Here is a 115,343-nt window from a genome sequence, read left to right as displayed (position 1 = left end):
CGAGCCATCACTTCTACGATGACTTCACTGTAGCGAATCTGATTTTGATTTTTTGGCATCTGGATAATCACAAAATCCAGTTCCTCCGCTGTTTTTATTACTTCCGGCGAGAGCCTCGGAACAACGATTCCTACATAATAAAGAATAATTCCCAGCTCGCCCATTTTATGTAACCGACAAATTGTCTCACACTGTTTTGCTATGTCGTCTTTGATGTCAAAAAAAGATGTCAGCATCAACTCTCCTGAATGGTATTCATTGGTTTCAAGTAGATCCGCACAGTCATTCATATCCGAAATATCCAAGAAAGACAAAGATGTGACTGTCTGATTTAAACAATTTGACCCACTCATTAATTGAGCATCACGCAAAGAAGGTAAACCCAACAGCTCTTTTAATTTTGCACCCAAATTTTCCCCTCCTTAAAATTTTCACATCAAATTTTATTTTTCTTCTAACCTTAGCAGATTCACTTTTCCTTGTCTATCCATTTTTCTTCAAAAAAGTCAGATTATTTCTTAAATAATTAAAAAAAGAGATGAACAGACGTCCATCTCCATTTATCTTATTTAATCGCTGTATCGGATTCGACGATTTTCCCGACGATGCCGTAGTCTTTTGCTTCTTCGGCTGAAAGCCAGAAATTACGATCAGTATCCTTTTCGATCTGTTCCAATGTTTGACCCGTTGCTTTGGCGATCAGTTTATTGACACGTTTACGCATACGTAAAATTTCTTTAGCTTCGATTTGAATTTCAGTCGACTGCCCCTGAACACCACCAGCAGGCTGATGAATCATGTAACGGGTATTGGGTAAGCTATAGCGGTTTTTCTTGTCCGCCGCCAAATAAATGGTGATCCCTGCACTGGCAACCCAGCCGGTTCCGATCATTTTTACTTTTGGTTTGATAAAGCGGATCACGTCATGAATCGTATCTCCAGATTCTACATGACCACCTTGGCTGTTGATGAACATTGTAATCGGCTCATCATTGATGGCAGATAAATACAGTAGTTGTTCTGTCACTGTCTTCGCCAATTCTTGAGTAATCTCTCCGTAAATCAAAATTGTCCGTTGATTCAATAGTTTTAACAGCATTGGATTTTTTTCTTCCATTTTTTCAGTTGCTTCTTCGGCAAATAATTCGTTCATATAAAGTACCTCCTCGATGTCTAATCGTTTCTCGTGATTCTAGTATAGCCAAAAAGTGGGAGAAATGATAGAAAGAGCAACTATTCCGACTTGTTTTGTCACAATAATGCTCATTTTCCCCGATCAGTTATGGTACACTCTCTCCTAGAAACGGTTTTTAGTGGCACTATTTTATTTTTTGTGGGATGATAAATCGTATTTTATGAATAGAAGGGGGATTTTCGTGACCTATCGAAATAAGCCTCCATCATCAGCTGCTCCTTTGAGATAATTTATACAAGGATGTCCGTTCTGCTTTTCACAGTCAGCTATGTGTGTATGCCATTTCTCTTTTTACTTTTAGGTGAGCAGTATGCAGACTATTTAGCAGAATGATCTACGTGTTGAGAATCTGACTCATTTTGCGAGTTCCACTCCAGACTTTAGTATGGAGTGGAATCGTATGCGAAACGATGATAAGAGCATTTTTCACGATTTATGAAAAATGAATACATTTATACGAAATAGGAGCAACTTACATGATTGAGGAAAAGAAAAGCTTTATCTCATGGCCTGTGCTTGCCATGATGTCATTTGTTACAGTCATCGGATTTGATGATATTATTTACAACTTTGCCAATCAAGGGTTAGGGGTTATTACTTCATGGATTATTTTACTGCTATTATATGTGATTCCTTATTCTTTAATGGTTGGGCAGCTAGGATCGGTTTTTAATCATGAGGGTGGCGGTTTAACCTCTTGGGTACGAGGAACTAGCGGGGATCGGTTAGGTTATTTTACGGCTTGGACCTATTGGGCCGCATCAATTCCTTACGTCGTTGATACCGCTAATGCTGTAGTGGTGGGCTTTGGTTGGCTCGTCAACGGAAATGATTCAATGGAAGATAAAATGTCCAACTCCATGTTTGCTTTATTGACCTTCTGTGTCTTTTTAGCTTTTATTTTCCTGCAGCGTCATTTTAAGAAATCTTTAGAGGTACTAAGCACCTTAGGCGGTGGTGCTATGTTCATCATGGCTATTCTGTTTGTTTTTATGACCTTTGCTTCATTATTTATGCCAAATGGTCACATTGAAACACAGCCAATGAACCTTGGAGCGGTCATTCCGAAATTTGACCTTCATTATTTGACAACGATCGGGTTACTGATCTATGCGATTAATGGTGCAGAGCTGGTCGCCCCTTTCGTCACACGGATGCGCAAGCCGCAAAAGGATTTCCCTAAAGCAATGATTATGTTGACGGTTATGACGATTTTCTTAACAGTCTTTGGTTCCTTCTCTTTAGGCGTCTTTTTCAACGCCCATCATTTGCCAAATAATTTAAAGATGAACGGCTCTTACTACGCATTCCAACGTTTGGGAGAATTTTTCCATCTAGGAAATACCTTGATGTATGTTTTTGCTGTTACTCAAATTATTTATATGTGCGCGCTTTTAGCTGTTCTGTTAGATGCAATGACTCGCATGCTGATCTCAGATACCGGCAAACAATTCATGCCGAAGAAGCTGACGAAGCTAAATGATGACGGCTTACCTATCAATGGCTATATCTTAACAACTGCCTTGAGTGCCTTTATCTTGCTATTAGGCGTTTTTCTACCTGAGATGAACGATATTTTCAATTGGCTATTGAACCTCAACGGGATCATTTCGCCAGGTGTTACTTGTTGGATTTTCTACGCCTTCATTAGAATTCGTTTAGACAGCCGCAAGTTCCAATCAGATTATGTCTTTATCAAAAATGATCGCATGGCCGTATTTGTTGGCGGTTGGTGTTTGGTTGTCACCGTTATCGCTACTTTGTTCGGTGTTCTGCCGCAGGATGCGCCTTACGGTTCCAGCTTATTCTGGCACGAATTGATTATTAACATCGTCGGTATTGCCGTATTGATTGGTTTAGGCTTCATTATGCCTGGCTTAGCTAAACGCGAACGAGAAAAAGAAGCGTAGCTGCATGTTGCTTTGCTTACAGACTGGTTTTCAGGTTCCTTATTGAATCTGTCAGCCAGTCTATTTCTATTCCTATTCAAAAAGATATCTACTCGTGGTAAGATGATTTCTAAATAACGTGTCATTATTCTTTCATCGAAATCATAGAAACGGGTGAGTGTTATGTTGTTGTTGGGGTCATTGGTGAACTGTCTCGCGATTATGGCGGGAAGCTTTTCTGGTATCGTTCTGAGAAATATCACAGAACAGACAAAGGATACCGTAACAAAGGGGATTTCCCTAGGGGTCGTTGCTTTGGCAATTCAAATGTCGCTACAGGCCAGCTCTTTTATTGTCATCATTATCAGTATCTGTCTGGGTGGGATGATTGGAGAATTTTTGAAGATTGAAGACTCCATGACTCGTCTCGGTTTATTTTTAGAAAATCGCTTCGCACGAGGAAATAGTAATTTCGCGGAAGGCTTCGTCACGGCTACTTTAATCTACGTGATTGGATCAATGGGGATCATTGGGGCTATCGAAAGCGGGGTTACGGGAAGTCATCAGACATTGTTCACAAAAGCTGTAATGGATGGTTTCATGTCGATTATGCTGACAGCCTCTTTAGGAATTGGGGTTCTTTTCTCTGCCTTTCCAGTGTTGATCTATCAAGGAGCCATTACAATCTTCGCGAGTGTGATCGTCCGCTATTTGCCAAAGGAGCTGCTAGATAGTTTGATGAACGAGATCAGCGCTATCGGCGGCTTGATGATCTTAGCGATTGGCTTGAATGTCATGAAGCTTACTAAAATTCGCGTCTCCAATTATTTACCGGGTATCTTGGTTTTGATCGGGATCATGGTCGTCCAATATTATTATTTTTAAAGGATCTCTCGCTTAATAAGCAGATAAAGGAGCCGTTTGACCGCTCCTTATCTGCTTATTCTTTTGGCTAAATAATATTTTGTAGTCCCAATCATAGGTACATCGTCCAATTTGCCAAATATTTCGTAGCCCAGCTTCAAGTAAAAATCTAATGCCTGATATGCTTTCGTCGTCAACGTAATGGTCGTTACCTTTTCTCGCCGTGCTTGCTCCTCCATCACCCGTATCAACTTCGAACCCACACCTAATTGTTGATACGCCTCGTCTACGCCAAGCAACGAAATATGCAGTGTATCATATTGCCGTTTGCCAACGATTCCGCCGGCTAATTGCCCATCGATCCATGCACCAAATGCGAGGATTTTCTCATCAGCTTCTGGGACCTTATCTGTAAACCGTCTTTTGTGCTGCTGATCAAATAACTCTTCTAAAAAAGGCGTCAACGTCGTTCTTTCACTTTGCTCAATCTTCACGAATTTTCTCCTAGCTTCCCTTTTATCGTAGTAAGGGTTATTTTAGCATGACTCTGACTAAAGCAAAAAGACAAAAATGAAACGAAAATGATAATTAAAAAAAAGTACATTAGAAATCTGTAAAGTAAATTATTTCTTTCTATTTCTTCTCTATACTTATAAGAAGGAATGTAAGCGTTATCTTTTGTGTTTGTGAATAATCGCACCAAAAAAGAAGGGAAGAAAAACAAATGTCTGATAAAAAGATTCGCTGGTTCACGGTCTCAATGATTGCTTTTAGTATGGTTTGGGGATTTGGCAATGTGGTCAACAACTATGCGCAGCAGGGAATCTCCGTAGTCGTTTCATGGATTCTGATCATGCTCCTCTACTTTATTCCTTACGCGTTGATTGTTGGACAGTTAGGCTCTACCTTCAAAACAAGTTCTGGCGGGGTTAGTTCCTGGGTCAAGGAAACCACTGGAAAAAGAAAAATTGCCTATTACGCTGCATGGACATATTGGGTGGTTCATATTACCTACTTAGCGCAAAAACCACAATCTGTTTTAATTGCCCTTGGTTGGGTCTTTAAAGGAAACGGTCGCGTCGCTACGGATATGAGTGTCCAAACGGTTGCTATTATCTCATTTATTATTTTCTTGATTTTCTTATTTCTTTCTACTAAAGGACTGACGACGCTGAAAGTTATCGGAAGCGTTGCAGGTTCAGGGATGCTGATTATGTCGATTCTGTTCATCATTTTAGCCGTGGCTGTCCCAACGATAGATCCTTCCTTCAAGATGGCTACACCAGATATGGGTGATGTAAAAACATATATTCCCGATTTCAACCTAAACTATTTCGCCACGATCTCCATGCTGGTCTTTGCAGTAGGCGGCGCAGAAAAAATTTCTCCTTACGTAAATTCGATTGATCGACCTACCAAGAACTTTCCGAAGGCCATGATCTTTATGGCAACCATGATCGGCTTGAGCGCCGTACTCGGCTCAGTCGCTATGGGGATGCTATTTGACAGCAACAATATTCCAGATGATCTGATGGCCAATGGTGCCTACAGCGCGTTTCAAATCTTAGGTCGCCACTTAGGCGTGGGCAATCTCTTAATGATCATCTATGGATTGGCGCAAACAGCCGTTCAATCCTCCGCTCTAGCCTTCTCAATTGATGCGCCGCTGAAAATTTTGCTTTCAGATGCAGATCCTGAGTATGTTCCTCAGTGGCTGCGGAAGAAAAATCAAAAAGGCACCCTAGTGAATGGCTATTTACTGACTGGAATCCTTGTGAGTATCATTATCATTTTGCCGATTTTTGGGATCAAGAGTATGAGCATCTTGGTTCAATGGCTGACGAACCTGAATTCCATCGTAATGCCGATGCGCTATATTTGGGTCTTCTTCGCTTACATGATGCTGAATGCTCAATACAAAAAATTCCATTCAGAATACAAATTTATTAAGAATCCAAAACTTGGTTTCATCGTAGGTTTCTGGTGCTTTGCCTTTACTATCCTCGCCTGCATCTTAGGCATGCTGCCGAAGGTTGATTATGCAGTAGATCCGCAATCTTGGATATTCCAGTTAATCTCTAACATTGTCACACCGATTGTCCTGATTTTACTGGGAATGATCCTGCCAATGATTGCTAAACGGGAACAACAATCGATCAATGAATAAATCAAGAAGCTCTGGATGAATTTAGTTGTGCTTTCATCTAGGGCTTCAGTTTGTTGACTTTATTTAATAGGGTTCCTGCCTTTTAAATTCCTATTTGAGAGGTGTATACTTAGGAAATGTATGAAGAAGGATGGGAGCTATGTCGAATTATTTGGATGAATTGGCAGCATTTTGGGATAATTTCGCAGAAGATTATGAAGCTATTCAGCAAGAATCGCTGTTCCCGATTGCTGAAGATTTACGGGACTTTTTACTAGAAGAAAAAATCATTCCCTGCGAAACCTTTTTAGATCTTGCTGGTGGAACAGGACGCTATCTAGCGACGATTCAAAGAGAGGTAAAGGAGTATCATTTACTGGATATCTCTCAAAAAATGCTATCAATCGCAGCAAAAAAAGCTAACGGCAATGTCCAACTGATCAACCAAGCACAAGAAACCTTTTTATCTCAACATAAGCAACGCTATAATGTGGTCTTTTCAGCAATGAACCCTGCTTTGGAAACAAAACAAGATTTATTGGCTGTTTGCCAAGCCAGCAAGGATTGGTGTCTGATCTTGCGTGTAGTAAAAGACGAAGATCACCTCTTCTCACCTTATGAAGGGCAGCAGAAGGAACTATTATTAAATGAACGGTATAAGACTTTTCTGACTGAATGGAAGATTCCTTATCAAACAAAACGTTTTGTCTATACGAAGAAGGAAGAGATTAGTCGGGATTTCTTTCAAGAGTATTTTGAAGAGGAATTCTCGAAAGTCGCGTTAGCTAAAATTATCGAAAAAAACTTTGCTAACAACGAAAAAGCAACAAATCGACAATTTCTTGATTTTGAATTAATTTATTTTCATGTGCCAAAGACTTATAATAAGAACGGATTTTAACAATTGAGGAGGCTCTCCAATGGAAGACAAGACATTTCAACGAATTAAAGAATTAACCGAGCTTCAAGGAACTAGCGGTTTTGAAGAAGACATCCGCAGCTACATGCGTGATGCGATTACGCCACTAGTCGATGAAGTACAGCAAGATGGCTTAGGCGGAATTTTCGGCTTGCGTCAGTCCGACGACAGTAAACCACGTGTCATGGTGGCGGCCCATATGGATGAAGTCGGCTTTATGCTCACAGAGATTACACCCCGCGGACTATTCAAGGTAGTCCCTTTAGGTGGTTGGAATCCCTACGTCGTTTCGGCCCAGCGTTTTACCTTAAAAACCAGTAAAGGCAATTATCCATGCATCTCCTCTTCTGTGCCGCCACATTTATTGCGTGGAACAAACGGACAAGGACAAATTAAAGTTGAAGATATCCTTTTCGATGCGGGCTTTGAATCAAAGGATGAAGCGTTAGCTTTTGGTGTTTTACCTGGAGACACCATCGTTCCTCAAACAGAAACGGTGAAAACAGCAAACGGCAAAAATATAATCAGCAAGGCTTGGGATAACCGCTATGGTTGTACAGTCATATTAGAAGCGTTGGAAGCCTTGCAAAAGGAATCATTGGATTACACCTTGATCGCTGGGGCAAATGTTCAAGAAGAAGTTGGTTTACGTGGCGCAAAGCCAGCGGTAACTAAATTCCAGCCAGATTTATTCTTCGCGGTAGATTGTTCGGCTGCGGACGATTTAGTCACCACTAACGGAACGTTTGGTCATTTAGGTGAAGGGACCCTCTTGCGGATCCAAGATCCTGGTATGATCTTACTTCCTCGATTGCGGGAATATTTATTAGACACCGCCGAAACACACAATATCCCCTACCAATACTTTGTTTCTAAAGGTGGAACGGACGCAGGAGCCGCTCATACTGCAAACGAAGGGATTCCAAGTACAGTGATTGGTGTTTGCGGCCGCTATATCCATACCCATCAAACAATGTTCAGCATAGCGGATTTTGATGCTGCTAGAGAAATGCTGATCCAAGTATTAAAGGGCTTAGACGAAAGTACAATCAAAACCATTATTGCTGGAAAATAGTCCCTTAAGAAAAATTAAATAACTTTATTAAATCCAGACTAATAAAGGGTTTTCTGACTTAATAGATGATTAAGTTGACTAGGACCAGCATTTTTCTTGCAATCAAAAATTATTTCCGTTAAGATTTAAACATATTAATAACTCCTTAGGGGAGTAACCGGCAACGTCGTTGTTGTGATATCAACAGTAAGTTAACCAGTAATGGTTTTCTGGTATCGTATGAAATGGTGAGACCTAAGACAAGTTTAAACACTTGCCTTGGGTCTCTTTTTTTGTCAGTTTTTCTTTACGCTTTCGCGTAGTTAGGAAAATGACAGCAATGGCGTGCCGAGTGAAGTGAAACAAAAATTATTGGAGGATATAAATTGACAAAACACGCGTATCAACAAGAAACAGACAAATTAATGACGGACTTGAAGACTGCACCAGAAGGTTTAAGTCAAGCAGAAGCCCAACAGCGGCTACAAGAAAATGGTCCGAATCAGTTAAAAGAGGCAAAGAAAAAATCTTCGCTGACTTTATTTTTAGAAACCTTTAAAGACGCAATGGTAATCGTTCTGTTGATCGTTGCTGTGGTACAGATGATCATGGGCGCTCATGTAGAGTCAATTGTCATCTTTGCGGTCTTGCTGCTAAACTCAATCGTAAGCGTCATTCAAACGAAAAAGGCTGAAGGTTCATTGGACGCCTTAAAAAAACTTTCTGCTCCAGATGCCAGTGTTCTCCGAGGGGGGCAAGAGCAAAGTATTCCCGCTAAAGAAATCGTGACTGGTGATATCGTCATCTTAGAAGCAGGCGATTATGTACCAGCCGACGGTCGTTTACTTGAAGCGGGTTCGCTAAAGGTTGATGAAGGAATGCTGACTGGGGAATCCACACCAGCGGAAAAAGAAATCACTACGTTAAGTAATCAAGTCCCCATCGGTGATCGAATCAACATGGTTTTTAGCGGAACGATTGTCACCTACGGACGCGGAAAATTTTTAGTAACTTCGACTGGTAGTGAAACTGAGATCGGTCAAGTCGCTGGTTTATTAGAATCGACTACAGAACAAAAGACCCCTCTTCAGCGTGGACTGGATCGTTTCAGCAAGAAATTAAGTATTGCTATTCTAGTTCTATCGTTAGTAATCCTTGGGGTTCAGCTCCTGCAAGTTTTCTTAGATGGTTCAACCGATATGACACAAGATATCGTCAACGCCTTTATGTTTGCTGTAGCTGTTGCTGTAGCTGCCATTCCTGAAGCGTTACAATCGATTGTTACCATTGTACTTTCCTTAGGAACGAAGAAAATGGCGAAACAGCATGCGATTATCCGCAAGCTGCCAGCAGTAGAAACATTAGGCTCAACCAGTATTATTTGTACAGATAAAACAGGAACACTTACACAAAACAAAATGACAGTTGTGGACCATTTCTTAGCCGATGGACAAAGTGGTGAATTTTCAAAAGATCCGAAGCAGTGGGAAGCAGACGAACAACGCTTGATTGAAATCAGTGTGTTAGCCAATGATGCAACGATTAGCGAAGATGGCACCAAATTAGGCGATCCTACAGAGATTGCTTTAATAGATTACAGTGAGCAGCAAAATCAATCCTATCGGGAATTACGAAAAAAATATCCCCGTGAAGCCGAGCTGCCCTTCGATTCTGATCGGAAATTAATGTCCACACTCCACACGATCGATCAGCAAAAGATCATGGTAACTAAAGGTGGACCAGATATCGTTTTTGAACGCAGCTCGAAAGTTTTACTCGATGGTCAAGTCGTCGATTTTACAGCTGACTTAAAAAGCCGTTTCCAGAAGCAAAATGAAGCCTTTTCTGAACGTGCATTACGTGTTTTAGCCTTTGCTTATAAAGAAGTAGCATCTGATTCATTAACGCTAAATGACGAAGAAAATCTTGTCTTAGTCGGTTTACTAGCAATGATCGACCCGCCACGGGAAGAAGTTTTCCAAGCGGTGGCAGATGCGAACTCTGCGGGAATTCAAACCGTGATGATTACAGGCGATCACAAAACAACCGCTGTTGCAATCGCAAAAGAGATTGGAATCTTCCAACCAGGAGACCTTGCACTGACTGGTGCTGAATTAGATCAGTTAAGTGAGCAAGAGCTAGCTGATCAATTGGAACAAATAACGGTTTATGCGCGTGTTTCACCAGAGAATAAAATCAGAATTGTTCGTGCTTGGCAGGACAAAGGGAAAATTTCTGCTATGACTGGTGACGGTGTCAATGACGCCCCTGCTCTAAAGCAAGCAGATATTGGTATTGCCATGGGTACGGGAACCGATGTAGCTAAAGATGCCTCAGCGATGGTCCTAACTGACGACAACTTCGCCTCAATCATCAAGGCAGTCGAAGTTGGACGAAACGTTTTTGACAATATCAAGAAAGCTGTCGCTTATCTATTTGCTGGTAATTTAGGTGCGATCATCGCCATCATCTTTGCACTAGCGATCGGTTGGGCAAATCCATTTACAGCCTTACAGCTGCTCTTTATTAACCTAGTCAACGACTCACTGCCGGCAATCGCCTTAGGTATGGAAAAAGCAGAACCAACGATAATGAAACGACAGCCTCGTGATCCAAACAGTGGGATCTTTACCGGTAAAACATTAGTCTCAGTCACTTACAGAGGAATCCTAATCGCTTTAGCTGTCATTGCTGCCCAATGGATTGGAAATCAGCAGTCTGCAGAAATGGGTGTCGCGATGGCCTTCTCTACCCTGATCTTAAGTCGGACACTGCAAACCTTTGCGGCACGTTCAAACACACAAACTTCCTTACAAGTTGGTTTGTTCTCCAATAAAATGGTTCTACTTGCTATTCTTGTCTGTGCCGGACTATTCAGTCTGACATTATTGCCGGGCTTGCGTGAAGTCTTCGCTATTCCAACTGCCTTCGCTTTGAAGGAAATTGGTTTAGCCCTCGCCTTAGCTACTTCAGCAGTTCTATTAATGGAGATTACTAAGTTGATTATAGTTAAAGTCCAAGAACCTAAAACAAAGACACAATTAAACAATTGCTAAATTCACATAAAAAGGCAGTGCCCAAAGTTGGCACTGCCTCTTTCATATTATAAAAACTGTTGCAAATAACGCTGAATTCGTGGATGATCACTTTCAAAGAATGCCTGACTGCTGCCATCGAAAGTAACTGCTCCTTCTTCTAAAAAGACAATCCGATCAGCCACTTTGCGGGCGAATTCCAAATGATGCGTCACAACAATTTGTCCATTGCCTGATTCTGCTAAATCTTTAATAACCTGTAAAACTTCTTGTGCCAACTCAGGATCTAAAGCACTGGTCGGTTCATCGTAAAGCATAAATTCTGGCTCCATCGCTAATGCTCGCGCAATCGCTACCCGCTGCAGCTGTCCACCAGATAATTGTTTTGGGTGTTCCGCCGCTTTATCCAGCAGACCAACTTTAGTCAGCAGCTGTTCTGCTTGTTTTCTTGCTTGATCCTTCGAAACCTTCTTTACTTGAGTAGGCCCCTCCATGACGTTTTGAATTACCGTCAAATGAGGAAAAAGATTGTATGCCTGAAAAACAATACTAAAATGTCCACGGTATTCTTTTAATTGTCGAAAAGACAGATTTTGTGGGAAAGTCAGATTATCCTGATCAATTTTTATGCTGCCGCTATCGGGCGTCTCTAATAAATCAATTGAACGCAGCAGTGTACTTTTTCCTGAGCCTGAGGGACCTAGGATAACCGTAGTTTCCCCTGGCTGAAAGGACAAATCAATGTCTTTCAAGACTTGATTGTTATCAAAACTTTTATTTAGTTTTTCGATTGTTAACATCTTTTTCCTCCTTAATAGACCATCCGTTTTTCAAGTACAGATTGTAAATAATTCAAGAAGGTACAAAAAATTAAATAATACAAAGCCACCATACTGTAAAGCAATAAAGGCTCATAAGTCCGAGCAGCGATCCGCTGTGCTGTCATGAAGATTTCAACAATAGTGATACTAGCCGCTAAAGAAGTATCTTTAACAAGACTCACAAAATTGTTCGATAACGGCGGCAATGCAATCTTAAACGCCTGGGGAGCAATGATTCGATGTAAAATTTGCCAACGACTCATCCCTAATGATGCTGCAGATTCGTATTGCCCTTGAGGAATGGCCAGTAAAGCGGAACGAATGTTTTCAGAAGCATACGCGCCAGTATTTAGTGAAAAAGTTAAAATCGCAGCTGTCCATGCATCCATTTGGACTCCTACTGAAGGAAGTCCAAAAAAGACAATGAATAATTGGACCAGCAGCGGAGTTCCGCGGAAGATCCAAACATAGAGAAAGAAAATGCCATTTAAGAAGCGATTTTTTGAAATCCGGGCTAAGGCTGTAATCAGTGCCAAGACCATCCCAAAAGCAAATGAAATCAGCGTTAACGGAATCGTCATCTTTAGCAATGCCCAAAATAGCGGCAACGCAGAGCTTTGAATAATATCAATTGTTCGTTCCATTCTACTTAGTCCTTTCCATTACTTAGAAATATCTTTCTTGAAATATTTTTCTGATAGTTTAGTCAATGTCCCATCTGCTTCTAGTTCTTTGATTGCTTTATCCACTTTCTTCGCTAACTCTTCATCGCCTTTATGGAACATCGCAGCTACTTCTGTCGCTTCATCTGAAGTTTTCACGATCTTGATTGGCGCATCTGGTTTTTGATTTAAATAATCATAATAGGTCACGTCATCATTCAGCGTCGCATCTGCTCGATTATCCACTACTAATTCAACTGCTTTACTGAAGCCATCGACGCTTGAAATTTCTGCGCCAAGGTCTTCCGCCATTTGCGCATAATTGCTAGTTAATGACTGAGCCGATGTCTTTCCTTTCAAATCAGCAAAATCCTTAATCTCATTGTTATCTTTATTGACGATTAACGCTGGATGAGAAACAGAATAAGGCGTACTGAACAAGTATTTTTCCTTACGTTCAGGAGTGATCGCTACTTGATTAAAGACCACGTCTGTCTTTTTCGCATCAAAGGCTGCCAGCATGGAATCCCATGGTGCTTCAACAAACTTGATTTTATAATCGATCTTTTTAGCAACCGCCTTTGCGACATCGACATCATAACCAGTCAGCTTATCATTGTCATCACGAAAAGAGAACGGTGAATAGGTTCCTTCCGTCCCTACTCTCAGGACATTTTTTGAACTTGCTTCGCCGCTATCCTTAGACTGGCATCCAGCTAAAAATAGAACCCCCACGACGAGTAAACTAGCAACTGCTATAATTGATTTTTTCATTTTTTCTCAATTCCCTTCTAGTTATTTTTTGGCCTTTTCTGTGGTTATATTAGTAAAAGCCTGTGCTAAATCATTTTGTAAATCGGAGATATCTTCAATGCCGACGGAGAAGCGGATCAATCCATCTTTGATTCCCGCTGCTTCCCGTTTCTCCTTTGGAATCGATGCATGGGTCATAACAGCTGGAACCTCAATTAGGCTTTCAACACCACCTAAACTTTCCGCTAGAGTGATCACTTTTAATGACTCAACAAATTCTGCTGATTTACTTTCATCCACTAGCTCGAAGGCCACCATACCACCAAATCCTCGCATTTGCTTCGCAGCAACTTTATGGCCACCATGACTAACAAGTCCAGGATAGTAAACAGTCGCTACATCCGGATGGTTTGCTAAGTATTCTGCGATGGTTCCCGCATTTCTTTGATGTGCTTCCATCCTTACCCCAAGAGTTTTGATTCCCCGTTGCAGTAACCAGCTATCTTGCGGGCCTAATACTCCACCTATAGAGTTTTGATAGAATCCAATTTTTTCAGCAAGTATCTCATCGTTTGTGGTTGCTAGTCCGGCAACCAGATCACTATGTCCGCCCAAGTATTTAGTCCCACTATGCAAGACAATGTCTGCGCCTAAAGCTAATGGTTGTTGCAAATAAGGGGTCGCGAAAGTATTATCCACGATTGTTAGTAAATTATGGGATTTTGCCCAATCGGTACTTTTCTTCAAATCAACAATTTTCAATAAGGGATTGCTTGGTGTTTCCAAATAGAGAGCCTTCGTTTTCTCGGTAAATGCCGCTTCAAGATGTGAAAGCTCACGACTATCCACCATGGTATAACTCAGCCCTAACGGCTTAAAGACCTTCTCCAATAAGCGGAAAGTTCCTCCGTAAACATCATCACCTAGGATTAAGTGATCTCCAGGTTGAAAGATAGACAATGTCGCATGAATGGCAGCTAAACCTGACCCAAAAGCAAAGCCCTTTACGCCACCTTCTAATTCAGCAATTAACTCTTCTAATGCGAAACGAGTAGGATTGCCTGAACGGGAGTACTCAAAATCTCCCGGTTGCCCTAATTTTTTTTGTCGATACGTTGAGGTCTGATAAATTGGTACACTGACCGCTCCTGTCAATGGATCTTCGCTGATTCCTCCGTGGATCAATTTGGTTGATAAATGCATATTAATTCCTCCTGTAAGTTTGTTTTCTGCGTTCATCTGCCAAGCAACAACACATTTTGCTTCCCCCTATCTCGAATTTTGCGTACAAAAAAAGAGGTGCAAGCTATTAAAGCTGCACCTCTTAGATTCGTCAAAATTTAGAAGTTTCCTTCATTTTCAAACGAGTTCAGAACAGTTAATAGACATGACAAATTCGTATGCTGCTTTTTTGCACCATACAACAACATGCTGATTCAACTGCTTGAAGATTACGTTTCGAAATGTTGTTTGCCATATGTCCTGACCTCCTTAAATGATTGCACTCAATTTAGCATTTACAAAATGAGAAGTCAATCAATTAAATCTCAGATAATTTTAAAATAACTTTTTCTCTTGGGCATCTCAAAGAAAGCTGCTTTTAAATCAGCTTTTATAATTCTTCAAAAATAACTAAAATATTTTTCTATAATTTCAAGACATCTGCAACAGTATAATACCCTTTTTTTTGATTCGCTAAAAAGACGGCGCAGTCACATGCCCCTTTAGCAAAACCACGCCAATCAGTGGAATGGTGGCTGATTTCCAATCGCTCTCCGAAGCCGCCAAAGAAAACCGTATGACTGCTCGGTGTATCTCCCATACGTACAGAATGATACCCAATCGAGCCTTTTTTTCGTTCGCCGGCACCTTCCCGACCATAAATCGCTAACTCAGAGAGCTCTTCCCCCAATTCATGAGCAATCAGCTCCCCCATTTCCTTTGCTGTACCGCTTGGGGCATCTTTTTTCCAGCGATCATGCATCTCTACAATTTCAATATCTGTTTCGTCACCGATTGCCGCGGCGGTTAATTGCAGCAGTCGATTCATGACATTCACCAGTTTGGACGTATTTGCGGCATAAAGAATCGGTATCACTTCTCCCGCTTGATGGAATGCTTCCTTTTCCTTTGGACTAAAGCCTGTCGTCCCACAGACCAACGCTTTTTTATATTTTTTTGCTAAGCGCAAGGTCTCTAATCTCATTTCCTTCGAAGAAAAATCAATGATGACTTCACAGGATTCAATCACTCTGGCCAAGTCGTCCACAACTTCCACACCAAGCTCATTACCGATCATCGCCACTTGACCTAAATCTTGTCCAATATAATCGCGCCCTTTAGGACCAACTCCAGCAACCAGTGTAAATCTTTCATCTTCTGCGGCTATTTGCGTGATCAATCGCCCCATCTTCCCTTTTGGTCCAACAATTATTATTTTAATCAATGCTTCTCCTCCTTATTGATAAAACGGTTTCAAAAACAGTTTACCATGTACGGAGAAAGAAAAATCTTAAAAATAGACATTTGAAAGAAACCTTCTTTTTCAAGGCGATAAGAATTATTTACGATTCCTTTTCTTTCGTGAATTTGGTTTCTTTTTTCGTCCATACGGTGTATCTTTCAGCATCTTTTCTTTACGTTCTAGGTCCTTTTGCTTTTTACTTTTTGGTTTTGTATAAACTGTTTTATCTCGCTCATGGGCCGTAAGTGCTAATGATGTCTTTTTCGCAGTGCTTGATTTAGGTTCATCAATGACGGCAATTGTCCTGTGATCACTCCTTCCTTCAGATGGTCCTTCGCCCTCTTGAAACTGTCTTAACTCTGTCTTATGGTCTGCTTCAGAGATTTCTTGAATATTTCCTTCTTTTTCCTCATTGACAGCTCCCAACGTGGGATCATTTTTTCCTAGTGCTTCCCTATTTTCAGGGAAAAATGCCTCCAGTTTATCGATGATTTCCTGATTCGTCAGTTCTACGGATTCAAGCTCCTCCTGCTCATTATTCTTCGCAATAAGAGCTCTGCGTGTGCAATTCACAATATCAGATTTTTCAACTTTCACAAATCTTCTCACTCCAGCTTTTCGAAAAATCGTCAACATCGTCAGCAAATTTAATAAAGCATCTGCTTTTTCTGTTGCTATCTTTGGATCGGCATCCCCTAAATTCCAAGTGTGTAATTTACTATTGGCATCCTCAAAAACTGAAATGATTTTATATTGCTGCCCGTCTAGCGACTCAAGAGGTGTAGTCTTTTCTTGCAGGTAATTTTTATAAAAACCTAAGATTTCATTTAACTTGTGATACATCTTAGAATTTCCAAATAATCGATGCTTAACCTGTTTCCATTCACTTTGATCAAAGTAATGTTCAAAAAGAGGACAAAAACGTCTCAACATATCTGTTGGCTCCGTATGAAGATAGATTTCACGAATCAACTCAGTAAAAAGGAGAGAAAAATCTCCGACCACTAACGAATTTCTTATCATTACCGCAATAGCATACTCTATTATCGCAGCGGCATCCTGCGTTTCTTGATAGAAAAGTTCTACTTTCTTTTGTAAGGACTCTCTCTTCATTCCAAAAATTTGTCTTTGATTTAATGGTTGTACTAACATAATTCCGCATCCTTCCTATCCTAAAATAAGTTTTCAAAATAAGATACGTCAAGACATTGAAAAAGTACGTGGATTCGAAGAAAAAATACTCTAAATAAAGCTCATTTAAAAAAAAATGAGTTTTCTAAAATGAACTAGAGAAGAAAAAAATCACTTGAGAAATTTCTCTCAAGTGATTTTAGAAGAACATTCTTAAGAAGGTCCACAAGTAACGTAGTAATCGAAATAGAATGAATAAAAGGAAAATATTTCCTAGGATAAAGCTGACAGCATTGCCAGCACTGGCTTTTAAATTGCTTAAAGTAAAGCGTCTCAAAAATCGCGGCATCGAGTTATAACCATTGCGCTTCAAGCGGAAACTCTCTTCATAGGTGAGATCCAACATGTCATAATAGACGATTTGCAACGGTTCTCGTGAGAAGAAAGCTTTTGAAAAGCCGACCATCATTGTGTATTGCTTATTATTAGAGGGCAAATTGCGTACTCCCTTTTTGTTGATCCGAACCTTTTCATCGTCATCTATTACATTGTAGCTGTACTCTTCCTCTTGAATCTTATGAATCTGCACTTCCGGCTGATTTTCTGCAAGAAAAGCCTGATAAATTTCTGGAAATTTCTGCTTTTCCAAAAAAAGATATACGCCTAATCCAGCAATAAGTAGCATCAACACAACATTTAGAAATAAATTATCCTGAAAAATTCCACTGTATGCTAAAAGAATGATAAGAGCGACTCCGCAAATAACCAGACGCTTCCAATAATAGTTTTGATACATTATTTTAATCGTACGTTCATAATACTCAAAATCGGATCCAGCAAAATCCATTGATTTAGCTCCCTTCCTAAAACTCTTAAATTTAGTATAGCGGAGCAAAGATAGGCTGTCAGTTCCTTTTTATCATAAAAAAGAAATCACATCATACCTTTAGACTAATTTAAAAAGTTTTTGTGAAAACCATTACTTTTTTTCGCTCCCCCCTGTCATAATCATTTTGTGGGAGTATAATGAATAGTGTAAAAACGATTACGTTTAATCAAGTGAAGGGGTACACTTATGAAGATCGCCATCATTTTCTCAACCATAATACTTGTTCTAGCAAATTTTTATCTTTTTCTCGTTTATTTCAAAGAGAAGAAGATTGATGATAAATTGGAACGTCTAGCTGTGATGTTCGGTACCAATATGAGTGTATTATTTGTCGATAGCTTGATTCTTTTCTTTGGTGCTTTAGCAGAAGAAGGTCTATTCTTAATGACAATCTTAAGTGATTTCTAAAAAATCTGCGTCCCATATTAGGACGCAGATTTTTATTGTTTTACAAAGCCATACTCAAGAATCTCTAGCTTGCGCTTTAAACGATCAATTAACGGCAGAAAATCTTCAATCGTTTTCCACTCAGGATGTTGCACTAGCTCCTGTTGGATCTTTGTCGTCTCATTCGTCAATACTGCATAGATAATCTCCAAGACATCTTGTTCCTGAACCTCTTCTCGCAAGGGAAGCTTGCTGATTACCTCATCGGTCAGCGTCAAACTTCGATTAATATCCGTATTAAATCGTTCAGTCATAGCTTTTCGTAATGGTTCAGGCAACAAGGGCATTTCCGCATAAGCCTTCATTATAAAATCGAACTCCATTGGATATTTTAGCTGCAATTCAATCTTATATTTGGTAGCGTCCACTACCATCTCTAGTAAATCCGAAGCCTTCGTCCAGTCCGAATAATCGATTTGTTGATATAAAAATTCGGAAGCATAACGATACGTTTCTTGATATAAACCGCCTTTATTTCCATAATAATGAAACAATAATCCTTTTGATACACCCGCTTCTTCAGCGATTTCATCAGTCTTGGTTTCACGGTAGCCATACTGCCCGAATAGTTTGGCACTGGAAGCTAGAATGCTTTTTTCCTTCTGCGGATCTTTTGCTATTTTCTTCATCCGAATCACCCCAAATCTCGCTTATTATAGCCCAAGATGCCCAGAACCGTTAAAACTAGAAAAGCAGCGGTTAAAAAAATCACTACTGTATTATCAGCGTTTTCTGTCGGAACTTTTCCCACCCAGCCAAAAGGTGAGATATTCGCTACATCATCAGAAAGATTTAATAACGGACCTAACATTTTGACCAAAACACTAGCAGCCAAGTAAAGCCAGAGAATATTGGTTAATTTCGGAAAAGCTCCTGTGAAGAATATAGCGATTCCCACAAAGAATAATGTCGCAGGTAAAAAACCTAACAGCACTTGCCAAAAGTATTTAATCGCGAGGGGATCATCCATCATCCCATTTCCAATAAAGAACGCTCCGGCTAAAGTCCCTGTAAAAACGAGAATACTCACAAAGGTTCCCACGCCGAAATAGCTCAGTGCCAGACGAGTCTTAGAAATACTTTTTGAGTGCAAAATTTCTAAATAGCCTTTTTTATCGTCTGATTTCAAACGGAAAATAATCAATATCCCGCTGATAGCAGCGATCGCTACAAAAAACAGTGCCAACATATTTAAATAGTTTAAGATCAACTCTCGATTGGCTGCATTGATTTGAGTCACACCAAGTATTTTCCGATAGGTCGGATTACTCCCTATGATATCTCCGATCGTACTAAAAACCGAACCATAGGCCGCACCTAATATAACCCCGCCAAATACCCAACCGATAATACTATTGCGTTCTATCGTAAGAACCAGGCCTAATGGAGAAGACAACAGTTTCCCTGCTTTAGGCTTTCCATTTCGAGCCGCTAAAATACCACTACCTATGTCTCGCCTTTCTACAATCTTGACAGCAATCAATAAACAAATAAGACCTAAGCCTATCATCAAAGCGATTGGCAGCCAATGATCATGAGTATAAATTGCTGTCTTTTGAATCCAGCCAACAGGTGATAGCCACGTCCATCTAGGATCTGTCACATCCGTAATCATCCGGATAATATAGAAGAAGCCATACAATCCATAACTCATAAAGCTCGCACTGCGAGAATTATTTGCCAGTTGTGCCATTAATAAGCTGATAAAACCAAACATCATTCCACAACTAGCAAGGCCGATACCCATTAAGAAATTTCCTTGTATCGTCGCGCCATTTAAATCAGCAACAAACAAGCTGATAACATATAAAGAGCCCATCGATCCATTGATCAAAAGTATTTCAAGGATCGTTGCATAAATAGGCGCCAAGCGTCCAACTGTTCGTGATCGAACCATTTCTAATAAGCCAGAATCTTCCTCTGTTCGCGTGTTTGAGATGGCTAAGGAAATATTCATAAAAACCATGAACATCGCTAGGAATACCAACATTTCATGAGCGAAAACAGTTGCGGTCGTATATGACTTCTCTGCTGAAAATTCACCAAAAAGTGAAACCATTGCAGGTGTTTTCAAGGTTTCAACAATCGCATTGATATCTTCTTGGGTCCCAAACAGCACGTGGAACTCCATCGCTGCCGCTGCAAATAATCCCACTAAGAGCACGAGCCAGATAACATGCTTGATGCGATTTTGCTTCAAATTGGCCTTTAATAAATAGCTGGTCTTAGTTCCGCTATGCCCCATACGAATCAACTCCTTGTTTTTCGTAATAGCGCATAAATAAGTCTTCTAATGTTGGAGGCGTAGACGTTAAGTTAACAATTTGCTTATCTGCCAAAAAAATCATGATTTGCGTCATTTGTTCACGATCCACAGACAACACCGCTTGGTGATGGTTTTCTTCAGAAAAAACAACTTTATGGACCCCTGTTAACTGGTCAATCCCATCTAAAGTAGATTTGGTTTCAACGGTGATTTCTATTCTGGTTAGATGCCGCATCGAAGCTAAATCACCGGTCTCAATAATCTCACCTTCGCGAATGATGGCGATTCGATCACACATCTTTTCTACTTCCGATAAAATATGACTGGAAAGCAAGATGCTTTTTCCTGCTTCTTTCAGCTTCAACACCTCCTCCTGAAAGGATTTCTCATTCAGAGGATCTAAGCCAGAAGTTGGTTCATCAAAGATATACAATTCCGCTTCCTGTGAAAGTGCGGCTATCAATGCTATTTTCTGACGATTTCCTTTTGAGTAGGTTCGCGCTTTTTTCTTCGGGTCCAACTGGAACTTCTCAATCAGCTCTTCTGTTTTCTGCGTACGTTTCTGTCCGTTTAACCGTAGAAGCAGGTCAATGATTTCACCACCAGTTAGATTCGGCCATAGGTAAACATCGCCAGGTACATAGGCAATCCCCTTGTGAATCTCCGTATCCTCCTTCCAGACACCCTTTCCAAAAATCGTTGCTTCACCACCAGACTTCTTCAACATTCCCAATAGAATTCGAATGGTCGTTGATTTTCCCGAACCATTTGGTCCAATAAATCCTAATACCTCACCTTTTTTTACATCAAAGGTGACATCCTTCAAGGCTTGGAATTTCCCAAATTTTTTCTCTACTTTACTCAATGATACGATTTGATTATCCATCGTTCTCCCTCCTCTTCCAAACGTTCCCCTATTCAACATTCAATACTATAAATAGAGCATATACTTCCTTGACTAGCCAGTCAATTCAATCTCACTTTTTTTCATCTTTAGAAAAAAAGTGAGAAAAATAGCTTTATTCCCTTATTTCTCGTATTTTAAGAAGAAATAAAGTATCATGGAGAAAACTTTTTGTAAGGAGTGCCAAATGCGTATTCTTAAGAAATTCTCCCCGTTATTTTTGATTCTTGCGGTCATTGGGGATTTTTCATTGCCTTATTATCTAGGTCGGTCCTATCCTGGTTTTGACCAAATGACAATGATTATTAGCCAGTTGGGTGAATCCACTAGTCCTGTCCAAACATATTTCAACAATGGTTCGATCATCACAGGCAGCTTGTTCATCTTATCAAGTATAGGGGTCTATGACTTTTTTCAATCTGAATCAAAGGGTTTAGCACAAATTGTAGCGGGTGCGATCGCACTCTATGGTTTTGGCGACTGTCTCTTGACAGGTTTAATAAAAATCAGTGATACCGCTAGTTTCTTTAATCCTGCTTACTTTCTACATGCAGCCTTCTCTGGAATAGCCATGGTAGCGATGATGTTCGTTCCGCTACTATTGGCTTATCAAGCTAGTCTGAAGCGTCAGAAAGTCGTTTCACTTTTTTATGCTGTTTGTTTACTTGGTTCACTCTTAGCATTGTTCCTATTTGCGGCATACTACTTACCGATCATTGGCAGTCTCTTGTCGTCTACACGCGGTTTTTGGCAGCGTCTATCACTCTTTTTCCTATATCTCCCTGCACTCAGTATTGCCTTTAGACAACTCGCTCACAAAAAAAGATGATGCGGACTTAATTGCCGCATCATCTTTTTACTTATTTTAATTTTTTTATCCCAATTTGAGCTGCTCCGATGGCGCCGGCATATTGCGACAGCTCATCACATTTTACTGGTCCTGCCACATAACGCTCCAACACTTTTGCAAAGGCCGCACTTTTTGACAGACCGCCAGTGAAAAGGACCTCTTCCCCGCGCGCGGGTCTTAGTTTAGAATACTGACTGCTGATCCGCTGAGCAATAGAATGAAGAACACCTAGTGCGATATCCTCCCGATTCTCTCCTTTTGAGATCAAACTAATGACTTCTGATTCAGCGAAGACTGTGCACATACTGTTGATGGTGACTGGCTGCGCCTCTTGAACAAATTGATCCAAGTCGCAAATATCTTCACCTAGTGTCCGCATCATAACCTCTACGAAACGTCCAGTACCAGCCGCACAACGATCATTCATACTGAATTCCGTCACGTTTCCTTTCCCATTTAGCTGAATCGTCTTGCAATCTTGTCCGCCTATATCAATGACCTGTCTCACTCCAGGACGTAAAAATTCGGCACCTTTACCATGACAGGTAATCTCCGTAACGACTAGATCCGCTGGCAGAAGTTTTCTGCCGTACCCCGTTGTCACAAGCTTCACATCACTCAGTTCATCGTTTCGTTTAAAATAATCAACAACCTCCGACATCGCTTTTTTGGGATTTCCAGCAGTAGGGATTAAATATTTATCGATCAATTCCTCACCGGAAAAAAGTACGCCTTTTGTTGTCGTAGAACCAGAATCTAATCCTATTGTGTACATACAGTCTCTTCCTCTAACATTTCGATAAATGCGGTCACGCGTGTGTTGATTTGTTCGATATCTGAAGTTGAATAATCTGTCTCTAAATACATGTAAGGGATTTGTTTCTCCTCATTCAAGAAACGTTTGATTTTCAAGGATTCCACAGAAAATGGAATACAGTTTTGCAAGACCATATCGATTACCCCATCAACCTGATAATCATCGATCATTTGACTCAGCAGCTCTTTTCGCGGCTGATTATTCGACATACAGGCACAGCCGATATTGATATATTTATCTGTCAATGCTTGGTAAACATCCTCTTCTGTCTCATCAACTAAGCGTTCAACAGCCTTCGCTACCGTACAATTCTCGTACGCCACTACTAACCCGCCATTTTCTTCAATCGCCCGAATGACTTTTTCCGTAACGCCCCCCATTGGTGAACCGGTTATTAAAATGCGCGGTTTGGCATCCAAACGTTCGCCGGCCTCATACTTTTCTTTTACTTTAGCGGTCGTCTCTTCCAACATTTGAATTACTTCTTCTTTATCAAACTTGTATTGTGATCCATACATCACTTGGAAAATTTCTTGTCCAGTGATTGCTGGCGGATTCAATTGCCCTAAACGATAGAAATCTTGCTTCGCCTGACGCTCACGGTTTTTCAAGACGATTGCTTCACTAATCTTCTCATCCGTGATTTCAACATCTAAGAAATCCTCCAGCTTTTCTTTAAAGCGAACCAACTCGCTGTACCATAATTTTTTACTCTCTTCGGTATCACGCATATGAGGCAATTGCATCAAATAAGTATCCTTGAACTCCTCCATATACTCATACATTTTTTTCTTACCATCGCAGGTCGTCTCACCAACAACTAAATCAGAAAAATAGAAATACGGGCACTTGTCGGTTTTACCGAACCCGTAACTCGATTTGATCAAAGGACACAAATTCCGTGGCAAATCTTCTTCCGCATCGGGAATTGTCTCATCTGAAGTCGAACACAGACTAATCTGGATCGCTCCGCCTGCAAGCACCAATTCCTCCGGCATGAAAGTACAATAGACCCCCACAACCGGCTTGCCCTGCTCTTTAATTTCTTTAACTGTTAAAAATCCCTGTCTTCTTGCTTCTCCAAATTCATCAAAAATCTCTGGTAAGCTCGTTCTTAATTCCATGTTATCCATTCCTTCCCATTTTGAGGATTTTCTCTTTAGATTTCTTCTAAATCACCTGATACTCCGCAATTCAGTTTTTCCTCCAACAGAAAAAGAGCACACCAAAGAAGGCTGCTCCTGGATAATTTTTTAGCTTAATCGATCCGAGGAGGAAAAATATTTAATTGACGCGCTTAGAACCTCTAAGTTTTGCGGTACTCAAAGTCATCGCTTAAACATTTCTTCCACCTCCAGATGTATTGCTTCAAATTTTCGATAGATGCTCATCTAACGCATCCACAAAGTTTGTGTAAACACTTACAATCACTCCCTAAGTATAACGAAGGGAATTTTTTCCCGCAATACTTCCAAAAGAGAATCGTTCTCACTCTGCTTTCTCATTGTCAGTATCTATAAACAATTAAAAAAACTGTAGTATGTTAATTGTGTCACCTCAAAGGATCTGATCCACGAGCTTTATAACTTGCCCGCTCATCAAACGGTCATCGTCACAAATCGCTATACTCTTATCCATTTTCTTGCTGATAACATCTGTGTATTATCCTCGAATTTGACCAATTCCACTCAGTTATTTGGTTTGTCTATATCAGTCAAAAAAACTGCCGTAAGTGGTTTACGACAGTTTTCGTTATTCGTATTAAGATTTTTTTCGGTTAAATAGGAAATACATCCCTGCTAATAAGGCACAGGAAACAAATGATATCAAATGCCCATTGCTCAGACCTCTTAACAAATGGTGGATAAAATTGTCTTCCACCAGCATTGTACCGGCTGTATAAGCGATCAATAACGCTCCGATCCAGATCAACCAAGGGAAACGATTCATCAGTCTCAAAATAATCTGGCTGCCAAAAATCACAATCGGTATACTGATAATCAAGCCTAACACGGCTAAACCGAAATGCCCATCGGCTACACCAGCAATCGCCAAAACATTGTCCAGACTCATGACCAGATCCGCAATAATAATCGTGCGAACTGCAGATAAGAGCGTCATCTCACTCTTCACAGCTGCCTCCTCGCCATTTGATTTCAATAAGTCATACGCGATGTAAAACAGCAAGACGGCTCCAACGATTTTTACATATGGAACCGTCAATAATTCAACCGCGATCAGCATTAATAGAATTCGCAGAACAACCGCTCCTGCTGTTCCAATCACGATTGCTTTATTCTGTGAACTGGCTGGAAGCTTGCGAGTAGCTAAAGCAATCACCACCGCATTATCTCCGCTTAATACCAAATTCAATAGGATAATCGAAAGAATTTTTGATACGATTTCAATACTCATTAATTTATTCCACGCCCTTAGTTCGTATTCGAGCAGCCTTTTTCATCAGGCGTTCTCTTTTAAAACATATTTCTTGTCTAAAATAGCACGATTTACTGAAAAAAGCATGAAAATGAACTAATGTTTTCGTTTGAGCACGAGCTGTCAGCGCAGAAGCGGCAAACTGCCGGTCAACTTATTGACTTGTTTCTTATTACCGAATAATGTCAGACCGAAATAGTCAATCGCTGCTTCTGGGACATCCTTCATCTTTTCAATATATTCCTCATAGGTTTTACATCCCTGTGCGACATCAAAAAAATCGACGACCGTTACTTTTTCAAAACTTGGTTCATAGAGTCGTTCTCGCATCGTTCGTAAAAATTCCCTATTCCCTTTTAAAATCGGAATCGGGAATTCAATAATGCCCTGGTGCTGATAACCGCTTTGGTCAATGACATCTTGACCCACTACCTCAGGAAACAGTTTTCCGATCGTTACACCCATTACAGCCGTACTATTTGCAATAATTCCTAACGGCATGGATTCGTCCACTACCATCACGCATTTCAGTTCATCCATTGACATGTTATTCCTCATTTCTTTTTTCAAAAATTGTTCGATATTGGTTCGGAGTCAAGCCAATGAAGCGGCTGAAATAATTTGTAAAGTGACTCTGATCATAAAAGCCTGTCCGATCAGCGGTCTCTGTTAGACTGCAGCCTTGCTCCAATAGCTCCTTTGCCTTAACGATTCGAAACGTTTCAAGATAGCGATAAGGGGTGATTCCTTTTTCTTTGGTAAATTGACGAACCAGCGAATGCTTATTCAAATGGACGACCTCGCAAAGCTGGCCCAAAGTGATTTTCTGATCATAATGAGTTTCCAAATAGCCGCACACCTGTGCAATCGTCTCCTGTTCCTCTGTTGTTGTGACAGGAGTTTTTTGAGTATACCGCAGCAATTCTTCAAGAAACAAAAGAAACAGTGTCTCCCTCTCTTCTTTCTCTCCTTGCTTCATGATGGCATCATGCAAGCGTCGATAGTCTTCGGCCATACTGGTTTGTTCTTGCATTGGCGTAAGAAATTTAGGCAGTTCGCTGCCTGTGAAGGGCTGAAAGGGCTCCTTCTTAATATTGATGCAAAGATAGGTTAGGCGTTCACCATCGACTCCCTCACAGCTATGATTATCATAAGGATTGAAGGTAATGAGGTCTCCAGGAACTAAGACATACTCCTTACCATTGACCACTAGCCTCCGTTCCCCCTCTTCAATCAACCCTACTACGTAATAATCATGAAAGTGATTGGGAAAGTTTTGCGACACGCCTGTAAAAGAATACGCTTCTACATTTAAGTCTGCATCGTAGCAGATAATTTTTTGATTCAACGTCTCGCCTCCTTGTTTTCCTTATTGTATCAAGTCTTTTCCTCGATCGCTTGGAAGATATTGACTATTTAAGAAAAGACTGATTTTTATGGTATGATCAAAAGAAAGGAATGGAGGCGGATACATTTGAAGCATAAAGATCATTATAATGATCAATACATTTTAGATTTATCAGAAAAGCTGTCTAGGGCACAGCCAGACTTTAACAGAGAAAATTTTACATCTGAGCTCATTGGTAACCTGGAGGACAAAGAATTATTTGCTCGGTTTGATTTCATCGTTGACGCTCTGGAAAAGAATTTAAAGGGAGAGTACGAAGAAAGAATCCACGTCTTCCAGCAAATCCTCGGTCCTGAACTGGAACAAGCGACAGGAATGTTTAGCTTTGGCTGGTGGCTCTGGCCCATCGGCCGCTATGTTGAGCGTCACGGCAATGAAGATTGGAAAGTTTCGTTGGCCTTTTTAAAAGAATTAACGAAGCGCTTTACAGGAGAATATGCGATTCGTCCACTGCTAAAGGAGCATCCTAAGGAAATCATGGATGAATTGATCTTATGGAGCAAAGAAGACAATGTTCATGTACGCCGCTTAGCTTGTGAAGGCGTTCGAATCCGCTTGCCTTGGTCGGAAAAGCTCTACGTCGCGATTGACGAGTTTGCGCGCTATTCCGAAATTTTGACGAATTTGAAGGACGATCCTGAGAAATTTGTTCAAAAAAGTGTCGGCAATAATTTGAATGACCTCTACAAAGATGCTCCTGAAAAAGCCGATCAGCTGATTAACGAATGGCGCAAAACACCTTCGAGTAAAGCACAAGAATGGATTATTAAACATGGTCGCAGGAATCAAAAATAGTATAAAAATACTTCCTTCAAATGGATTGAAGGAAGCATTTTTGCTTTAGTTTACTTTTTTCAAACGTTTAAGTGCAAATGCTGCGAGCACCATGAAGCTACCAATCACGGTCACAGTCAGACTAGTTGATTCTTCGCCTGTTTTCGGTAATTGTTTGCTACTTTGTGTCGTCGTACGAACTGGCGTTGCCTTTTTATTAGCCATATTGGTCACTTTGTTTCCAGTGCCAGCTACATTTTTCGTGTCTCCAGTTGGATTGACTGGCTCTGCGTTTGGACGATTTTTCACCGTCAAAGTGATCGCTTTTGTACTTGTTTCACCTTCTGGGGTAGACGCGTAGAACTCAATCGCATGTTCCCCAGTTTCTACTAATGTATTATCCGCAAGTTTTACCTTAATCTCTCCATTAGTCACTTTAAATCCATCGATCGTATCATCAGGATTTTCTGTTTTCGCCCAAGCTAGGATCATATCTTCATCTAATTTATCGCCAACGTACATAACTTTATTGTCTACTAAAATTTTTGGTGTACGCTTTTCAGCTTTTTCAGTTACCTTTACATCCATCGTTTTCGTAACAGTTGCACCCGTTGAAGCCAATGCAGTATACGTCACTTTGTAGTCCCCTGTTTTCGTCGTGTCTACATTTGAATCTGCCCAAACACCAACTCCGCCAGTCGCACTTGCTTTTGCAAGTTTCTCTTCTTTACCTGAAGCATTCAATACATATGCTTGCGCAAAGCTGTAAGGATCAAAGTCTTGTCCTAGTTCAAGCGTCAACGTTGATTGCGCATCTAAACGAATTGTATCCTTCGTGTCAAGAACGGTGATGTTTACTGTTTTTTTAGTCACTGTGTTGTATTCAGAAACCACAGAAATCTGAACTGCTAAAGTTCCCGGTTTCTCTGTTGAGTGATTTCCCGCTACCGCAATATTCGCTGCTGCGGTAGGCACTGTTGTACCATCCGGTTTTCTGATAACAATTCGCTCACGAATCGCTTGGATGTAGTCACTGCCTTTTGGCAAACTAAAATCAGCGATCTCAATTGCATACATCCCAATATTGTCTTCAACTACTCGAATAATCGCCCATTGATTTGTGGTATTTCCCTGTGAGTTTGTTACGGAATATTTCAATAAATATTCGCCAACTTTACTTGTATCAACCGTTCCTTCACAGGTGATCTTAGCCGTTAAATCACCATCCTTTTTATCGGTCGCGCTGACCCCTTCCATTGGATTGAATTTGCTGCCTTTTCTAATTGACTGAGTTGGTAGAAAATTGATCGCCGGGTGTGTATCCGTTGGTTCATTTGAAGGAAATTCTTCAACATCCAAAGGCTTTACGTCAACTTTATCTGTGCTAGTAGTCGTTGTTTCAGTAGATTTCTCCGACTCTTTACTTGCGGGTACCTCTGTTTTCGGTTTTTCCGCAGGTTTTACTGTGCCGCTTTCAGTCGTCGGCTTCGTTTCTTTTCCGCCTGTCGTCTGACTGCTGCTTCCAGTCGAAGTACTTGGTTTCTTAGCAGGCGTACTTGGAACAGTCGGTTTCTCTTTTGACGGAGTAGGAACGCTCGGTTGAGGCTTTGCAGCTTCCTCAGCAGGCTTTGCCACCTCACTTGTCGCTGTCGTTGTTTGCTGTTCTTCTGTCGCCAGTGCTGTTGGCGCAGCTAATAATGCAGGTACCAACAATCCTGCAAGTGCTGCACACGTCAATTGCTTTCTTTTCATTTTTTCTCCTTTTCCCCCTCAATGAATGAACGCTTCATTATGAAGTTTCTTCAAATCTTTTGATACCGCTCAACTCTTTAAAAATATAGAATGTTATTTCAAAAAAGTAAAACACCTTTTTCCGACTATTACCTATAGTCACCGTTTTGTTTAAAATAACAAAAATAAAAATAAGAAACGGATATTTATTTGAAGATAACATAAAACAAACGCTTTAGCAACGCTATTTTTTTCGTATGATAATTATATTTATTTTATTAAATCGATAAATAAAAGAACGTTTTTTTAAATTCTTTTTTTTAATTTATTGTTCTTTTTATTGATAGAATAAACGAATAATTAAAAATGTATTTAATATTCGAATGATCGTTCTTTAAAAATTTGTATACCATTTTTAAAGGACTACCATTCACCTTGTTTTCATCTAACGAAAAAGGAAGACACCTCAATCGGTTGTCTTCCTTTTCTTCACTAGTAGTAGGAGTAGCAATAAACAAACTCCAGAAAATAATAAATACTTGCTTTGCAGCTCCCCTGTTTTAGGATAGCTAGTGGTGACTTGAACATTCGTAATTTGTTTGGTTATATTCTTTTGTGGTTCAGTAACAGGAATTACTTGCTCCGTTGATGAATCCTGCGAACCCAAGATTCCTTCAATATAAATTGTACTTTTCATGAAATTGCTTCCTTAAATTAAGGAGCTACTGAGGTGCCATCTTTGCCTAGAGCTTCAAAAGCTAGTGTCAAGGTATGATTCGTTTTTTCGGCTTTTGCTTTATAGTATTCATCTTTTGTTGTTCCAGAATAGTTATATGAAGTTGTTTTAGCGTAACTATCGACCGTATCAGAATCTACATTCACTTTGCCTTGATTATTGGCTAATGTTAAAAAATCACCAGCAACGAAGGATTTTAAATCAACAGATTGTTCCGCATCAGCATAATCTTTTCCACTAATTTTTAACGCATCAACATTGTCTAGGTTCCCTGAATCTACAGTGAAGTCTAATACCGATACTTTAACTGCACGTCCAGAGTTATTAGTGATTGTGTAATCAGGAGACGTAATAGTTTTGTGCTGTGACTCCTTTGTTGTATAGAAAATATTTGCCGTATCTACTGTTACGTTAATCCAATCGTTCGATCCTTCATCAATATTTGGCGCGTTTTCATCCGTATTATCTTGTCCTAAAGACCCATCTACAGTGATTGAGGCCGAATCAGTTCCATTAACCTCCGCCGCAAAGACACTCGCTGCTCCGCCACTTAAAAATCCCATTAATAATAATCCGCACAAAATCTTTTTCATCTGTAATCTTCTCCTCTTTTTTTATTATTAGTTTTTGACATGAATTGTAATTTTCGCTGCAACCTCTCCCTTTTTCTCTTTTGTTTCATCATCATATAAAGAGAACTTCGCCGTAGCCGGGTAATCTCCCTTTGATAATTTCTTTTCTAATTTTACTTCTTTCACCTCATAGCCAGGTTGAATCGCACCTGAAGTATAAATCACTTCACCAGTATCATTTCGAGAAATTTCAACATTAACAGGATACGCATTATGAGCTGGATTTTGAATGGTCAGCTCTCCGGCTTTATCACTTGTTTCAAAAGTTGCCTCTGGCACAATAATCATATTGAACTTGCTGCGATCAACTTTCTCTTGTGCCATTTTCTTCAACTCACTGTCACTGATCTTTTCGGCATCTTTACCTTCTGGTAAAAATTCTCCACTTACTATCGAAACGGGTTTTTCTTCTTGTCTAGTAAAGAAATAGGCACCGATACCGCCGAAAATCAGTAATAATAGCAATAAAATCAGTAACCATTTCTCTTTTTTTTCTTGTTGTTTTTCTTCAATCATATAAATGCATTAATCCTTTCTCTCTGCCGTCATTGTTAAACGGTATTGAACCTGATGTTTTGTTTTTTCATCACCATAATAGATGCCTGAAAATCCTAGCTTTGTAGAAGAATATCCAGCTAATTCCTCAAAATTTAAAGGGGCATCCTTCAATGATTTTGTTAGTACCCCAATTGATTGATTTCCTTCTGTTAAGTTCAACAGAAGGTCCTTTTTGTTCGTTGCATCTGCCTTGGGCAATAGGTTAATGCCTGTCGGATTAGATAGTTCTTGAAAATCTGTCGCTTGGACAGTGACGGGAAAAGAACTATGGTTCTCAATCTGGTACTCCTTGGCTTCACGAATCTTTTGTTGCCCCTCAGATTTTTCTGAATAGAATGCTACTTCTACAGGAAAACTAACATTGATCATTTCTTGTTCTGTTTTAAAAGGAATTTTCAACCACTGACTCGATTGACTATCAGGGTCACAAACAATACGGACATATAGCCAGTATTCTGTTCGATCCTTCAAATCAGAAAACGTAACAGTGCTATCCAAATTAGCCGTTTGATAGTCAACAAAACCCTCGTTCTCAGTTTCAGGAGACTCTGTTTCTTTTGAATATAACTTGAAGTCTACTTCTTTTATCAGATTGTCATTTCCATGTAATTGATAGTCTGACAACTTAAAAGTCGCCTCATGTGTTGCTATCTCTTGATCGACCTTCAATAGTTCAACCGGTTGATTTAATCGATTTAAAGTTATACTTTCTGCGTTTTTCAACGTTGTCTTTTCTTCTGCTGTAAAATCAGGAGTTCTTGGTCCGACAGAGCGTGAAATCGTGTTTGTTGTGACATTCCATGTCCCATTATCACATTGCGGAGTCAGTTTTTGCGGCAAGATCGCTTCGTCAGTCACAACATCATAACGATCTGTATCTTCACCAAAAGCAGAAAAGGAGAAAATACTTGAGGAACTTGAAAAACCGATCGGGTTGTAAGTCGTTCCGGCTTTTGCCTTGAAACGGATCTGTTTCGCATTATCAATTTCAAATGTAGAATTCGTTCCAACCCCACGATCAAACACGCTTTCATCCTGACTAATATCAAAATTTCCGATAGAGTCTGGAAGAAACTTAATCGCGCTGCCAGCAGCTAATTTCATAAAGTGTGGATAAGCTACTGAAAATTCTGCTCCCTCGCCCACTGTGATAAAAGCCGGCTTATCAAAATAGTAAAAATACCCTTTATCAGCATTGGTCCCTTTCACTGAAAATTTCGAATTTTTACCTAATGTAATCACGCTATTGTTCGTTCCATCACAATAAATAAAATTATGATTAGATGTAATGTCAGCCTCTGCCTCTTCACCAACCGTTATACTGCTGGGATTTGAGGGCATCCACAGGCTACCCAGCGCGTCATTTGTATTTTGGACAATAGTCGTGTGGCTTCCTGCAACAAATTCAAAGTTGTTGCATTCCGCAAATTCTTGTCCAGTCGCCACCGAACCATCTGCCTTCTGCTGCATAAATCGATTCGTTCCATGGAAATAGATTTTGCTGTTCAGATGTCTGAGATAAAATGGTTGGGCCGTTGTGCTAGAATAATAATTTACATTTTCTATATGTAATTGCGTTGCGGAGTCACTTTGCATGATCCCGTACAACCCGCTTGCCGAAAGAGTATAATCGGGAGATCCAAAGGTCATATTTTGTAAGGTAATCGTTAAATTCGCTGTAGATGAATTGAAGGCTCGACCTCCTGTATAGGAAATTTGACGATTATTTCCATCAATGGTTACGTCTGCAGTGATCGGAACATTGGCACTTCCGATAACAAAATCCTCCTGAGAACTTGCTAATTTTATGTAGGGTTCCTTATCTTTCAATGCGGTTTGCAATTCACTTAAAGTGTTAACAATCATCCATTGTCCATCGTAAGTTTGATTCACAGCAGAGCGAGTGTGTGCAGTCTCTTCTTCCACATCAGCTCTCTCATTCTCATCAATATTATCCTCACGGTCTAAAAGATCTCCTTCTGTTGAAGTAGTTTCTTGTGTTTCTTTATCATTTAGAGAGGAATTATTCTCAGTTGAATTCTCAAGTTCTGATGAACTTTGCACCACTGTTTTTTCGGCTATAACTTCACTATCAATTGTTTCAGCCCGAACAAATTGACTATTTCCAAAATTCACGAAGAATAAAAGGAAAATAATGGGTATTCTCCATTTTCTCATTACTATCGACTCCAAAGTAGTTGTATAATTACCAATAACAGTAATATAAGCGAAATATAATAAAAGAACAATTTCAAAAAAAAAGAAAAAATAGCATAACATCAGTTATTGAACTTTGTTATTGTTTTCATTAGTTATTTGAAATAACTATCAATAAATAACAAAGACAATTAGATTTTTTGCTTTTTCTCCTTTTTTTGAAAAAAAAATGCTGAATTTTACGTGCCTTTTAAAAAAAACTTGTTTTTTCAAGAGTTTTACTCTTTAGTTTTCATTCATTTCTTTATCAATAAATTATTTTTTTAGAAATTTGATTAAATGAAAGCGGATAAATAATTAAGGTTTGTAAAAATTGTGTATAGATTGTCTTAAACAAGTACTAACTGCATAAATAAAAAACAAAAAACAGTTCAATTTAATGAACTGTTTTTATCTATTATTCTATTGCCTCTCATGAAAAAGTAGTTTTTCAGTCGGGTAATTGATTTCAATAATTTCTTCAATAGGAATAAATCCTACCTTTATCAACCGTTGGCGGTGTCCAATATCCAATTTATCAGCAGCTCTGAAGGTTGTTGTATAAAGCATCCCTAGTTGTTTGTCCTTGAGCAGTCTATTTATCAATTTTTGCTCGATGTTCAAGTCCCAACAAGAAGGAAATACTGCAAGGTTCTCCACTTCTTGTGCCGTATCATCAAACAAAAGTAAGCCTATGATTTGATCTTTTGACCAAGCAAGATAACAGTTTTCTTTCTCGATAAGCCGTTGAATCGAACGTTGGTATTCGGTTTCTTCCAAATAAGGGAGCCCCCCTCGCATCAATTGAGCAAAACTTAGAATTTTTTCTTGATCTCCTCGCTGTCCTGAACGAATCTTTATATCGTTATCCTTTGCCCAAACCAGTGCCTTCGAAACATTATAGGGTTCCTCAATAAAGAATTTCTTGTTCTGCAGTCGATATTGCTTAGGACTCAACTTAAATAGCTCCTCGAAGGCTTTTGTAAAGGCTTGTTGGCTTTGATACCCTGAATGGAAGGCCACCTCGATGATTCGCTGATCCGAATAAAGCAACAACTTTGCCGCCTCGTTAAGTCGGCGACGTTTAACATAGTTATAAAGTGATTGGCGAGTTGCTTCTTTGAACTCATGAAGCAAATAAAATTTTGAATAGTGTAGCTGCTTCGCCAGCTCTTCAAGTGTTACTTTTTCCTGCAGATGATCCTCAATATATTCTGCAATACTTGCAACCAGCTGAGAATTATTCATAGACTCACTTCCTTTGAAGAAAATAAAGGGCATGCATCGCTCGTGTCGCTGCAACAAACAACTGCTGGCGGCCTAATTGATCAGGATAATTCTCTTCATCCGCATCAACGATAATTACCGCATCAAACTCTAAACCTTTTGATTGAACCAAAGGACAAATGGAAAGCTTTCCTTGTAATTGTACAGCATCATCTGTCAATAATTCACAGTCCATTCCGTAATTTTCTAATCGCACGAGCCATTCCTTTGCTCTATCAAGCGTTTTGGTAATCACTGCGATGGTTGACAAGCCATTCTTTTTTAGTTGTTCAACTATCTCTAGTATACCTGAAATTTCTTCTGTTTGAGAATGAACCACCCGTTTTTCTGGAGTCATCCCATGACGTAAAACAGGTTCAATCTGATGATCATTGATGAACTTTTTGGCACAGGTGATAATTTCATAGGTAGAACGATAGCTTTTAGTTAGATAGATTGTTTGGGCTTTTGGATAATAGCGCTGTACCTCTGCTAAGCTCATTTCATTAATATCTGTCAAAGTCTGGGTAAAATCACCGATGAACAAAATCGGACAAGTGAACATTTTTTTGAATACCTCAAATTGAATAGGTGTATAATCCTGCATCTCATCAATGATCACATACCGAATCTTCGAAAACTCATCGAACCCTTCCATGAATAGGCGGATATAAAGGATCGGGAAAAGGTCAGAATAGCTTAGATCTTTTTTCATCGAGTACCCTTGTTCTGCTAAAAAATTGGCGTACAATTTGGTACAGTTTGTAATAGGAAGCATTTTCTTCAAACGATTGAACAGCTGCTTTTTAGTCGGTTTCTTTTTTGGTTGAAAGGGCCGACTGCGTAAATTTTCTAAAATATCTTCTGCAATAAGCTGCAAACGCTCAAAAATTGGCTTTTTGCCGTAGGCCTTGTAGCGCTGCAGAATATACTCTTCACCATAATCATAGTCGCCAATCGTTATTGTTGCTGGTGTGAACTTTTCACTTTCTTTGAGAAATTTTTTTAAATCTGCTACACAGCGCTTGGTTGAAAGATAGCGGATTCGTTCAATCAATGATTGTCGCTGATTGAGATATAAGCGCTCGATTTCTTGAAAACGCGATGGAACTTTGGCCGCTCCAGAAAGTTTTTGACCGAATTCATCGATCGTCCATTCGGTCACCGGTTCTTCTCCAAGTTCAGGCAGCACTTGAGCGATAAATTGACTAAATGTGCGATTCGGCGAAAGAATCATCACCTGCTCTGACGTAATGCGATCGCGAAAACGATACAATAAAAAAGCAATGCGATGTAGAGCGATTGAGGTTTTACCGGAACCCGCGACTCCCTGAATGATCATGTCCTTTGAACGACTGTCACGGATCACTTCATTTTGTTCTTTTTGGATCGTACTAATAATCGTAGACATTTGTCCGCCTTTTTGCTGCCGCAACTCATTTTGAAGCACCTCATCGAAAACCGTCGTGTCGGACTCCACGACATAATCAATCATTCCATCCTTGAACTTGATTTGACGCTTCCTTTGAATTTCTCCTGATGCGATTCCCGCCGGTGTTTGAAACTTCGCCTCACCCAAATCATACTCATAAAAAATACTGGCGATCGGTGCCCGCCAATCATAGATCAACAAGCCCTGCTTCTTAGTCGAAAAAGAAAAAGGACCCACATAGATTTTCTCCGCTGTTTCTTCTCCCTCATAAATAAAATCCACACGAGTAAAGTAAGGATTCTGCTTTTGCTTTTCTAGTCGTATCAATTGTTTCCCACTCACTGACTCTGCCAGCTGCTGTTGATTCAGGAGTCGGGAATTAATAAACATTTCATGCGGGTCTATCTCCCCTTTATAATCAACTAGATATTGGTGAAATTGCTTTGTCTCCTCGGTAAAATGAAGGATTTCCTGTTCAAGGCTAGTTTCCTTACGCTCAATTTCTGTGCGAATTACTTCCCATTCTTGTTGCTCTTCAGCTAATAGATTCATCAATGATCACCTCTCACAAACTTGGTCAAATAATTAGTATAAGTGAGAAGCAAATTCTTTTTTTCATCAATGTTGCGGTTTTTAAAAAAAGAACGTTAGAACATAAAGCTGTCCTAACGTTCAATCCCCGTCTAATCCTTCAATTGATAATGGAGCGCCGTCGCCCCTGCAAGTCCGACGATCCCTAAGGCAAACATAGATTTACTAGATAACAGAACACCGCCTGCCATCAATCCTGCACCTACCACTGTGTTACTTTTTACACTGGCTTGAAGACTTTTTTTCGATGGTCTGGGAATCTTGATGGACACGCCCATGTCCTCCGCCATCTTTTCGAAATATTTCGCTGAGCTATCAAACATCCTTCTTCCTCCTTCTTATTCTTCAATGAACAATTGGTCACTGATTGTTTCAAGCATGAAAGTAAAAACTTCTTCTTGGTCATAGACCGTATTGGTCAAGGTGACTGTATAGAGCAAACTGCTAAGTACACCAAAGGCCTTCTTTTCAGGAACCGCCAACCTCAAATTGGTGGAGGTCAGAACGAACTCAAAGAATGACAAAGAACTATTTGTAAATTCTTCCCGCTCCTCTTCGCTCAAACGATTTAGCAAGGCCAAAAAGTCCGGATTCGAAAAATCATATAGAAATGGAGAGGCCTGATACTCTCGATACAACGTTAGCATCGCATGATTGAAGCCAGCTTTGTCGGGCTGCTCCTTCAATATCCTCATCCAATCCTTTCTCAATCGCTCTTGAACCAAAAGAAAGGTTTCAAGAAACAACTCCTCCTTATTTTCAAACAGAAGATAAAAAGAACCCGTCGCAATTCCTGTTTCCTTTGTTAATTCTCCGATTGTCGTTTTTCGATACCCAAACTTGGTCCAGCTTCTCTCACAGGCAGCACATAATTTCTTCCTTAGAATCAGCTTCTCTTCTTCAGAAAACCCCTTGTTTTTCTTCATTATTTCACCTCTAATATACTATGAATATATATGTTGATATATTCATAGTATATTAAAACAAGTCGAGTTACAATCCTTTCAAAAAAATCAGTAAAAAAAAAGTCGAAAACTGCATTGCTGCACTTCTCGACTATTGACCGATAACTACTATTTATTTCAATCTATTTACAAACCTTTCCGTAATCTCCTTCGGCCGTGTAATCGCCCCACCAACCACGATGCCGCTGACTCCCATTTCTTGTATTTTTTTGGCTTGCTCAGGAGTATGAATTTGCCCTTCAGCGATCACAGACAGATTTGCTTCTACTAACCGTTCAATCAATTCAAAATCTGGTCCCTGCCCTTTATGATCGGCTGTTTCCGCTGTATAGCCGCTTAACGTGGTTCCGATAAAATCAGCTCCAGCACGAGCAGCATTTATTCCTTCTTCAACCGTTGCAATGTCAGCCATCAATAGCTGCTCAGGATATTTTTCCTTGATCTGTTGAATAAATTGATTGATCGTTAACCCATCATGACGCTTCCGCAAGGTACAATCCAAAGCGATAACCTCTACTCCTGTTGTAACTAACGCATCCACCTCTTGCATACTGGCAGTAATGAAGGGTTCTTCTGGCGGATATTGCTTCTTGATTAAGCCAATAATCGGCAAATCGACCACTGCCTTGATCTCTTGGATATCCCGCACAGAATTGGCACGAATCGCCACCGCGCCGCCTTCCTTTGCTGCCAATGCTAATAAGGGCATAATGCCGCCAGCTTCCGTATATAAAGGCTCTCCCGGTAACGCCTGACAGGAAACGATCAGCCCACCGTTAATTTTTTCTAGAAATTCTTGCTTGCGCATTTCTTTCACTCCATTTCGCTTACCACTTATGCTTAACGCCTTCGCAGCACTAATAAAAGGGTACCATGACAGAAAAAATCTGTATAGACAGTGGTCTTACATTCCCAAGGGCACATGAAAAAACTTGCCTTAAAAATGCTAGGCAAGTTGCTTCACGTTTATTCAAATGTAGTTAAGCTATGCTTTAATTTTTCCACCTTTTCTCTGTAAGTGCCGGGCTTTGTGTTAAACAGAGCAGAGGTTCCAACAACGTAAACCGACGCGCCAAATTTACTGATAGCAGCTGCTGTTTCCGAATGAATATTGCCGTCGACTTCAATCATCGGCCTCACTGCTTGCTTTTCAAGGTAGTGGTTTAAGCCTTCGAGCTTTTCCAACACGTGCCACTGAAAGGCTTGACCAGCAAAGCCAGGATTGACCGTCATCATGAGAATTAATTCCACGGAAGAAACGTATGGAAAGAGACGCTCAATCGGGGTTTCAGGATTAATGGCTATCCCCGCTTTCAGTCCCTTAGCATGGATTTTGTCTATGACTGCTTCTGGCTCTTCTGCGGCTTCTAGGTGAAAGGTCAAATAATCTGGTCTTAAAGGGGCAAACAGTTCCACATATTTTTCAGGGTCAACACAAGCTAAATGAATATCTGTGGTAAAATTTCCTGTCTGAATGATCGGCTCTAACACATAAGGCGCCATCGCTAAGTTATTGACATAGACGCCATCCATCACATCACAATGAAGCCAGTCAATTCCCGCTGCATGCAACTCCTGTAATTCCTGTCCCAACGCTAGCTGATTTCCGCACATGATCGACGCTGCAATCTTCTCCATCCTCTTCCCTCCATCAAATAGATATAGCGTGTATACACATCAAGGATTCATAAAAATTTCCATAGCTGCTTTTACGTTTTCCTTCATCGCCGCCGTTGCAGCTAAAGACAGTTCATCAAAGAAAACAGAGTCACTTGAAAAATCCTTCAGTTCTTCCTGCACCTTTTTACCTGCTGCTTTATTCATATAGGTATAATAGTTGATTTTGCAAATACCGTTCTTTATAGCTGTTCGATAGTTTTCCTCTGATACACCAGATCCCCCGTGCATCACAAAAGGTACATCAATTTTTTCTCTGATCTGAAGGATTCGATTCAGATCCAGCTTCGGTTCTTTCAAGTAAACGCCATGAACCGTTCCGAAGCCAATTGCCAAGCAGTCGACTCCTGTCTCTTCCACAAAGGATTTAGCCAATGCTGGATCTGTGTAAACATCATCCAAATCCTCATAATCTTCACTGGAATCAGAGCCTCGTCCTTCTCCGCCGCCGATTGCTGAGGTGAAGATATGCCCCAACTCGGCTTCGACACTTACTCCTGCCGCATGAGCAATTTTTACGATTTCTTTGGACTCGGCTAAATTAACTGCATATTCTTTGCTTGAGGCATCGTACATCACCGAAGTGAAGCCCAATCGAATCGCCTTAACACACATCTCAAAAGAAGCCCCGTGGTCTAAATGTACTGCAACTGGAACACTTGCCGCTTTGGCATATTGCAGCATGATTGGGCCGATTTCTTCTAATGAAATGAGGTTCTCGTGGACCTCCGCATGCTGCAGGATCACTGGTGATCCTAGCTCCTCAGCGGCTTGAATCACGGCACGAATCGCTTCCAGATTCGGTACATTGAACGCCCCTACCGCATACTTTTTTTCCTTCGCATCCTTTAAAAGTTCACTTAATGTGACTAACATGAATCTTCCTCCTCGTTTTATTTACTAAAACGATATTCAAGATTTGTTGAGAAAACATCCGTATAGACATATGAAAGTTCAATGGGTTTATCCTCCCAATAGGCCATGTTGTTGACAACCATGACTACCGCGGGATTTGAAATATTCAAGTATTCAATTTCTGTGTAATTGGCCATTCGTGCACTTACTCGTTGACTGATAATCTCTGGATAAATGCCGAATTGGTTCAACACCTTCCAAAGAGACTTATCAGTCAGATCAAAGGATCCAATCTCTGGACAACGTGCAAGCGGGATAAAGCTCTCCGATAACGAATACACCGTACCATCTACACTCCGCAGCCGCAAAAGATAGAAAACGTAATCATTTTCTGCTATTTTAAGCTCTTCGCTCAATTTTTGATCCGCTTGAATCACGTTCTTCTTCAAAACTTTAGAGCTGATCTTCTTTTTTCGTGAAACGATGTCCTCATAAAAACCAGAAATATGCATACTTGAAACAATCTTTACATCTCGGTCAGGGATAATAAAGCCTTTTCCTTCAATATAGGTAACGATGCCTTGTCTTTCCAGTGATTCCAGCGCACGCTTTACCGTCGTTCTGCTTACATCAAAGGTCTCAGAAAGCTTGCGTTCACTGGGGAGCGGTTTCCCTTGTCCGCTCAGTACCTTGGCTAAATTTTGAATATCATCGCTGATTTTTTTATACTTTGGAATAAACTCTTCCATTTCATTCATCCTCCCTCTCCTCGTCTTGTCTTGGATAGGGAGATCTCGTAAAGACTTCTATCAAAACAGACAGGCAATTGTATTCTCTTCTCAATCAAGTGGATTTTCACTATTGATTATAACTGATTTTTTATACAACTACCTACCAGACTAATGCTGCAAAGCTTAAAATCTGACCACCACTCGGTATTTATCACCTTCAATCGCGGATTCAAAGCCCGCCACCACTTCTTCAAAAGGCACAATTTCACTAATAAACGGGCGCATATCAATGATGCGTTCGCTGATCATTCTTGACGCTCGAACAAAATCACGGCTATTTGAATTGGCGGTACCTGCAATTGCGTAGCCGCCTTTATGCAGCCTGTCTGGGCTAAAGCTGACTGGCTCATCCGGATAGAATGACGAATACAGGATCACTTTCCCAGTATTTGAGACCAAATCTATCGCCTCTTCCACAACGCTATGAATCGGTGTTGTATCAAAAACTACATTCGCCCCTAGTCCCCGACTAATTTCCTTGATTTTCGTCGCTAATACTTCTGTTGAAGAATCAACAGTATAATGCGCACCAATCTTTTTCGCCAAATTCAGCCGTTTCGAATTCAGATCACACGCGACCACTCTAGCCCCACTCTTCACAGCCAACGAAACATGTAAAAGTCCCATGATGCCGCAGCCGATGACTACTACTAAATCCCCGTACTGGATATTCGCCGTCTCACAGCTATGAACGACACATGATAAGGGCTCTGTTAAGGCGGCCTCTTCAGGGGTTACTCCGTAATAATGAAAAAGATGCTTGGGTTCCACCAACATATATTCGGATAATCCTCCCATTCCTTTATGAGGTAGACCTTCTAGTTGCTTGCTGTGATTGAAATCCAAACAATTCTGTTCCTCTCCGCTTTTACAAAAATCACAATCCCCGCAGGCCAAATTGGTGCCAAACACTACTTTGTCGCCAACCTGCCATTTCGTCTGATCGATGTTGCTCCCTAAATCCACAATTTCCGCAGCAATCTCATGCCCGCCGATAAAAGGATACTCGACTTTTTTTATCCCCGTATATACCCGTTGTTCCCATGTACAAAGTGCGCAAGCCTCGATTTTTATCAAAATCTTGTTTTCTGATACTTCCGGCAACTCGCATTCCTCGATTTTCAAATCCTTGATCCCATAAAAGATTGCTGTCTTCATTTTCCGTCTCCCTTCTCTGCAATTGGCTAAAATATATTAAACGCTCCAAAAAGAACCCCGATAGCAACTAAGATCAACATGACCTTTATTGATTTCAACAGACCTAGCTTCAGCCTAGCAACTCCGAATTGTTCTTTGCAAAAACAACTGACACTTTTTTAAAGTCCTTCGGTTCTAAAAAAGTGCCAATGGTTCTATTTGCAAGTTAAATATATAGCCGACCTTCTCTGTTGTCAATATTTTTTTGAAACCGTTTTTATAAATTTGATTGAAAGGTGTTTTTTTAAAGCCAAATAATCACTATGCCTTTTACTGATTGGTGCGCTTATTCTTTCGCTTTAAGTTTTTTATTCATCAATGATTTTTCACAATCAAATAAAAAAATCGGTTTTGCCTTAGTCATCTAAAGCAAAACCGATTTTCTTTTTCTCTATTGATCTGTTTCTGTTGCCGCTAGTGCAAACTCCCCTATGGCGGTTCTGATCCCATCTACACTCTTGAAATTCTTTGTTAACACAACGATCGCGAAAGGATTCTTTTCTGATAACACCAAACCGATGTCATTTTCTGTATCATCCAGCTCCCCAGTTTTATTCGCTACCATACTACCGACAGGAAGCTTACTGGGAATCTTCGTACGCAGCGTCTGTCCCTTCATAATGGTGAACATTGTTGATTGAGGGTACGTCTCTCGCTGCTGATAGAGCTGTTTCAAGAAGGCGAGACAATCATTCAAGGAGGTATAGTTTTCTTTTCCCTGACTACGAGCTTCATCATCTAGCATTCTTCTTTCCAAACGTGTATCCATGTATCCCTTTGCCTGAAAAAAAGCATTCAATTCCTCCATACCGAAGTGATCCATCAATACATTGGCTGCTTCGTTATCACTTTGTTGAATCATGGGAATGAGCCAATCATTCAATGGCTTGCCTTGAATGACTTCGCTCGGCTCTGCCTGTGTGAGGGCATACTCCATAATGAACACCTTGATTACGCTGGCTGCAGTCGTTGGCGCAGAATTATTACTAGTAATGTCCTTGCTCTGATTGAAATAATGAACGCCATAGTAAACCTGATCGGCATTCTCCTTCAACGCCGTGACAGCAGTCTGCAGCTCTGACTCACTTGATTGCTGTACACTGCTATTGCTTGTGGCGACCTCTATACTTGTTTCAGCTTTTGAAATTGGAGGGGGCGTCTTCACAGAAGCCTGTTTCTTTACACTCGGTGTCCTTTCCTGCTGTTGAGCAAAAAAAGTATTCATTACTAAATAGGAAGAACCCGCAAGTATAAGAAATAGCATCCCTATCAAAACGTATTTGGCTGTTCCTGAGTTTTTCGGACTGGAATGTCTTCCCAAAAGGTTTCATCTTCTTTCTTTTACAATCTTAAGAGATCCAAACCTCATTGACCCCATCATTCTTCGAAACACCATCCGTCAAGGCTAAACGTGAAGAATAAGAAACATAGCCATAATAAATCTGCGTTCCACCGCCGTCCCAAGTCACTGTGATTTGCACATTTGGATTGATCAGCTTCGTATCTGGCATCTCTGATGGGTACTGTTCATTGGTTTCATAGCTTAGGACATCCCCACTGGCACTGGTGATCGTCGCCTTTCCAAAATACTGAGTCCCATTTACATTTTTCTGTGTCACACTGCCATTCGCACCGATCGTTAATGCCGTTTGCCGTTGGCTAGTTTGGGAATAATAAAAGTAATAGGTATTCGCCCATTTCGCATAGTCCCCGGTAAAGTCGCTTGAACTTCCTGAGGTTCTCACTGCTGGCCGGTCTTTTTCCTGAGCCTTCTGAACGGCTTCCTTGTCCTCTTCTTGCTTAAGTCCTTCTTCATTTTTCTCCGTTAACTCATCTACTTCAGCTGCAATCGCTGAAAATTCGCTCTTGCCTAGATCACTGGCAGGGATTCGACTCAGCTTGAGATTGGATTTTTTATAATCACCGTTAATCGTCAATTCCTTGGCTTCCGCAATAATTTCATCATATTTACTGGTATCAGTAGTGCTAGAGGTAGTCGTGGTTGACGGGAGTGTCGCCTCGTTGTTGGAACGACTGGCCATCGCAAAACCGACACCTACAACAACTGCTAGCAATGCCACCCCAGCAATGATGAACGCCCACTTAGGGATACCCGATTTTCCATTGTTCGACACTGCGGTTGTCGTTGGCTTCGTTTCTTGTAGATTGGCGCCTTGGCTTCTTTTTGGCAATGAATCTGTTTTGGCAAATTCGTACCCGCAATGTTCACAAAATAATGAACGATCACTATTTTCTTCCCCGCATCTTGGACAAATTTTCATTTTGAACCCGCTCCTTTTCCCATTCTTAAGCCCTTTTAAAAAATAATCACTCTTTTTTTTCTTAGGTTTATTTTAGCATACAAATAGCAAAAAACATCACAATCATTCCTTTGGTACATCTTCCGCTCTTGCTAAAAAAGAGCTTGCCGTTTTTTTCTTCGACAAACTCTTTTTTAGCTATTTTATTTTTGTTGCCGCTAGACTAAAGTCAGCGATGGCTGTTCGTGTTTTTACAATATCCGAAACTTCTCTAGTTAATACAGCGATCGCAAAGGGATTGTCCTTCGTTAAGACCAACCCAATATCATTTTCGACATTTTGTTGTTCGCCAGTGATATTGGCAACTGTTGTACTTTCTGGAAGCTTTTGCGGGATCTTCGTACGAATCACTTGTCCCTCTAATATTTCCAGCATTGTTTTTTGCGGCTCTTTCGATCGATTGTCGTAGATTTTTTTCAATAATTTCATGCAATCATTCAAGGATGTGTAATTGTCATCATCTGTGATACGAACATTGATATCCACCATTCGGCGATTAAGTTTTGTCTCTGCATATCCTTGTGCATTGAAATATTCATTGAGCTTATCCATCCCGTAATGGTCAATCAATACATTGGTGGCATTGATGTCATTCTCTTGGATCATGGGGGTAAGCCATTCGGTCAGCTTTTTGTCCTGAATCACCTGATTGCCGCCGTCCTTCTGTGCCAAGGCATAATCCATGATAAACAATTCAATGATATTAGCAGCGCTGGTTGCTTCAGAATTCTTGCTGGAAACTTCCTGCTTGTCCTTGAAATAATAAACACCATAGTACACCTTTCCGGCACTCTGAGTTAATGATGAGGCATCTAGTTTAACCGTTTCCTTCTTTTTAGTTGTTGCTGCTTTTTTCTCAGAACTATCCTGCTTTTTACTCGTGCTAGAGGTCTTTGTTTTTTTCTTTTTAGAGGATTCCGTTGTCTTTTTAGTTTTTTTCTCAGAACTCTTCTCTGTTTTTTTCTTAGCTGCCTTCTTCGTGCTGCTTGTTGCGGAAGCTTTTTTTGACGAGGATGGCGTATCCTTAGCAGTGACCGTCTCCTTTGGTTTTTCTGGCGAATCATTAAACACGCGCGTCACACCAAAATAGGTGCCGCCTGCTAATAGAAGTGCCGCTAAACCGATCACCACGTATTTTCCTTTAGATTTTTCATTTGGATCCGTATGTCTACCCAAAGTCTTCACCTTCTCTCTTTCATATCACTGTGTGGCTTTTTCAATAATAAGTTTATCACATTTCATTATTAAAATAATTTCTTTCGAAAAAGAATATATAATTTATAATTATCAATGATTCCTCCTGATTCAAAACAACTGTTAAATTCATTTTTACAAAACTTTGAAAAAAGTGTTTGCTTTTTCTGTATGTATTCATTTTATTGACATTGCAAGCTTTCATTCCTATTGATTTTGCGACACCCATTTACTATTTCTTGATTTGGAGCAAAAAAAATCTGACTTAGCAATTTTCCTAAGTCAGACGTTGTTGATCTATTTATTTTTGATTTTTGGATCGATGTAATCTCGTAGACCATCACCCACAAAGTTAGCGCCGATCGACATAGAGAAGATCGCCACACCCGGGAAGGTGGAGATCCACCAATAGTTCATATTATTGACACCGTCAGAGACCATTGAGCCCCATTCAGGCGTTGGTGGTTGTGTCCCTAACCCCAAGAAGCTTAGTCCTGAGAATGTTACGATCGCGTTCCCGATATCCAGTGTCGCCATAACCAAGAGTGACCCCAACGCATTCGGTACGATTTCCTTCACCAAGATGCGCAAATGACTTGCTCCTAACACTTTGGAGGCGACGATATATTCATTTTCCTTCAAAGTAATCACGAGACTTCGCATTAGTCGCGCATAGTTGGGCCACCAAATAATCGTCATCGCCAACACTGAATTGAAGATACTTGGCCCCAACGCCGCGGCAATGACCATCGCCAAAATCAATGGTGGAAAGGCGGCGATCAGCTCTGCGAAACGCATCATGACATCATCGATGATACCACCGACATATCCGGCAATCCCACCATAGATGGTGCCAATGACAATTGTGATACAAACAGTTACTAGTCCCGCAGTAATCGAAACCCGGCTCCCCATCAACACACGAGAAAATACATCTCGTCCCAATTCATCTGTTCCTAGTAAATGCCCAGACGATCCTGGAGATAAGAAGCGTCCCGCCATATCTTGAGCTAATGGGTTTTTCGGAACGATTATTGGTGCAAGGATCGCCACAATCACCCACAACACACAAATGACCAATCCTAATTTAAATAAGAAGTTCTTCTGTCTTAACAATCGTTTCATCAGCTGTACCTCACTCTCGGATCAATGACTCCATAAAGGATGTCGATCAAGAGATTCAGCAGGACGTTGACCATAGCGATCAATAGTGAAACGCCGCAGATTGCTGGAAAATCCAGTGTCGTTGCTGAAAGATACGCATATTGCCCGATTCCCGGCCACGAAAAGATCTTTTCTACAAAGACCATCCCGCCTAACAGGTTACTAAAGCCCATTCCCATAACAGTAATGACAGGAATCAAGGCATTTCCCAACGCATGACGTAACACGATCTGACGCTGAGACAAGCCCTTCGCCTTTGCTGTTCGAATATAGTCCAATGAAGAAACCTCCAGCAAGTTTGAGCGGGTCTGCCGTGAGATGAGTCCCATGGTAAAGAATCCCAGTACAATCGCCGGCAGAATCAAATGGGAGAGGGCATCGTTAAGTAATGCCCAATTGCCACTTATTAGTGCATCTAAGACATAAAGCCCTGTCCCGCCTGTTGGCGCCGATATTCGAGAGCTGACTCGTCCACCGCCTGGAAACAGCTGCCACTTAGAGTAAAACAGCAGCAACATGACTAATGCAAACCAGAAGTTCGGGATCGAGACCCCGCTGATTGAGATAGTACGAACTAGATAATCAAACGGCTTGTTGCGATAAACCGCAGAGATGATCCCAAACGTGATCCCGAATAACACCGCGATCAGCATCGCCATGATGGATAGTTCCAAAGTCGCAGGGAAAAACTGTTTTAAATCACTGATAACAGGATTACCGGTGCGAATCGAAGTCCCAAGATCTCCCCGCAACAAGTTGCTCAGATAGATAAAGTATTGCTCCATTAACGGTTTGTCCAATCCCCAGCGTGCTTTGTACGCCGCCACCGCCACAGGATCGCTCATCGCGTTTGGACTCATATTGGATGCAATTGGATCACTGGGAACGAGGTGTGAGATCATGAATACTAAAAACGTCACCCCAATGATCAAAAAGCAAACAAATACTAAGCGCCGTAATAAAAACCTAGCCATATTCCTCATATACTTTTGCCCCTTGCTCTTTGGTTAGTTGATACTGACATCTTGGAAATTGATTTTTTGTACTTCGTAGTAGTTGACACCCTTCAAGCTGTCTCGGTAAGCCAATACTTTTGGATGCTGAACTAAGAAAGCATAAGGCATGTCATCTGCCAATAATTTTTGTAATTCTTCAGATGCTGCCGAACGTTTTTCTTCATCTGATTCTGTTTGAATCGTTTTTTTCAATTCTTCCATCTTCGCATTCGAAGTATCCATCCATTTCGCCCGTTCGCCAACTGTATCACCTGGTAAGAAGGCTAATTGGTTGTTGATATCCATGTAATCTGGATGCCAATGCATCATTAAGAAAGCTTCTTTTCCTTCACGATAAGAATCGATAACCACACCGATCTCAGATGTTTCGATCTTCGCATTGATCCCGATTTTTTCCAGGTCATCTTTGATTTTTTGACCTAAAGTCGTCCATGACATTCCTTCTGTATCGAAGGTTGCGACAGTGAACTTAATGTCAAAGCCATCTTTGTAACCAGCTTCTTCCATTAATTTCTTCGCTTCGTCTAAGTCTTGATAATCCTTTTCCTTCTCTAATGCGCCCACAAAGCCTTTCGGTACGATATTTAGTGGAAGAACGGCTTGATCGCCTGAAATTTCGAGTAATTCTTTATAATTGATGGCCTTACGAACCGCTTCCTGGACTTTTGGATTCGCCATTGGTCCGCCGATTTCCTCATCTTGGTTCATCAATAAGAAGGTTGTTGTCGAACCAACATAATTCTTAATTTTCACGCCTTCTTGATCCTTCAGTTGAGAAACGTTATCTACACCGATTCCCAAGGCTATATCAATATCCCCTTGTTTCAACATTTGAATCTGCGTATTCACATCTGGAATTTCCTTACAGATGACTTTATCGTTCTTCACTTCACCCCAGTAGTCATCATTCTTGACCAAACTAAGTTCTTCATTTTGTTTCCATTTGTCTAAGACATAGGCTCCTGATCCCGCTGAGTTTGAATTCAACCATTTTTCAGCCGTATCCTTAGAAGAGGCATCCTCTGCATCGGTACCACCATGTTCTTTCACTACTTCTGAATCCAAAATTGCAAAGGAATTGTTCGCAAGCTTCACTAAGAAGGCTGCATCTGGCTCCTTCAATGTAAACTTCACGGTATAGTCATCCGGTGTTTCGATACTTTCAACATTTTCCGTATGATGAGTCGTATTACTTTTTAGATTTTTTGTCCGCATGACACTGAACTTCACGTCTTTTGACGTCAACTCATTCCCGCTTGAGAATTTCACTCCTTCTTTGATTTTGAACGTGTGAACCTTTTGAGATTCATCTAATTCATGTGATTCTGCTAATGAAGGCTCTGGTGTAGAGGATTCATAAGTTCGATATAAATAATCATACATCGCGTAATACACCATATTGCCGTATACCTCATAGCCATGATGAGGATCCAAAGTCTTCAAATCAGATGCCATCCCGACTACCAATGTCTTGTCGCCATCCCCGCTGCCGCCACCATCGTTTGACCCGTCAGTGCTGCCGCCACCGCCACCACAACCGGCAAGTGTTAACATCACTAAACAAATGACGCTCCACAACATCTTTCTTTTTTTCATACCCTAGTACTCCTCCTTATTTTTGCTAAATGTATTTAATTTTTCAGAAGAAAAATTAAGTCTGATTTTTATGCCGCAGTCTCCCCCGCGAATCTTGTTGAAACGCGGAATGTTAACCCTCTTTACTGTGTAAATGACAGGCGACAAAATGCTGGTCCTTCACTTCCTGCAGCTCCGGAACTACCGTCTTGCACTTTTCCATTGCAAATGGACAGCGTGTATGGAATTTGCAGCCCTTAGGCGGATTTGCCGGACTCGGCACATCGCCAGTCAAGACGATCCGTTCCGTCTTTTCCTTGTCGATCGTTGGTGCTGCTGAAATTAAAGCTTTAGTATATGGATGCAGGGTGTCTTTATATAGAGCATCACGATCTGCTAATTCCACGACATTCCCTAAATACATCACCGCGATTCGATCACATAGGTGATAAACCACCCCTAAATCATGAGAAATGAAGAAATAAGTGAGGTTCATCTGCTTCTGCAGCTCCACCAACAGATTGATCACCTGTGCCTGGATCGATACGTCTAAGGCTGAAACAGGTTCGTCGCAAATGATGATATCAGGTTTTAGAGCTAGCGCTCGAGCAATTCCGATCCGCTGCTTCTGACCACCGGACATCTCATGAGGATAGCGCTGCTTATAATCTGGTGCTAACCCGACCATTGTCAGCAAGCGATCAATTTCCGCTTCGATCTCTGCTTTGGTCATGTCTTTTTTATGGTGTATTTGAAAAGGCTCCGCCAAGATATCTTTGATCTTATTTCGCGGATTCAAACAGGCTGACGGGTCCTGAAAAACGAGCTGAACCTTTGACCCAAAGGCCACTTTTTCTTTTCGGTTCTTAAAGGCGCTGACATCTTGCCCATCGATAATGATCGTTCCGTCCGTTATAGCACCAAGGTTTAGCATAGTCTTTCCCAAGGTACTCTTGCCGCAGCCGCTCTCGCCTACAATTCCAAAAGTCTCGCCTTTGTTGACGGTTAAGGACACATCATCAACTGCCTTCAGCGTGCCCTTTTTCCCTTTACTGTCGCGAATCTCAAAATATTGTTTGACATTTTCCATCCTAATAATCGGTTCTTGCGTCATCATTTACGTCGTCACCTCGGTCTCTTCTTCCATCGAATACTTAAAGCAGCGAACCTTTCGACCATTCTCATCCGTTGTTAATGCTGGTCGTTTTTCTTTACAAATAGCCATCGCGTAAGGACAGCGAGGATGGAAGCTGCAGCCTTTCGGCATGTTGTCCAGCTGTGGGACCATTCCCTCGATGCTGCTTAATTTTCCTTTTTCATCCTGGATATTCGGTATCGCTGCAATCAAACCCTCCGTATAAGGATGCTTAGGTTTGTCTAATATTTCACGAATTAATCCTTGCTCAACAACCTTCCCCGTGTACATAACGATCACGCGGTCGCAGACTTCGGACACCACGCCTAAATCATGTGTAATGAGGATGATCCCCATCTTGAGGCGATCTCTCAATTCCTTTAGAACTTCTAGAATCTGTGCCTGAATCGTCACGTCCAATGCGGTCGTCGGTTCATCCGCGATCAATAGCTGCGGATCACAAGCTAAAGCCATTGCAATCATGACCCGTTGACGCATCCCACCAGACATTTGATGTGGATATTCGTTAAAGCGCTGCTCTGGTGCAGGTATTCCCACGAGCTTCAGCAGTTCGATCGCCTTTTCTTTCGCCTCCGCTTTTGAGATGTCCGTATGAATCAACATAGATTCAATGATTTGATTGCCGCATTTATGAAGCGGATTCAAAGAAGTCATCGGTTCTTGGAAGATCATCGCTAAATGATTGCCGCGATACTCCTGCTTCTCCTTTTCCTTCATGGCGATCAGATCCGTTCCTTTGAACAGCGCTCTTCCGCTAACTGAACTGGTGGATTCCTCTAATAATCCCATGATACTTAATGACGTCACACTTTTCCCGCTGCCGCTTTCTCCAACGATCCCTAATGTTTCATTTTCATTTAATAGAAGCTCTAAATTATTTACGGCAGTTACCTCTCCGTTATAGGTGCGAAATTTGACTGTAAGGTCCTCGACCCGCAGCAGTTCTTTCTCCATAAAATAATTAACTCCCTGCCTTCTAATTTTTAAATTAAGGTTAAAAAATAACTGATCGTTCTAATTTAACAAATATTCGAACGCTGTTCTTTTATTCAGAATTTTCGAAAAATATTTTATTTTTTGATTATACCAGTTGCGAAAAGATTGTCAACACAAAGTTTTAAGCGTTTTCTTTAGAAATCTAACAACCACAACCTTCATTAAATAAAACCCAAAAATCTTACGTTTATTATTAAATTATACTGAGCATTTCTCATTTTAAAAAGTTGTATTATATTATCCCTTGTTTTTCGACCTAAATATCCGTTACGAAATAACATACAAAAAGCCCTCGACAATTTTCTTTTAAAAACTGCCAAGGGCTTCTGCTTTACGATTCAATTTAGTCGTTTACATTAATTTTTCGAAGCGGTTTTCAATCACGCCAATATGCAGCTGGTTAAAATCTCTAAAGGCTCTACAAGGCGTATCTTCTTTATCGCAGTCTTCAGCGATATAGATTGGTTTGAAGCCTAACGCTTCGGCTTCTTGCAATTGTTCCAGAGAATTCGAGATGAAATTGACCTTTTGATGACTCAATTCAACCTTCAGAAAGTCCACTAACCCCTGAGGAACCGTTCCGGCAACTTCACCATTGATAGAAAAGTCCAAATAATCCGCTAAATGATGCTCCAGCAAGACATTGTTCATCGTCGCTTGATCATAGAAGACCATTCCGATTTGCTGCTTCCGACTTTTTAAATAGTCCAGCAGCGGTTGAACATTTGCTTGATTTTCTTCTCGTAAAAAAATACTCTCACTTGAAAATACAAAAGTTTCGATCATTTCGTTTCCTCCTACTCCATTTATTTTGTGCGTTTATTCACGAACGTAGCTAAAAAAATATCTGTTACTCTATATTGTCTTTTAACTTACATCATTTTTAAAGCGCTGTCAATGAATTGTCGGTTGGAGTTTTTCACTTTACACATCAAAAAAGAGCATAGCTTTTTGCCATGCCCTTCTATATAGAAACTATAAAAGTTCTTTTACGATATCTAGTAAAGTGCGTACATCCTCAGGTCTCGTATCCCCTGTTGCGGAATCAATGATCGAGCTGTACACATGAGGGATCACCTTTTCAACCCCGGCATCAAGAGCGATTTTGACGATCTCTTGGAAATTCTCCAAATCGATGCCACCCGTTGGCTCTAAGTAAAAATCATTTTCGGCGCAGGCTTTTGCCACTGCTTGATATTCTTCCTTGCAGGATAAGCCCTTCATCGGGAAGTATTTTACAGAGCTGCCGCCCATATCCTTCAACAAGGCGATCGCTGTTTCGATTGGAACGATTGCTTCAGTGGTTTGCGAGCTCAACGGTCCGGTTGCGATATTGACATAGCCAACCTTGCCGCAGGGTGACACTAAGCCGTTAATCACTGTATCTTGTTGTCCAAGCAATGCACGAGAAGTCCCAACACCTGTGAAGACTTGGTTTACATGCTGGGGCTGAAGCTCACCAGATATACGCGAAACCATTTGACTCTGATTCGGATCGCCAGCACCAAGGCCTACAGACAACGCATTTTCTGTCGCTGCCTGATAGTTTTTCATATCTTCGATAGCCGCTTCGTCACTCTCATAATTTTTTGATAGCACACCTAGAACAACATGGCCTTCTGCTGCTGTATAGCAATCACGCGCATTTTCAACTGAGTTCGCTAAAACATTCAGACATACTCGCTCTTTATAATAGTTTGGGGTTAATGACATTTATTCAGACTCCTTCTCCATGATTTCTCTTAATCGTCGAACGATTTTATCCATCTCTGCTTCATTTACCGCACGAATATCGAACTCGATAATGCCGTTGTTCGCTTGATATTCTCTCGTATAGATGGCAGGATCTTCTGCTTTTAACGCTTCGATTACTTCGAAAGCGGATTTATTTTGCACTTTTACACTGGCGCGATAGATCGCTCTTCCAGCACCGTCCTGGACACTTTTAGCCTCTAAGCTCTCGATTTGATCAAGCTGATCAATGAATGGTGCAAGACGCTGCTTCATCGACTCACCCGTCTCACTCCCATTGGCTAAACGATCCTCTAACGCTTGGGTCAACCCCATGACATTTTCTTTACCAATCTTCATCGCACGTCCAATTCCTTTGCCCTGAAGGCGAAGCCATTCGATGTATTGCTTCTTACCAATGACTAGACCGCTGCTAGGACCTTCGATGGCTTTCGCGCCTGAATAAATGATTAAATCAGCGCCCGCTTTGCTGTACTGATAAAGATCTTCTTCCGCTGCCGCATCAACGATCAGGGGCAGCTGATATTTTTTTGCGACAGCCGCAGCTTCTGCTACTGTCAGCATGCTTTTTTGTACCGTATGGTGACTTTTGATGTAGAGCAGTGCCGCAGTTTGATCGGTAATCATCATTTCCATTTGCTCTGGCGAGCAGCCATTAGCATAGCCTGCCTCCACCACTTGTCCGCCACCTTGACTAACCATTACTTCAACTGGCGTTCCGTAATCAACATTGTGTCCCTTCGGCAAAACAATTTCTCGCTTCTGAATACGGTCAGTATAAGGATGATAGGCATGATACATACTGCCTTGTCCAATGACCGCAGCGACAGACTGTGCAATGCCGGCGGATGCAGAGGAAACAATTTGTGCATCCTCTACTTCTAGCAGCTTCGCAATATAGGCCCCGGTCTGAATGAACAGCTCACTCATCTCAAAAAAATGCTCGCCGCCGAAACGTTGTGCCGCTTGCACATTTTCTGACACCTTTGATACCCCGAGAATCGTCATTTTCCCAGAAGCGTTGATGACTTCCATCAAGCCAAATTTGTCGTAACTAATTGTCATAAATGGTGCCTCCAATAATCGTTTTCACTGGTTTGATCAGCTCAGTGGCTGTTCGGGTGAACCCGTTTGAATCCGTTAAAATTTTCTCGCCCTCTGCCAAATCAAAAATCGTCAGATCCGCGTCATAACCAGCCTTCAATTGTCCTTTTCTCTCTAAATGGAAGTATTTAGCCGGAACCGCAGTTACCTTGTCCAGAATCTCTTCCCAAGAGTATCCAACAACGCGCAGCTTTTCCATCGTTGTCGCCAAATCATAAACAGGCCCATTCTCGCGGTTGCGATGATAGATATCTGTACTGATGGACGTTGCCTTGATCCCTTCCTTTAACGCGATTTCAGCGACATGGAAATTGAAGCTGTCCGTCCCATGACCAATATCAAAAACAATGCCTTTTTCATAAGCAGCCTTCGCGAAATCCTTGATCTGATCGGTTTCTTTGTCCAAGATGCCATTGGGCTTGCCATTAAAGCAATGCGTCAGCACATCTCCCGCATCTAATAGCTCCAATACTTCCCGCAGCTCTGGCGGTGCCGAGCCGATATGAATCATTAATGGAAGGTTTTGATTCTCACGCTGGATATCTTTTGCTAATTCCAATGGTGTGATGCCATTTTCACCAACGACTGTTTTACTCATCCGTGCTTTGATTCCCACGATAAACTTCGGCAGCTCGGCTAACCGATCACGAACAAGAGTCGCTTGAACCTTCGATAAATCCGCCAGTTCATCCTGTTCAACGATTCCCCATTTTGAAATATTGACCAAGGCGTAAACATTGGTCTTCACTTTTTTCGTCAGCTCATAAAAATCGCCGATATTTTCCGCACCGGTTGTCCCCGCATCAATCACGGTAGTCACACCTTTAGTGACCCCAATTTCATCTGGATAATCATAATACAGGGTCATTTTTTCATAGCAGTGCACATGGTCATCGACCCAACCTGCCGATAAGTAATGCTTTCCTTCTAAATCCAGCACTTCCTTTGAAGGGGACTCGATCTCAGCTTCTACTGCTAAGATAGCGCCATCCTTTATCGCCACTTCCACCTTTTCACCGTTCACTCGTTTTCCATTTTTGATTAATAAATCAAACATCCTATGGCCTTCTTTCTACTGAAGTGCTACTGGGAAGATCGTCCCAAGTACCATTGCTCCAAGGATTGCTCCACCAGCAATCGGTTTTTTCCAGGCATAGAAGCCTAACGCTCCCAATGTTGCACCAATCCCGATTGGAATAGAAGCGCCACATGCGCTCAAGATAATCAATGGGCCTAAGAAGCGGCCAGAAGAGTTTCCGGCACCCATCATTACATCTGCGCCAAACGTTGAATTCGCTTGATTGATTGTAAATTTACGAATCAAGATGATCACACCGCCGACAAGTAAGCCTAGAACAGCTCCTGTAATCAGCGACAAAGCAAAGTTATCAATGGGTGCGCGAATGCCCATGCTTAAGAAAATCGCCGGAATACCGATACCGATCCCCGTTAGAATCGATCCACCCAAATCAAGAATCCCCACAAGCGAGCCCTCTAAGATACGAGCAAACAAGAAGCTAGCCCCAAACGCCGCAGCCGCTCCATAAGAACCACCATCTAAGCCTGCCTTCAACATCGCTACGATCGAAACTTCATTAAACGCACCCACCCCATGAGTCACGTACATATGTGTTCCCGCAAAAACCGCCGCAGCCATAATTCCTACCGTAATAGGAAATGCCCAGTCAGCATACCAGAAGCTCTTCGCCTTCTTTTCTTCAGAAAGCGCAACTTGTTCCTTTTCCAATTCTTCTGTGTTATCCATTAAATTCCCTCCTAATTAAGAAATCATTTTTCAAAAAACTTGAAAATGATCTTTTGTCGTTTCGCATATGATGCCGCTAACCATGCCGAAACATAGAGTAAAACTCGCAATCTGGCATCTTATTTTTACCGATGACTAAATTAGCTTAATCCAAGCAGCTTGTGGATATTTTCTAACCAGTTCGGCGCCTGCAGCTTGAAGCTTTCCAATACTTGAAGATCGAAGCCACGGAAGAAGCCGCTTAGAACAAACAGTAAGATAATTGCACCCATCATCATCTTGGTTACTTTTGACCAGCCGATCTCATCGACCCCTTTACCAATCAAGATCCCAAGTACCACACCAGGTACCGCATTTCCCATGATTAATTGCGCGATGCCGCCAAATAATGTTCCCCAGAAGCCAGTACGTTTGCCGGCATCCAATGCTGCTAACCAGAAAATAACTGGCATGACGATGTTAATCAATGTTGTTGCTGCGGGAACCAATACGGCTACTGCTGTTACCTGCAATGCTTCTGGAATTGCGGCAGCGGTTGAATTCAAGAATGCCACAACAATCGCGCCCACAACAGCGCCCACAAAGCCCATTTTTCTAGGATCATGCATTGTTTCAGAAACATTTTTATTTTTCGCTAATAAGACCGATGCTGCCCAGTTCGGAATGATCCGATGTGTCACATCCTGGGTAAACGCTCCAGCGCCAACCGTTGAAGCCCAAGCATTGAAGAAAAATCCTAATCCAAATGAAAAGTGCGAAGCCGGGTCACCCATACAGGCATTCATCTCACCCAGCGTACGAAAGGCACCCAACCCTTGCGTACTTGGGGCATGAAACATTCGTGCCGCCCCCATCGAGGCAGAAAATCCGAGCAATCCGCCAATGATGATCGATTTAACTAATATAATTGTAAACTCCACTATTTATTTCCTCCTTCTTGTTCGTAGACTAACCGTTTCTCCTTATATCTTTTTGGAAATAACGGGAATTTGAATACCGTCAGGATCATCCGTCACTTCCTGTGTAAAGGCGACGTCATTCACTTGAAGCGTCGTCACGTTGACCGTTACTTCCAACTCCACATGATAGCTGGTTCTTTTTCGTGGAAAGAAGAAGAAGAGGAATCGTTCTTTGTACGTTTTTTCTGTTGCCTTGATCACTTCCACCTCTACTGGCTCAATGCGTAAAATCACTTCCGACTCCTGCATCATTTTTTTCTGAATGTTTCCCAGCGCACTAGCAAACGCATGCTGCTTGGAATCGCCTTTGCCTTCGACAGTCACAATGACTTGTTGACAATCTTGGATACTCATTTGCTCATCTCCCTAATTGTGTTTCTTTTCAAATGCTTCTACTAGACGTTTGCCTAATTCTTCCTGATCCATGAAGCCAAAGCCTAACACTGTTTTTCCGTCATTAATCGCTGTTATCCCTTCTTCGATTGAGCGCATGCCGTGACGTTCTGGATAGCCGTATTTTGTCGCCGCCGTTAACGCACCTGCTCCGCCGCTGCCGCAAAATGAAATCCCCATATCTGCTTTTTCCTGCTGCATCACATCACCTAAGCGCATATCCGCGCCCATACCTGGTACGACTACTGCTCTTCCGCCTGCTGCTTCTACGCCTTTTGCGACATTTTGTCCTTTACCCATACGGTCTGCAATTACTACTGTGATCATTTATTTTTCCCCCTAAATTAATTTTGTTTGGCTGTTTCAAAATGGATCGATAAGACATACATCTCGTCTTGTGATAAGTTGCTGATTTTTTGGACGACACCATCAGCTAGCCGCAACGCTTCTTGCGAGACTTCGCTGAACATTTCTGGATCAACCTCTGGAATCGCCTCTTGTTCTTTCGAACGCTTCAGCATTTCGTTTAAATGATTGATTAGGATCGTCCATTGCAGTTCTGTCGGTTCGATTTTCGCCTCCGCAAGTTCTCCGCTGAGCCAATCGATTAATTCTTCTAGTTCTCTTTGATGTTCGCTGGTTGAAATGATTTGTAACGCTTCGCCAGTCACGGTCATTCTCTTCCTCCTTTTGACTATCCTTTGATGTAAGCAAATAATGCGTTGATCTCGGATTGATTGATTGCTAAATTATGCTCTGTAAACAATTGCTCTATTTCTTGGTTATATGAAGAAGCTGTTTCATCTGCTCCATCCGATTTGTTCCCTTCCATCATGTATTGCTGATCAAAGATGATTCGATGAACCATCAAAAAGACATGTAATAGGAAAGCTTCGCGATATTCTTGATTCAGCTGCTCTTGGAATAGACACAGCAGCTTTTCGTAAATGGTATAAGCCTGTAAGATCAGCTCCTTGCTAAAATCCTCTAGCGATGTTCGATTGCCCACCGGCTCTAATCTTATTTTCTTCGAGCCTTTTTGCGGCGACTGACTCAAGGTCTTTTTGACTGCCTGCTGGATCTTTTCTAAATCCTGTTTAGTCGGCAGCGGGTGAACCTTGATAAATTCACAATCCATTCCCTCGATGGGAAAGATACTGATGACTAATTCCGGTTCCTTCTGTTTGATGATCTCCTGAGCATTCAGCACCGAAGCAAAAGCCGCGATCTCGATATTAGAAAGCTCCTCTGAGATTTTCTGCTTGATCAAGCTCGTGACGCCTAATCCTGTAGAACAAACATAGACCGCACGAACACTTCGCGAATCCGCCGCTTTCTCATAGGAAACGAGAAAGTGCAAAGCGATGTAGGCGATAAAGGAATCATTAATCAGTACGCTTTTTCCTTGAATCTCTCGCCGTACCACTGTTTCGATCGCGTCAAACAGCTCTGGATATTTCGCTTTGATATCATCCTTGAAGGGATTGTACTCATTCACGAATTTTTGTTTGCGGGATAAGCGCATCGATAAATGAGCATAAAGATTGGTCAACAGCTGCGGATCATTCGAAAAGGAGTAGTTGATCTTTTTGCTTACCTTTTGGATCAAATTCTCCGTCAAGGTCATCACATCCTGCTGCAGATCATTTTCGAAGGTATCACTATAAATGTAGCGATACTCGTCTTCAAACAACGGCAGCTGATAATGGGAAAAAACCTGCTGCATCAATAAGTAAGAGAGTTCCTGCTGTTCTTTCGGATCATTCAGCAACTGGTAGCGGCCAATAGTGTATTCATTTTGCAAACGAACAGTCGCGATCGCGACTCGGATCAGCATGTTCAATAGCTCCGCGTAGTTCAGCTCAGCGGTGTCGATTTGCTTCAACAACTGCCGCATATCGGCCAACACTTGATTGAAGACCTCCTGAAAAGCCGTCCCTTTGGCTGAGTAAAGCTCATACCCCTCCTGCTTCTCACTTTGCAAAAGCAGCTCCATGATTTTGTAAATGTCGTAATCCGTCAGCTCTTTTTGCAAGACCTCTTCGATCAGCAGACGAACCTGATGCTCCGGGCCTGAGATCAAAAAGCCTTTTCGCGGCAGCCGTTCAAGCGTGATTCCCTGCTCGTTCAGCTGTTGCTCCAGAGCCTCTAAGTCATTAAGGATGGTGTCCTTGCTGACCATTAAGCGCTCCGCCAATTCAAAGGAAGTAATCGCCTGATTCGTGAGCATTAAATGAATACTCAACCGATCCAAACGCAATGTCTGATCCGCAAATAGTTCCAGCCGATCAACCTCCATCAGTTCGCTTTTCAATTTGATTCGTTCAGAATCGCTCAGCTCCAGCCACACACCTTGACTTCGTTTGCTCGTCAGATCATGCTTTCGCTCCTGCAGCCACAGACGAATATCATCCAGATCGTATTTGATCGTGCGCACGCTTACATTTTGCTGATTCGCTAACTCCTTGGTCGTCACTGGTTCTGTGTTTTCAAGAAATTGCAGCAAGACTTGAATTTGTCTTTTCGTTATCTGTTGCATCATGCTCTCTCCTTACATGCTTTACTATAGTGATTTGTGCTTCTTGTAACAATATGAAATGATTGCACTTACTCTAGTGCAAAAACTCCTTATTTCATAGGAGATACAGTATATTCCCCCTTGTTTTTACAGAAAAAAAGCAAAGTAACCATCAGTACTCGACATTTACTTTGCACTAATCACTTTACTAAGGTAGCATCTTCTTCCCCTCTTGTATGCCCAAAACCAAAATTTTTTGTCTGATAAAAAAATTTGGTGAAAGCCGCCGCATTTGAAGACATGAAAAAAGCCATGCCAGCTTTGGCACGACTTGCTTCAATTCGGCACTACTCTTCACGAATGAAAGAGCTGTTTTTTGCATCTTTTCCTTTTTCTTGGAAATTCTCAATGTCTACAATTACATCATTGGTCAATCAAGCAGTGTAACTCATACACCAAACCTTTTCTTTGCTTCAGAAAGAGAGATCATTCCGCTACCTTCAGCTTTTTTTAGTTTCACAACGATTTCTAAACTGGCTTTCAAGCGATCATACTCCTCAATAGTCACTACCACATATTTTTCATGACCATTTTTAGTCAGAAAAACAGGCTCATCTGTCGTTACTTGCTCTAATAGCTTATTATAATTACGCAAATCAGAAACTGGTTTTATGTTTCGCATAGTGATCACCCACCTCATTATCAGTGTATCCTATCTTACAACAAATTACAGCAGTCTAATCATGATCATTTCGAAGAATTCTCACTATTTCATTAACTTCCGTAATAAGTATAATAAGCCAAACCAAAGCACCAGACTCACTAAGATAGTAATGATCCAGCCTGAAGCGTTATGCTCCAACGGCAGCGGCATGTTCATGCCGAAAAAGCCGGAAACGATCGTAGGAATCGTCAATAGGACGGATAAGACCGTCAGCACACGCATCGTATCATTCAAGTTATTATTCAGCACATTGTTATAGGTACCAGATAATTGCTGTAAAATTTGAGAGGATAGCTTTGTCATTTCCACTAATTGCTGTGCTTCGATCAGCACATCATCCAAACTTTCCTTTTCCTGATCACTCAACCGCCGATAGATGCCATGACTTTTGATTTGCTGTACTAAGAGCACATTTTGCCGAGATGCCGTTACGAAATACACGATCCCAGTCTCTAAATCGGACAACAGCAGCAAATTCTGCTTCGTCGTCTTCTCCTTTAACAAGTTGCTGATTCGTTTACGATCACGATCCATCCCCTCGACAAAAGGAAAATACTGATCAGAAATAATGAAGAGACTGCCGAATAGCAGCTCAAACAACGTACTGTTCGGATTCTTCTCTAAATAATTCTTTATCTCAAAGAATAAGTATTTACTTTCCTGACTGGTTACAGTGATTAACGTTTGCTTGACCACGATAAAAGTCATGGGGACTGTCTCATAGTGATTATCAATTTTGCGTCGATTCGGCGCATTAAAAATCAGCAGCAGCACATCCATTTCTTTGTCATAATCCAGATGCGCCCGTTCATTCCGGTCCAAGGAATAATCCACGAACTCACTATCGATCCCATAATCCCGATAAAGATTCTTCAACTCTTCTTCATTTTCCGCATCAATGTTGATCCAGCTGTTCATCTTATTATTGAAAACTTCTTTTGTATACATAAACTTATCTCCTAGCTGTCATTAAGTCCGTAAGCATTCTATCACAGAACAGAGCGATTATAAGAATAAATACTAGACATATTTAACGAAACGAAAATCTTATATTCTATCTAACTTAGAAAATCACAAATTGAAAAAGTTTCTTCATATTTTTTTATTCTTTTATCTTATCTATAATATCTATCCATACTGTAGTCAATACAGGTGATTAAACATAAGACGAACTAACTACAAACACATTTATGAACAAGATATAAAATTATTTTTCTATTCTATAGAAAGAAAAATATTTCCAACCATAGAAAACCAAAAGAGTCTGTTTCTAATTGAAGAATGCTCTACTAAAAAACATTTAGAAATATTACTAACCATATCATCGTGAGAAAAAACAATTGCTTCTTACTCAATTTCTGAAAAAGTATTTAAACAAGCAGATTATTAAAGTAAATCAAAAATAAGAGCCGAAAGATTTCTCTTTCGACTCCTATTTATGACTCTCTACATGCATAAAGCCCCAGTTTGTCGGCATATAATACCCGTCTACGGTCATATCCTTCAAATCACTGGAAACTAGCTGTCCTGTGATGTAGTAGATGCGTTTTGCTTTGCGTTCGGCATCGCCCAGTTTCGCCAAAAGACCGTTCAAGTCATATTCCGGCATCAAATAATAATGAAAATTAAAGCCCTTCAGGCGTTCATGAGTGATCGCCCCTTCAAAGGTCAATAATTTTTGTAATTCGTCATCATTGAATGCCAAGTCTGTTGGTGTCAAGGTCAAGCCTTTGTATTCAAATGAGTCTGTCATCGCGCCACCCCTTCGACTCATTTTACCATATCCAAAAATGGTGTCACTACTCTTTCAGCCATTCCCGCGCGTTCTGAACCTCGTCCATCGAGACCTGATGACCATAAGGCGTATCGACTACCGTGACTGCCGCACCTCGATCGCGAAAGGCCGCGACTAGTTCCGCAAAGGAGGCCTCACTGACGATCGGATCCTTCGCACCGCCATAGGAAACCCAAATTTTTTTATTTTCTAAACGAAATGATTGGGTATGCAGCTCCAAGGACATTGGATGGAAAAAGATTCCTCTGGACAGGCTTGTTTCTCGCTCCAGCAGCAAATGCGCCGCAATGTTCGCCCCATTTGAATACCCAACTAAGGTCCATTCTTCCAGCGGGATTCCTTTTTCCTGACTGATTGCTTTGATTTCATCCAATAGATGATCCGTTTCTTTTTCTAAACTCTCAAAATCAAATTGATTCAAGCCGTTGCGTTTAAAGAAACGATTCATCCCGTCTTCTTTAATCTTTCCTCGTAAGGACAAGACTGTACTATCCCCGTCTAAAAATTTTGCCAACTCCAGCAAAGACGTTTCATCCCCACCTGTTCCATGAAGCAAAATAAATTTTCTTCCATTTGGGTTTCCCTCTTGATATAGGTATTCCATCTTCATGCACCTCACTTACTAATTGTAAGTTAACATGAATACGTGCATAGAACAATTTTTTTGTTCGGAGCTTAGTTTTTCTCTGGTCTGCTTTCCCTAACTAAAATAGCAAAACCGATCAAGATTACACCAAGTATGACAGAAAAAATCATTCCGAACGATCCAGAGGAAGGTAGTTTGTATTTCCTCATATTTGGCAAATGGTAGACACCATCCTTTTCATAAAAAGCTGGCGGCAGCGGATCTCCACGAGCCTGTATCTTAATTCGTTGATCAGGATCTGCATGCAATGGATCAATCGTTAAAATCCACTGTCCTGCAGGTAACTGATAACCAGACGCTGCTTTAGTTTCTACTAATAAATAAGTCCCAGCAGCTAAATCAAAGCTTACTTTTCCTTTATTGGTACCAGCAGCGTTACTTATCGCACTTTTGAATGGCTCGCTCATATTCCAATAAGTATTAGCTGCGTTTGGATCATCATTGGTACCGATCTCCAGCACTTCATTTTCTTTACCCGCATAAAGGTCAAATTCTACTTCACCTAAAGGGTCTCCTTGCTCATTTTCCTTAATAAAAGAAAACTCTTGCTTGATCTCTTTGTTCAATAAAATTGCAGATCCGATCGAATTTTCTTCTGCATCAGGTTGCACTATTCCTGAATCGTCATTTGATCCTTGAACATAAGACACCTGATGATTCACAATCCCCTCTGAAGTACTAGACGTCCATAAAATCCAATAGCCGGTCGGCACGGCAAAACTCGGATAGGAACTGATTTCTTTTAACGCATAAGTTTTCACTGCAGTAAGATCATGATCAATGATTTTCCCATCAGCATCCGTTTGAACAGTTCCCAATGATTTCCAAATCGTCGGATCGTCTAAATGCCCATCCTCAGGCTTCCTACCCTCTGTCCAATTCCCATCATCGATGTACTCATAAAATTCGAATTTTACTTGTTTCTTAGCATCAGAGGACATCATATTTTTATCCTGATCTGCCTTGTAGACTTTCATGTTTCCTTTAGATGTTTTGTTCTTAAGAGAAACTCTTTGACTCTTATCTTCTTGCGTATCATTAATACAGCCTGGGTTATTTGCCCCCATATTATTGCACCATGAGAAGGTTCCTTTTGGCGAACTGTTATCAGCACCAGTTCCGGTCCAAATAAACCACCAAGCATCTTCTACGCTAGGTGCTTCGTAATTAGGATACGTATTTTCAGCCTCTACAACTGCAAATGTTTTTGCATTTCCTATCACGCCATTATCTGTTAAATCAATTTTAGCTCGGATTCGTCCTTGTGAATCTGTCTTAATTGGTTGCTGTAAAGCGTTCCCTTGGTTATCTGTTTCGACCAATTTCCAATAATCATTAGAGGTTCCTTTTTCGGGTTCCACACCAGCATCAGTTGGACTTTTTCCTTCTGAATTCCCCCAATCGAACTCATAAATATAAAAGGATACCTCATGCTCCAAAGCATTTCCTTGTGCATCATAAGAAGGCATCGGTTTATCAGCCATATCTAGTTTTGTAATCGTAAAAGGAATCGAATCGTCATCTGGTACATAGTAAAAACGTAGTACTAATTGACCATTTTCTTTGTAACTTAAATTCGGATCAGTGATAGCAGTTATCGTTCCACTATCTTTCTCAAGTTCCGTAATCTTTTTATAGGAATAGCCTGTTAGGTTATTTCGAGGCTTTCCTGTAAAGATCGATCCAATCGGCTTACGTATTTCGCCTGTTTCATTTTCAACGAAGTTCAGCTCAAAATCTTCCTGATTCGTACTACTCGCTGATTTTCCATCTTTCAAGAAATAATGCTCGATAGCATATGGGGCAGAAGCGATTGGAATATTTTCTATCACTACGGGATCGTTCGTTGTCTGACCATCCACTACTATTTCCTTGGATACGATTCTATTTTCCGAAGTATTCCAATCGCTTGACTTTGTCTGATCATAGCCCTCTGGATAGATATTGTTTTCGCCATTTTTTTCAACAAAACGATAGGTTCCATTATCTAGACCGGAAACTTGAATGACTCCTTGAACTTTCTCGCCTTCACTAGTAGTAAACTGTTTAGTTTCATGCGTTGATAACGTATTCCAATTAAGACCACTCTTCTTCTGAAGCTCAAATTCAACGTTGTTCATCTCCTCCAGTGTAGCGCCATCATACTTAATCAACGCGATTGTATCAGTATTGATTGCGATCTTTCCGTAAGGGTTGGTCATATTTCCTTCACCTGTCAGTTGATTCGGTGGATTAAAATTAGGATTTTCTTGTTGTTTCGCATTCGAATAGTAAGCCAGTGCCGTATTTGTCTTAGTCTCTCCCAGCGTCTCATCAATCGGATAATTGAGTTTCATAGAAATATTAAATGAAGACACTTGTCCATTAATCACGTTTCCATCACCATAGGCTAAAGTATAATAATCCTCCAGTATTTCCCGATAAGATTCTGGATAAAACCCATGTTTGATACTGTTACTTGCAGCCTCTACCGCAAATTGCGTAATTTTGACTTCTTCCGCTCCTAAAACACTTCCAGCTTTTCTCGTAATAGTTCGCTCTGGAACGGCATATTTCTGATCCGTTAGATCACTATATTTTTTTTGAACACCATTTTCTTTATGAATATCTCCAATATTAATACAGATAGTTCGCCTAGCCGTCTTCCCAGTGCCTTCTGTATAGATGCCATATTGTTGAGGATGTGCTTTTACTCGTTCACGGAATGCTGCCAATGTTTCGTCATCCTTTTGAACTAAAACTTTATAAGAGTTTTCTTGTTTAGGGAATTTTATTTCTTGGTTCGATCCCGCTGTTCGATAGACTGGTCCATTACCATAGTCGGCAAATAGATACGATTCAAATGTAGCCACATCTCTGTTAATTAATCCTCCGGTCTGCATTTCAAGATTCTCCTCAGATAGACCAATTGGTGACTGAACAAGGGCAGAAAGACTGATGCTAGAAACAACGACACCAGGATCTAGAGTATCCTCTAAATAAATGTCATCTAATTCAGTAAGGTTCTCCCCCCAACGATATCCATGATAATCCCCATCAAGATAAAATCCTGTCTTTTGATTAGCATCATAATCAACAACGTCGCCAGACAATTCATTTAAAGTCATTCGACCGATTCCTATATCAAAGGTCAATGTGTTGCTTCCTTTTTGAGCATTGTATTTATAATCATCGCCTTCAGAGTATTCCTCTTTAGCTTGTTCAAATTTGATTCGTTGTATTTTATTTCCAAAGGTAACCTCTTGGATACCGCCTTTTAAGGTCATATTTTTTAATGACTTCTCAGGAATATTGAACTGAATTCCTGTAATTTGATTGATTTCTTTCCCGGTAACTTCATCATTAAAAGCTACTTTCATGTAATATTTTCCTCGAGGGGAACCATCATCACGCCAATCTGTCCACCATTGCCCGATCGTATATTCCACTCCATTGATAGTAGCCTTCAAGTCAGTCTTATGAGTTTCGGTAGTCCCGATTGACCAAAATCCCCACGCTTCGATACCTTCTGAAGCAATCCCTATATTCTCAGGCATATCTATACAGAAATATTCTCCCGCTGTTAAATATTGTCCCTCCATTTTTTTCAAGGACCAGATAAATTGAAAATTATAATCTACTTTGGCGGAAGCAGCCTTCGTAGCTGAAAGAGGATCATCAACCGAATTTTCAAATATCCACCAATCATTAACAGAAACTTCATCAGAGATATCGTTGGAGCTGCGCGGTTCCGTTTGTTTATATCGTTTTGATTGTATTTCTTGTTCTGATGACATCGTCTGCTTTTCTTCAGATGATGAAACACTCGATTTCCCCTCTGTCCTTGAAATCTCTGTAGATTGGCTAACTGATTCAATCGTTTGATCACTTATCTGTTCGCTTGTATTATTTTGTGTAGCTTCTATTGATTGTTGTTCAGCAAATACAGCAGGTGAGATAATTTGAATGATTACTAAAATGATTGCAAAAAGCACCATTACTTTTTTGAATCTACTTTTGTTCATTGCCTTACCCATCCCTTTCTATTATTCTCACCAAGAGACTTTTTTTCACTGCAATTATCCCTTTTTTCTTCTATATAAACTCACCACGATAATCACAATCAGCATGACAACTGACGTAATGACTGCCGCAAGAATCAGTATTTTTTGCTCACTTGTCAGACCATTTTGTTCTGTATCCTTTTGTTGTTTTGAATCATACTTGACTCGAACTCCCCGAACCAATAACCGATGACTATTAACCCCATATGGCGTACAGGTTAATAAAGTGACGTAATCCTTCCCAGACACCGTCTTCAAAGCTTCAGTATGGTTTGGTTCGATTACTTGGATTTGATCGATTTTGTATGCTAACGTTTTTCCTAATACTTTTATATAAAATTTATCGTCCGCTTTTAATTCCACTAAATCAGTAAAAACCTTTGCATTTGCTAAACCTGTATGCCCCGTAATGACCGCATGACGTCCTTTACCACCAATCGGAAGTGTTGAACCTTCCAAGTGACCAGGAGCCTTTTTCAAAACGTCTTCGCTCGTTCCATGATAGACCGGCAGCTTAACATTGATCTTTGGAATCTCCACACTTGCCATCACACCGTCAACATTTAGCACGTGGTAGTAATTTTTGGGCATCACGATCCCAGAACCTGGGACAAAGGGGTCATGTACCGGTGAGCCAGTCAAATTTTCATTATATTCTTCTGCTTCCTGCCGTAATTTCTTCAGCCGGTCTTTGTCCATCGCCTGAATCTTTTTCTCATAAGTATCCGTTGTATATGAACTATTTCTGTCTGAAAGGTATTTACTTATGGAGGGATAACCTAAGGCCAATAATCCTGCGACTAACAACAGGATACTCAAGATTTTTTTTGCCATCTTTTTCCTCCCAACTTCATTTCAGAGAAAAACAACTTATTATATTTAGTAAGTTGCTTTTCTTTAAGATGAAAGTCTTATTGCACAAAAAATATTCCTATTTTCAAAAGAGTGTGGGGAAGATTCCTTCCCCACAACACTTGTTTTTATGAACGACGTTTTTTTGGCAAGAACATCAAGATCGCTAAGCCGATCAAAATAATTCCAACGATGGTCAAAACAATCATGCCCAAACTACCAGTGTTCGGTAATTTGAATCCATGAGAGTTAACTATTTTCTTTGTTACGATATGTTCCGAGTTTTCTTCTTCAAAATTAACCTCAACTGGAGCATCTAACAGGTTATAGCCTTCAGGTGTTTTCGTTTCTACTACATAATATTTCAATGCTTCTTTCTTATCATCGGTTCCAGTATGTGTCTGCAGGGCCTGAAATTTATTAGCATAAAACGTACTCGTATCATTATCTACCCCAAGTTCTCCAGCATCAGCATGTGGACGAATGATCCAGTTCAAAGCAGTATTATAATCAGCATCACCTGGATAAACTATGTCTGTGATTTTGTCATTACTGTCTACTTTGACTTTGATGTACTTATTTCCATTTTCCGCATCTTCTTTAGTTGCAGCAATTTGAAATTCAGCATCTTTCAAATCAGCCCCTGATTGATCTTCCTTATCAATTTCTACATCACCAGTATTTGTTTCTGTTTCAGTGGTAGGTGTTTTTTCTGTTTCATCTCCAGGAGTATTGTTCCATTCAATCTCCCCCTGGTTCTTAACAGTATAATTAGGCTTAGATAGTACGTTCTCATTGACATTTGCACTAAATTCAATTCCAACGTGAGTATAATTTCCGCCGGTCTGAGTCATCAAGCGAGCCAATTCAGCTCTTCCAGCTTCTGTAAACTCGACAGAAACCGTATTGGTTCCGGCAGTAAAAACGGCATTAACCCCTGTAGTAACCTCAACCTTTTCCCAGATATTATTAACAAACTTATAAGCGTAAACTTTAGTACTATTCGTTAAGTAAGTCAGGGCTTCATCAAGCTTATCGTTGATGTTAAAAACTTTATATTCTGAATCACCAATATCACTAGGAATCGCAACTTTAATCCCAAAATCTAATTTATCTCCAATATTTACAGAATTTCCACTTCCATTATTCACAGTTTTTTCGGGTGTCATTCCCTGATTTTTTGGATAAACATGTATATCTTTGAACCAGCCATCACCATTAGGATTGGTCATTGGAACAGAAACAATAAACGGTTTCGCAGGAGTTGCTATTTTTACTGTTTCTCCATTAACAGTTGGATTGGACATCGCCAAATCTTCTTCCACATAATAAAACCCTTCTAAACCTTCAAATTTATATACACCTGTTGAATCAGTCGTTCCTGTTTGTTTTGTCCCCATTGTATATTTATATGTGTTTCCTTTAAATGTTATTGTCAGTTCTGTTCTGGCACTGTTAACTTCATAAACAGCCCCATCTTTTTCTGATGGAGGAGTTAGTTCTTCGTTACCAGCAATAGGTGTTAATTCATAAATATTGAAAACAACACCTTCAACTGGTGAATTATTTACTGTCTGTTCTTTCCCATTTCCTTCACTACCGATTTGGCTATTGTCTTCTGCCCAGTGTTTGTGGATCGTTAAAGTTCCACTCCCATTTATATCGGGTCTGATAGCATCATTGGCGGCGACTATTGGTGCCCCTCCTGCGATTATTGAAAATACAATAAATAATAATGTCACAATTCGATGAACTCTTTTTCTCATCTTCTTTCCCCTTTTCATAAGTAATTTATTTTCGATTTTGCAAAGTTTCCTCAAAAAAGTCATAGTACAAAAATCAAATACAACCACGTTAAACTTTAATGGATGAACTCTAGTCGTTTCGCTATCATTCGAAATCTGCATTTCTTTTCAAAAAATAGTCGCAAACAAACTATTTTTTATCTCATTTCTACACTAAAACTGATGATAGCGACTTCTATATACATACAATTTTTCTAACATCCACACCTCCTTTTTTAACTATTGAATCATTCGAAAAAACACTCTTATCAAAAAAGCAATATAATTCAAATTAGAAGAAAAATGATAACTATAATATAGCTTTTATAATTTAATATTACTATTATTTGATTAAAATTTCAAACAATTTCATATATAAAAATCAAAATAAAAATAATTATAAATATATTTCCGAGGATAAGTTATTAAAATTAATTATAAATCGCTTTTATAATAAAAAAAGCTGAAGATTTTCTCTCCAGTCCTTTATTATGCAATTTGTATCCGCTGATTTTAATCATCTTACTAAGGAAACAGACAATAAATTTCCTATAGTCATCCCATGATCACTATAAAAGAGTTGGCTCAATCTTGAAAGAACAAAAAATAGCACGAAAAATGAGGATCGAGCTCCTTATCTTCTCGTGCTATATCTAAGCTTAAAAAAGTTTTTAATTATTTTATGGACCCTGATAGAGCTTGACTACAAACTGCAGCTAATACGCCCCATCCGGTTTCAGCATGACCTTTATCGTTTTAAGAATCAACGAAAGATCCTGTCTGATGCTTCGAGTCTGTATATACATGAGATCAAATTTCACCATCTCATCGAAGTCGACTTCATTGCGGCCACTAACTTGCCACAGTCCCGAACAGCCCGGCTTCACCAGTAAACGTTGCAGATCAACCTGCGTGTATTCAGCGACTTCTCTTTGCAAGGGCGGTCGCGGCCCTATGAGACTCATGTCTCCTTTGATGACATTGATCAGCTGGGGAAGCTCATCTAAGCTTGTACGACGAATGAATTTGCCGAATTCCGTTATCCTTGGATCTTCCTTAATTTTAAACATCGCTCCTTTGAGCTAATTTTTCTTTAGGAGTCCCGTTAACTGTTCATCTGCATCGACACACATCGAACGGAACTTATACATCGTGAATAGTTTGCCATTCCTTCCTACACGTTTTTGTGCGAAGATCACTGGACAAGCTGGTTCGTCCTTATGTATTTTATAGGCGATCCACAGCATGACCGGGGAAATAAGAATCAGACCGCTGCTAGCTAAAAGTAAATCAAGGATTCTTTTAACAAGCTCATAAGCGGTTTGCTCTTCGATCTTTTCTTTATCTAGCCAGATTCCTTGCGTGTGTTCTTGATCCACATAGATGCCGCTGTTCAAATTACTCATGTGCCAAAAGGTCTTCTCACTTTTCATCCCAAATTCCTCCAACATCCTACATAGTACGAAAAGAAATAAAAAACGATGGTCCACTGTCAAATCACTGAATCTTAAAACTTAGATCCAGCTATTCTTTTCATTTCTCCGATTCAATTTTTTAGACTCGTCTGCGCTTTCGCTGAGGTGGTTGAGTGCCCGTGCCCCAGGTAACTGCACGATCCTCCTGAGCTGTCACGATAATTCTATGCCTTCTAACCCGTTCCTTAGGATGAACCTCAGAAACTTGCCCTAGAACAGGCAGGCCCAAAGCCTCTACGATGTAGCGTTCGTCCTTCACTGTTTTATCCAGCCATTCGATCAAAATGGCCAGACCCATACCAATCATCATGCCTAACACAGTCCCGATTAATAAGTTCAATGTATGATTAGGGAAGACCGACTTAGAAGAGACCGCTGCTTCTGAAGTGATCGTCACCTTATTAACGGCTAGTACTTCCTCTGCTTTTTCCTGAAAAGTTTTTGCTGTTGTGTTCGTGATTAACGCCGCTTTTCGTGGTTCAGGAGAAGTCGCGATAATCTGGAACATTTGCGAGTTCTGTGCCTGTTCTACTTCCAAAATACTTTTTAATTCGCTATTACTGTAAAGAGATTGATAATCATCCTGCAGCTTCTTTTGAACCGCATCAATGACAATATCGCTCCTGATCATATCTTTGTAGGTGTTAATCAACAGAACATTTCCGTTGATATCATTTTGTAGATTCCCACTGCCGCCTTCTTCTTGATCACTTTGCACAATTAGCTGGGCCGCTGAATCGTATTTCGGTGCAATCAAGAAAAAGGTCACACCGGCTGCGAGCCCTAGCCCTGCAATCATCGTCAGGACAATCCACGCGAGTTTTCGTTTCAAAATCTGAAGCATTCCTTCTAAGCTGCTTGTCTCTTCCATCTTTCCCTCCTGCTAGTGAATAGTAAATAGTCTTTTATCACGCATTCTTTCACTGATAATGACTAAAATGATCGCGACTCCGATCACTGCCAATCCAACAAATACGAAACTCAAATCAAAGCTCGTCACATAGGAGGTAACGAAACGATAGAGTCCCTCTGAGGTAATCCCTAGCCGCTGGATCCCCCCACTGAAATAGATAATCGTCGGCAATGTCTCAAGCATCAAGCCTGCGCCAAAAAAGGTAATGCTGCTCCAGCGAACCCTCTGATGCGTCATCTTGATCATCAATTGCAGCCCCGCAAATATTAGTAAAAAGGCCGCCCCCACAACAAACATAATGACATTCAATGAGGATTCAAAGGCCATGACCTTCTGTCCATAGCTCATTAAATAAGGGATCTCAATATACGCCGAAAAATTTTTAGCCGCCGTTTCCGCTAAATTGGTTAAATTCTTTTCGGTCGACTCATCAATCGAGATATTCTTCTCTTGCGCGTATTGATCCACGTTCTTCAAGATATTCTCTTTGATCTGATCCTCCCCCTGAAGCTGAAAGGGGATGTTTTGATAAATGCCGCGAATATAGTTCTCCACATTGATCGTCACTAACTCTTCTGTAACCACATCGCTTAAGACCTCTGGCGGGATATTGCTGCCCCGCCCCACATCCTGAATGCTCTCCGTCACGTCTTTGCGAATCGTTTCAATGTATTTTGCTTGATGCATTTGCTGGATCATAAAGTTTTGATTGAACAAGGTCAGACGAACGCAAAGCAGCGCACCTGCGGCAAAGAGAAGCAGTGAGCCAATAAAAGCTAAAATCCAACGGGGGATGTTCCGTGTCATTTGATTCATTCCAAGCTCACCTCCTACTCATTTTCATTGATCCTTGGGCCAGACTCATATTTTCCACTGACAAACAATCGTTGATCGGTTAAGCCTAAACTATCGATCGGGTAGCACGTATAGAGAATGAGTCGTCGCTCATTCCGCTGATAGATCATACGATCAATCACTGGGTCCTTTTTACCCTTCACTTCTATCTGAGTGACACGATACGTATAATTTCCATAAGTGGTCTGAATCTCGATTCGATCACCCACTGGAACCGTTCCGAGCTTGCCAAAATCATCGACATTATGCCCGCCGATCAGCGAAGTGCCGATCTCCCCAGGATAGACCGAGCCCATGAATTGTCCCGCACCCTTCCGTAAAATCTCTTCACTATCCCCGAAATATAAAGGGACACACAAGCGGACGCTGGCTATCTTTACTTTTCCAAAGATTTGACCGCCCACCGGATACGCGACCTTCGTCGAGGGCAATTCCTTTTTACTATTTACAACGACATTCTTATTATCAATTGGCTCAAAGGACTGCTCCGCCGACTCAAACGTCGGCGTATCCGTTAATAGAAAAAGCTGGATAGAAGACGTCACAAATTGGATGACTGGCTTGCCCACGAGATAGATCAACGAATACCCGCCCATCAAAAAAATAAGCGGCACAATCACCGTAATACTGAGTCTCTTTAACTTCGATGAACTATGCAAAGCATCTACCTCCTATGACGAAGGAATGCAGAATCCACTGTAAACTTGCAAAGAAATTCGCAAGACACACAGACCACTCCCTATTCGATCGACCTATCAAGATACTTTTTTCATCAGAAAGAGTCGCTTCTTTTCCTTGAATCTTCAGCTCAATGATGACGAAATCAATAAATGTACGAATAATTTTTCCCACCAACATTTCCCCTTTGCTAATTATGCATTTCTATATGATAAAAATAATATTTTTGATGATATTAGTATACTTTTCTATCTGCGTAAAAACAATCCGATTTATAAATAATATTTCAAGGTCCTAATAAACAGAAAATGAGAAGAATATAAATGTAAGAAACATCAAATTATTTATGTATTATCAAATACCAAACAATCAGAGTCGTTTTAATAAAAGTCGATAGAATTAATCAGATTTTCCGATTGGTTAACTTTTTAATTATTAAAATAGTTCTCTTATTAACTGATAAAGCAAGCGCTCTCTTTTTGCTGTTTTTTCTATCAATCATTTATAAACTATTGATTGAGTGAATAATCAACTCGCCAAAAGATCAAAATAGCTCTTTTCTATGCACAAGAAACATAAAAAAATGCAGATCCTCATCCAGCTTAGGATGACTGATCTGCATTTACTCAGTTACGCGATTCTCTTTTTTATTTGCAGGCAAAGGAAGTAGCCGATGAGACATCCCGCAAAGTTTGTAAAAATATCCCAAATATCAAACGTGCCAATGTAGAACACATATTGGATCGTCTCGATCCCAAGAATCGTGATCAAGGCGATCACTGCCGCCTCAACCGGCTTTGCCCGTAATCCATACAAGCAGCCAAGAGGGATAAAGTATCCAGTATTCAATATCAACTCGATAATCTGCTGCCCATTGTTCAAGTACAACTCAAAGGGATTCAAATTAAAGGAATGATACGCCTTCGCTTTCGTGAACAGCATGATGAACAATAATAGGATGTAGCCGCTATAAAACAAATACAAATAAATATTCCATAGCTTCCTCTGCTCCCATTGCCAATAAAAGAGCCATAAGCTCAAGAAGATAAACAGCCATAACGCCTCATCCGTATACTCAAACCGCTGCGCCATCGAATCCAGGCGAGGATAATTCTGCAAAGTCGGCATGACCAAATAATAGACCATCCCATAACTCAGCATAAAAGATATGATACCTGCAATGATTTTCTTCATCGAATCCCCTCCTCAGACAACCTTATAGCAAATAATTATAGCGAAACAACTTAAACGATTCATTAAAAAGGCGCCGCCACAAGAAAAGCTTAAAGAAAAAACCAGAGACAACCGCTCTGGTTTTCATCACACCTATTTCAATTGCGCCTTTAATTCCTCTTGAACACGCTTCAGCTCTCCTGGATCAATCCGCTGATAAGAAACGCCATCTTGCATGAAGCCCTCCCCCTTCAGTTGATCCGATTGGATATTGCCAAATGCAGCGCGGTAATCTCCCATCAAGGTTCGCATATCCGTGAAGGTCAGATCCGTCTTTACATTCTGGCCCATCGTTTTCAAAATCGAGGAATAATTCGTTAGCCCCTTCGTACTCAATACTTTCTTCGCAATACCGGTAATAATTTGCCGCTGCCGTCCCTGCCGACCATAATCACCCTCTGGATCATCATAGCGCATCCGAGAATACTTCAGCGCCTCTTCACCATCTAGTTCCTGCTGCCCCTTAGGAAATGTCTTCTTCTCATATGTAAATTCAAACGGATTGTTAACCTCAATCCCACCAACCGCATCGACTAGCGTCTCGATCCCTTGCATGTTGATAGTTATGTAATGATCAATGGGAATATCCAGCAGCTCTGCCACCGTATCCATCGACATCGCCGCGCCGCCAAAAGCATACGCATGATTAATCTTATCCTGCGTCCCATGACCAACGATCTCCGCATAAGTATCCCGAGGCAAACTCACCAGCAACACCTCATCCGATGACGGATTCACCGTCGCCACCATCATCGTATCCGAGCGTCCCTGCTCCGTCCGCCCTAGCGCTCCGGTATCAACACCCAACAGTAAAATACTAAACGGCTCCTGATCCGATAAGCTCACTTGCCGCTTATTCGATGCATCATCCCGATCTACAGACTCATACGCATCATTCGCTGTGGACCGCACGTCATAGTACATCTTCGCTCCGATGCCGACTATGACAAGCAGGAGAGCTAGGAAAATTCCTAGTAGTGAGAGGAGGATTTTTTTAGAGCGACTGGTGGATCTTTTTTGTTTAGACATAAGATCAACTCGCTTTCATTAAAAAACAAAGTGACTGTCAACTTATGGTTCTATTTGTGATAAAGTAGTACATACTGTATTAAAGAATCAATGATTCACAGATATTTTATATATCAACCAGTTATAACTTTAAATTCAATAAACAGTATAGTCATCTTCACCTTAATTAAATAGTATGTAGCATATCTGAACACACTCATACAAATTATATTATAGGATATTTAGCAGACATAAATCTATACAAATATCGATGACCAATATCATCTATCTTTTTCAATAATAAAAACAGAAGGATTCAACAATTAATATTTAATAGAAAATACGAAAAAATTATTTTTCATACTAATCTCTGTATTTTCTATAACTTCCGTATGACACGGGCAGGGTTTCCCGCTACTAAAGTATTCGTATCGACATCTCTTGTAACAACACTTCCTGCGCCAACTATAGAACCTGATTTAATAGTTACTCCTGGTAAAATAATACTACTAGCTCCAATCCAACACCCATTTTCTACTATAATTGGTTTGCATATAGTAGTCCCTTGTCTCCTAGAAGCATCTCCAAAATTATGCGTTACAGTGATGAAACTTACATCAGGACCAATCGCAACCTCATCTCCCAAATAGATGTAACTACATGGATTCTTAGGGTGTAAAAAAAAGTTGCAAAATCGATTGACAAATGTTTTTTTTCCAATCCTCAATTGTTTACCGCCGATAAATTTTATTTGTTTTATATGACAATCTTTTTCAATTGAATCACAATAAATTTGCATTAATTTTTTTCTAAATATATCTGGAAAAAATTCTTGATTCACTATATTCGAATTTAGTAATATTCGAAGCATCTAATCACCCTTTTTCAAATAATCCAGTACAGGATTTGCTTTAGCTATCGTAGTAATTATGAAATATATAGGTATAGAAATAAGAATCTGAATGATATTAGTTGATACCGTTGCATCCATATTTTTAGTAAAAAGACGTGCTACTATGAACATACAAAGTCCTGCAAAAACATATATCATAATTTTTCTGAAATCAAAATTGAAATTCGTCTCTTTTAAAAATGCTCTGGTTCTTACACCTGTAACAAAAAGCTCAGCAAGTATATTAGCAAAAACCACTCCATAAATCCCTAACATAGGTAATAATAGCGCATTAAAAAAAATATTAACACCCGCTCCAATAATTACTGATCTATTAAACTGTCCCACTTTTCCAATGGGAATTAAATATTGTCTTGAGATTGCTAATCCTAGAGGGCAAATAATTATAAGAATGGAAAAAAATGGAATTAACTTATTTATAAAAATGAAATCATAACCAAAAAACCATGGGACAAGTTTGTCATAAACAATTAGCATGCCAAAAAAAATTGCAATTGAGAAAAACAACTGTAAATGGATTGTCCTTTCCATCAATTTAATGATTTTTTTTACGTTTTCTCGAGCAAATAGACTACTCATATGAGGTAGTAAAACTAAATCTAAAGTTGTGATGATTGTTATAAACACTGTGTTCAATTGCAATGAATTAGTATAATATCCTACTGCTGTTGTACCTAAAAATACCCCTACAATAGTTTTGTTCAAATTTGTATATAAAAAGACAGCTACTTGTGGGATAAAATATGCTACTGCTCCTTTGAAATGTGAAAAAGCATCTTTAAAAGTGACTTTAATAAACTTAATATATTTCTTAATATATATCCAAACAAATAGTTGTGATAACATCAACCCCATAGATTGAATAAAGGTGTATTTCAATATATCATGCGAGTTATTAATAAAAATAAGGATACAAAAGAAAGTTAGTAACTGGGTTATCGTGTTAACAATACTTGTTTTTTTAAAATTTTCTATTCCCATAAAAAACCAAGATACATCGAAAGTAACTGCTAAAATGATTAGAGATTGTATTATATAAACTGTTCTGTCTTCGACATTTATAGCCAATACGATAAATATCAAATAGCAAATCATGATTATAAAAGAAACTACTGTCTTGAGAGTTAATATCTCCCAAAATGTTTTAGATACATCCTCATTCCTATTCCATGATAATGATACTGCTCGATTACCATAAATTGTAATACCAAGGCCTGCCGCAAGAGCAAAGTAATTAGCAATAGAATAGCTATAATTATATAATCCGATACCTGATGGCCCTAATACTCTTGACACTATGGGAATCGTTAAAACTGGAACAATTATCTTTACAATTTGAAATAAAGTTTGATAAAAAAAATTCTCTATTATTTTTTTCATATATTTCCCCTCTAATAAAATATAAGATTTTTAGTAATAAAATCTTGTATTTTAAAAAATTGTTTAAAGAGTCGTCAAACCAAATGACTTTTCAAGATTATTTCTATTCGAAGTTAAAAAATAATAGAAAAAGTAATATACTCACTTTTTCAGCTAAGTATATTACTTAGTTTAGTCCAACTTTTCTTTTTCCCATGCTCGAAGCTGATAAGAACGGAAGTTATTGTCCAATTCTTTTTGAGGTTTACATTTTTCAGCAATCATTTGTGCTATCTGGAGTAAAACAATTGATTTCCAAATTGGCATCCATGATGCAGAAACAGCTGAGTTTATAAAGATGACAAACCATATACTGAGAACTACCACTTCTTTATTATTTTTCAAATGTTTAAGAAGCTTACCGATTATGATTACACACATCAAGAAGATTAATATTCCATGTCTCAATAAGATTGTTAAAAAAACATTATCTAGGATAATTCCATTTTCTGGGCCATTTATATTGTAGGATACATTATTTCCAAATAAATTTATTGGATACTCTCTCCATGCAATGGCAAACCATTTAAGTCTTCCTGTAAAAAAATAATCAATTTGTTGTAATATTGGATTAGAAAAAAAGAAAACAGCATCATAGACACTTAATACTATAATCGTAATGCCGGCTATAGACGTAAGATAATATAGTATTTTAGAAATATCAAAAAGCTTTTTCTGAACAATATCGGAAACTAATGTAAAGAAAACTAACAATAATGTGCAATAAAATGAAGCACGCCCATCTGTATATTTCGATATTTCAAATGAAGGAATGAGTAACAAGAGATTCCAAATATGCTTAGGTTTTTCTTTATTTATGTAAATGAAATTCGCCAAAAGTCCTAAATAAAAATTTGACATGTTAGGAGGGATTTTGTAGCCTAAAGAGTGTCGGATAGTTCCATGTTCGAAGGTAGTTACATCTGGTAAAATACCAAATAAGAATCCTACTAGAACTAGTATCATTCCCAATAGTAATCCCCCAAAAATAAATTTACTAAAAGTATTAATATACTTTTCATTATACACTGTAGCAATTATGAGAGAACTATTTAAAACAAGAATCATTGTTTGGCTAATCAAGGATGATACTAAAATTAGACACATAACTAATACTATACTGAAAAAAATTTTAGCTGGAAATTTTTTAGGTATAAAAAGAATAATGGTTGTACAAAAAATCGTAACCATAAGTAGTAATTTAGCAAAACCGAAATTTATATAGTCGTCATATTTACTACTAGATAAAACTTCGAATAATGAATAAAACAATAAAAGTATTGGTAATGTATCAACAACTGATAAGCCTCTATAATTATTTAATTTAAACATTTTATCCTCACAATATCTTAGTCTACGAATTTTAAAGTTTCTTCTAAAGGAATTCTACTAGATTTACATACCAACATTGATTCGTCCATTTGACCAAAAGACATAAATCCAATTATTCTTTCGGTTTCCTCTATGTCAATTATTTTTTTTATTTCTAATTCATCTTTTCTGCTGAGGCATCCATTTAAAATAACGTTTCCTAAAAATTTTTCTTGTAAAGCGTAACTTAGCGCCATCATGAAAAGACCACCGTCTACATATGGAAGACTTCGCGTCTTTGCATTCGGATACGCTGACATCTCCGCTGTAATAATGAAGAGTCCTTGTGGTTTTGTTTGTATTCCATGGTGCCTATCCATAATTTTCAATATCTTTATTTCAGAAAGAACACAATAGGCTTTTATTGGTTGTCTATTACAAGAAGAAGGCGCTAATTTTGCAATATCAACTGCCCATTTAAGATCATTTGGATTAATCGATTTTTTTAAATCATATTCTCTAAGTGAAAATCTACTTTTAGCTATACTCTCAAAAGAACCCACTTTCATTTCCAGTTCCTTTCTTTTAATTAAATTAACACCAGATATAGGTTCATTCTTATTACTATAAAAATCAATATCATTCATAACTTTCCTAGAAAAAATATTTTCAAAGAATGATCTTACTTCTTTTTCATTATTGTGTTTCTTTAAATACTCCGCTAAAACAGATATAGCTGACTGATAAGGAAAATTCTGTTGTCCACTATCATTTCTACATATATTTAATTCATAAGATAAACGTTTTATTTTTTCTCTCCCAAATCCACTTCTGAATTCCTTATTGCTTAACCCCTTCTCTAAAATATGTGTATTCAATAAAACTTCATAATAATTTCTTTTTGAAAGATTTTTTTTACTCAATGCTTTAAGTAATAATGAATTATCTTGTACATTATAGTTTATACTTTCTACTACTTTATATATGTATGATAAAATACTGAAAACAGGAGTTGGTAAAACTCTTCTGAATTTCAGCTTCAAAGTTTCACTATTATTCATAATCTAGCACCTCTTTTAATATATCTATTGACTTCAATCTCCAATCCTCAATATGCTCATTAATCTTTTCATAATCTTTGAAGAAGTCTTTATCATAGTTATTAGAATTTATTATGAGCTTTTCTTTGTCCATTCCAAATATTTCAAAAATAGTTTCCATTCGTGAATTCTTATTTTTAGGATCTAACTCTAGAGAAACAAGTACTGGCTTATTTAAATTTAAAGAAAGAATAAATCCATGGTAACTTCCAGCTATTACAGCTTCTGCATTGCTTATAAGATTAATAAAATCTCTAGGTGAAGCATCATTTATAGTTTCAATACCTCTCTTTGAAAAAGGTCTCATACTGATATATTTTACTTTTAGATTGTTTTCCGCTGCATACTTTTGTGAGAAGTTTAAAATCTCTTTGTCCTTTACAAAGTACAATAAAATATATTTCTCATGCTCAATATTGCTAATATTTCCAAACTTTTCCCACTCTTCCTTGCTTAACAGAAAAGTCGGGTCTAAAACTACTGAGGCAAACTTAGGACTAATTGTTTCAACTATTTCTTTCCCCGCTAACTCTCGACATGTAATAACTTTAAAATCAGAAAGTAAATTACCTATTTCATCAACATTATTCAAATGTTGATAATTACCTACTCCAAAGCTAGCAGCATATGAGTATTTCTCTACATTTTTTAACGGTAAAAAATAGTTTAAATCCCCATCCGTCAAATTAGTATTCCAAATTTGATCACTTCCTACAATAATTGCATCGAACTCCTCAGAAAGACTTGAAAAGTTGTCTTTACAGTATGAATTAGATGAATACAAAAGATAATCATCTTCAAATTTACGGAAAGATTTTTTTTTATTTCTAGTAGTAAAGGACCTAACTATATAGTAAAGAAGTTTCTTCATTGATAAGTTATCTAATAATTTCGGAAATTCATTTTTTTCAATATTATCGTTATAATATTGAATAATTCGTATATTTAATCCCATACTATTTAAAGTATTATAAAGAGCATATATTTGAAGTTCTGCACCGTAATTTATTGTATTTTGAAATGTTAAAATCCCATATTTTTTCATAAATCCCTCTTTAAACTATTTCTTATTTTTTCGTATATACCTTCTCCAAAAAGAGAATTTACGATTCTTTTAAGATAAACTTTCATTGGTAAAATCATTTTTTTCCACTTTTTAAGTAGAATATTTTCACTATACCAAGTAGCATCATAGTGGTGAATAGAATAAGTATTATTAGTAATCGTTGTTTTTTTAGTTATCATATTATAAGGACAAAAAAATTCAGTAGGATAGATAGTAATATTCCCCGAATCTAAATATTGAATATCTCTGGATTTTTTAAGTCCATATTCTAAGAGCAAATTACTGGTGTATTCTACACAGGTAATGCTATTTTGATGTCCATTCTCGTAGAATGAAGATTTTTCGTAAATATCCATATTTCTTTTTAGTATAGTACTCCCCTTTGTAGCTCCAAAGCCTAGCCCCGTAGCAACTTTTCCAGGTAATTCGCATCCCATAAAACACTTATCCTCACAAAATCTATCAAGACTTTTAATAAGTTCAACATCTGTATCTAGGTAAAATCCTCCATTATTATAAATAATATCTAAACGTGCATAATCAGAGACAAATGCGTATTTCTTTGCTTGATATGCTTCTTTGATAAAAGTAATTTTATTTATATCATAATTAGATTCATCCCATCGAATAATTTCATACTCAGGGCAATTTATTTTCCATGACATAATACATTTCTTTACAGAATCGGGTATTGGCTTATTTCCGAACCAACAATAATGTATTCTTTTTGGTATCAAAGTTCTTCAACTCCAGGTTTTATCTTATTTATAATATATAAATCAGTCGCATTTTCTTTCTTGTGTATTTCCCCAGGATTTCCAATAACAACACTATTGCTAGGTACATCAAAATTTACATAGGCATTTGGAGCTATTAATACATTGTTACCTATCTTGACATCTCCAACTATTGTGGCATTTACTCCAATCCAAACTTCATTTCCAATAATAGGAGCTTTAATATTGTCTTCACCAAAATCACTAGCAGTTTGTCCAATTGTTGCTCCCTTCGCTATTGAACAATTATTGCCAATCTGAGCATAATCATTTATCGTAATACAAAATGCATGACCCATAGAAAATCCAACACCTATGTTATCAGTCTGAAACTCAAGTCCAAATTTTCGCCCATATACTTTTAGAATCAGTTTGAAGAGTCTATTTCTTACTTTTTTTCCTTCTGCTGCTCTTGCGATGTACATATACATAAGTCTACTTTTTGTAAAAATATCAATCTTAGCTTTACTACCTTTAGGAAAAAAACCCCGTACTCTGAAATAGTCATATTTGAATTTGGAGTTCATATTATCTTTCCCCCTAGTTTTTAAGAAGATCAATGAAATCTGTTACAAATTTTACATTATTGCTTGTTACCTTGTATTCATTGATGTTCTTTTTAATATTAATATCAATTTCAAACAAGTATTTTTTTAATTCTAAAATATTTTCCACTAGAAGAATCGGATAGCCTCTTTCTCTAACCTTTCGAGCAAACTCTAATTGATGATTATTTACATGTTCTTCATATTCCAAAAGTCTAGGAACAACAATTGGAATTTTCCCTTGGTTAATGACACTCATAAAAGTTGAAGGACCACCGTGACATACTACCTTATCTGCATCCCTAAAATATCTTTCCATTTCACTATAAGAAAAATATTTTTTGTATTCACAGAAGTGAGGAGTATACGTACAGTATCCAGTTTGCATTATAACCTTATCTTTAATTACCTCTTTTTTAATTAAGCTATCTACTTCTTCAATTAATCTATTAAATTGTTGCTCATGGGTTCCAACAGTTACAAAAATCATTAAAAAATCCCTCCTAAATTTATTGCTTTAGGATAAACTTTTTTCATTTCTTCCCATTGAACAATAAACTTATCTGTTATAGGATATACTAACTTTCCTGTCAAAGTTGGCTTATCTATTCTATCAAAAACTTCAATATAAACTGTTTTTGCTCCAAATAATTTTCCTATATAAAAAAAAGGAACTGCTATAGCTGCACCTGAAGAAATAATTAAATCTGGTCTTTCCTTCTTTAGAATTTTTATTGCGAGAAAAGTATTCTTAAGCAAATTTTTTAAATTTCTATTCGTTGGATAATAACAAGGATACATCTGCTCTTCTTTTAAAATACTTACAGCATCTTCTTTTTGAAATGTGACCCAAAAGCGATCCTCCTTCTCCCAGAACTTTCGTAACAGATATAAATGGGTTAAGTGCCCACCGCTTGAACCAACTAAACATACTTTCATTACTACACTCTTCCCTAATCAATACGCCCCATCCGGCTTAATCATTATTTTTACAGTTTTAATAATCAACGAAATATCATATCGAATACCTCGTTTTTGTATATAGTCAATATCAAACTCGACCATTTCTTCAAAATGAACATCATTTCGCCCGCTTACTTGCCATAATCCAGAACAACCTGGTTTTACTAATAATCGCTGCATATCATACTGTGTATATTCAGCAACTTCTCTCTGCAATGGCGGTCTTGGGCCAATCAGACTCATATCACCTTTGATGACATTGAGTAATTGTGGTAATTCATCTAAGCTCGTTCGACGAATAAACTTACCGAACTCTGTAATTCTTGGATCTTCCTTGATTTTGAACATAGCGCCTCTTAATTCGTTTTTATCAAGCAGCTCTTCTAGTTGTTCTTCGGCGTTTGAACACATCGAACGGAACTTATACATAGTGAATAGCTTTCCGTTTCGTCCAACGCGTTGTTGCTTGAATATGACTGACGCATTTGGGTCTTCTTTATGTATTTTATAGGCAACCCACAATAGGATAGGGGAGATAAAAACGAGCCCTAGGCAGCCTAAAACAAGGTCGATGATTCTTTTGAAGAAATCATAGCCTTTTTGATTGTCTATTTTTTCCTTATCTAGCCAAACCAACTTGGAGTGTCCCTGATTAGGAAAGTTTTTATTATCCAAACCATCCACATCCCCAAAAGTCTTCTCGCTTTTCATAGTTAATCCCCCCACAAACTATTGATAAAGTCTTTGACACATGATTCATTTTATTGCCTGATACTTCGGTCGAGTGACCGGATCCCCATTTACTAGGTCTTTCGCCATTTGCTGCATGGCTTCGACCATTTCTTTTCCACCGATTTTCTCGATTTCTTTGTATGCTTCCTTCATTAAAAAGGTACGATGCCGCAAATTGTGTGCATCGGAAGCGACCATATACAGCATGTTATGCTCTAGCATTTGTCTGGCCGTCTGTTGAATATCGCTACCGAAGATTCCCACGATACTTGGTGCGGTCAGTTGAGTTAGTGTGCCCATTTCAAGAAAAGAAACCAATCGATTCGGTTCTTCTCGAAAGACTGCGTTTCTTTCTGGGTGAACAATGACAGGAACCTGTCCTCTATTAAGTAGCTGGTAGAAGACCTGCTCCGCATAGATGGGCACCTCATTTGTCGGAAATTCAATCAAAAGATAGGTATTATCCAAATCGGTAAACAAGATTTCATCTCGCTGAATTGCCGTTAAGAGGAATTCGGTCAATCTGACTTCCTGTCCTTCAAGCAGCGTTAAGTCTAGTCCGCGCTTATCGAGTTCTCCTTGCAGGTTCGCGACCTCTCGAATGATTTTATCTGCTGGATTGTTATACTTTCCGTTGTTATGATGCGGTGTACACATTAGATGAGTGATGCCTTGACTGATCGCCTTTCGAGCCATTTCAAGACTGTCCTCTAATGTCTGTGCGCCATCATCCACACCTGGCAAGATATGACTGTGTAGATCAATCATTTCGTGATCCCTTACTTCCCTTCCGTTCCATAATAGTAATAAGAGTCTTCCCCTTGCTTCTTACCGTTATAGACGACTCCGATAATTTTGGCTTTGACCATATCCAATAATTTCTTTGCTTCAAGAATGGCTTGTTTATTGGTCTTGCGTTCACGAACGACTAAGATCGTTCCGTCAACGTAAGAGGACATGATTTGCGCATCTGTCACTGTCACTACAGGCGGCATGTCAAAGATGACTAGATCAAAGGACTCCGTTAATGTATCCACCAGCTCCTGCATCCGTTTTGAGCTTAATAACTCAGATGGATTGGGCGGTGTAGGTCCACTTGGCATCAGGTATAGATTCTCGATTTTTGTTTCGATCAGTCTGCTGCCAATTTGTGTATTGCCTTGTGTCAGATAGACGTTCTCCACGTCAGTTTCTGTCAAGAAGCTGGCATGAGCCGCATTGCCTTCTGTTAGATAGTTGCTTAGACCGTTCACATTAGGCACCTTAAAGCTCAATGCGATATTTGGTTTTCTCAAATCGGCATCGACTAACACCACTCGGCTGCCTGCATTGGCGAACACAACTGCCAAATTAGAGGCTGTTGTTGTCTTTCCTTCTGAAGGGCCCGAGGATGTTACAACAAGGGATTTGATTTTCTTATCTGCTGAAGAAAACTCGATATTGGTCCGAATCTTACGGTATTGCTCAGCTGCGGTTGAGAAGGGATTGATCGCCGTGATCAAATCCACTGGTGTGATTGCTTGTTTCTTTTTCGCCATCTAACTGTTCCCCTTACACACGTTTTCGATTACGAGTCGGCACTGTTCGTGTCCCTCGTTTGTCGTTTTGGTTTTGTTGTGGAGTCGGTGCGGCTCCGCGATTTTCAAACAATTCTTTTTTGCTTATCTCAGATACCTGACCAAGGATTGGCAACTCTAGTGCTTCAATGATAAAGCGTTCATCTTTTACGGTCTTATCTAGCAGCTCTGTAAGGAATGCAAGGCCGACACCGAGCATTAGACCTACGACTGCGCCGATCAACAGGTTCAGCTTATTGTTTGGAAAAACGGCCTTAGACGGCACGACCCCTTTGGAGGTGATCGTTACTTTGTTGACCGCTAATACATCTTCCGCTTTTTCTTGGAAGGTAGTCGCTGTAACATTGGCGATCGTTGCCGCTTTACGTGGTTCCGGTGAGGTCGCGACAATTTGGAACATTTGCGAGTTCTGCGCCTGCTCCACTTCGATCATGTCTTTTAATTCCGCGTTGCTATAGCTGTACTGGTATTCACTTTGCAGCTCCTTTTGAACCGCGTCGATAACGATATCCCCTTTGATCATGTCCTTATATGTATTGATCAGTAATACATTGCCATTGATATCATTCTGCAGATTCGTATTGGTTCCTTCTGATTGATTGTTTTGCACGATCAGCTGTGCGGCTGAATCGTACTTAGGCGTAATCAAGAAAAAGGTAACGACTGCCGCAAGACCGATGCCGGCAATGGTTGTCATCAGAATCAGTAAGGCTTTCTTTTTTAATACTTGAAATAATTCTTCTAAGCTGATTGTTTCTTCCATCTTTTTTCCCTTCACTAACGAACGTTATGTATTTTTTTGGCGCGCATTCTCTCACTAAGCAACACCAGGAGCAGCGCTAAAACAGTCAACGCTAATCCGACAAAAATAAAACTTAAATTAAACGCTTTGATATAGCTGGTCACAAAGGTATACAATCCTTCTGATGTGATCCCTAGTCGTTCAATGACTCCGCTAAAGTAAATAATCGTTGGTAAGACCACCATCATCAGCCCAGCTCCGAGAAAAGTCACACTGCCCCAGCGCACCTTCTGATGCTTCATCTTAACCATCAATAGCAAGCCAAAGAATACTAAGATGAAGGCCACGCCCACGATAATCAAAATCATCGTCAGAGCCGATTGAAAGGCCATTACTTTCTTGCCATAGCTTAGTAAATATGGAATCTCGATAAAGTTCGCGTAATTTTTCGTCGCGCTATTTGCTAAGTTGTTCAAATTACTTTGAACCGTCTCATCCACCGCGATATTTTTTTCTTGCGCGTATTGATTGACGTTCTTCAAGATATTGTTCTTGATCTCATCTTCCCCCTGAAGCTCAAAGGGAACCTCTTGGTAGATACTGCGAATATAGTTCTCTACGTTCGTAGCAACTGTTTTTTCTGGAACGACATCGGCTAAGATTTCTGGCGGGATATTACTTCCCCGACCTGAGTCTTGGATGCTTTCTGTCATGTCCTTACGAATCGTCTCGATGTATCCTGTTTCACGAACCTGCTTAATCATAAAGTTCTGATTGAACAGCGTCATACGAATACAGATCAACGTCAATGCAGCAAAGAGGAGTAAAGACCCGATAAATGCTAAGATCCATCGTGGAACGTTTCGTGTCGCTTGTTTCATACTTTGTCTTTCCTCCTACTCATTTCCATTAATAATCGGTCCTGAAACATATTCTCCGATGGCAAAAAGCCGTTCGTCTGTCAGCCCCAAGCTATCTAAGGGGTAACAGGTGTAGAGAATGATGCGTCGATCGTTTCGTTGATAGATCATCTCGTCGATTTCTTTGTCTGTCTTGTTTCTAACATCTAGTCGCGTGATGCGATAGGTGTAATTGCCGTAGGTCGTCTGAACCTCGATCGTATCGCCTACTTGAGCAGCGCCTAACTTGCCGAAATCATCGACATTGTGTCCGCCGATCAGTGACGTCCCCAGTTCCCCAGGGTATACCGAGCCCATGAATTGACCCGCGCCTTGCCTTAAAATTTCTTCGGTATCTCCGAAATATAGAGGAACATCCAGTTGTACTTTATCTATCTTCACTTTGCCGAAAAGCTGTCCCCCCACTGGGTAATTGACCTTACTTGATGGAAGTTCATTCTTTTCATTGGTAGGAATCTTTTTATTGTCCACAGCCTTAAATGTCTGTTCCGTCGCCTCAAACTCGGGAGTATCTGTTAATAAAAATAATTGGATAGAAGAAGTGACAAATTGGATTACAGGTCTTCCTATGACGTACATCAGAGAATAGCCGATAACCAGAAAGATGATCGGAGCGATCAACATCGCTCCAACCCTCTTCAGCCTAGAAGTACTACGCAAGTTTCTTACGTCCTACTACAAATGCACCTGCTGCAACAAGTAGTAAGCTTGCGAAAGAAATTGCACTAGACAGATGTGTGATACCTGTCTGTTTCACTGCACCACCTGATGAGTAGACTGTACTACTTGCTGGTTTTCCAGTAGTAGTCGTCCCAGATGAACTTGAACCTAGATTCGTTCCAGTGATTGTGTAGCCACCAGGATAGAAATTGACGGTCAAACCTAAAGCAGAAGCTGCTACAGAGATGACGTCCTTCAATTGGTTTCGGGTACTCAAAGGTAGCGCTTTAATCAACTGTTCAACAGAAGTGATATTTGAAGCATCCACACCTGAAGAAGCAATGATTGAGCGTACTTTTTGAATTTGCGCTACAACTGTGTTCACTTGATCTGCAGAAAGATCATTTTGTTTCAAATAATTTTCTGCATGCGTACGTTCGTTCGCTCTAACAGTGAACGTCTTTCCACTAACAGTTACACCTTGGTCTAATTCCGTCAGAATCCGTTGTTCATCAGCAGTGATGGCACCATCCGCATGAGCGCTTGGCCCAACAAACAAAACCACCGCGATGAGTGCAATTAACCCACTTACAATTTTCTTCATCTACATACCTCCCTTACTAAGTATTTATGTTACCAAAGTCACAATTCAGCAGAAAAAAAATCAAATTTTCCGCTGAATTTAGTATACTTTCTATTACAAAAAAAAACAATGGAATTCACAATTTAATTTTATTCCAAAAATTACAGAGTTCAAAATGATGAAAATCACGATAATAATTTTACATTAATTTGATATTATTAAAAATAAAACCATTTTCTTTATAAAATAAAAATATTATGGAAATAACCGATATAATCCTTCTGATCTTTAGCTATTTAACTAAACTGTCTTCATTTCAAATTATTGAATTCAGTATTTTTTTATCTCCTTTTAATTATTTAAAAACTTTAAGCGGCGCACTTAATTGAATTGATCCAGCTTTTTAGAGTTTTCTATAAAATAGCAGACTTATAAGTATAGTATAGGCTTTGAAAAGTGCTTTATTTTGAAGATTTTTCGCGTCTTAAAGAAAATATCAATCAAGAGTATTTTTCTTTCATGTTTCCGCTATCAATTACGTTAAATTTTGTTCTGTAAGTCATCATTTTTTTTACTACCAGAAACTTAGAATAACGCATAGCACCAATGAAAAACAGCGTTATTTGAAAATAAAGAACCCTTTTTTTTAAATAGATTTTAAGAGAAAAAATTTTCCTCTTGTTTCACCCAATTTGTGAAAAAAATTTCAAAAATAAGGTTTTATTCCTTTATTATCGTAATTATTTTCTAGGTGTCATTCCTTCATTTCCTTACATTTTTGACCAAAAATAAATAGGTATGGAACGTTAACTGAACATTCCATACCTATTTATTATCTATTTTTAAAGCTGCCTTACATCTTTCACCACAATTGGTCCATCGCATTACCAGTCAGAACTTGCTCCACCACCACCAGAGCTGCCGCCGCCCCAAGAATCACTGCCACCTGAATCGCTGCTGCTGGAGCTGCTGCTCGTCCACATGTCTCGATGATGATAATACACGGAGTATTTCTGCATCTCTTTCTTTTTACTCCATAGAAGTTTCCATAAAGTGAGCGTTCCAAAGGCATAGGTAAAATCATAATACAGCGGACGTTTGCGCTTTAGTTTGCCGTATCGCTTTTTAATAGCCTTTCTCGCTTCTTCAACCGGCGGTTCTTTACTATGGATTATTTTTCTTGTGGAATAGCGTTGATATTTGGGATCTGCATCCTTTAATCGATCCTTCAGTTCCACCGCAAAGGCTTTGCGAGCCTTCCGATAGATAAATAGCTTATTCAACGGTGTCGAGATGAAAGCGTAGAGGATACCTAAGCCAATAAGTACTGGACCTATCCGTTCCGTAATGATCTCCCAAAGTGATAATCCGGCAAATATCCCTGGTGAGAAATCCTTGACCGTCTTGTTTCCTTCTAAAACATCGTTGATATTCGCCGCCACGATCGAGACGCCTGCGTCATAGTTCTCCTCGCGGAATTTCTCCTTGGCTTCCTCGTTCATGAGGTCCATCGCCAATGCGTCAGGAATCGTTTCCTCCAGTCCATAGCCGACTTCGATCCGCTGTTTTCGATCTTTTACAGCGATGACATACAAAACACCAGAATCATGTTCCTCATCACCTACTCCTAATTCGTTGAATTTCTCATTCGCATAAGACTCGATGGATTTTCCGTCTGGTAATTCGCTCAGGGTAACGACCGCGAATTGCGGCCTCAGCTCGAGTTTCTTGTATTTCTGATTGTATTGATTGATTTCTTCTTTTGTTTCAGCACTTAAGACATCTGCGTGATCTTCTACATAGATATTTTCTCCATAAGCAGTCACGCCGCAAAAAAGTCCGAAAATGACCAACGAAAAAAAATAAAGTACCCGCTTCATTTTCTCACCCGCTTTTCCTTTTTCTTAATTATGCCGACTCTTGAGGGGCAATGCAATCGCTTTTTTCTAAAGCTTCCTTTGATTTGGAAAAGAAAAAACCGATAATCAAATTCATTATTGAAAATTTTTTTCTCTTTTTTGGATAAATAGTTTTAAAAAACTACCAAAAAAGCATTTACAATAGAATCGTATTCTGTTTATAATTATTTTAAATAAGAGGGAGAAAGACTTAGCTTTTTCAAAATTCCTTTTATCAATTAAGAGAAAATTTTCTCACTATTACTCAGGAGGGTACATTCATGTCATTAATTGGAAAAGAAGTTGAAGCGTTTCAAGCACAAGCCTATCGTCAAGGAAAATTTGTCGAGATTTCTGATGAAGCCTTAAAAGGAAAGTGGTCCGTTGTTTGTTTTTATCCAGCAGATTTTACCTTCGTTTGTCCGACAGAATTAGAGGATTTACAAGACCAATATGAAAAATTACAAGAACTAGGAGTCGAAGTATACTCTTGTTCAACCGATACTCATTTCACTCACAAAGCATGGCATGACACGTCAGATGCTATCGGCAAAATCAATTACACGATGATCGGTGATCCGTCTCATCATATCTCTCGCATCTTTGATGTTTTAGATGAAGAAGCAGGATTGGCTCAACGCGGTACCTTCATCATCGATCCAGATGGCATCGTGCAAGCGATGGAAATCAATGCAGATGGGATCGGCCGTGATGCAAGCAGCTTAATCGATAAGATTCGTGCTGCGCAATACGTGCGCACCCATCCAGGTGAAGTATGTCCTGCGAAATGGAAAGAAGACGGCGAAACGTTAAAACCAAGCTTTGACTTAGTCGGCAAAATTTAAATTTTTAGTGGCCCTTCTGCTAATCTTGCCTCGGCGCGATTGTCAGAAGGGTCTGTACTATGAAGAATGACGATATTTCATGAAAGTAAAGGAGCCTTTATGTTAGATAACGAAACGAAAGAACAGCTCCAACAATACCTAGCTTTGTTGGAATCAGAGATTGTCTTTTCTGCGAGTTTAGATGAATCAGACGACTCAAAAAAAGTGCAAGAGTTTCTGACCGAAGTGGCAGAAATGGATGCAAAGATTATTATTGAAGGAAAAAGTTTAACCCGCACACCTAGCTTTGAAATCAATCGAAAAGATGCAGAAGCCAGCGGCATCATTTTTGCCGGCCTACCAATGGGACATGAGTTCACTTCCTTCATTCTTGCTTTGCTGCAGGTTGGCGGTCGTGCACCGAAGATTGATGACAACGTCGCACAGCAAATCAAATCGATAGATCGTACGTTGAACTTTGAAACCTATGTCAGCCTCACCTGTCATAATTGTCCTGATGTGGTCCAAGCCTTGAACATTATGGCTGTATTAAATCCGAAAATTGCCCACACTATGATCGAAGGCAGCATGTACCAACACGAAGTCGATGAAAAAGAGATTATGGCTGTGCCAACTGTCTTGTTGAACGGAGAGACTTTTGACAGTGGTCGGATGACCATCGAGCAAATCATCGAAAAAGTCAGCGGACCAATGAGTGCCGATGAATTCGCCGACAAGGAAACCTTTGATGTGCTTGTCATCGGCGGCGGTCCAGCAGGTGCGAGCTCCGCGATTTACGCCGCACGCAAAGGAATCAAGACAGGCATGGTCGTTGAAACCTTTGGTGGTCAAGTGTTAGAAACATTAGGCATTGAGAATGTGATTGGTACTCCTTACGTGGAAGGTCCGCAATTGATGCGGCAAGTGGAAGATCACGTGAAGCAATATGACGTGGATATCATGAAGGGGCAACGTGCCAAGTCCATCCAGAAAAACGACTTGATCGAAGTTGAATTGGAAAACGGCGCACAGCTAAAAGCGAAGACCGCGATCCTTTCAACCGGCGCTCGTTGGCGTGCGATCAACGTTCCTGGTGAAAAAGAATTCAAGAATAAAGGTATCGCTTATTGTCCGCATTGTGACGGCCCTCTATTTAAGGATAAGGAAGTCGTAGTGATCGGCGGCGGAAACTCTGGAATCGAAGCAGCGATTGATTTGGCTGGATTAGCCAAACATATCTATGTTTTGGAATTCTTACCAGAATTGAAAGCTGACCAAGTCCTGCAAGACAAGCTATACTCCCTTTCTAACGTCACAGTCATTACGAACGCAGCGACAAAAGAAATCACAGGGTCTTCCCATGTTGAAGCATTGACTTACACGGATCGTTTAACGAACGAAGAACATACCTTGAATGTTGAAGGTGTCTTCATTTTGATCGGACTTATGCCAAATACCGAATGGCTATCTGGTACTGTTGAGTTGAGTGACCGCGGTGAGATTTTAGTAGATAAGCATGGTGCTACCAACGTAGATGGAATCTTCGCTGCAGGCGATTGTACTGACAGCGCCTATAAGCAAATCATTATCTCTATGGGATCAGGTGCGACTGCTGCTCTCGGAGCCTTTGATTATTTGATACGTCAAACTTAAAAAATAATCCCCCGTCGGTTCTTCCCTAACAAAAGAACGGGCGGGGGATTTATCTATAATGATGTCTTTATGCAAGACTTTCTTTTTGTAAATCTAAATAAAGCAGGACTCTAGCCATTTTTTTTGACGTTACTCGACGAACTTCTCGTGGGATAAATTGGTGGATCTCATCTTCGTTGAAGCCTACTTGGAATTTGGTCTCATCAAAAATCAGTGGACGTCTCAATAGACTTGGGTGCTCCTCAATGATATCGACAAGCTCACTTAATGATAGCTCATCAAAATCAATATCTAGTTTTTCATAAACCTTCGATCGTGTGGAAATAATTTCATCGGTACCCGTTTCCGTTAGTGAAAGAATTTCTTTGATTTCATCTGTTGTAAGAGGGTCAGACATGATATTCCGTTCTTCAAACCTCAATCCATTTTGCTTTAACCAAGCTTTTGCCTTCCTACAAGAAGTACAACTAGCTGAGACATATAATTTAATCATTTCACATACACCTTTCTGCTTTTTCATTTTAAGTAACAAGAGTTATTCTACACATATTACGATACAACATTTTTGGTTCAGTGTTAAATATCCTACGCATCAAAGTGTTGAAAAAAGACATTTAAACTTCAAAAAAGCGTGCTTTTCATAACTAAAAACGATACTTATTATAAATAAGGTATATATACTAATGAGTAATGATTGTAAGGCATATACGCATTTTACGCAAAATGATATAAAAAATTTTATAACAGTTGTAATATTCCATCATTCTGTTTACTCAATAATTTCTTTGACAATGTAAAAGATGATTGTCGCGAAAAAATGCGCTTTATTTTATAAATTTCTTTATTTTTCTGCTTTATTTTGTCTAAACGAATAATATATTCTTCAACTAAATAAAAAATTATTTGATTCATTGTTATCTCGAAAAGTTTGAATAGTTGTCCTTAAGTATCTGATGCGTTAGACTTGGGAGTTTCTTTTTAGCTCTCATATAAAACAGCGAACTCCTGAATTCTGCGTTTCATTTCTTTGCGTATGTTCAGCGGCTCCAAACATTCACACTTACTCCCAAAGCTTAAGAGAATAGAATAGTAATAATCATTTTCTATGAAGGGAAAATAGACCAGATAATACTCCCCCTCCTCAGGTATAAAATCCTCGTCGGCACAAAAATCTCTCACTCTATCTAAAATCGACTGATGAACCCGAAGAGTGATTTTTGTTTGCATCGTCTCCAGAATAGCGTCAAACTCTAGCTGTGGTTTTTGAAACTCGCGAGGTGAGAATACGATGTCTTTTATTTGCAGGTTGGTTATACGCGATAATTTGAACAAGCGAAAATCATTTCTTTTAAGGCAATATCCCTGAAAATACCAATGACTGTCCTTTAATAGTAGTTGATACGGCTCAGCGGTTCGTGTCGTGTTGTTTCCATGGCGATCTGCATAGTCAAACGACAGGATTCGATTCTCCTCGATAGCCTTTTTTAATTTATCTAAATGGGTATGGATACTCTTATGCCCCATCCATGGACTTAAATCTACGTATAATTGATTGGATTTTGTTTCAATATCAGCCGCTCGATCAGCCGGTACAAAGCTCTGTACTTTTGCAAGAGCATTCACCAGTTCGTCTCCTCTTACCATATTCGATAGGCTTGTGAGCCCCATTAAAATGGCTGAGAGATCCGAGCTCGAAAAGACTTTCTTATCCATCTTGTATTGCTGCATAATTTCAAGGCCGCCGCCTACTCCTGGAATTGCATGAACTGGAATACCCGCCATATTGATCGAATCAATGTCACGATAGATCGTACGCGTCGATACTTCAAACTTCTCCGCTAACGCCTGTGCGCTGATCCTTTTTTTATCAAGCAAAAGTAAGATGATGCTAACCAGCCGCTCCACCTTCATTTTTTTACCTCCTTAAACTATTTCTTTTTGTCAGTGTAGATTGTTGACATACTGTTGTCAACAATTGCTAGGTATACTGTGAGTAAAGAATCAAATAAATCTTATGGAGGAATTTTATGATTACAATTTACGTATATGTTCTGGATACTTTAGCTGACTGGGAGTTGGGGCCTGTTACCTCAGAATTGAACTCTGGGCGATTTTTCAAAAAAGACGCTGCTCCACTAGCACTCAAAACTGTGAGTCATTCCAAAGAAGCGGTTCAAACAATGGGCGGAATGACGATCCTTCCAGATTGCTTGATTGATGATATTAGATTGGATGAAAAAAGCGTGTTGTTATTGCCAGGTGCAGATACTTGGAATGACTCAAAGCATCATGCCATTATTGAAAAAGCCAGTGCACTACTTGCTGCTGGCGGTACAGTGGGCGCTATCTGCGGTGCTACTGCGGCACTAGCGAACGCTGGACTTTTGAATGATCGCACACATACTAGTAATGGGCCTGGATTTTTAGAAATGGTCGCTCCAACCTATAAAGGGCAAGAGTTTTATATTGATGAACCAGCAGTAACTTGCAATAATCTTATTACAGCAAGCTCTACTGGAGGTTTACAGTGGGCAAAGCAGATCCTTGCACATCTGGATGTCTTTCAACCAGATACATTAGACGCTTGGTATGACTATTTACATACAGGAAATCCTGAATATTTCTATGCTCTGATGGGGTCTTTGCCGAATAAATAGGAAGGAACTAGGGGGCTCAGCTTTAAGCTAGCTGCGAAAAGTGGAACTCGCAGCTAGCTCATATCAGATGAAATCATTTTTCGAAAATCGTGAAAAATGAGTCTTGTTTTCGTGCGCATAACATTTTTCTAATCTGCTAAAGCAGAAAGAAAAACTGTCAAAAAGAACCGTTTGAAATCTTTTGATTTCAAACGGTTCTTTAACTTCTTAACTGATTACTGTTACGGTTACTGAACGGCGTCCCCATTGGATACATTGTTCAACCGTTGGGAAATGGCAATCGATAATGTTGCCTTTGATTGCGCCGCCTGTATCTCCAGCGATGGCAATGCCATAACCAGATACCTCTACCATTGATCCTAGCGGAATCACACTTGGATCAACAGCGACAACTTGAGAGTTTTGACGTAAGTCGATCCCCATCGCTGTAAAGTACGTGTTAACGGATTCTGCACATGAGTATCCAGTAGATTCCATTTGCATCGTACGTCCAGACGTTGTCGGTGTGGTAGGCTCTGCGGGTTTCGCAGGTTCTTGTTTAGGCTGTTCACTTGTTTGAGTCGTTGATTGTTGTGAACTTGAAGCAGATGCAGCCGGTTTTGAGGCTTGTGCAGAAGATTGTGACGAAGCTTCTGCTTGTGCCTTTTGCTGCGCTTGGGCTGCAGCTTTTGAAGCTTTCTCTGCTTCAGCAGCTTTGGCCGCTTCGGCTTCCTTCGCTTCTTTTTCTGCTTGCTCTTTTTGAGCTTTTTCCGCAGCCTGACGTGCTTTTTCTACTTCTTTGTCTTGGCTGATCTTTTCTAAGCTAGTTTTGTTCTCTGCTAACTCTTGTTTCAAGTTCGCCATTTTACTATCTAGCTTTGTCGTTTCAGCTTCAAGGCTTTGACTATCTTTTTTTAATTGGGCTTGTGTTTTTTCTTGTGTTGCTTTTAATTCTGTTAATTTATCCTTGGCTTCACCTAAGCTGGCAACTTTCGTCTTCTCTGCGTTTTGGATGACAGACATCGCAAATGCGCGATTCAAAAATTCTCCAAGGTCTTTTGATTCCAGTAACGCGTTAATTGAACGATCTGTCATGCCGCTGACCTGCGCATTCTTCATCCGCTCAGCGATCGCCTCTTTGCGTTGCTCGATCTTTTGTTCTGTTTCTGTTATTTCCGCTTTGGTCTTTTCCAAAGTCGCTTCGTTTTCGCTGATCTTTGTTCGAATGTCGTTAACCTCTTGATACTTTTCATTGACATCGTTCAACGCGATCTGCAACTCACCGCTGATTTTGTCGCTTTGACGCGAAATTGCGGATTCTTTCTTATCTAACTCATTTAGTGACTCTGCATGTGCAAAGACTGGTAAAAGTACGTTAGCACCCAACAATAGTGTGGCAACGAACCCAAACGTTTGCTTTCTCACTTTAAAAGTCCACCTTTCTATTTACCCTTCGTCATTATACGAAAAAAAAAGGGACTTTTTGTTTCATCCATATTACATTTCATTACAAAATGAAGCGTATTTTAGTAACATTTGTTTTATTTCTATCGAAAACTATAAAAAAAGAGAGTCCTTTCAAGCATTGAAAGGACTAATTTTTGTCATATTTTTGTAATATTATTTTTTCCGCAACTCTTTAGATAACTCCCGAATCTCCATTAATGGGCTCTTTAACTCTTTCGATTTCATATTTGGGAAGCTGTTTAAAAAGCGACGCTCTTGAAAATTCAGCTTCGGCAGCTGTTTACGCCACTCTGGCTGCTCTTTGATCTCTGTTAACCAGCCCTGACGACGTTCTTCCGCCGCGACCTTCAACTCTCCAAGATCGGTTTGCAGCTGCTCCTTCTTCTCTTGGATTGTAGTACTCATCTTGTTTAGTGCTTGGCGTAATGAAGCCAAGTTCGCTAAGGTAAATCCTAAATCAAAACTAGTCACCATTAATAGAATCAGCGGCAAAAACATTCCAAAGCGCTGTTGCCAACCGATGACTATGTTCATTAAATAAGGATTCAAAACGCGGACGATAAACACACAGGCAAGACCCCAAAAAATGGATACTGGTACGGCCACTCTGCCATTGATGTTTAATGGTACTTCCTTATAATCCCATAAGGTTAAATGAAAGATCTTTTCCAACAAGAAGCTCGTCAGATATTCTAAGGCGGTTACCAAGAACAATGCTAAGAAAAACAGCAGGACGATATTCTGTTGGTAGGGCTCAATCAAATAAAGCACGCCCACCACCCCAAAACCATAAATCGGTGTAATCGGTCCTAACAAAAAACCGCGGTAAACAAAATGCTTGGCCTTGATCGAACAATAGATGGTTTCCCATAGCCAGCCAATAAATGAATAACAAAAAAATAAGAGCACAACGATTGTAAAAATTTGTTCCATTCTTTTCCTCCCTAACAAAGCTGATAGATGATCCTAATTATTCCATGGATAGCAAGAAATTACCAGCTTCAGGGGTAGGCCATTCACCCATTACGCCTTTCGCACGTCAGAAATGGTCTTTCCTGTCCAATTTTTGAAGGCTCTGGCAAAGGAGCTGGATTCTGTGTAGCCCAGTAAATAAGCGACATCAATCGTGGGTAAAGTTGTTTCACTTAAGTAGCGTTCAGCTAATCCTTTTTTTGTTAATTGGACTTGTTCATTAAATGTGGTGTCTTCTTCCGCTAATTTTCTTTGGAGATTTCGAGGACTCATGCCAAAGGAACGACTGACTGTTTTTAAGCTGCATTGCCCGCTGGGGATGACTGTGAAAAGCTCCTTTTGAAGCAGCTCTGTAAAAGTCTCAGCGATTGAAAAGGACTGCAATCTCCGCTTCAATTCTGGCTCCAAATATTCTAGCATTGGATTGTTTTGAGTATAAAAGGCTTTTTCTAGATCCTGTCGTGAAAAGACCAAACAATTCCTTTCACTCCAACGAGGCTCTATTCCGATATATGCCTTGAGCTCCTTCCCATAACTAAATGGACTTTCAATTCTAAGAGGCTTGATCGTTGCGTCCTTCGTGCCTGATCGTAATAAGCTGATCAGCAATAGCTGCTCGTTCAAAATTGCAAAGCGCGGAAGCTCACCCTGACCACTCAAAAAAGAGAAATGAATATTAAGTCTATCAGAAGTTGGATCAAGCGCTACTTTCACTGGGCCCACTAGCTGTTTATACGTTGCAAAACGCTCAAGCGCCTCCTTTCCATTTCTCGAAGACAGTGCTGCAAAAAATGGCGGGATGAAAGAATGAAGATGCTCGATTTGGCTGAACTCCAAAAGCTGCTGGTCTGTCGTCTCTTTGTCTAACTCCTGAAATAGACGCAGATAATCAGCTGATGACAGCTCTAAGTGTCCCTTCCAAAGTACATTTGGGATGTTGGCTCTTTTTAACAACGCTTCAATCGGCAACCCTAGACTGCGAATAAACATCTGAAACTGTTCAGAAACCATTAATTTCAACAGAGGCACTCCCTTCAATCCTTAACTAATATTTTTAATTATCCTATCAAATAGGCGTACTGGCAAAACCAGCTTAAGAAAAACAAGTGGCTTTGCAGCAAATCCGATTAAATACCGTGGTTTAGGAACCCGCTGATTCACGGACCTAAGAATTGTTTTAGCAACTAGTAGAGGATTCGAGCCCCAATTAGACAGATACTGCTGCTTGATCCCTCTGGCCTTTTCACCAGCTATTTCCTCATAAGCTCCGCCTTCAGCTGATGCCGCCAAATGATCCGAAGCAATGATTCCCCAATCGGTTTTTATGACTCCAGGCTCAATCAAGGAAACTTCTATGCCAAAATCTCTTACTTCCATTCTTAGAGCATCACTGAATGCTTCAAGTGCATATTTGGTTGCATGATACCATGCCCCGAAGTACGTTGTAAATCGGCCTCCCATGGATGAAATATTGATGATTCGACCAAAGCCCCGAGCACGCATATGTGGCAAAATTAACTGCGTTAATCTCGCTAAACCAAATAGATTCACTTCAAATTGTTGTCTCGCTTCCATAATCGCAATATCTTCCACAGCACCTAAAGAACCATAGCCAGCGTTATTGATCAGAATATCGATCCTTTCTTCTTTGTCTATAATTTGCTGAACAGCCTTTGTAATCGACTCCTCTTTCGTGATATCCAAGTAAATACTTTCTACACCTAAAGCTTTTAATGAAGAGATTTGTTCTGTTCTTCGCGCAGCCCCATAGACCTTGTACCCATTTTCAGCAAGTAACTTTGCTGTTTGATACCCTATTCCGCTACTAGCGCCTGTAATCAATACGATTTTTTCTTTCATTTTCTCCTGCCTCCTTCTCTTAAGCTAACTATATGAAAATGATCCAGTAGAGGGAATGACAGAAGGCGACAAAAAAACAACAAAGGACGACAAAAAACGGGTTTCCTATTCTATGAGTAAAACACATTTTTGAAATATTACCGTTTAGGCTTGTTTTTAAGACTAGAAGCTTATATCATTTTTATAAGGAAAAGTTTTTATTTCCATACGCATTATCACATTATCTGTGTTTTTTTAACGAAAACATTTTGAATTTCCACAGCAATTGGGAATTATAGATTTATTATTTTTTGTTAATTGGTATTTTACGTTGTCGCAAGTTATATACTCGTAGGTCAGTTATTTCCAAATAAAAGCGATCGAAGGAGGAATGATGATGGATTTTCGCACAATTTTAGGAACCAGCAACATGCGACGCTTATTACTATTGGAATTATTGTATTATCGCAGAGATGGATGGTCCAGTGATCAATTACTCAGTAAGCTGAATTGTTCTTTGCCCATTTTATTGAATGACATTGATTTAATTAATAGCTTCAACCCAAGTTTTCAAATTATTAAAACAAAAGGAATCTATCTAGTCGTTCTCGATAAGGCAATCAGTTTAGGTAATTTGTATGCAGATTTTTTAAGCTCCTGTCCTGAATTTCAAATCATCGAAGAACTCCTATATGAAGAATGCGAAAACATCACTGCGTTATCAAAAAAGTTATACTTAAGCACCTCCAATACACAACGCTATTTAAAAAAAATCGAACAAACCTTGGCAGATGCAGGGATGGAACTTTCTTATCGCCCACTACGTGTTGAGGGAAATGAAGGCGAGATTCGGAACTTCTATTATCGATTTTACAGTGAACGTCAGAGTGCTTTTGAAAGTACCCTTCCTAAATTGCCATCGAATCACTACCATATTATCGAGAAATATGTCCAGGACTTTGTTAAGGTGAACAACATTCACGAAAAATACGTGTATCAAAAACGGTTGATCTATAACATGTATATTAGCTTCTGGCGGATAAAAAGCGGCCATATTTTTCCAAAAGATGAATTAAGAACAGGTGGAATCATCCTGCCTATGGGACTTTCCTATAAAAAATTGAAGCAGGCGGTTAGAGAAGGCGTCGACTTGGAGCTCACACCTGAAATGACCCGAGATACCCTCTGGTTAACCTTTTCTGATGCCATTGTCTTTAGTCTGTATCATCGAGAAATAGCTCTAGCAACCAACCCGAGGTATCGAAGATTGTTTGTACAACATTATGCATTAGTGGAAGAATTCAATCAGATGTTAGGAAATAGACTGACAAAATTGAATCGCTTAGATTTAGCTACCGTACTGAACAACGATTTCTATCTATGCAACCCTAATGGGAAATACCTTGGTGTACTATGGCGCAACCGTTTAGTTTTCCTACAGGAAGTATCCAAGGTATACAGCCGCGGGGTTCACAAGGTAAGGAAAATGGTTGAACGTTTCGTAAAGAAATACCACATGTATCAAGAGAGTGACTATATTCAAAACTATATGTATCTACTAATTACGACAGAAGTGTATAGTCTCGAATGGTTGGCTAGTATGGATTCTCCGGTAAGCGTTTTACTTCTATCTGATTTATCACCTACTGAAGAGAGTTTTTTAGCTAAACAAATTTCTGAAAGTATTTATGGCAACTACACGATCGCTCATTTTGAGCAACTCGCTGGTGGAACACCTAATTTCGTAGAAGAATTGAACAAGTATGATTGCTTAATTACGACCGGTTCCTCTGAGGGATTGCCGGAAGAGTACCCAGTTGTTGTAATCGATCCTTTTTTAACAGACCAAAGTAAGCATTGGATTCAAGAGATGATCAGCGAGCTCTCTAAAAAAAAGGAACTGGCTGATAATAATTAGCTTCGAAAGAATGGCAGAATTTTTCTGTTACTCTTTTTCTTTGTCTTTTTTGTGAAACTGAAAAATTTTCAGCTTTTTAAGTATATGTTTCGGACTTAATTGACAAGTAAGTTACAATAGAAACGATCCTATTTTGCTCATTATCTACTTTATATATTGGAGGAACTTCTATGTTTCAGCTTTTACGTTACGCCAAAGATTATCGTAAACAGATTATCCTTGGCCCTTTTTTCAAATTTTTAGAGGCCATTTTCGAACTGATCCTGCCTTTATTTATGGCACGTTTAGTCGATGAAGGAATCGCTCGCCATGATCAAGGCAAAGTGATCGAAATGGCGGTCGCCATGCTAGGCTTATCGATTGTTGGACTACTCTGTGCCTTGATTTGTCAGTATTACGCATCGATCGCTTCACAGGGATTCGGAACGGTCTTACGGAATCGATTGATGGAAAAAATCAACAGCTTTTCCCATAATGAATTGAATCGCTTCGGCACGGATACTTTGATTACTCGAATGACGAATGACATCAATCAAATGCAGGGTGCGCTAGCGATGCTGATTCGTCTTGTGGTCCGTGCGCCTTTCCTTAGTATCGGCTCGGTCATTATGGCTTTTTATATTGATTGGCAAATGGGGCTTATTTTCTTGATCCTATTGCCTATTTTCTGCCTGATCCTTTTTTTGATCATTCATTATTCTGTGCCTTTGTATAAAAACATCCAACAAAAACTGGATCAATTGAACCAATTGGTCACTCAAAATTTGAGCGGGGTTCGGGTCATCCGTGCCTTTGCCCGAACAAAAACTGAGACCAACCATTTTAATGAAGAAACAGAAGAAATCTCTCATTTAAATCAAAAAGTTGCGAATATTTCCGCACTGCTCTCACCTAGCACGACCTTGATCATGAATGCTGGTGTGGTGGCTCTTCTTTACTTCGGCGGCTTCAAGGTAAATATTGGTCATTTAGAGCAGGGACAGGTTTTGGCTTTGATCAATTATATGAATCAAATGCTTCTGGCTTTAATCGTTGTTTCAAATCTAGTCGTACTTTTCACTCGTGCAGCAGCCTCAGCAAATCGGATCAATGAAGTGTTTGCGACAGATACGACTTTAGCTGACGATGGAACAACGCAGCAAGCCGACGAGCAAGCGCCGTTAATTGATTTCCAGAATGTAGATTTTCGTTACACGGAAAAATCTGGACTCGCTCTACAAGATATCTCCTTTACTATGGAAGAAAATAATTTTCTTGGAATCACAGGAGCGACTGGCAGCGGGAAGTCAACCCTGATCAGTTTGATCCCGCGCTTTTACGATGCGACAAGGGGCCGTGTCAACTTTGCTGGAAGCAATGTCAAAGACTGGCAATTGGATCGCTTGCGTTCTGAAATCGCACTTGTGCCGCAAACAGCCGTCTTATTCAGTGGCACCATTCGAGAAAACCTGCAATGGGGCAAACCCGATGCAACAGATGAAGAATGTTGGCAGGCCCTGTCTACTGCCCAGGCTAGTGAATTTGTAGAAACCTTGCCTAAAGGCTTAGACACCCCGATCTTAGAAAACGGGAAAAACTTTTCTGGTGGTCAACGCCAGCGTCTGACTATTGCTCGTGCCTTGATTCGCAAACCGAAGCTGCTTATTTTAGATGATTCTTTATCTGCCTTGGATTATCAAACCGATTTGGATTTGCGCCAAGCGTTGAAACGGGATCTAGCTTGTGGCGTTATCATTATTTCTCAACGCCTGCGTTCGATCCAAGAGGCGGAAACGATTTTACTGATGGACAACGGAAAAATCGTCGCACAAGGTGCCCATAACACACTACTCAAGGAGTCCAAGCTTTATCAAGAGCTGGTCAAATCTCAAGAGGAAGGCGGGGCTGTGCAATGATTAAGAAAAAGAATTTTTTCCGTTCACTAAAATTATTCATCCCCTATCTTGCGGCTTATCCAAAGGAACTCATCGCAGCGATCACTTTAGGGATTGCTAGCGGGATCACTTCGGTGTTAATGACTTACTATATAGGTGTCGCCGTTGATCAGATGGTCAATCAAGGGGCTGTAGACTTCACGCGGCTGTTCCAAATTCTTCAATTGTTTGTCGGCATCTTTTTAGTCACTGTCGTCAGTCAGTATTTCATTCAGCGTTTAGGAAATACCGTAGCCTTTGATTCTGTCGCCAAGCTGCGGGAAGAGACTTTTACTCATTTAAATAAATTGCCATTGAGCTATTATGATCAAAGTTCGCAAGGAGATATCGTTAGTCGTTTTACCAATGACATGGACAATATTTCCACGGCTATCTCCGCTGTGTTCAATCAGGTATTTTCTGGGATGACGGTCGTTTTGGTCGCATTGGTTTTCATGCTGTATCTCAGTCCAATGCTGACTTTAGTTGTTTTAATAGCCACACCCATCATCTTTTTAATTACGTATATTGTGGCACGTACCTCTCAGCAATACTTTACTAGTCAGCAGAAATTAGTTGGATCGATCTCAGGCTTCATCACTGAGATGGTCGGCAATCAAAAAATTGTCAAAGCGTTCCAACGAGAAAATCAAAACCAAACCAACTTTGAAGCGTTGAACCAAGAGCTTTATGTTCGAGGACAAAAGGCCCAATTCGCCTCTTCTCTGACCAACCCTTCTTCACGCTTCGTTGATCATTTGGCATACTTGATGGTTGGACTTGTTGGTGGATTACTGGCCTTAAAAACCGGCAGCGGTGTGACGATCGGGATCATTTCGAGCTTCACAATCTATTCCAGTCAGTTCACAAAACCGTTCATCGAACTATCTGGAATTACGATCCAGATACAAACGGCCATCGCCGGACTTGACCGTTCCTTTGAATTGTTGAAGGAACCTATTGAACAAGCGGACGATCCAGATGCCCTCACATTAACGGATGCAAAGGGAAAAGTTGTTTTTGATCACGTGGACTTTGCTTATCAAAAGGACCAGCGTTTAATCGAGAACTTTAACTTAACCGTTCAACCGGGAGAAACGATCGCTATCGTTGGAAAAACAGGCGCGGGTAAATCAACATTGGTTAATCTTTTGATGCGCTTTTATGAAGTGGATCACGGGACTATCACCATCGACGGCACTGACATTCGTCACTTGACTAGAGACAGCCTGCGCCAGCAATTCGGAATGGTTCTGCAGGAGACCTGGTTGATGGACAGCAGCCTACGAGCAAACCTGCGTTATGGACGTAAATCAGCCACAGATGAAGAAATCTTCGCTGCCTTGAAGGATGCGTATATGTACGATTTCGTGATGCGCTTGCCTGATAAACTAGATACGATCGTCGGCGAAGCAGGAATCAAGCTTTCCGACGGGCAACGACAATTATTGACAATCGCACGAACCATGATCAGTCGTCCTTCGATGCTGATCCTTGATGAAGCCACCAGTTCCGTCGATACCTTGACCGAACAAAAAATTCAAAACGCCTTTCTTGCGATGATGAAAAATCATACTAGCTTCGTGATCGCCCATCGTTTATCCACGATTCAAAATGCGGATCAAATACTCGTTCTTGACCATGGACAAATCGTCGAGATCGGAAATCACCAAGAGCTGTTACAAAAAGACGGCTATTACAAAAAATTGTATCAAGCACAGTTTTCGAAAAGTTAAAAAGATATAGTTGTCTAAATTAATTTATAATGCTAGTTTTATTAGTTACTCAAAAAAGGTCTATCCTTATCATATTGAAAAGGATAGACCTTCTTTGTAAATTATATCAATCTCATCCATGCCTCGATATGAGGCTAGCTCTATTTCTGAAATTTTAGCGCATTCTTTCTCCCGTTCTGCTCATTAATAATATGCTTTCGCGATCATTAGATCTTGTTTCCTTAACTTCTTTCTAGATTCAATGAGTCAAATTAATAGCCTTATTACGCTAGTGTCAATTTAATTTTCTTGATTTTTGATCACTTCTTTTTCAGCCTCTATTACGCGATTAACATCTCTTTCATCAACATAATTTTTTTGTAAAACCTTGTAGATTGTCCCTCTAGAAATCCCCATAGTTCTTGATATTTCTCTAATCGATACATTTTGAGCTTTAAGTTGAAAAAATTGTCGAAGTTTTTCATCATTCAGTTGCAATCTCTTTTGTGGAGGGACACTTCGTTTCTGTTTTATTCTTTCTATTTCAAGAAAGTTGGATATGACAAAATCACCTTTTAAGTGTTCGTTATCCAGAGTACTGTCATTCCGAATCATTTTAACAGCCTCCTGTTCAATGCGACTTAACTTTTCGAATTCTATTTCTTTTTCTTCAGAAAATCCTTTAGCAAATATCCTTCTTGCTAGTTCCTCGGCCACTTGCAAGTATCTCTTATTATACTTTTCATTTCCCAAGTCAATTTGCAGAACATTTTTTATATCGCCTTTTAACTTACATGGCGATATAACAGCTACTGATGGATTCCCATTAGATACTAATTCTTCAAATTCTTCATCTTTCATAGCACACCTCATTTGGTATATTTTGGTAACCTAAGTATACCACTAAGAAAGATTAAACCATTATTTTTTTCTAATCAATTTATTAATTTGTTCTACTTTAATCAAAATTGCATCTACTTCTATAATGCTGTATGGTTGGTTCTCACAACAGTGAAAATGGCTTTATTTTTTTAACCATTGACAAGTCTTCTGTTTATTTACACATTTAACTTTCATTAAGGAATCCATCAAAACTTCTATCGGTAATATGCTTTATCCAAAATGAGTATAAAGTCAGGTGTAATCCTTTATAGCTATTTATTAAACTTCACCATCGACTAGAAACTAATATAGATTTTCTCCTCAAGTGCTCTTGTTCATATGGTCCATTTAGGTAACCTAACTGTACTATCATAATTTTATAATACATGTTTTATCTATTCTAAAATTAGTCCATTATTTGAATAATACCTTTATTTATTCGATAAAGAGCACCTACACGTTCCGAATAAGTGCTCAAATATTTTTTCCGTTTAAAGGTTTGATGATAATGAAAAACTAGTACTTACACTTCCCAGGACATTACGCCATATGAGCCTGCGATCCCTTGCATCAACAATTGATCAGCATAGTTCTCAATAAATGCTGTGGCTTCTGCCTCAGAATCAAATAATTGATTTCCACGTACGATGTTTTTAGAGGCATCGTCCCCTTCATAGGCAGTAAACCAAACAGTGTATTTGACTTGTGGTTCCACAGGTTGTTCTGGTTCTGTTGGTACTTCGGGTTGTGTCGGTGTTTCAGGCTGTGTCGGCATCTCTGGTTGAACGGGTGTTGTTGGTTGTTCAGGCTGAGATGGTGTTGTTGGATCTGTTGGATATTCCGGTGTCGTTGGAGAGACGAGCTGTCCAGATCCTTCACCACTTGCGTCTGCTGAACTGTCTACAGTTGGAGTCTGTTCTGTTGGCGAAGTTTGTTGCGTTCGCGCTACTGAATCACCTACTGGTTGGTTAGGAACAACCTTGTCTGATTCTTGAATCGTTTGTCTATCTTTAATTGCACCGTTGGCATCTTGAACAGTCACGGTATTTCCTTCAAAAATCATTTTATTGCCAGCATAGATCAAGTTGTAATCACCAATGCCATTCAGCGAAGCCAATTTTTCCATCGTTAAGTTCGTTGCTTGAGAAATTCCACTTAGTGTATCGCCCCAAACGATGGTATATTCACTTTTTCCTGCAACATCTTTTTTAATCTGTTCAATTGATCGTGGCTCCCATTTACCATCTGTTTCCGATGCATGAATACTCTGGTCTCCTATTAAGAACCCGCTACTTAAAAGTACCGTACTGAATAAAACGACGTAGCCAATTTTTTTCTTAGTACTTTTTTCATATCTAACTGCTTTACTTCTTTTACTATGCTTTCCCATTTTCATAATCTCTCCTTCTGTTCTATTAATATGTCTAACTATTTTCTTGTTGATCTGAAGTAATCACTCGAATCTTTGGTCTTTTGGCACCGTTTGCCAATTTTTCATTAGCTTTTTTATAATGGTCAAGCCCCACTTTATAAAGTGCTAGTTGATTTTGTTGGTTCTCCAAAAGCCTATTTTGAAAAATAATCGTCTTCTCAAGGTTATTAATTCTTTGTTGCAACAATCGCTTCTCAATCCCTTTTAAGCTCTCACATTCTTCTTGACATTCTTCACAAATCGTACAGATATCCTTATCAATCACTGTTTGTGAAACTGTATACCCGCCACACCATTCACAGGTCATCTCACTAGTCAGTTCACTCTCGTACAAAATATTTTGCACCTCAGAGGATAGCTCTTTCATATCTGTATCGAGAGAAATCGAAAGAATACCATCCTTTTTTTCTGCTCCAGATATTGAATAACCTAATGCAAAAAGTTCCTTTTCAGCATTCACCAAAATCGAGTACCAACCACAGCCAATTTGATGTCCATAACGCATTAGTGCCAAGTACTGTAACTTATTGTAATTGATCGTATGTTCTGACATCAGCTATCCTCCCGATCATATTTTCCTGCTTGTAGCTCAGCTAAAAGAACTTGCATCTTTTCGACTTGAGGTCTTCCTGGCTTTGTCCCGTCCAATATATCTTTCACATACACAGCAGAAATTCCTAATTTTTTTGCTAACCACCTACGGCTCTTGTTTTTTAACGTTAGTTGTATTTTGATGTCTTCGATTAATTGTTGTGACATTAGAAAACTGCCCTTTCTCTTTAGTTTTGTAAGCTAATAAAATTAGCTAATTCTCATTGACAGTTTGTATTCAATGGGATAATATTTATTCGTAATTAAATAAGCATAGAAATCCCTTTACTAAATCAACATTTCTTAGTTTGCCGACGTCGAATTGTTTATTATTATAGGTCTTTTTCTGATGCTCATTAGCTTATTAAATTAGCTTACGATATAAATATAATCCAATTCGATACTAATGTCAAACCTAAAAGTATCTCATTTTACAATTATATTTCGTAATCTATTAGGAGGAGAAATATGACGATTTTTGATAGAATTAAAAAATTAGCTCAGAAACGGGGAAAAACACCGAAGCAAATTGCCATGGAATTGGGATTAGGAGAAAATCTTTTTTATAAATGGAAAAAGAGCAGCCCGACCGCTGATAAACTACAATTGGTTGCTGATTATTTCCACGTCTCAACGGATTATCTTTTAGGCCGAACAAACAATCCAAATATAAACGATGACGAACTCCCAAAAGAATTCGATATTAGGGATGATACGATTACTATGACCTATGATGGAATAGCTCTTTCAGAATCAGAAAAGCACGTTATTCTTGCTGCTGCTCGTGCATTAGTTGAGCAACGAGATAAAAATAACGAAGAATAACGATAAACATGTTAGGTTGTCAAAAGTAATTTTTCAATGGTTAACAATCTTCTTTGGAACCATCACTTCTTCTACTCACAGACATTTATGAATAAGAAAGTATTTCCACAAAAAAATATACTAACGATCTTTCGTGAATAGATATTCCACTCCAAGTTTACATTTCTTTCAATTCAGTAGATATTTGGCGTGAATTATTTTCACACTTAAAATTATTAAGCATTCAGTTTCTTTAAAAGCTTTTTCTTAAGGGCTTTTTTTAATATCTGCTCTACGGGAAATTTATTAAAAACTAAAAGTTTAATAGTGGGAAAAAAAGACACCTATTCTCTTGCAGATCGTGAGTGTAATTTCCTGTTTCGACTAAGTTTTTAATATTACAGATATACCAATTTCATTCTATTTTTTTAAGATTGAACAATCTAGTGCTTAACTTGATAAATCTACTATAAAACTCGTTATGCTTATTAATCCGAGAGAGCAATCTACTATAAAATCTGATAAATCTACTATAAAACTTGCTATGTTTTTCGAATACTTAATAAGTCAAAAGTCGATAAAATATATTTTTTTAGCAAGTTGATAGTTGTATTGTTAAAACCATAGGGTAAGATATGCAAAACTTCTTTTTATATGTATACCAATCAAGTAAAACAAGACTGGATACTCTTAAAAAAAATAATTCTTTGATATTTAAGCCAATTTCACAATTCATGTTTCCAAAAAGACAAACACTCGTCCAATTTCAAATTCCTCATTTTTTGAAATCAGACGGCTGTTGCCTTTCTTGATTTTTGACTCGTTAACCGTTGGACGGCATAACGTTTAGTGTTGTATCCAAGTTGAATAAGCAAAAGCTCTGTTTCAACGAGTTCGGCTTTATAATGCGTCGTATCATTGAGTTTCATCGTTTCTTTAAGGTTGCCGTTGACGCGTTCAACAGCACCTCGCTTGTTGTACAGTTTCTTCCAAACTCTGGTTCCTCGAGCGGGATGGTTAAATTTGCGAGGATCTATGTGTTGTTTGATTTTAATGACCTTTTGACATATCCCTTCCTTTTGAAGCGGACAGGTGTTACAGCGCTCTTTTGGGTTCGTAAATTTTAACGCGCCATAACGAAAATCAAAGCTATCGTATTTATATCCTTCTTCAATAAAACAAGTGGGCGCAAAATCTTTCGTCCATTCGCCGGCATTTTTGGCCGTTCGTTTAAGCGGAATAATCGGTTCAAAACCCAGCGCATGCGCCTCTTCATAGATTGCTTTGGCATCGTAGCCTTTATCTAAAAGAACATGTCTATTGGTGAAACTCAATCGTTTCATGTCTCGCATCAAAGGGATCGCGACACTCACATCTGCCACATGAGCCGAGGTCAGCCTAGCGGATAAAAAATATACTGGCTTTTCGTACTCACTGCCAAATGCGCTTTGTATCCATACAAAAAAACATGNTTTCCCTTTACTGTTCACTTTGATGCCCCATTGCGGATCAATCGGCAGCTCTTGAACGATTCTCTCTGTCGTCATGGATCGTTGGGTATCTACACTCGAAATGATTGTTTTTTTAATTGACCGCGGTTTTGAATGGGACTCGACTGCGGTGGCATCAATGGCAATATCTTCAGTAAATACACCGTATTCTTGATCGATTCTTTTTAGTAAAACAGTATTCAACTCCACGAGTACGTCCCGATGTCGGGCTAACGTATGAAGAATGCGAGAGAAAGTCGCTTCAGATGGCGCACGGTCAGAGTACAAAAAGCCTAGACTCAATTTGAAGCGCAGATCAGACTTGATTCGATTGACTAAGGATTTCACATCAGGAATCGCTTCAAGATAGGAAATAACCAATGCGCGAATCGCGGCTTCATAATTGACTGTGATTGGAGCGCCAACAGATTTTTCCTTTTGAAAGAATCCAAGCAGCGGTGAAAAATCCAATGGGGAGAAAAGTTCAAAATATTCTTGTTCAATGTCCAATTGTTCCAAAATTTCTAGATCAAATAATGTAGGTTGTTGTATAATAGACACGAGGAATCCCTCCTTTCTGAGTACGTGTCTGCTAGGACAACCTAATTGTACCTGATTGGGAGGTTCCTTTTTTGTATGTTTTGAAAAGATTGCTGTAGCAAGGACAAATAATTATGAAATTGGCTCATTTAGAAACCTAAAAATTTCTTAGAAGGTAAATAGTTGAATCATCTTTACTGAAGTAAATTAAAAGTATTAACCTAAATCTAGAGAAATTGATAATATTTAAGCCAACATTAAACTATAAAAAATAACGAATAACTTCAGCTCATATAGAGACTTAGTTATTCGCTATAAATAATGAATAGTATTTCTCTTCATACATTTCTGAAATCCCTTGGCAACGTTCAACCTTTGTCACCAATGTGAAGGAAGGTTTTCTTACGTACAAAAAATCCCCTATATAAGTCACTTTACATTTCAGTGTCCTATATAGGGGCCTATTAAATTAATCCGCCTATTGATTCCTTTTTGCTTCCGCTCGGGCATAAAACATCAAGCACAATAAGCTAAAGATCACTGTCAGAATTCCTGAAATCAAAAACCATCTAGCAATACCCAATTTTTCAGATAAAGGACCTGCTAGTAAAAGGCCGATCGGCATTGCCGCTGACATTACACTACCGAATAAGGAGAAGACTCGGCCTAGTTTTTCTGGAGGAACAGTCTCCTGTAAATAGGATGTAAACGGGATGTTATATAAGTTTCCCACCCCTCCCATTAAAATGCAGAAGAAGACAAATAGCCAGTAACCAACTAAATTCGCTGGGGCTAAGCCACTACCGATAAAAGTAATGCCCAAACCGACATTCGCTAGCTGAGCAGCTAGTAATTTCTCCCGCCACTCCTTTTTCATTCCAATCAAGAAGGCACTGGCCATCATACCTACCGCATAAGAAAATTCTACCACACTGGCAAACCAAGCAGACAATTCAAAATGTACATTCGTCATCAATGGAAATAAAATTCCTAGTGGTAGATAAAAAATCATGATGAAGAAAGAAAAGAGCATAATCACCAACATCGGCGGATCTTCCTTAAATACCCTGAAACCTTCTTTTAGTTCCTGTAAATAATGCTGGGACGTTTCCTCGCTCCGTGGAATATCCGGCACTTCGACCATCCATAATGTTAAACAAGCAGCCAACGCTCCGATTAAGTCCGTTAGTAGAATCATCCATAAAGGCATCGCAGCAAACATTACCGCACCCAATACTGGACCCAGCATGAAAGCGCCTGACTGTAGAAATTGATTCCAGCTATTGGCCTTAACCAGCTCTTCTTCTGGCACTAGTAAAGGAACGATCGCTTGAATAGAAGGGGTATGAAACACATTCGCTAATGAACGTAAAAAAAGTGCCGCAATCACTACGAGGTAACCGGGATTTCCCAACAGAAACCAGATGGATAATCCCAATGCCACTAAACCCATAAATAAATCTGCCGCAATTACGACATACTTTCTTTTCAGCCGATCCAGCCATACACCAACAAAAGGTCCTAAAAACATTTGCGGCAAATAGGCTGATAATCCAGCCAAGGATAACATAATCGCTGATTTAGACTCATTCGTCAGCCACCAAATCAGCGCAAACTGAACCGCGGAACTTCCGATCAAGGACACCGTCTGTCCAGATAAAATCGTTAAATACTTTTTTCTCCATGATTGATTTTCCATCATTGCTCCTTTATTTGTCGTTTGAACAAACAAGAAGTTCGTCAAACGGTAATTTATTTGGCGATTCGTTCAATTTTTAAACGCATGGAAGCACACATTGTAATTCCTCCTTTACTTAATCAATCCTAGTTCGACCTTCCACGTTAATAGACGTTCAACCGATTGATCCAGCTGCTGTTCACTATACTCACCTTTTTTGATTGCCTCTAGAATATACGGAATCTGAGTGCTATAGCTTGAAGATAAAATCATGTCATTTCCTGCTTGCAAAGCTTGTAATCCCGCTTCCTCTTGAGAAATAAAATCTGCTAAGCCTGCCATATCCATATCATCTGTCATGATCACACCTTTGAAGCCTAATTCATTGCGAATCACGTCATGAACAGGTTTTGAGATGGATGCTGGGCGATTGCCGTCAATCGCCTGGACAATATTGTGAGAAACCATGATGCTGTCAGCCCATGCCTTAATTCCCGCTTCAAAAGGTAAGAAATCATTCTTCCGTAAATCCTCCATTGAACGATTGTCTGTCACGATTTCTACGTGGGAGTCACGATTGTTGCCATAACCAGGGAAATGCTTCAAGATGGAACCAAGTTTTTGCTTCTTCATTTCCTCTACACTTAGTTTCACATAGTGACTGGTTCCTTTGGCATCCATTCCAATTGTCCGATCATAGATGAAAGACTGAGGATCTGTCGAGACATCTGCATCGGGGAACATACCTAACTGAATCCCTAATTCGCCAAATACTTGTGCTTTGCGGTCAATCTCCTTAGTAACCCCATCCCAACCATCTTTTTGGTACAACGCCTGCGGACTTTCAAAGGCTGGCGAAACAATTTGATTTCTACTCAGTCGACTGACTGTTCCGCCTTCTTCATCAGAGCCAATGAACATTGGTGTCTTACTAGCTTCTTGATAGCTTGCAATTGTTTGTTTTACATCAGCTTGTCCCTTTCCAGCCATGTCTCTGTCAAATAGCAGGTATCCGCCCAAGTGGTAGTTTTGGATATCCATTATCTGATTCTGTTCTGGCACCCGTGCCATAAATAATTGGCCTACTTTTTCTTCTAGAGTCATTGTCTTCATAGTGTTCTCGACTTTTTCTTTCACTGTTATTTTCTCATTTATCGATTCATTCGTTTGTTTTGACTGCTCTGTTGATTCACTCGTTTTTGATGCGGTAATATTCGCTGAAGAATCCTTAGCAGAAGTTCCACAAGCAGTTAAAAGGAGTACTGCTGATAAGAGCATCAAACTCATTAAACTTTTTTTTTCACTTTATTGCGCTCCTCGTCTACTTGTAGCAGGGTAGAAAATGATCCTTTTATTCCTATTCCCCGTACGAAGTTCAATTTTTATAAGTCTCAATACTTACGATATATTTTATCATAGCTTGTGAAAAGAAAGCATCGTTTCAGATTTTTCCGCAAAAAAAAAGAGAAAAAGCGTTCATGCTTTTGATATGCTACCCCTAACTAGGACAAAGA

At 39.7% G+C, this 115,343-nt stretch carries 108 protein-coding genes and 2 pseudogenes (1 of these 110 running past the window's edge); 16 read left to right on the top strand and 94 right to left on the bottom strand.

The window, feature by feature from the left end; genetic code table 11:
* On the bottom strand, positions 1-410 hold the 5' portion of the coding sequence (locus RV13_RS06150; protein ID WP_010745584.1) for a PucR family transcriptional regulator. 1,150 nt of this gene lie to the left of the window's left edge; the window shows 410 of its 1,560 coding nt (coding positions 1-410); it begins with the start codon at positions 408-410; its stop codon lies off the left edge, out of view.
* 155 nt (positions 411-565) lie between these two features.
* Positions 566-1,153: an ATP-dependent Clp protease proteolytic subunit gene (locus RV13_RS06145; protein WP_010745583.1), complete on the bottom strand. Its 588-nt coding sequence runs from the start codon at positions 1,151-1,153 to the stop codon at positions 566-568.
* 518 nt (positions 1,154-1,671) lie between these two features.
* Here RV13_RS06145 and RV13_RS06140 point away from each other — a divergent pair.
* Both RV13_RS06140 and RV13_RS06135 read left to right on the top strand, forming a co-directional pair.
* The gene (locus tag RV13_RS06140; RefSeq protein WP_010745582.1) at positions 1,672-3,105 is read left to right on the top strand and encodes an APC family permease; all 1,434 of its coding nucleotides are present in this window, start codon (positions 1,672-1,674) and stop codon (positions 3,103-3,105) included.
* A 162-nt stretch (positions 3,106-3,267) separates the two neighbouring features.
* Complete coding sequence (locus tag RV13_RS06135; protein WP_028020526.1) at positions 3,268-3,969, top strand: DUF554 domain-containing protein; 702 nt, start codon at positions 3,268-3,270, stop codon at positions 3,967-3,969.
* A gap of 47 nt (positions 3,970-4,016) precedes the next feature.
* Here the strand turns inward: RV13_RS06135 and RV13_RS06130 are convergent, their stop codons facing one another.
* The gene (locus RV13_RS06130) at positions 4,017-4,442 is read right to left on the bottom strand and encodes a GNAT family N-acetyltransferase (RefSeq protein ID WP_010745580.1); all 426 of its coding nucleotides are present in this window, start codon (positions 4,440-4,442) and stop codon (positions 4,017-4,019) included.
* Positions 4,443-4,672: 230 nt separating this feature from the next.
* Here RV13_RS06130 and RV13_RS06125 point away from each other — a divergent pair, with 230 nt between their 5' ends.
* The 4 genes from RV13_RS06125 to RV13_RS06110 all read left to right on the top strand — a co-directional run bounded on the left by RV13_RS06125 (position 4,673) and on the right by RV13_RS06110 (position 11,123).
* Positions 4,673-6,115 carry an amino acid permease gene (locus RV13_RS06125; protein WP_010745579.1) on the top strand — a complete coding sequence of 481 codons (1,443 nt, stop codon included), beginning with the start codon at positions 4,673-4,675 and terminating at the stop codon, positions 6,113-6,115.
* A gap of 139 nt (positions 6,116-6,254) precedes the next feature.
* Positions 6,255-6,995, top strand: a complete 741-nt coding sequence (locus tag RV13_RS06120; protein WP_010745578.1) for a methyltransferase domain-containing protein — start codon at positions 6,255-6,257, stop codon at positions 6,993-6,995.
* A gap of 19 nt (positions 6,996-7,014) precedes the next feature.
* A complete protein-coding gene (pepA, locus tag RV13_RS06115) occupies positions 7,015-8,088 on the top strand; it encodes a glutamyl aminopeptidase (RefSeq protein ID WP_010745577.1) in 1,074 nt (357 codons plus the stop codon).
* A gap of 365 nt (positions 8,089-8,453) precedes the next feature.
* Complete coding sequence (locus tag RV13_RS06110) at positions 8,454-11,123, top strand: cation-translocating P-type ATPase (protein ID WP_010745576.1); 2,670 nt, start codon at positions 8,454-8,456, stop codon at positions 11,121-11,123.
* A gap of 47 nt (positions 11,124-11,170) precedes the next feature.
* Here the strand turns inward: RV13_RS06110 and RV13_RS06105 are convergent, their stop codons facing one another.
* The 7 genes from RV13_RS06105 to RV13_RS06075 form a co-directional block, all read right to left on the bottom strand.
* Positions 11,171-11,902 carry an amino acid ABC transporter ATP-binding protein gene (locus tag RV13_RS06105; RefSeq protein ID WP_060789088.1) on the bottom strand — a complete coding sequence of 244 codons (732 nt, stop codon included), beginning with the start codon at positions 11,900-11,902 and terminating at the stop codon, positions 11,171-11,173.
* A gap of 11 nt (positions 11,903-11,913) precedes the next feature.
* Positions 11,914-12,567 carry an amino acid ABC transporter permease gene (locus RV13_RS06100; RefSeq protein WP_010745574.1) on the bottom strand — a complete coding sequence of 218 codons (654 nt, stop codon included), beginning with the start codon at positions 12,565-12,567 and terminating at the stop codon, positions 11,914-11,916.
* 18 nt (positions 12,568-12,585) lie between these two features.
* Positions 12,586-13,359, bottom strand: coding sequence for an amino acid ABC transporter substrate-binding protein (locus RV13_RS06095; RefSeq protein ID WP_010745573.1), 774 nt, complete (start codon positions 13,357-13,359; stop codon positions 12,586-12,588).
* A gap of 21 nt (positions 13,360-13,380) precedes the next feature.
* On the bottom strand, positions 13,381-14,541 hold the full coding sequence (locus tag RV13_RS06090) for a cystathionine gamma-synthase (RefSeq protein ID WP_010745572.1): 1,161 nt from the start codon (positions 14,539-14,541) through the stop codon (positions 13,381-13,383).
* Between the two features lie 442 nt (positions 14,542-14,983).
* On the bottom strand, positions 14,984-15,784 hold the full coding sequence (gene dapB / locus RV13_RS06085; RefSeq protein WP_174520501.1) for a 4-hydroxy-tetrahydrodipicolinate reductase: 801 nt from the start codon (positions 15,782-15,784) through the stop codon (positions 14,984-14,986).
* A gap of 114 nt (positions 15,785-15,898) precedes the next feature.
* On the bottom strand, positions 15,899-16,954 hold the full coding sequence (locus tag RV13_RS06080; protein WP_010745570.1) for a hypothetical protein: 1,056 nt from the start codon (positions 16,952-16,954) through the stop codon (positions 15,899-15,901).
* A 178-nt stretch (positions 16,955-17,132) separates the two neighbouring features.
* The gene (locus RV13_RS06075; protein WP_010745569.1) at positions 17,133-17,780 is read right to left on the bottom strand and encodes a hypothetical protein; all 648 of its coding nucleotides are present in this window, start codon (positions 17,778-17,780) and stop codon (positions 17,133-17,135) included.
* Between the two features lie 228 nt (positions 17,781-18,008).
* Between RV13_RS06075 and RV13_RS06070 the strand changes: the two genes are divergently transcribed.
* The gene (locus tag RV13_RS06070) at positions 18,009-18,230 is read left to right on the top strand and encodes a hypothetical protein (RefSeq protein ID WP_010745568.1); all 222 of its coding nucleotides are present in this window, start codon (positions 18,009-18,011) and stop codon (positions 18,228-18,230) included.
* A 32-nt stretch (positions 18,231-18,262) separates the two neighbouring features.
* Here the strand turns inward: RV13_RS06070 and RV13_RS06065 are convergent, their stop codons facing one another.
* Genes RV13_RS06065 through RV13_RS06055 form a run of 3 tightly spaced genes read right to left on the bottom strand, consistent with a single transcriptional unit; the run spans position 18,263 to position 21,421 of the window.
* Positions 18,263-18,898 carry a TetR/AcrR family transcriptional regulator gene (locus RV13_RS06065; RefSeq protein ID WP_028020524.1) on the bottom strand — a complete coding sequence of 212 codons (636 nt, stop codon included), beginning with the start codon at positions 18,896-18,898 and terminating at the stop codon, positions 18,263-18,265.
* Between the two features lie 5 nt (positions 18,899-18,903).
* Positions 18,904-20,514 carry an ABC transporter permease gene (locus tag RV13_RS06060; protein WP_010745566.1) on the bottom strand — a complete coding sequence of 537 codons (1,611 nt, stop codon included), beginning with the start codon at positions 20,512-20,514 and terminating at the stop codon, positions 18,904-18,906.
* Entirely contained in the window at positions 20,504-21,421 is a 918-nt protein-coding gene (locus tag RV13_RS06055) for an ABC transporter ATP-binding protein (protein WP_060789089.1), read from the bottom strand. The genes RV13_RS06060 and RV13_RS06055 overlap by 11 nt, the downstream gene beginning before the upstream one ends.
* Positions 21,422-21,626: 205 nt before the next feature.
* Here RV13_RS06055 and RV13_RS06050 point away from each other — a divergent pair, with 205 nt between their 5' ends.
* Positions 21,627-22,268 (top strand): DUF998 domain-containing protein, encoded by a 642-nt coding sequence (locus RV13_RS06050; protein WP_010745564.1) that lies wholly within the window; start codon positions 21,627-21,629, stop codon positions 22,266-22,268.
* Between the two features lie 31 nt (positions 22,269-22,299).
* On the opposite strand, the gene RV13_RS06045 is transcribed toward RV13_RS06050, so the two are convergent.
* The 5 genes from RV13_RS06045 to RV13_RS06025 all read right to left on the bottom strand — a co-directional run bounded on the left by RV13_RS06045 (position 22,300) and on the right by RV13_RS06025 (position 26,890).
* Positions 22,300-23,064 (bottom strand): acyl-CoA dehydratase activase, encoded by a 765-nt coding sequence (locus tag RV13_RS06045; RefSeq protein WP_010745563.1) that lies wholly within the window; start codon positions 23,062-23,064, stop codon positions 22,300-22,302.
* Positions 23,052-24,230, bottom strand: a complete 1,179-nt coding sequence (locus RV13_RS06040; protein ID WP_010745562.1) for a double-cubane-cluster-containing anaerobic reductase — start codon at positions 24,228-24,230, stop codon at positions 23,052-23,054. The genes RV13_RS06045 and RV13_RS06040 overlap by 13 nt, the downstream gene beginning before the upstream one ends.
* Before the next feature lie 637 nt (positions 24,231-24,867).
* Positions 24,868-25,521, bottom strand: coding sequence for a TerC family protein (locus RV13_RS06035; protein WP_028020522.1), 654 nt, complete (start codon positions 25,519-25,521; stop codon positions 24,868-24,870).
* 144 nt (positions 25,522-25,665) lie between these two features.
* Positions 25,666-26,088, bottom strand: coding sequence for a DUF2000 domain-containing protein (locus RV13_RS06030; protein ID WP_010745560.1), 423 nt, complete (start codon positions 26,086-26,088; stop codon positions 25,666-25,668).
* 1 nt (position 26,089) lies between these two features.
* Positions 26,090-26,890 carry a helix-turn-helix domain-containing protein gene (locus tag RV13_RS06025; RefSeq protein WP_010745559.1) on the bottom strand — a complete coding sequence of 267 codons (801 nt, stop codon included), beginning with the start codon at positions 26,888-26,890 and terminating at the stop codon, positions 26,090-26,092.
* 126 nt (positions 26,891-27,016) lie between these two features.
* On the opposite strand from RV13_RS06025, the gene RV13_RS06020 reads away from it, so the two are divergent.
* Entirely contained in the window at positions 27,017-27,745 is a 729-nt protein-coding gene (locus tag RV13_RS06020; protein WP_010745558.1) for a DNA alkylation repair protein, read from the top strand.
* A gap of 45 nt (positions 27,746-27,790) precedes the next feature.
* Here RV13_RS06020 and RV13_RS06015 read toward each other — a convergent pair whose 3' ends face one another.
* From RV13_RS06015 to RV13_RS05700, 62 genes and pseudogenes are all read right to left on the bottom strand, one after another.
* Positions 27,791-29,476, bottom strand: a complete 1,686-nt coding sequence (locus tag RV13_RS06015; RefSeq protein ID WP_010745557.1) for an immunoglobulin-like domain-containing protein — start codon at positions 29,474-29,476, stop codon at positions 27,791-27,793.
* A gap of 445 nt (positions 29,477-29,921) precedes the next feature.
* A complete protein-coding gene (locus RV13_RS06010) occupies positions 29,922-30,152 on the bottom strand; it encodes an LPXTG cell wall anchor domain-containing protein (protein WP_010745556.1) in 231 nt (76 codons plus the stop codon).
* A gap of 17 nt (positions 30,153-30,169) precedes the next feature.
* A complete protein-coding gene (locus RV13_RS06005) occupies positions 30,170-30,784 on the bottom strand; it encodes a hypothetical protein (RefSeq protein WP_010745555.1) in 615 nt (204 codons plus the stop codon).
* A gap of 27 nt (positions 30,785-30,811) precedes the next feature.
* The gene (locus RV13_RS06000) at positions 30,812-31,339 is read right to left on the bottom strand and encodes a hypothetical protein (RefSeq protein ID WP_010745554.1); all 528 of its coding nucleotides are present in this window, start codon (positions 31,337-31,339) and stop codon (positions 30,812-30,814) included.
* A 9-nt stretch (positions 31,340-31,348) separates the two neighbouring features.
* The gene (locus RV13_RS05995) at positions 31,349-33,559 is read right to left on the bottom strand and encodes a pectate lyase-like adhesive domain-containing protein (protein ID WP_010745553.1); all 2,211 of its coding nucleotides are present in this window, start codon (positions 33,557-33,559) and stop codon (positions 31,349-31,351) included.
* A gap of 441 nt (positions 33,560-34,000) precedes the next feature.
* Positions 34,001-34,825 (bottom strand): helix-turn-helix transcriptional regulator, encoded by an 825-nt coding sequence (locus RV13_RS05990; protein ID WP_010745552.1) that lies wholly within the window; start codon positions 34,823-34,825, stop codon positions 34,001-34,003.
* Between the two features lie 4 nt (positions 34,826-34,829).
* Complete coding sequence (locus tag RV13_RS05985; RefSeq protein WP_010745551.1) at positions 34,830-36,827, bottom strand: HelD family protein; 1,998 nt, start codon at positions 36,825-36,827, stop codon at positions 34,830-34,832.
* 131 nt (positions 36,828-36,958) lie between these two features.
* Positions 36,959-37,189, bottom strand: coding sequence for a hypothetical protein (locus RV13_RS05980; RefSeq protein ID WP_010745550.1), 231 nt, complete (start codon positions 37,187-37,189; stop codon positions 36,959-36,961).
* A 15-nt stretch (positions 37,190-37,204) separates the two neighbouring features.
* Positions 37,205-37,792 (bottom strand): TetR/AcrR family transcriptional regulator, encoded by a 588-nt coding sequence (locus RV13_RS05975; protein ID WP_010745549.1) that lies wholly within the window; start codon positions 37,790-37,792, stop codon positions 37,205-37,207.
* A 151-nt stretch (positions 37,793-37,943) separates the two neighbouring features.
* On the bottom strand, positions 37,944-38,639 hold the full coding sequence (locus RV13_RS05970) for an N-acetylmannosamine-6-phosphate 2-epimerase (protein WP_010745548.1): 696 nt from the start codon (positions 38,637-38,639) through the stop codon (positions 37,944-37,946).
* A 158-nt stretch (positions 38,640-38,797) separates the two neighbouring features.
* Complete coding sequence (locus tag RV13_RS05965; RefSeq protein ID WP_010745547.1) at positions 38,798-39,469, bottom strand: ribulose-phosphate 3-epimerase; 672 nt, start codon at positions 39,467-39,469, stop codon at positions 38,798-38,800.
* Between the two features lie 39 nt (positions 39,470-39,508).
* On the bottom strand, positions 39,509-40,384 hold the full coding sequence (locus RV13_RS05960) for a class II fructose-bisphosphate aldolase (RefSeq protein WP_010745546.1): 876 nt from the start codon (positions 40,382-40,384) through the stop codon (positions 39,509-39,511).
* Positions 40,385-40,401: 17 nt separating this feature from the next.
* The gene (locus RV13_RS05955) at positions 40,402-41,121 is read right to left on the bottom strand and encodes a GntR family transcriptional regulator (RefSeq protein WP_231371763.1); all 720 of its coding nucleotides are present in this window, start codon (positions 41,119-41,121) and stop codon (positions 40,402-40,404) included.
* Between the two features lie 156 nt (positions 41,122-41,277).
* On the bottom strand, positions 41,278-42,312 hold the full coding sequence (locus tag RV13_RS05950; RefSeq protein WP_010745544.1) for a zinc-dependent alcohol dehydrogenase: 1,035 nt from the start codon (positions 42,310-42,312) through the stop codon (positions 41,278-41,280).
* 430 nt (positions 42,313-42,742) lie between these two features.
* Positions 42,743-43,672: a serine hydrolase gene (locus RV13_RS05945; protein WP_010745543.1), complete on the bottom strand. Its 930-nt coding sequence runs from the start codon at positions 43,670-43,672 to the stop codon at positions 42,743-42,745.
* A gap of 28 nt (positions 43,673-43,700) precedes the next feature.
* Positions 43,701-44,633, bottom strand: a complete 933-nt coding sequence (locus RV13_RS05940; RefSeq protein WP_010745542.1) for a zinc ribbon domain-containing protein — start codon at positions 44,631-44,633, stop codon at positions 43,701-43,703.
* 177 nt (positions 44,634-44,810) lie between these two features.
* Positions 44,811-45,857 carry a serine hydrolase gene (locus RV13_RS05935; protein ID WP_231371762.1) on the bottom strand — a complete coding sequence of 349 codons (1,047 nt, stop codon included), beginning with the start codon at positions 45,855-45,857 and terminating at the stop codon, positions 44,811-44,813.
* Positions 45,858-46,163: 306 nt separating this feature from the next.
* A complete protein-coding gene (locus RV13_RS05925; protein ID WP_010745540.1) occupies positions 46,164-46,991 on the bottom strand; it encodes an ABC transporter permease in 828 nt (275 codons plus the stop codon).
* Positions 46,991-48,004, bottom strand: coding sequence for an ABC transporter permease (locus RV13_RS05920; protein WP_231371761.1), 1,014 nt, complete (start codon positions 48,002-48,004; stop codon positions 46,991-46,993). The genes RV13_RS05925 and RV13_RS05920 overlap by 1 nt, the downstream gene beginning before the upstream one ends.
* A 33-nt stretch (positions 48,005-48,037) precedes the next feature.
* Positions 48,038-49,642, bottom strand: coding sequence for an ABC transporter substrate-binding protein (locus RV13_RS05915; RefSeq protein WP_010745538.1), 1,605 nt, complete (start codon positions 49,640-49,642; stop codon positions 48,038-48,040).
* A 112-nt stretch (positions 49,643-49,754) separates the two neighbouring features.
* Positions 49,755-50,738: an ABC transporter ATP-binding protein gene (locus RV13_RS05910; RefSeq protein WP_010745537.1), complete on the bottom strand. Its 984-nt coding sequence runs from the start codon at positions 50,736-50,738 to the stop codon at positions 49,755-49,757.
* Positions 50,739-51,731: an ABC transporter ATP-binding protein gene (locus tag RV13_RS05905; protein WP_010745536.1), complete on the bottom strand. Its 993-nt coding sequence runs from the start codon at positions 51,729-51,731 to the stop codon at positions 50,739-50,741.
* A 393-nt stretch (positions 51,732-52,124) separates the two neighbouring features.
* The gene (locus RV13_RS05900; protein ID WP_010745535.1) at positions 52,125-52,559 is read right to left on the bottom strand and encodes a hypothetical protein; all 435 of its coding nucleotides are present in this window, start codon (positions 52,557-52,559) and stop codon (positions 52,125-52,127) included.
* Positions 52,560-52,748: 189 nt separating this feature from the next.
* Positions 52,749-53,486: a 2-dehydro-3-deoxy-phosphogluconate aldolase gene (gene dagF, locus RV13_RS05895; RefSeq protein ID WP_010745534.1), complete on the bottom strand. Its 738-nt coding sequence runs from the start codon at positions 53,484-53,486 to the stop codon at positions 52,749-52,751.
* The gene (locus RV13_RS05890; protein WP_010745533.1) at positions 53,487-54,590 is read right to left on the bottom strand and encodes a DgaE family pyridoxal phosphate-dependent ammonia lyase; all 1,104 of its coding nucleotides are present in this window, start codon (positions 54,588-54,590) and stop codon (positions 53,487-53,489) included.
* The gene (locus RV13_RS05885; RefSeq protein WP_010745532.1) at positions 54,580-55,686 is read right to left on the bottom strand and encodes an amidohydrolase/deacetylase family metallohydrolase; all 1,107 of its coding nucleotides are present in this window, start codon (positions 55,684-55,686) and stop codon (positions 54,580-54,582) included. Before RV13_RS05885 ends, RV13_RS05890 begins: the two co-directional genes overlap by 11 nt.
* 15 nt (positions 55,687-55,701) lie before the next feature.
* Entirely contained in the window at positions 55,702-56,394 is a 693-nt protein-coding gene (locus RV13_RS05880; protein WP_010745531.1) for a DUF4310 family protein, read from the bottom strand.
* Between the two features lie 140 nt (positions 56,395-56,534).
* The gene (locus RV13_RS05875; protein ID WP_028020513.1) at positions 56,535-57,314 is read right to left on the bottom strand and encodes a DUF4311 domain-containing protein; all 780 of its coding nucleotides are present in this window, start codon (positions 57,312-57,314) and stop codon (positions 56,535-56,537) included.
* A gap of 42 nt (positions 57,315-57,356) precedes the next feature.
* Positions 57,357-57,707: a DUF4312 family protein gene (locus RV13_RS05870; protein WP_010745529.1), complete on the bottom strand. Its 351-nt coding sequence runs from the start codon at positions 57,705-57,707 to the stop codon at positions 57,357-57,359.
* A 12-nt stretch (positions 57,708-57,719) separates the two neighbouring features.
* Entirely contained in the window at positions 57,720-58,073 is a 354-nt protein-coding gene (locus RV13_RS05865; RefSeq protein WP_010745528.1) for a glycine-rich SFCGS family protein, read from the bottom strand.
* A 17-nt stretch (positions 58,074-58,090) separates the two neighbouring features.
* Positions 58,091-58,423, bottom strand: a complete 333-nt coding sequence (locus tag RV13_RS05860; RefSeq protein WP_010745527.1) for a PRD domain-containing protein — start codon at positions 58,421-58,423, stop codon at positions 58,091-58,093.
* Between the two features lie 17 nt (positions 58,424-58,440).
* Positions 58,441-60,285 (bottom strand): BglG family transcription antiterminator, encoded by a 1,845-nt coding sequence (locus RV13_RS05855; protein ID WP_060789090.1) that lies wholly within the window; start codon positions 60,283-60,285, stop codon positions 58,441-58,443.
* 427 nt (positions 60,286-60,712) lie between these two features.
* A complete protein-coding gene (locus RV13_RS05850) occupies positions 60,713-60,946 on the bottom strand; it encodes a type II toxin-antitoxin system Phd/YefM family antitoxin (RefSeq protein WP_010745525.1) in 234 nt (77 codons plus the stop codon).
* 84 nt (positions 60,947-61,030) lie between these two features.
* Positions 61,031-61,936: a magnesium transporter CorA family protein gene (locus tag RV13_RS05845; RefSeq protein ID WP_010745524.1), complete on the bottom strand. Its 906-nt coding sequence runs from the start codon at positions 61,934-61,936 to the stop codon at positions 61,031-61,033.
* Positions 61,937-62,420: 484 nt separating this feature from the next.
* A complete protein-coding gene (locus RV13_RS05840) occupies positions 62,421-62,741 on the bottom strand; it encodes a hypothetical protein (protein WP_240145422.1) in 321 nt (106 codons plus the stop codon).
* Between the two features lie 46 nt (positions 62,742-62,787).
* The gene (locus RV13_RS05835; RefSeq protein WP_010745522.1) at positions 62,788-63,387 is read right to left on the bottom strand and encodes an alpha/beta hydrolase; all 600 of its coding nucleotides are present in this window, start codon (positions 63,385-63,387) and stop codon (positions 62,788-62,790) included.
* Between the two features lie 71 nt (positions 63,388-63,458).
* Positions 63,459-67,433, bottom strand: a complete 3,975-nt coding sequence (locus tag RV13_RS05830) for a prealbumin-like fold domain-containing protein (RefSeq protein ID WP_010745521.1) — start codon at positions 67,431-67,433, stop codon at positions 63,459-63,461.
* Between the two features lie 54 nt (positions 67,434-67,487).
* On the bottom strand, positions 67,488-68,306 hold the full coding sequence (locus RV13_RS05825) for a class C sortase (RefSeq protein ID WP_010745520.1): 819 nt from the start codon (positions 68,304-68,306) through the stop codon (positions 67,488-67,490).
* 146 nt (positions 68,307-68,452) lie between these two features.
* Positions 68,453-70,090: a SpaH/EbpB family LPXTG-anchored major pilin gene (locus RV13_RS05820; protein ID WP_010745519.1), complete on the bottom strand. Its 1,638-nt coding sequence runs from the start codon at positions 70,088-70,090 to the stop codon at positions 68,453-68,455.
* 734 nt (positions 70,091-70,824) lie between these two features.
* A pseudogene (locus RV13_RS05815) lies at positions 70,825-71,541 on the bottom strand (sugar transferase).
* A 121-nt stretch (positions 71,542-71,662) separates the two neighbouring features.
* A complete protein-coding gene (locus RV13_RS05810) occupies positions 71,663-72,454 on the bottom strand; it encodes a YveK family protein (protein ID WP_028020516.1) in 792 nt (263 codons plus the stop codon).
* A 12-nt stretch (positions 72,455-72,466) separates the two neighbouring features.
* Positions 72,467-73,312, bottom strand: coding sequence for a hypothetical protein (locus tag RV13_RS05805; protein WP_010745515.1), 846 nt, complete (start codon positions 73,310-73,312; stop codon positions 72,467-72,469).
* Between the two features lie 14 nt (positions 73,313-73,326).
* Positions 73,327-74,010, bottom strand: coding sequence for a class D sortase (locus tag RV13_RS05800; protein WP_010745514.1), 684 nt, complete (start codon positions 74,008-74,010; stop codon positions 73,327-73,329).
* 649 nt (positions 74,011-74,659) lie between these two features.
* A complete protein-coding gene (locus RV13_RS05790) occupies positions 74,660-75,223 on the bottom strand; it encodes a VanZ family protein (protein WP_010745513.1) in 564 nt (187 codons plus the stop codon).
* A 132-nt stretch (positions 75,224-75,355) separates the two neighbouring features.
* Positions 75,356-76,291, bottom strand: coding sequence for an LCP family glycopolymer transferase (locus tag RV13_RS05785; RefSeq protein ID WP_028020519.1), 936 nt, complete (start codon positions 76,289-76,291; stop codon positions 75,356-75,358).
* A 358-nt stretch (positions 76,292-76,649) separates the two neighbouring features.
* The gene (locus RV13_RS21515; RefSeq protein ID WP_010745511.1) at positions 76,650-77,141 is read right to left on the bottom strand and encodes a DapH/DapD/GlmU-related protein; all 492 of its coding nucleotides are present in this window, start codon (positions 77,139-77,141) and stop codon (positions 76,650-76,652) included.
* Complete coding sequence (locus RV13_RS05775; RefSeq protein WP_010745510.1) at positions 77,142-78,563, bottom strand: oligosaccharide flippase family protein; 1,422 nt, start codon at positions 78,561-78,563, stop codon at positions 77,142-77,144.
* A 171-nt stretch (positions 78,564-78,734) separates the two neighbouring features.
* Positions 78,735-79,934 carry a hypothetical protein gene (locus RV13_RS05770; RefSeq protein WP_010745509.1) on the bottom strand — a complete coding sequence of 400 codons (1,200 nt, stop codon included), beginning with the start codon at positions 79,932-79,934 and terminating at the stop codon, positions 78,735-78,737.
* 17 nt (positions 79,935-79,951) lie between these two features.
* Complete coding sequence (locus RV13_RS05765) at positions 79,952-80,974, bottom strand: nitroreductase family protein (protein ID WP_010745508.1); 1,023 nt, start codon at positions 80,972-80,974, stop codon at positions 79,952-79,954.
* Positions 80,967-82,058 (bottom strand): polysaccharide pyruvyl transferase family protein, encoded by a 1,092-nt coding sequence (locus RV13_RS05760; RefSeq protein ID WP_060789091.1) that lies wholly within the window; start codon positions 82,056-82,058, stop codon positions 80,967-80,969. The genes RV13_RS05765 and RV13_RS05760 overlap by 8 nt, the downstream gene beginning before the upstream one ends.
* A complete protein-coding gene (locus RV13_RS05755) occupies positions 82,055-82,816 on the bottom strand; it encodes a glycosyltransferase family 32 protein (RefSeq protein ID WP_010745506.1) in 762 nt (253 codons plus the stop codon). The genes RV13_RS05760 and RV13_RS05755 overlap by 4 nt, the downstream gene beginning before the upstream one ends.
* On the bottom strand, positions 82,813-83,382 hold the full coding sequence (locus RV13_RS05750; RefSeq protein ID WP_010745505.1) for a serine acetyltransferase: 570 nt from the start codon (positions 83,380-83,382) through the stop codon (positions 82,813-82,815). The genes RV13_RS05755 and RV13_RS05750 overlap by 4 nt, the downstream gene beginning before the upstream one ends.
* A gap of 13 nt (positions 83,383-83,395) precedes the next feature.
* Positions 83,396-83,890 carry a glycosyltransferase gene (locus tag RV13_RS05745; protein ID WP_010745504.1) on the bottom strand — a complete coding sequence of 165 codons (495 nt, stop codon included), beginning with the start codon at positions 83,888-83,890 and terminating at the stop codon, positions 83,396-83,398.
* Positions 83,890-84,339, bottom strand: a complete 450-nt coding sequence (pssD, locus tag RV13_RS05740) for a PssD/Cps14F family polysaccharide biosynthesis glycosyltransferase (protein ID WP_010745503.1) — start codon at positions 84,337-84,339, stop codon at positions 83,890-83,892. The genes RV13_RS05745 and pssD overlap by 1 nt, the downstream gene beginning before the upstream one ends.
* An 18-nt stretch (positions 84,340-84,357) precedes the next feature.
* Positions 84,358-85,074, bottom strand: a complete 717-nt coding sequence (locus RV13_RS05735; RefSeq protein ID WP_010745502.1) for a sugar transferase — start codon at positions 85,072-85,074, stop codon at positions 84,358-84,360.
* Between the two features lie 45 nt (positions 85,075-85,119).
* The gene (locus RV13_RS05730; RefSeq protein ID WP_010745501.1) at positions 85,120-85,863 is read right to left on the bottom strand and encodes a tyrosine-protein phosphatase; all 744 of its coding nucleotides are present in this window, start codon (positions 85,861-85,863) and stop codon (positions 85,120-85,122) included.
* 11 nt (positions 85,864-85,874) lie between these two features.
* A complete protein-coding gene (locus tag RV13_RS05725) occupies positions 85,875-86,633 on the bottom strand; it encodes a CpsD/CapB family tyrosine-protein kinase (protein ID WP_010745500.1) in 759 nt (252 codons plus the stop codon).
* Positions 86,634-86,646: 13 nt separating this feature from the next.
* Positions 86,647-87,435 carry a YveK family protein gene (locus RV13_RS05720; RefSeq protein WP_010745499.1) on the bottom strand — a complete coding sequence of 263 codons (789 nt, stop codon included), beginning with the start codon at positions 87,433-87,435 and terminating at the stop codon, positions 86,647-86,649.
* Positions 87,436-87,449: 14 nt separating this feature from the next.
* Positions 87,450-88,295 (bottom strand): hypothetical protein, encoded by an 846-nt coding sequence (locus tag RV13_RS05715; protein ID WP_060789092.1) that lies wholly within the window; start codon positions 88,293-88,295, stop codon positions 87,450-87,452.
* Between the two features lie 15 nt (positions 88,296-88,310).
* Positions 88,311-88,958, bottom strand: a complete 648-nt coding sequence (locus RV13_RS05710) for a class D sortase (protein ID WP_028020521.1) — start codon at positions 88,956-88,958, stop codon at positions 88,311-88,313.
* Positions 88,959-88,986: 28 nt separating this feature from the next.
* Positions 88,987-89,598 (bottom strand): hypothetical protein, encoded by a 612-nt coding sequence (locus RV13_RS05705; protein WP_010745496.1) that lies wholly within the window; start codon positions 89,596-89,598, stop codon positions 88,987-88,989.
* An 863-nt stretch (positions 89,599-90,461) separates the two neighbouring features.
* A complete protein-coding gene (locus RV13_RS05700; protein ID WP_010745495.1) occupies positions 90,462-91,457 on the bottom strand; it encodes a TPM domain-containing protein in 996 nt (331 codons plus the stop codon).
* Between the two features lie 299 nt (positions 91,458-91,756).
* On the opposite strand from RV13_RS05700, the gene ahpC reads away from it, so the two are divergent.
* Positions 91,757-92,320 (top strand): alkyl hydroperoxide reductase subunit C, encoded by a 564-nt coding sequence (gene ahpC, locus RV13_RS05695; protein WP_010745494.1) that lies wholly within the window; start codon positions 91,757-91,759, stop codon positions 92,318-92,320.
* A 99-nt stretch (positions 92,321-92,419) separates the two neighbouring features.
* Positions 92,420-93,952, top strand: coding sequence for an alkyl hydroperoxide reductase subunit F (gene ahpF, locus RV13_RS05690; protein ID WP_010745493.1), 1,533 nt, complete (start codon positions 92,420-92,422; stop codon positions 93,950-93,952).
* Between the two features lie 67 nt (positions 93,953-94,019).
* On the opposite strand, the gene spx is transcribed toward ahpF, so the two are convergent.
* Both spx and RV13_RS05680 read right to left on the bottom strand, forming a co-directional pair.
* Positions 94,020-94,445, bottom strand: coding sequence for a transcriptional regulator Spx (gene spx, locus RV13_RS05685; protein ID WP_010745492.1), 426 nt, complete (start codon positions 94,443-94,445; stop codon positions 94,020-94,022).
* A 485-nt stretch (positions 94,446-94,930) separates the two neighbouring features.
* Positions 94,931-95,863 (bottom strand): helix-turn-helix transcriptional regulator, encoded by a 933-nt coding sequence (locus tag RV13_RS05680; RefSeq protein WP_010745490.1) that lies wholly within the window; start codon positions 95,861-95,863, stop codon positions 94,931-94,933.
* A 116-nt stretch (positions 95,864-95,979) separates the two neighbouring features.
* On the opposite strand from RV13_RS05680, the gene RV13_RS05675 reads away from it, so the two are divergent.
* A complete protein-coding gene (locus RV13_RS05675; RefSeq protein ID WP_010745489.1) occupies positions 95,980-96,609 on the top strand; it encodes a type 1 glutamine amidotransferase family protein in 630 nt (209 codons plus the stop codon).
* A gap of 207 nt (positions 96,610-96,816) precedes the next feature.
* Here RV13_RS05675 and RV13_RS05670 read toward each other — a convergent pair whose 3' ends face one another.
* From RV13_RS05670 to RV13_RS05655, 4 genes are all read right to left on the bottom strand, one after another.
* Positions 96,817-98,013 (bottom strand): 3D domain-containing protein, encoded by a 1,197-nt coding sequence (locus tag RV13_RS05670; protein WP_010745488.1) that lies wholly within the window; start codon positions 98,011-98,013, stop codon positions 96,817-96,819.
* A 195-nt stretch (positions 98,014-98,208) separates the two neighbouring features.
* Positions 98,209-98,988, bottom strand: a complete 780-nt coding sequence (locus RV13_RS05665) for a putative ABC transporter permease (RefSeq protein WP_010745487.1) — start codon at positions 98,986-98,988, stop codon at positions 98,209-98,211.
* Between the two features lie 90 nt (positions 98,989-99,078).
* Positions 99,079-100,038, bottom strand: coding sequence for an AraC family transcriptional regulator (locus RV13_RS05660; RefSeq protein ID WP_071875956.1), 960 nt, complete (start codon positions 100,036-100,038; stop codon positions 99,079-99,081).
* A 30-nt stretch (positions 100,039-100,068) separates the two neighbouring features.
* Positions 100,069-100,887: an oxidoreductase gene (locus RV13_RS05655; RefSeq protein ID WP_010745485.1), complete on the bottom strand. Its 819-nt coding sequence runs from the start codon at positions 100,885-100,887 to the stop codon at positions 100,069-100,071.
* 376 nt (positions 100,888-101,263) lie between these two features.
* On the opposite strand from RV13_RS05655, the gene RV13_RS05650 reads away from it, so the two are divergent.
* From RV13_RS05650 to RV13_RS05640, 3 genes are all read left to right on the top strand, one after another.
* Positions 101,264-102,784, top strand: coding sequence for an AcpB/EbpR/MafR family transcriptional regulator (locus RV13_RS05650; protein WP_010745484.1), 1,521 nt, complete (start codon positions 101,264-101,266; stop codon positions 102,782-102,784).
* A 170-nt stretch (positions 102,785-102,954) separates the two neighbouring features.
* Positions 102,955-104,679: an ABC transporter ATP-binding protein gene (locus tag RV13_RS05645; protein WP_010745483.1), complete on the top strand. Its 1,725-nt coding sequence runs from the start codon at positions 102,955-102,957 to the stop codon at positions 104,677-104,679.
* Positions 104,676-106,433, top strand: a complete 1,758-nt coding sequence (locus RV13_RS05640; protein WP_010745482.1) for an ABC transporter ATP-binding protein — start codon at positions 104,676-104,678, stop codon at positions 106,431-106,433. The genes RV13_RS05645 and RV13_RS05640 overlap by 4 nt, the downstream gene beginning before the upstream one ends.
* A gap of 279 nt (positions 106,434-106,712) precedes the next feature.
* Here the strand turns inward: RV13_RS05640 and RV13_RS05635 are convergent, their stop codons facing one another.
* The 4 genes from RV13_RS05635 to RV13_RS05620 form a co-directional block, all read right to left on the bottom strand.
* On the bottom strand, positions 106,713-107,273 hold the full coding sequence (locus RV13_RS05635; RefSeq protein ID WP_010745481.1) for a helix-turn-helix domain-containing protein: 561 nt from the start codon (positions 107,271-107,273) through the stop codon (positions 106,713-106,715).
* A 544-nt stretch (positions 107,274-107,817) separates the two neighbouring features.
* Positions 107,818-108,690 carry a LysM peptidoglycan-binding domain-containing protein gene (locus RV13_RS21510; RefSeq protein WP_010745480.1) on the bottom strand — a complete coding sequence of 291 codons (873 nt, stop codon included), beginning with the start codon at positions 108,688-108,690 and terminating at the stop codon, positions 107,818-107,820.
* Between the two features lie 28 nt (positions 108,691-108,718).
* Complete coding sequence (locus RV13_RS05625) at positions 108,719-109,279, bottom strand: hypothetical protein (RefSeq protein WP_010745479.1); 561 nt, start codon at positions 109,277-109,279, stop codon at positions 108,719-108,721.
* Positions 109,279-109,485: a hypothetical protein gene (locus RV13_RS05620; RefSeq protein ID WP_010745478.1), complete on the bottom strand. Its 207-nt coding sequence runs from the start codon at positions 109,483-109,485 to the stop codon at positions 109,279-109,281. The genes RV13_RS05625 and RV13_RS05620 overlap by 1 nt, the downstream gene beginning before the upstream one ends.
* Before the next feature lie 300 nt (positions 109,486-109,785).
* Here RV13_RS05620 and RV13_RS05615 point away from each other — a divergent pair, with 300 nt between their 5' ends.
* Positions 109,786-110,142 carry a helix-turn-helix domain-containing protein gene (locus RV13_RS05615; protein ID WP_010745477.1) on the top strand — a complete coding sequence of 119 codons (357 nt, stop codon included), beginning with the start codon at positions 109,786-109,788 and terminating at the stop codon, positions 110,140-110,142.
* A 767-nt stretch (positions 110,143-110,909) separates the two neighbouring features.
* Here the strand turns inward: RV13_RS05615 and RV13_RS21300 are convergent.
* The 4 genes and pseudogenes from RV13_RS21300 to RV13_RS05600 all read right to left on the bottom strand — a co-directional run.
* Positions 110,910-111,592, bottom strand: a pseudogene (locus tag RV13_RS21300) (transposase); the annotation flags it as partial.
* Position 111,593: 1 nt separating this feature from the next.
* Positions 111,594-112,172: transposase (locus RV13_RS21295; protein ID WP_249024460.1), on the bottom strand; the 579-nt coding region annotated here is incomplete at its 3' end.
* Between the two features lie 457 nt (positions 112,173-112,629).
* A complete protein-coding gene (locus RV13_RS05605) occupies positions 112,630-113,853 on the bottom strand; it encodes an MFS transporter (RefSeq protein ID WP_028020729.1) in 1,224 nt (407 codons plus the stop codon).
* Positions 113,854-113,961: 108 nt separating this feature from the next.
* Complete coding sequence (locus tag RV13_RS05600) at positions 113,962-115,107, bottom strand: glycoside hydrolase family 3 protein (RefSeq protein WP_249024459.1); 1,146 nt, start codon at positions 115,105-115,107, stop codon at positions 113,962-113,964.
* Positions 115,108-115,343 lie beyond the last annotated feature (236 nt).

The sequence above is a fragment of the Enterococcus raffinosus genome (assembly GCF_001886185.1).
Lineage (GTDB): Bacteria > Bacillota > Bacilli > Lactobacillales > Enterococcaceae > Enterococcus_A > Enterococcus_A raffinosus.
This window is presented reverse-complemented; position numbering and strand designations above follow the sequence as displayed.

Coding starts and splice junctions, on each gene's coding strand:
- RV13_RS06145 (WP_010745583.1), bottom strand. CDS start 1,153: ATGAACGAATTATTTGCCGAAGAAGCAACTGAAAAAATGGAAGAAAAA.
- RV13_RS06140 (WP_010745582.1), top strand. CDS start 1,672: ATGATTGAGGAAAAGAAAAGCTTTATCTCATGGCCTGTGCTTGCCATG.
- RV13_RS06135 (WP_028020526.1), top strand. CDS start 3,268: ATGTTGTTGTTGGGGTCATTGGTGAACTGTCTCGCGATTATGGCGGGA.
- RV13_RS06125 (WP_010745579.1), top strand. CDS start 4,673: ATGTCTGATAAAAAGATTCGCTGGTTCACGGTCTCAATGATTGCTTTT.
- RV13_RS06120 (WP_010745578.1), top strand. CDS start 6,255: ATGTCGAATTATTTGGATGAATTGGCAGCATTTTGGGATAATTTCGCA.
- pepA (WP_010745577.1), top strand. CDS start 7,015: ATGGAAGACAAGACATTTCAACGAATTAAAGAATTAACCGAGCTTCAA.
- RV13_RS06105 (WP_060789088.1), bottom strand. CDS start 11,902: ATGTTAACAATCGAAAAACTAAATAAAAGTTTTGATAACAATCAAGTC.
- RV13_RS06100 (WP_010745574.1), bottom strand. CDS start 12,567: ATGGAACGAACAATTGATATTATTCAAAGCTCTGCGTTGCCGCTATTT.
- RV13_RS06095 (WP_010745573.1), bottom strand. CDS start 13,359: ATGAAAAAATCAATTATAGCAGTTGCTAGTTTACTCGTCGTGGGGGTT.
- RV13_RS06090 (WP_010745572.1), bottom strand. CDS start 14,541: ATGCATTTATCAACCAAATTGATCCACGGAGGAATCAGCGAAGATCCA.
- RV13_RS06080 (WP_010745570.1), bottom strand. CDS start 16,954: ATGTTAGTACAACCATTAAATCAAAGACAAATTTTTGGAATGAAGAGA.
- RV13_RS06075 (WP_010745569.1), bottom strand. CDS start 17,780: ATGGATTTTGCTGGATCCGATTTTGAGTATTATGAACGTACGATTAAA.
- RV13_RS06070 (WP_010745568.1), top strand. CDS start 18,009: ATGAAGATCGCCATCATTTTCTCAACCATAATACTTGTTCTAGCAAAT.
- RV13_RS06065 (WP_028020524.1), bottom strand. CDS start 18,898: ATGAAGAAAATAGCAAAAGATCCGCAGAAGGAAAAAAGCATTCTAGCT.
- RV13_RS06060 (WP_010745566.1), bottom strand. CDS start 20,514: ATGGGGCATAGCGGAACTAAGACCAGCTATTTATTAAAGGCCAATTTG.
- RV13_RS06055 (WP_060789089.1), bottom strand. CDS start 21,421: ATGGATAATCAAATCGTATCATTGAGTAAAGTAGAGAAAAAATTTGGG.
- RV13_RS06050 (WP_010745564.1), top strand. CDS start 21,627: ATGCGTATTCTTAAGAAATTCTCCCCGTTATTTTTGATTCTTGCGGTC.
- RV13_RS06045 (WP_010745563.1), bottom strand. CDS start 23,064: ATGTACACAATAGGATTAGATTCTGGTTCTACGACAACAAAAGGCGTA.
- RV13_RS06040 (WP_010745562.1), bottom strand. CDS start 24,230: ATGGAATTAAGAACGAGCTTACCAGAGATTTTTGATGAATTTGGAGAA.
- RV13_RS06035 (WP_028020522.1), bottom strand. CDS start 25,521: ATGAGTATTGAAATCGTATCAAAAATTCTTTCGATTATCCTATTGAAT.
- RV13_RS06030 (WP_010745560.1), bottom strand. CDS start 26,088: ATGTCAATGGATGAACTGAAATGCGTGATGGTAGTGGACGAATCCATG.
- RV13_RS06015 (WP_010745557.1), bottom strand. CDS start 29,476: ATGAAAAGAAAGCAATTGACGTGTGCAGCACTTGCAGGATTGTTGGTA.
- RV13_RS06010 (WP_010745556.1), bottom strand. CDS start 30,152: ATGAAAAGTACAATTTATATTGAAGGAATCTTGGGTTCGCAGGATTCA.
- RV13_RS06005 (WP_010745555.1), bottom strand. CDS start 30,784: ATGAAAAAGATTTTGTGCGGATTATTATTAATGGGATTTTTAAGTGGC.
- RV13_RS06000 (WP_010745554.1), bottom strand. CDS start 31,339: ATGATTGAAGAAAAACAACAAGAAAAAAAAGAGAAATGGTTACTGATT.
- RV13_RS05995 (WP_010745553.1), bottom strand. CDS start 33,559: ATGAGAAAATGGAGAATACCCATTATTTTCCTTTTATTCTTCGTGAAT.
- RV13_RS05990 (WP_010745552.1), bottom strand. CDS start 34,825: ATGAATAATTCTCAGCTGGTTGCAAGTATTGCAGAATATATTGAGGAT.
- RV13_RS05985 (WP_010745551.1), bottom strand. CDS start 36,827: ATGAATCTATTAGCTGAAGAGCAACAAGAATGGGAAGTAATTCGCACA.
- RV13_RS05980 (WP_010745550.1), bottom strand. CDS start 37,189: ATGTTTGATAGCTCAGCGAAATATTTCGAAAAGATGGCGGAGGACATG.
- RV13_RS05975 (WP_010745549.1), bottom strand. CDS start 37,792: ATGAAGAAAAACAAGGGGTTTTCTGAAGAAGAGAAGCTGATTCTAAGG.
- RV13_RS05970 (WP_010745548.1), bottom strand. CDS start 38,639: ATGCGCAAGCAAGAATTTCTAGAAAAAATTAACGGTGGGCTGATCGTT.
- RV13_RS05965 (WP_010745547.1), bottom strand. CDS start 39,469: ATGGAGAAGATTGCAGCGTCGATCATGTGCGGAAATCAGCTAGCGTTG.
- RV13_RS05960 (WP_010745546.1), bottom strand. CDS start 40,384: ATGTTAGTCACATTAAGTGAACTTTTAAAGGATGCGAAGGAAAAAAAG.
- RV13_RS05955 (WP_231371763.1), bottom strand. CDS start 41,121: ATGAATGAAATGGAAGAGTTTATTCCAAAGTATAAAAAAATCAGCGAT.
- RV13_RS05950 (WP_010745544.1), bottom strand. CDS start 42,312: ATGAAGACAGCAATCTTTTATGGGATCAAGGATTTGAAAATCGAGGAA.
- RV13_RS05940 (WP_010745542.1), bottom strand. CDS start 44,633: ATGAAAATTTGTCCAAGATGCGGGGAAGAAAATAGTGATCGTTCATTA.
- RV13_RS05925 (WP_010745540.1), bottom strand. CDS start 46,991: ATGAAACGATTGTTAAGACAGAAGAACTTCTTATTTAAATTAGGATTG.
- RV13_RS05920 (WP_231371761.1), bottom strand. CDS start 48,004: ATGGCTAGGTTTTTATTACGGCGCTTAGTATTTGTTTGCTTTTTGATC.
- RV13_RS05915 (WP_010745538.1), bottom strand. CDS start 49,642: ATGAAAAAAAGAAAGATGTTGTGGAGCGTCATTTGTTTAGTGATGTTA.
- RV13_RS05910 (WP_010745537.1), bottom strand. CDS start 50,738: ATGATGACGCAAGAACCGATTATTAGGATGGAAAATGTCAAACAATAT.
- RV13_RS05905 (WP_010745536.1), bottom strand. CDS start 51,731: ATGGAGAAAGAACTGCTGCGGGTCGAGGACCTTACAGTCAAATTTCGC.
- RV13_RS05900 (WP_010745535.1), bottom strand. CDS start 52,559: ATGATCGAAACTTTTGTATTTTCAAGTGAGAGTATTTTTTTACGAGAA.
- dagF (WP_010745534.1), bottom strand. CDS start 53,486: ATGTCATTAACCCCAAACTATTATAAAGAGCGAGTATGTCTGAATGTT.
- RV13_RS05890 (WP_010745533.1), bottom strand. CDS start 54,590: ATGACAATTAGTTACGACAAATTTGGCTTGATGGAAGTCATCAACGCT.
- RV13_RS05885 (WP_010745532.1), bottom strand. CDS start 55,686: ATGTTTGATTTATTAATCAAAAATGGAAAACGAGTGAACGGTGAAAAG.
- RV13_RS05880 (WP_010745531.1), bottom strand. CDS start 56,394: ATGGATAACACAGAAGAATTGGAAAAGGAACAAGTTGCGCTTTCTGAA.
- RV13_RS05870 (WP_010745529.1), bottom strand. CDS start 57,707: ATGAGTATCCAAGATTGTCAACAAGTCATTGTGACTGTCGAAGGCAAA.
- RV13_RS05865 (WP_010745528.1), bottom strand. CDS start 58,073: ATGATCACAGTAGTAATTGCAGACCGTATGGGTAAAGGACAAAATGTC.
- RV13_RS05860 (WP_010745527.1), bottom strand. CDS start 58,423: ATGACCGTGACTGGCGAAGCGTTACAAATCATTTCAACCAGCGAACAT.
- RV13_RS05855 (WP_060789090.1), bottom strand. CDS start 60,285: ATGCAACAGATAACGAAAAGACAAATTCAAGTCTTGCTGCAATTTCTT.
- RV13_RS05850 (WP_010745525.1), bottom strand. CDS start 60,946: ATGCGAAACATAAAACCAGTTTCTGATTTGCGTAATTATAATAAGCTA.
- RV13_RS05845 (WP_010745524.1), bottom strand. CDS start 61,936: ATGTATACAAAAGAAGTTTTCAATAATAAGATGAACAGCTGGATCAAC.
- RV13_RS05840 (WP_240145422.1), bottom strand. CDS start 62,741: ATGACAGACTCATTTGAATACAAAGGCTTGACCTTGACACCAACAGAC.
- RV13_RS05835 (WP_010745522.1), bottom strand. CDS start 63,387: ATGGAATACCTATATCAAGAGGGAAACCCAAATGGAAGAAAATTTATT.
- RV13_RS05830 (WP_010745521.1), bottom strand. CDS start 67,433: ATGAACAAAAGTAGATTCAAAAAAGTAATGGTGCTTTTTGCAATCATT.
- RV13_RS05825 (WP_010745520.1), bottom strand. CDS start 68,306: ATGGCAAAAAAAATCTTGAGTATCCTGTTGTTAGTCGCAGGATTATTG.
- RV13_RS05820 (WP_010745519.1), bottom strand. CDS start 70,090: ATGAGAAAAAGAGTTCATCGAATTGTGACATTATTATTTATTGTATTT.
- RV13_RS05810 (WP_028020516.1), bottom strand. CDS start 72,454: ATGGAAGAGACAAGCAGCTTAGAAGGAATGCTTCAGATTTTGAAACGA.
- RV13_RS05805 (WP_010745515.1), bottom strand. CDS start 73,312: ATGAATCAAATGACACGGAACATCCCCCGTTGGATTTTAGCTTTTATT.
- RV13_RS05790 (WP_010745513.1), bottom strand. CDS start 75,223: ATGAAGAAAATCATTGCAGGTATCATATCTTTTATGCTGAGTTATGGG.
- RV13_RS05785 (WP_028020519.1), bottom strand. CDS start 76,291: ATGTCTAAACAAAAAAGATCCACCAGTCGCTCTAAAAAAATCCTCCTC.
- RV13_RS21515 (WP_010745511.1), bottom strand. CDS start 77,141: ATGCTTCGAATATTACTAAATTCGAATATAGTGAATCAAGAATTTTTT.
- RV13_RS05775 (WP_010745510.1), bottom strand. CDS start 78,563: ATGAAAAAAATAATAGAGAATTTTTTTTATCAAACTTTATTTCAAATT.
- RV13_RS05770 (WP_010745509.1), bottom strand. CDS start 79,934: ATGTTTAAATTAAATAATTATAGAGGCTTATCAGTTGTTGATACATTA.
- RV13_RS05765 (WP_010745508.1), bottom strand. CDS start 80,974: ATGAATAATAGTGAAACTTTGAAGCTGAAATTCAGAAGAGTTTTACCA.
- RV13_RS05760 (WP_060789091.1), bottom strand. CDS start 82,058: ATGAAAAAATATGGGATTTTAACATTTCAAAATACAATAAATTACGGT.
- RV13_RS05750 (WP_010745505.1), bottom strand. CDS start 83,382: ATGAACTCCAAATTCAAATATGACTATTTCAGAGTACGGGGTTTTTTT.
- RV13_RS05745 (WP_010745504.1), bottom strand. CDS start 83,890: ATGATTTTTGTAACTGTTGGAACCCATGAGCAACAATTTAATAGATTA.
- pssD (WP_010745503.1), bottom strand. CDS start 84,339: ATGAAAGTATGTTTAGTTGGTTCAAGCGGTGGGCACTTAACCCATTTA.
- RV13_RS05735 (WP_010745502.1), bottom strand. CDS start 85,074: ATGAAAAGCGAGAAGACTTTTGGGGATGTGGATGGTTTGGATAATAAA.
- RV13_RS05730 (WP_010745501.1), bottom strand. CDS start 85,863: ATGATTGATCTACACAGTCATATCTTGCCAGGTGTGGATGATGGCGCA.
- RV13_RS05725 (WP_010745500.1), bottom strand. CDS start 86,633: ATGGCGAAAAAGAAACAAGCAATCACACCAGTGGATTTGATCACGGCG.
- RV13_RS05720 (WP_010745499.1), bottom strand. CDS start 87,435: ATGGAAGAAACAATCAGCTTAGAAGAATTATTTCAAGTATTAAAAAAG.
- RV13_RS05715 (WP_060789092.1), bottom strand. CDS start 88,295: ATGAAACAAGCGACACGAAACGTTCCACGATGGATCTTAGCATTTATC.
- RV13_RS05710 (WP_028020521.1), bottom strand. CDS start 88,958: ATGTTGATCGCTCCGATCATCTTTCTGGTTATCGGCTATTCTCTGATG.
- RV13_RS05705 (WP_010745496.1), bottom strand. CDS start 89,598: ATGAAGAAAATTGTAAGTGGGTTAATTGCACTCATCGCGGTGGTTTTG.
- RV13_RS05700 (WP_010745495.1), bottom strand. CDS start 91,457: ATGAAGCGGGTACTTTATTTTTTTTCGTTGGTCATTTTCGGACTTTTT.
- ahpC (WP_010745494.1), top strand. CDS start 91,757: ATGTCATTAATTGGAAAAGAAGTTGAAGCGTTTCAAGCACAAGCCTAT.
- ahpF (WP_010745493.1), top strand. CDS start 92,420: ATGTTAGATAACGAAACGAAAGAACAGCTCCAACAATACCTAGCTTTG.
- spx (WP_010745492.1), bottom strand. CDS start 94,445: ATGATTAAATTATATGTCTCAGCTAGTTGTACTTCTTGTAGGAAGGCA.
- RV13_RS05680 (WP_010745490.1), bottom strand. CDS start 95,863: ATGAAGGTGGAGCGGCTGGTTAGCATCATCTTACTTTTGCTTGATAAA.
- RV13_RS05675 (WP_010745489.1), top strand. CDS start 95,980: ATGATTACAATTTACGTATATGTTCTGGATACTTTAGCTGACTGGGAG.
- RV13_RS05665 (WP_010745487.1), bottom strand. CDS start 98,988: ATGGAACAAATTTTTACAATCGTTGTGCTCTTATTTTTTTGTTATTCA.
- RV13_RS05660 (WP_071875956.1), bottom strand. CDS start 100,038: ATGGTTTCTGAACAGTTTCAGATGTTTATTCGCAGTCTAGGGTTGCCG.
- RV13_RS05655 (WP_010745485.1), bottom strand. CDS start 100,887: ATGAAAGAAAAAATCGTATTGATTACAGGCGCTAGTAGCGGAATAGGG.
- RV13_RS05650 (WP_010745484.1), top strand. CDS start 101,264: ATGGATTTTCGCACAATTTTAGGAACCAGCAACATGCGACGCTTATTA.
- RV13_RS05645 (WP_010745483.1), top strand. CDS start 102,955: ATGTTTCAGCTTTTACGTTACGCCAAAGATTATCGTAAACAGATTATC.
- RV13_RS05640 (WP_010745482.1), top strand. CDS start 104,676: ATGATTAAGAAAAAGAATTTTTTCCGTTCACTAAAATTATTCATCCCC.
- RV13_RS05635 (WP_010745481.1), bottom strand. CDS start 107,273: ATGAAAGATGAAGAATTTGAAGAATTAGTATCTAATGGGAATCCATCA.
- RV13_RS21510 (WP_010745480.1), bottom strand. CDS start 108,690: ATGAAAATGGGAAAGCATAGTAAAAGAAGTAAAGCAGTTAGATATGAA.
- RV13_RS05625 (WP_010745479.1), bottom strand. CDS start 109,279: ATGTCAGAACATACGATCAATTACAATAAGTTACAGTACTTGGCACTA.
- RV13_RS05620 (WP_010745478.1), bottom strand. CDS start 109,485: ATGTCACAACAATTAATCGAAGACATCAAAATACAACTAACGTTAAAA.
- RV13_RS05615 (WP_010745477.1), top strand. CDS start 109,786: ATGACGATTTTTGATAGAATTAAAAAATTAGCTCAGAAACGGGGAAAA.
- RV13_RS05605 (WP_028020729.1), bottom strand. CDS start 113,853: ATGATGGAAAATCAATCATGGAGAAAAAAGTATTTAACGATTTTATCT.
- RV13_RS05600 (WP_249024459.1), bottom strand. CDS start 115,107: ATGCTCTTATCAGCAGTACTCCTTTTAACTGCTTGTGGAACTTCTGCT.